General features: G+C 60.6%; 98 protein-coding genes and 1 riboswitch (1 of these 99 running past the window's edge). Of the genes, 44 read left to right on the top strand and 54 right to left on the bottom strand.

Annotated features, from left to right (window positions below):
* Positions 1–114: 114 nt before the first annotated feature.
* Both Q4481_RS04845 and Q4481_RS04850 read right to left on the bottom strand, forming a co-directional pair.
* Positions 115–351, bottom strand: a complete 237-nt coding sequence (locus tag Q4481_RS04845) for a hypothetical protein (protein WP_304375192.1) — start codon at positions 349–351, stop codon at positions 115–117.
* A 126-nt stretch (positions 352–477) separates the two neighbouring features.
* Positions 478–681, bottom strand: a complete 204-nt coding sequence (locus tag Q4481_RS04850) for a hypothetical protein (protein WP_304375193.1) — start codon at positions 679–681, stop codon at positions 478–480.
* Between the two features lie 446 nt (positions 682–1,127).
* Here Q4481_RS04850 and Q4481_RS04855 point away from each other — a divergent pair, with 446 nt between their 5' ends.
* A complete protein-coding gene (locus Q4481_RS04855) occupies positions 1,128–4,118 on the top strand; it encodes an Ig-like domain-containing protein (protein WP_304375194.1) in 2,991 nt (996 codons plus the stop codon).
* Positions 4,119–4,126: 8 nt separating this feature from the next.
* Here Q4481_RS04855 and Q4481_RS04860 read toward each other — a convergent pair whose 3' ends face one another.
* The gene (locus Q4481_RS04860; protein WP_304375195.1) at positions 4,127–5,047 is read right to left on the bottom strand and encodes a glutaminase; all 921 of its coding nucleotides are present in this window, start codon (positions 5,045–5,047) and stop codon (positions 4,127–4,129) included.
* Positions 5,048–5,169: 122 nt separating this feature from the next.
* The gene (gene hemN / locus Q4481_RS04865; protein WP_304375196.1) at positions 5,170–6,519 is read right to left on the bottom strand and encodes an oxygen-independent coproporphyrinogen III oxidase; all 1,350 of its coding nucleotides are present in this window, start codon (positions 6,517–6,519) and stop codon (positions 5,170–5,172) included.
* Positions 6,520–6,686: 167 nt separating this feature from the next.
* Here hemN and Q4481_RS04870 point away from each other — a divergent pair, with 167 nt between their 5' ends.
* Positions 6,687–7,433, top strand: a complete 747-nt coding sequence (locus Q4481_RS04870) for a Crp/Fnr family transcriptional regulator (RefSeq protein WP_304375197.1) — start codon at positions 6,687–6,689, stop codon at positions 7,431–7,433.
* A 2-nt stretch (positions 7,434–7,435) separates the two neighbouring features.
* Here the strand turns inward: Q4481_RS04870 and Q4481_RS04875 are convergent, their stop codons facing one another.
* The 8 genes from Q4481_RS04875 to Q4481_RS04910 form a co-directional block, all read right to left on the bottom strand.
* Positions 7,436–7,864, bottom strand: a complete 429-nt coding sequence (locus Q4481_RS04875; protein WP_304375198.1) for a L,D-transpeptidase — start codon at positions 7,862–7,864, stop codon at positions 7,436–7,438.
* A 105-nt stretch (positions 7,865–7,969) separates the two neighbouring features.
* A complete protein-coding gene (gene cbiB, locus Q4481_RS04880; protein ID WP_304375199.1) occupies positions 7,970–8,953 on the bottom strand; it encodes an adenosylcobinamide-phosphate synthase CbiB in 984 nt (327 codons plus the stop codon).
* Entirely contained in the window at positions 8,947–9,972 is a 1,026-nt protein-coding gene (cobD, locus tag Q4481_RS04885) for a threonine-phosphate decarboxylase CobD (RefSeq protein ID WP_304375200.1), read from the bottom strand. Before cobD ends, cbiB begins: the two co-directional genes overlap by 7 nt.
* A 3-nt stretch (positions 9,973–9,975) precedes the next feature.
* Positions 9,976–11,262, bottom strand: a complete 1,287-nt coding sequence (locus tag Q4481_RS04890) for a cobyrinic acid a,c-diamide synthase CobB (RefSeq protein WP_304375201.1) — start codon at positions 11,260–11,262, stop codon at positions 9,976–9,978.
* Positions 11,259–12,101 (bottom strand): uroporphyrinogen-III C-methyltransferase, encoded by an 843-nt coding sequence (gene cobA, locus Q4481_RS04895; RefSeq protein ID WP_304375202.1) that lies wholly within the window; start codon positions 12,099–12,101, stop codon positions 11,259–11,261. Before cobA ends, Q4481_RS04890 begins: the two co-directional genes overlap by 4 nt.
* A gap of 261 nt (positions 12,102–12,362) precedes the next feature.
* Positions 12,363–13,313 carry a nucleoside hydrolase gene (locus Q4481_RS04900; protein WP_304375203.1) on the bottom strand — a complete coding sequence of 317 codons (951 nt, stop codon included), beginning with the start codon at positions 13,311–13,313 and terminating at the stop codon, positions 12,363–12,365.
* Positions 13,314–13,403: 90 nt separating this feature from the next.
* Positions 13,404–13,787 (bottom strand): cobalamin biosynthesis protein, encoded by a 384-nt coding sequence (locus Q4481_RS04905; RefSeq protein WP_304375204.1) that lies wholly within the window; start codon positions 13,785–13,787, stop codon positions 13,404–13,406.
* A complete protein-coding gene (locus tag Q4481_RS04910; RefSeq protein ID WP_304375205.1) occupies positions 13,784–14,164 on the bottom strand; it encodes a MerR family DNA-binding transcriptional regulator in 381 nt (126 codons plus the stop codon). The genes Q4481_RS04905 and Q4481_RS04910 overlap by 4 nt, the downstream gene beginning before the upstream one ends.
* A gap of 74 nt (positions 14,165–14,238) precedes the next feature.
* Between Q4481_RS04910 and Q4481_RS04915 the strand changes: the two genes are divergently transcribed.
* On the top strand, positions 14,239–14,652 hold the full coding sequence (locus Q4481_RS04915) for a hypothetical protein (RefSeq protein ID WP_304375206.1): 414 nt from the start codon (positions 14,239–14,241) through the stop codon (positions 14,650–14,652).
* Positions 14,653–14,695: 43 nt separating this feature from the next.
* Positions 14,696–15,517 carry a TSUP family transporter gene (locus Q4481_RS04920; RefSeq protein ID WP_377352927.1) on the top strand — a complete coding sequence of 274 codons (822 nt, stop codon included), beginning with the start codon at positions 14,696–14,698 and terminating at the stop codon, positions 15,515–15,517.
* A gap of 17 nt (positions 15,518–15,534) precedes the next feature.
* On the opposite strand, the gene Q4481_RS04925 is transcribed toward Q4481_RS04920, so the two are convergent.
* The 11 genes from Q4481_RS04925 to Q4481_RS04975 all read right to left on the bottom strand — a co-directional run bounded on the left by Q4481_RS04925 (position 15,535) and on the right by Q4481_RS04975 (position 28,880).
* Positions 15,535–15,957: a MerR family transcriptional regulator gene (locus tag Q4481_RS04925; RefSeq protein ID WP_304375208.1), complete on the bottom strand. Its 423-nt coding sequence runs from the start codon at positions 15,955–15,957 to the stop codon at positions 15,535–15,537.
* A gap of 110 nt (positions 15,958–16,067) precedes the next feature.
* Positions 16,068–16,700, bottom strand: a complete 633-nt coding sequence (cobO, locus tag Q4481_RS04930; RefSeq protein ID WP_304375209.1) for a cob(I)yrinic acid a,c-diamide adenosyltransferase — start codon at positions 16,698–16,700, stop codon at positions 16,068–16,070.
* Between the two features lie 34 nt (positions 16,701–16,734).
* Positions 16,735–20,517 carry a cobaltochelatase subunit CobN gene (gene cobN / locus Q4481_RS04935; protein ID WP_304375210.1) on the bottom strand — a complete coding sequence of 1,261 codons (3,783 nt, stop codon included), beginning with the start codon at positions 20,515–20,517 and terminating at the stop codon, positions 16,735–16,737.
* A gap of 25 nt (positions 20,518–20,542) precedes the next feature.
* A complete protein-coding gene (cobW, locus tag Q4481_RS04940; protein ID WP_304375487.1) occupies positions 20,543–21,601 on the bottom strand; it encodes a cobalamin biosynthesis protein CobW in 1,059 nt (352 codons plus the stop codon).
* The gene (cobU, locus tag Q4481_RS04945) at positions 21,601–22,125 is read right to left on the bottom strand and encodes a bifunctional adenosylcobinamide kinase/adenosylcobinamide-phosphate guanylyltransferase (protein WP_304375211.1); all 525 of its coding nucleotides are present in this window, start codon (positions 22,123–22,125) and stop codon (positions 21,601–21,603) included. The genes cobW and cobU overlap by 1 nt, the downstream gene beginning before the upstream one ends.
* A 153-nt stretch (positions 22,126–22,278) precedes the next feature.
* A riboswitch (cobalamin riboswitch) is annotated at positions 22,279–22,640 on the bottom strand.
* A gap of 109 nt (positions 22,641–22,749) precedes the next feature.
* Positions 22,750–23,142 (bottom strand): ribonuclease toxin HepT-like protein, encoded by a 393-nt coding sequence (locus tag Q4481_RS04950; RefSeq protein ID WP_377352929.1) that lies wholly within the window; start codon positions 23,140–23,142, stop codon positions 22,750–22,752.
* Positions 23,143–23,244: 102 nt separating this feature from the next.
* Complete coding sequence (locus tag Q4481_RS04955) at positions 23,245–23,571, bottom strand: nucleotidyltransferase domain-containing protein (protein WP_304375213.1); 327 nt, start codon at positions 23,569–23,571, stop codon at positions 23,245–23,247.
* Between the two features lie 175 nt (positions 23,572–23,746).
* Positions 23,747–25,357, bottom strand: a complete 1,611-nt coding sequence (locus tag Q4481_RS04960; RefSeq protein ID WP_304375214.1) for an ABC transporter ATP-binding protein — start codon at positions 25,355–25,357, stop codon at positions 23,747–23,749.
* Positions 25,358–25,361: 4 nt separating this feature from the next.
* Positions 25,362–26,195 carry an ABC transporter permease gene (locus Q4481_RS04965; protein ID WP_304375215.1) on the bottom strand — a complete coding sequence of 278 codons (834 nt, stop codon included), beginning with the start codon at positions 26,193–26,195 and terminating at the stop codon, positions 25,362–25,364.
* 1 nt (position 26,196) lies between these two features.
* Positions 26,197–27,153: an ABC transporter permease gene (locus Q4481_RS04970; RefSeq protein ID WP_304375216.1), complete on the bottom strand. Its 957-nt coding sequence runs from the start codon at positions 27,151–27,153 to the stop codon at positions 26,197–26,199.
* A 131-nt stretch (positions 27,154–27,284) separates the two neighbouring features.
* The gene (locus tag Q4481_RS04975) at positions 27,285–28,880 is read right to left on the bottom strand and encodes an ABC transporter substrate-binding protein (RefSeq protein ID WP_304375217.1); all 1,596 of its coding nucleotides are present in this window, start codon (positions 28,878–28,880) and stop codon (positions 27,285–27,287) included.
* Positions 28,881–29,841: 961 nt separating this feature from the next.
* On the opposite strand from Q4481_RS04975, the gene Q4481_RS04980 reads away from it, so the two are divergent.
* The 6 genes from Q4481_RS04980 (at position 29,842) to Q4481_RS05005 (ending at position 40,950) form a co-directional block, all read left to right on the top strand.
* A complete protein-coding gene (locus Q4481_RS04980; protein ID WP_304375218.1) occupies positions 29,842–31,311 on the top strand; it encodes a cobyric acid synthase in 1,470 nt (489 codons plus the stop codon).
* A gap of 152 nt (positions 31,312–31,463) precedes the next feature.
* Complete coding sequence (locus Q4481_RS04985) at positions 31,464–33,053, top strand: peptidoglycan-binding domain-containing protein (RefSeq protein WP_304375219.1); 1,590 nt, start codon at positions 31,464–31,466, stop codon at positions 33,051–33,053.
* 189 nt (positions 33,054–33,242) lie between these two features.
* The gene (locus tag Q4481_RS04990; protein WP_304375220.1) at positions 33,243–34,718 is read left to right on the top strand and encodes a protein adenylyltransferase SelO; all 1,476 of its coding nucleotides are present in this window, start codon (positions 33,243–33,245) and stop codon (positions 34,716–34,718) included.
* Positions 34,719–34,807: 89 nt separating this feature from the next.
* On the top strand, positions 34,808–35,818 hold the full coding sequence (gene bmt / locus Q4481_RS04995; protein ID WP_304375221.1) for a betaine--homocysteine S-methyltransferase: 1,011 nt from the start codon (positions 34,808–34,810) through the stop codon (positions 35,816–35,818).
* Positions 35,819–35,952: 134 nt separating this feature from the next.
* Complete coding sequence (locus tag Q4481_RS05000) at positions 35,953–40,566, top strand: calcium-binding protein (RefSeq protein ID WP_304375222.1); 4,614 nt, start codon at positions 35,953–35,955, stop codon at positions 40,564–40,566.
* A gap of 42 nt (positions 40,567–40,608) precedes the next feature.
* Entirely contained in the window at positions 40,609–40,950 is a 342-nt protein-coding gene (locus Q4481_RS05005) for a hypothetical protein (RefSeq protein WP_304375223.1), read from the top strand.
* Here Q4481_RS05005 and Q4481_RS05010 read toward each other — a convergent pair whose 3' ends face one another.
* Both Q4481_RS05010 and Q4481_RS05015 read right to left on the bottom strand, forming a co-directional pair.
* The gene (locus Q4481_RS05010; protein WP_377352933.1) at positions 40,951–42,810 is read right to left on the bottom strand and encodes a vWA domain-containing protein; all 1,860 of its coding nucleotides are present in this window, start codon (positions 42,808–42,810) and stop codon (positions 40,951–40,953) included.
* Positions 42,811–43,003: 193 nt separating this feature from the next.
* The gene (locus Q4481_RS05015) at positions 43,004–43,525 is read right to left on the bottom strand and encodes an RNA polymerase sigma factor (RefSeq protein ID WP_304375225.1); all 522 of its coding nucleotides are present in this window, start codon (positions 43,523–43,525) and stop codon (positions 43,004–43,006) included.
* 155 nt (positions 43,526–43,680) lie between these two features.
* Between Q4481_RS05015 and Q4481_RS05020 the strand changes: the two genes are divergently transcribed.
* Complete coding sequence (locus Q4481_RS05020) at positions 43,681–44,544, top strand: DMT family transporter (RefSeq protein ID WP_304375226.1); 864 nt, start codon at positions 43,681–43,683, stop codon at positions 44,542–44,544.
* Between the two features lie 32 nt (positions 44,545–44,576).
* On the opposite strand, the gene Q4481_RS05025 is transcribed toward Q4481_RS05020, so the two are convergent.
* The gene (locus tag Q4481_RS05025; protein ID WP_304375227.1) at positions 44,577–45,056 is read right to left on the bottom strand and encodes a cupin domain-containing protein; all 480 of its coding nucleotides are present in this window, start codon (positions 45,054–45,056) and stop codon (positions 44,577–44,579) included.
* Positions 45,057–45,163: 107 nt separating this feature from the next.
* Here Q4481_RS05025 and Q4481_RS05030 point away from each other — a divergent pair, with 107 nt between their 5' ends.
* Positions 45,164–46,099, top strand: a complete 936-nt coding sequence (locus tag Q4481_RS05030; protein ID WP_304375228.1) for a LysR family transcriptional regulator — start codon at positions 45,164–45,166, stop codon at positions 46,097–46,099.
* A gap of 9 nt (positions 46,100–46,108) precedes the next feature.
* Here the strand turns inward: Q4481_RS05030 and Q4481_RS05035 are convergent, their stop codons facing one another.
* The 4 genes from Q4481_RS05035 to Q4481_RS05050 all read right to left on the bottom strand — a co-directional run bounded on the left by Q4481_RS05035 (position 46,109) and on the right by Q4481_RS05050 (position 51,112).
* Positions 46,109–46,786, bottom strand: coding sequence for a ferredoxin (locus Q4481_RS05035; protein WP_304375229.1), 678 nt, complete (start codon positions 46,784–46,786; stop codon positions 46,109–46,111).
* 98 nt (positions 46,787–46,884) lie between these two features.
* A complete protein-coding gene (locus Q4481_RS05040; protein WP_304375230.1) occupies positions 46,885–48,453 on the bottom strand; it encodes a trimethylamine methyltransferase family protein in 1,569 nt (522 codons plus the stop codon).
* A 188-nt stretch (positions 48,454–48,641) separates the two neighbouring features.
* The gene (locus Q4481_RS05045; protein WP_304375231.1) at positions 48,642–50,636 is read right to left on the bottom strand and encodes a putative bifunctional diguanylate cyclase/phosphodiesterase; all 1,995 of its coding nucleotides are present in this window, start codon (positions 50,634–50,636) and stop codon (positions 48,642–48,644) included.
* Entirely contained in the window at positions 50,633–51,112 is a 480-nt protein-coding gene (locus Q4481_RS05050; RefSeq protein WP_304375232.1) for a putative pterin-binding protein, read from the bottom strand. The genes Q4481_RS05045 and Q4481_RS05050 overlap by 4 nt, the downstream gene beginning before the upstream one ends.
* 215 nt (positions 51,113–51,327) lie before the next feature.
* Here Q4481_RS05050 and Q4481_RS05055 point away from each other — a divergent pair, with 215 nt between their 5' ends.
* Positions 51,328–52,029 carry a corrinoid protein gene (locus Q4481_RS05055; RefSeq protein WP_304375233.1) on the top strand — a complete coding sequence of 234 codons (702 nt, stop codon included), beginning with the start codon at positions 51,328–51,330 and terminating at the stop codon, positions 52,027–52,029.
* Between the two features lie 54 nt (positions 52,030–52,083).
* On the opposite strand, the gene Q4481_RS05060 is transcribed toward Q4481_RS05055, so the two are convergent.
* Positions 52,084–52,242: an entericidin domain-containing protein gene (locus Q4481_RS05060; RefSeq protein ID WP_304375234.1), complete on the bottom strand. Its 159-nt coding sequence runs from the start codon at positions 52,240–52,242 to the stop codon at positions 52,084–52,086.
* A 16-nt stretch (positions 52,243–52,258) separates the two neighbouring features.
* On the opposite strand from Q4481_RS05060, the gene Q4481_RS05065 reads away from it, so the two are divergent.
* The 6 genes from Q4481_RS05065 to Q4481_RS05090 all read left to right on the top strand — a co-directional run bounded on the left by Q4481_RS05065 (position 52,259) and on the right by Q4481_RS05090 (position 56,760).
* Entirely contained in the window at positions 52,259–52,909 is a 651-nt protein-coding gene (locus Q4481_RS05065) for a DUF1638 domain-containing protein (RefSeq protein WP_304375488.1), read from the top strand.
* A gap of 113 nt (positions 52,910–53,022) precedes the next feature.
* On the top strand, positions 53,023–53,694 hold the full coding sequence (locus tag Q4481_RS05070) for an exopolysaccharide biosynthesis protein (protein WP_304375235.1): 672 nt from the start codon (positions 53,023–53,025) through the stop codon (positions 53,692–53,694).
* 134 nt (positions 53,695–53,828) lie between these two features.
* On the top strand, positions 53,829–54,131 hold the full coding sequence (locus Q4481_RS05075; RefSeq protein WP_304375236.1) for a virulence factor: 303 nt from the start codon (positions 53,829–53,831) through the stop codon (positions 54,129–54,131).
* The gene (locus Q4481_RS05080; RefSeq protein ID WP_304375237.1) at positions 54,124–54,684 is read left to right on the top strand and encodes a methylenetetrahydrofolate reductase C-terminal domain-containing protein; all 561 of its coding nucleotides are present in this window, start codon (positions 54,124–54,126) and stop codon (positions 54,682–54,684) included. Before Q4481_RS05075 ends, Q4481_RS05080 begins: the two co-directional genes overlap by 8 nt.
* A complete protein-coding gene (locus Q4481_RS05085) occupies positions 54,681–55,727 on the top strand; it encodes a methylenetetrahydrofolate reductase (RefSeq protein ID WP_304375238.1) in 1,047 nt (348 codons plus the stop codon). The genes Q4481_RS05080 and Q4481_RS05085 overlap by 4 nt, the downstream gene beginning before the upstream one ends.
* Positions 55,728–55,794: 67 nt before the next feature.
* Positions 55,795–56,760, top strand: a complete 966-nt coding sequence (locus Q4481_RS05090) for a methyltetrahydrofolate cobalamin methyltransferase (protein WP_304375239.1) — start codon at positions 55,795–55,797, stop codon at positions 56,758–56,760.
* 104 nt (positions 56,761–56,864) lie between these two features.
* Here Q4481_RS05090 and Q4481_RS05095 read toward each other — a convergent pair whose 3' ends face one another.
* A complete protein-coding gene (locus Q4481_RS05095) occupies positions 56,865–57,350 on the bottom strand; it encodes a hypothetical protein (RefSeq protein ID WP_304375240.1) in 486 nt (161 codons plus the stop codon).
* 319 nt (positions 57,351–57,669) lie between these two features.
* Here Q4481_RS05095 and Q4481_RS05100 point away from each other — a divergent pair, with 319 nt between their 5' ends.
* Complete coding sequence (locus Q4481_RS05100) at positions 57,670–59,709, top strand: ASKHA domain-containing protein (protein WP_304375241.1); 2,040 nt, start codon at positions 57,670–57,672, stop codon at positions 59,707–59,709.
* Positions 59,710–59,885: 176 nt separating this feature from the next.
* On the opposite strand, the gene Q4481_RS05105 is transcribed toward Q4481_RS05100, so the two are convergent.
* From Q4481_RS05105 to Q4481_RS05115, 3 genes are all read right to left on the bottom strand, one after another.
* On the bottom strand, positions 59,886–62,177 hold the full coding sequence (locus tag Q4481_RS05105; RefSeq protein ID WP_304375242.1) for a beta strand repeat-containing protein: 2,292 nt from the start codon (positions 62,175–62,177) through the stop codon (positions 59,886–59,888).
* A gap of 86 nt (positions 62,178–62,263) precedes the next feature.
* Positions 62,264–62,728, bottom strand: a complete 465-nt coding sequence (locus Q4481_RS05110) for a MarR family winged helix-turn-helix transcriptional regulator (protein WP_304375243.1) — start codon at positions 62,726–62,728, stop codon at positions 62,264–62,266.
* Positions 62,725–63,873: an Acg family FMN-binding oxidoreductase gene (locus Q4481_RS05115; protein ID WP_304375244.1), complete on the bottom strand. Its 1,149-nt coding sequence runs from the start codon at positions 63,871–63,873 to the stop codon at positions 62,725–62,727. The genes Q4481_RS05110 and Q4481_RS05115 overlap by 4 nt, the downstream gene beginning before the upstream one ends.
* Before the next feature lie 165 nt (positions 63,874–64,038).
* On the opposite strand from Q4481_RS05115, the gene Q4481_RS05120 reads away from it, so the two are divergent.
* Complete coding sequence (locus tag Q4481_RS05120) at positions 64,039–65,604, top strand: acetolactate synthase large subunit (protein ID WP_354542312.1); 1,566 nt, start codon at positions 64,039–64,041, stop codon at positions 65,602–65,604.
* Here the strand turns inward: Q4481_RS05120 and pdxR are convergent.
* On the bottom strand, positions 65,594–67,021 hold the full coding sequence (gene pdxR / locus Q4481_RS05125; RefSeq protein ID WP_304375245.1) for a MocR-like pyridoxine biosynthesis transcription factor PdxR: 1,428 nt from the start codon (positions 67,019–67,021) through the stop codon (positions 65,594–65,596). The genes Q4481_RS05120 and pdxR overlap by 11 nt on opposite strands.
* Before the next feature lie 67 nt (positions 67,022–67,088).
* Here pdxR and Q4481_RS05130 point away from each other — a divergent pair, with 67 nt between their 5' ends.
* On the top strand, positions 67,089–67,820 hold the full coding sequence (locus Q4481_RS05130; protein WP_304375246.1) for a pyridoxamine 5'-phosphate oxidase family protein: 732 nt from the start codon (positions 67,089–67,091) through the stop codon (positions 67,818–67,820).
* A 16-nt stretch (positions 67,821–67,836) separates the two neighbouring features.
* On the opposite strand, the gene Q4481_RS05135 is transcribed toward Q4481_RS05130, so the two are convergent.
* Entirely contained in the window at positions 67,837–68,745 is a 909-nt protein-coding gene (locus Q4481_RS05135) for a LysR family transcriptional regulator (RefSeq protein WP_304375247.1), read from the bottom strand.
* 235 nt (positions 68,746–68,980) lie between these two features.
* Here Q4481_RS05135 and Q4481_RS05140 point away from each other — a divergent pair, with 235 nt between their 5' ends.
* Both Q4481_RS05140 and Q4481_RS05145 read left to right on the top strand, forming a co-directional pair.
* Positions 68,981–69,187 (top strand): hypothetical protein, encoded by a 207-nt coding sequence (locus tag Q4481_RS05140; protein WP_304375248.1) that lies wholly within the window; start codon positions 68,981–68,983, stop codon positions 69,185–69,187.
* Between the two features lie 310 nt (positions 69,188–69,497).
* The gene (locus Q4481_RS05145) at positions 69,498–70,541 is read left to right on the top strand and encodes a GlxA family transcriptional regulator (RefSeq protein WP_377352943.1); all 1,044 of its coding nucleotides are present in this window, start codon (positions 69,498–69,500) and stop codon (positions 70,539–70,541) included.
* Positions 70,542–70,547: 6 nt separating this feature from the next.
* On the opposite strand, the gene Q4481_RS05150 is transcribed toward Q4481_RS05145, so the two are convergent.
* The 3 genes from Q4481_RS05150 to Q4481_RS05160 form a co-directional block, all read right to left on the bottom strand.
* Positions 70,548–71,882: a GGDEF domain-containing response regulator gene (locus Q4481_RS05150; protein WP_304375249.1), complete on the bottom strand. Its 1,335-nt coding sequence runs from the start codon at positions 71,880–71,882 to the stop codon at positions 70,548–70,550.
* A gap of 231 nt (positions 71,883–72,113) precedes the next feature.
* Positions 72,114–72,944: a response regulator gene (locus tag Q4481_RS05155; RefSeq protein ID WP_304375250.1), complete on the bottom strand. Its 831-nt coding sequence runs from the start codon at positions 72,942–72,944 to the stop codon at positions 72,114–72,116.
* A 161-nt stretch (positions 72,945–73,105) separates the two neighbouring features.
* The gene (locus tag Q4481_RS05160) at positions 73,106–75,706 is read right to left on the bottom strand and encodes a mechanosensitive ion channel domain-containing protein (RefSeq protein ID WP_304375251.1); all 2,601 of its coding nucleotides are present in this window, start codon (positions 75,704–75,706) and stop codon (positions 73,106–73,108) included.
* A 227-nt stretch (positions 75,707–75,933) separates the two neighbouring features.
* Here Q4481_RS05160 and Q4481_RS05165 point away from each other — a divergent pair, with 227 nt between their 5' ends.
* The 4 genes from Q4481_RS05165 (at position 75,934) to Q4481_RS05180 (ending at position 79,411) form a co-directional block, all read left to right on the top strand.
* On the top strand, positions 75,934–77,259 hold the full coding sequence (locus tag Q4481_RS05165; RefSeq protein ID WP_304375252.1) for a M10 family metallopeptidase C-terminal domain-containing protein: 1,326 nt from the start codon (positions 75,934–75,936) through the stop codon (positions 77,257–77,259).
* Between the two features lie 126 nt (positions 77,260–77,385).
* A complete protein-coding gene (locus Q4481_RS05170; protein WP_304375253.1) occupies positions 77,386–77,964 on the top strand; it encodes a TetR/AcrR family transcriptional regulator in 579 nt (192 codons plus the stop codon).
* Complete coding sequence (locus Q4481_RS05175) at positions 77,961–78,875, top strand: DMT family transporter (RefSeq protein WP_377352946.1); 915 nt, start codon at positions 77,961–77,963, stop codon at positions 78,873–78,875. Before Q4481_RS05170 ends, Q4481_RS05175 begins: the two co-directional genes overlap by 4 nt.
* Positions 78,876–78,982: 107 nt before the next feature.
* A complete protein-coding gene (locus Q4481_RS05180) occupies positions 78,983–79,411 on the top strand; it encodes a cupin domain-containing protein (protein WP_304375254.1) in 429 nt (142 codons plus the stop codon).
* A 9-nt stretch (positions 79,412–79,420) separates the two neighbouring features.
* On the opposite strand, the gene glk is transcribed toward Q4481_RS05180, so the two are convergent.
* Positions 79,421–80,383, bottom strand: a complete 963-nt coding sequence (gene glk / locus Q4481_RS05185) for a glucokinase (RefSeq protein WP_304375255.1) — start codon at positions 80,381–80,383, stop codon at positions 79,421–79,423.
* Positions 80,384–80,550: 167 nt separating this feature from the next.
* On the opposite strand from glk, the gene ppsA reads away from it, so the two are divergent.
* On the top strand, positions 80,551–82,935 hold the full coding sequence (ppsA, locus tag Q4481_RS05190; protein ID WP_304375256.1) for a phosphoenolpyruvate synthase: 2,385 nt from the start codon (positions 80,551–80,553) through the stop codon (positions 82,933–82,935).
* Positions 82,936–82,954: 19 nt separating this feature from the next.
* Here the strand turns inward: ppsA and guaD are convergent, their stop codons facing one another.
* The 10 genes from guaD to Q4481_RS05240 form a co-directional block, all read right to left on the bottom strand.
* Positions 82,955–84,316, bottom strand: a complete 1,362-nt coding sequence (guaD, locus tag Q4481_RS05195) for a guanine deaminase (protein ID WP_304375257.1) — start codon at positions 84,314–84,316, stop codon at positions 82,955–82,957.
* Positions 84,317–84,361: 45 nt separating this feature from the next.
* Positions 84,362–85,702, bottom strand: coding sequence for an amidohydrolase family protein (locus Q4481_RS05200; protein ID WP_304375258.1), 1,341 nt, complete (start codon positions 85,700–85,702; stop codon positions 84,362–84,364).
* A 3-nt stretch (positions 85,703–85,705) separates the two neighbouring features.
* Positions 85,706–86,563, bottom strand: a complete 858-nt coding sequence (locus tag Q4481_RS05205) for an aromatic ring-hydroxylating oxygenase subunit alpha (protein WP_304375259.1) — start codon at positions 86,561–86,563, stop codon at positions 85,706–85,708.
* 16 nt (positions 86,564–86,579) lie between these two features.
* Positions 86,580–87,980, bottom strand: a complete 1,401-nt coding sequence (locus Q4481_RS05210) for an 8-oxoguanine deaminase (protein WP_304375260.1) — start codon at positions 87,978–87,980, stop codon at positions 86,580–86,582.
* A 45-nt stretch (positions 87,981–88,025) separates the two neighbouring features.
* Positions 88,026–88,781, bottom strand: a complete 756-nt coding sequence (locus tag Q4481_RS05215; protein WP_304375261.1) for an alpha/beta fold hydrolase — start codon at positions 88,779–88,781, stop codon at positions 88,026–88,028.
* Positions 88,774–89,754, bottom strand: coding sequence for an isopenicillin N synthase family dioxygenase (locus Q4481_RS05220; protein ID WP_304375262.1), 981 nt, complete (start codon positions 89,752–89,754; stop codon positions 88,774–88,776). Before Q4481_RS05220 ends, Q4481_RS05215 begins: the two co-directional genes overlap by 8 nt.
* A gap of 50 nt (positions 89,755–89,804) precedes the next feature.
* A complete protein-coding gene (locus Q4481_RS05225) occupies positions 89,805–90,740 on the bottom strand; it encodes an ABC transporter permease (RefSeq protein ID WP_304375263.1) in 936 nt (311 codons plus the stop codon).
* Between the two features lie 13 nt (positions 90,741–90,753).
* Complete coding sequence (locus Q4481_RS05230; RefSeq protein ID WP_304375264.1) at positions 90,754–91,803, bottom strand: ABC transporter permease; 1,050 nt, start codon at positions 91,801–91,803, stop codon at positions 90,754–90,756.
* Positions 91,793–93,376: an ABC transporter ATP-binding protein gene (locus Q4481_RS05235; protein WP_304375265.1), complete on the bottom strand. Its 1,584-nt coding sequence runs from the start codon at positions 93,374–93,376 to the stop codon at positions 91,793–91,795. Before Q4481_RS05235 ends, Q4481_RS05230 begins: the two co-directional genes overlap by 11 nt.
* 70 nt (positions 93,377–93,446) lie before the next feature.
* Positions 93,447–94,562 carry a BMP family ABC transporter substrate-binding protein gene (locus Q4481_RS05240; RefSeq protein ID WP_304375266.1) on the bottom strand — a complete coding sequence of 372 codons (1,116 nt, stop codon included), beginning with the start codon at positions 94,560–94,562 and terminating at the stop codon, positions 93,447–93,449.
* Between the two features lie 536 nt (positions 94,563–95,098).
* Here Q4481_RS05240 and Q4481_RS05245 point away from each other — a divergent pair.
* The 13 genes from Q4481_RS05245 to Q4481_RS05305 all read left to right on the top strand — a co-directional run bounded on the left by Q4481_RS05245 (position 95,099) and on the right by Q4481_RS05305 (position 109,903).
* Positions 95,099–95,356, top strand: a complete 258-nt coding sequence (locus Q4481_RS05245) for an acylphosphatase (protein ID WP_304375267.1) — start codon at positions 95,099–95,101, stop codon at positions 95,354–95,356.
* A gap of 25 nt (positions 95,357–95,381) precedes the next feature.
* The gene (locus Q4481_RS05250; protein WP_304375268.1) at positions 95,382–96,092 is read left to right on the top strand and encodes a Rieske 2Fe-2S domain-containing protein; all 711 of its coding nucleotides are present in this window, start codon (positions 95,382–95,384) and stop codon (positions 96,090–96,092) included.
* Complete coding sequence (locus Q4481_RS05255; RefSeq protein WP_304375269.1) at positions 96,092–96,724, top strand: glutathione S-transferase family protein; 633 nt, start codon at positions 96,092–96,094, stop codon at positions 96,722–96,724. Before Q4481_RS05250 ends, Q4481_RS05255 begins: the two co-directional genes overlap by 1 nt.
* 12 nt (positions 96,725–96,736) lie before the next feature.
* Positions 96,737–98,536 (top strand): adenine deaminase C-terminal domain-containing protein, encoded by a 1,800-nt coding sequence (locus tag Q4481_RS05260; RefSeq protein ID WP_304375270.1) that lies wholly within the window; start codon positions 96,737–96,739, stop codon positions 98,534–98,536.
* 15 nt (positions 98,537–98,551) lie between these two features.
* Positions 98,552–99,484, top strand: a complete 933-nt coding sequence (locus Q4481_RS05265; RefSeq protein WP_304375271.1) for a LysR family transcriptional regulator — start codon at positions 98,552–98,554, stop codon at positions 99,482–99,484.
* Between the two features lie 93 nt (positions 99,485–99,577).
* Positions 99,578–100,078: a thiamine pyrophosphate-binding protein gene (locus Q4481_RS05270; protein WP_304375272.1), complete on the top strand. Its 501-nt coding sequence runs from the start codon at positions 99,578–99,580 to the stop codon at positions 100,076–100,078.
* Positions 100,075–100,683 (top strand): thiamine pyrophosphate-dependent enzyme, encoded by a 609-nt coding sequence (locus tag Q4481_RS05275; protein WP_304375273.1) that lies wholly within the window; start codon positions 100,075–100,077, stop codon positions 100,681–100,683. Before Q4481_RS05270 ends, Q4481_RS05275 begins: the two co-directional genes overlap by 4 nt.
* A gap of 205 nt (positions 100,684–100,888) precedes the next feature.
* On the top strand, positions 100,889–102,454 hold the full coding sequence (locus tag Q4481_RS05280) for a GMC family oxidoreductase (RefSeq protein ID WP_304375274.1): 1,566 nt from the start codon (positions 100,889–100,891) through the stop codon (positions 102,452–102,454).
* 25 nt (positions 102,455–102,479) lie between these two features.
* Positions 102,480–103,889: an amidohydrolase family protein gene (locus Q4481_RS05285; RefSeq protein ID WP_304375275.1), complete on the top strand. Its 1,410-nt coding sequence runs from the start codon at positions 102,480–102,482 to the stop codon at positions 103,887–103,889.
* Complete coding sequence (locus Q4481_RS05290) at positions 103,886–104,749, top strand: aromatic ring-hydroxylating oxygenase subunit alpha (protein ID WP_304375276.1); 864 nt, start codon at positions 103,886–103,888, stop codon at positions 104,747–104,749. Before Q4481_RS05285 ends, Q4481_RS05290 begins: the two co-directional genes overlap by 4 nt.
* Complete coding sequence (locus Q4481_RS05295; protein WP_304375277.1) at positions 104,749–107,901, top strand: molybdopterin cofactor-binding domain-containing protein; 3,153 nt, start codon at positions 104,749–104,751, stop codon at positions 107,899–107,901. Before Q4481_RS05290 ends, Q4481_RS05295 begins: the two co-directional genes overlap by 1 nt.
* Complete coding sequence (locus Q4481_RS05300; RefSeq protein ID WP_304375278.1) at positions 107,898–108,389, top strand: (2Fe-2S)-binding protein; 492 nt, start codon at positions 107,898–107,900, stop codon at positions 108,387–108,389. Before Q4481_RS05295 ends, Q4481_RS05300 begins: the two co-directional genes overlap by 4 nt.
* The gene (locus tag Q4481_RS05305) at positions 108,389–109,903 is read left to right on the top strand and encodes an aldehyde dehydrogenase family protein (RefSeq protein WP_304375279.1); all 1,515 of its coding nucleotides are present in this window, start codon (positions 108,389–108,391) and stop codon (positions 109,901–109,903) included. The genes Q4481_RS05300 and Q4481_RS05305 overlap by 1 nt, the downstream gene beginning before the upstream one ends.
* Before the next feature lie 15 nt (positions 109,904–109,918).
* On the opposite strand, the gene Q4481_RS05310 is transcribed toward Q4481_RS05305, so the two are convergent.
* On the bottom strand, positions 109,919–110,833 hold the full coding sequence (locus Q4481_RS05310) for a DMT family transporter (protein ID WP_354542311.1): 915 nt from the start codon (positions 110,831–110,833) through the stop codon (positions 109,919–109,921).
* 456 nt (positions 110,834–111,289) lie between these two features.
* On the opposite strand from Q4481_RS05310, the gene Q4481_RS05315 reads away from it, so the two are divergent.
* A complete protein-coding gene (locus Q4481_RS05315) occupies positions 111,290–111,871 on the top strand; it encodes a Crp/Fnr family transcriptional regulator (protein ID WP_304375280.1) in 582 nt (193 codons plus the stop codon).
* A 330-nt stretch (positions 111,872–112,201) separates the two neighbouring features.
* Here Q4481_RS05315 and Q4481_RS05320 read toward each other — a convergent pair whose 3' ends face one another.
* Positions 112,202–114,046, bottom strand: coding sequence for a heavy metal translocating P-type ATPase (locus tag Q4481_RS05320; RefSeq protein WP_304375281.1), 1,845 nt, complete (start codon positions 114,044–114,046; stop codon positions 112,202–112,204).
* Between the two features lie 110 nt (positions 114,047–114,156).
* Entirely contained in the window at positions 114,157–114,357 is a 201-nt protein-coding gene (locus Q4481_RS05325; RefSeq protein ID WP_304375282.1) for a hypothetical protein, read from the bottom strand.
* 229 nt (positions 114,358–114,586) lie between these two features.
* On the opposite strand from Q4481_RS05325, the gene Q4481_RS05330 reads away from it, so the two are divergent.
* Positions 114,587–115,343: the 5' portion of a GntR family transcriptional regulator gene (locus Q4481_RS05330; RefSeq protein ID WP_304375283.1), read on the top strand. Its footprint extends 17 nt past the window's final position; the window shows 757 of its 774 coding nt (coding positions 1–757); its start codon is at positions 114,587–114,589; its stop codon lies off the right edge, out of view.

Raw genomic sequence — 115,343 nt, forward strand, 5'->3', positions numbered from 1 at the left:
CGAGAGCCTGGCCAGCGAAAACGGTGGCGACAGCGGCGAAAGCGAGAGCGGATTTACGCATTGTATTTCTCCTGGATATCTTTGATTTCGTTCGATTGATCGGTTGCGATCGGATTACTTGTCGGTGGCCGGGAAATAGTCGCCCTTCGAGAGCTTGGACACATCACCCGAGTAGCCGAAGGCGCGTTCGCCAGAAGCGACGGTGTTGGCACCCTTCGCATAGTCGGCATAGGTGCCCTTGTTGCCAGCCTGGACATATTCGCTGTAGCTGCCGTTCGGCCAATCAGCGGCGAGAGCCTGGCCAGCGAAAACGGTGGCGACAGCGGCGAAAGCGAGAGCGGATTTACGCATTGTATTTCTCCTGGATTTCACGACACCGGCCTCTTAGGCCCGCCATGTCTTTTTGGTTTCATCTTGGTGTCGGCCGTTGGGAGCCGGCGCCACCTTTCCCGTCGCGTCATGCGTCCGGGCTCATCTTCAACCCCCAATCGCCTCAGTGCGTTTTGTCGGGGCCGTCTTCGCGTCCACGGCGACAGCTTCGCCATGGAAGAATTCCACTTCGTGCTCGAACGTGAACACTTCGGTCGTTTCGGCCTTGTCATGTCGCTCGCCAGCCGAGGCCGGAAACACCGGCAAAATCATCATGGTCGAAGCGGCGATCAATTTCAGTGCCATACTCATTTTTAGCAACCTACTGTTCACTCTGCGTTGACAGTCACGGATCATTTCGTGGCTGATAAGTGACAGATAGAATTAGCTAGCTATTTGTTCAAGGCGTGACGAAGAAAAAAATGCACCGGATGTCATATTTTTTTCATCTGCGCGTTTAATTATGCAAATTATCTATATATTACAGATATTTGCAAGTTTTGATTAAACTCGCCTCTCCGTGTTGTCCGAGAAGGTTTTCGCCCTGTCTCTGGCTCAACCCGCCTTTCCTCGGGTGCCATCCACAGGCCTTCACTGCACATAACGCTGGATATGGGGCAAAAGTTTCGCGCCGCAACAAAACTTCGGTCACAAAATTGCGAGCCGGAGGTGAACCAAATTTCTGCAGTCCCGCAAGACCGGGCAAGAGGCTAATTCTTCCCCATTGAGGTCCGCACCAGCGGCGCGCGGAGGTACCCATGGCCAATTATGTCGAGACGCTTGTCAACAGTTTCACTGCCAACGCCCAGAAAGAAAGCGCCGTAACGCTTCTGGCCGACGGTGGCTGGATCGTGACCTGGTCCAGCCTGTACCAGGATGGAAGCGACAACGGCATCTATGCTCAACGGTACGACGCCGACGGCGAACCGATCGGCGCCGAAATGCTCGTCAACAGCTATACGACCGGAACCCAGATCTATAGCGGCGTCACAGCGCTGGAAGACGGCGGATGGGTGGTGGTCTGGTCAAGTTACGGCCAGGATGGCGACGGATACGGCACTTACCAGCAACGCTATGACAGCGACGGCAACCAGATCGGCTCCTATGAACTGGTCAACAGCTATACCACGTCGCACCAGTGGCCATCGACTGTAACCGGTCTTGCCGATGGCGGCTGGATTGTGACCTGGGCGAGCAATGGCGAGGACGGCAGCGGCTATGGCATATACGCCCAGCGCTATGACGCCGATGGTCTCAAGGTCGGCACCACATTCTCCCCTCCGACCTATACGACCGGAAACCAGCAGGACCCGAGCATCTGCAGCCTCGCGAACGGCGGCTGGATCATCACCTGGTCGTCCGATGGTGCGGATGGCAGCGGCCTCGGCGTCTATCAGCAGGTCTATGATGCGGCGGGCAACATCGTTGTCGCCGCAACGCGGGTCAACAGTTACACCGCGTCCGACCAGTTTGGCAGTTATGTGACCGCCCTTGCCGATGGTGGCTGGGTTGTCTCCTGGACGAGCAATGGCCAGGATGGTGCGAGTTACGGCGCCTACCTGCAACGCTTCAATTCTGCCGGTGTCGCCGTCGGCAGCGAAACCCGGATCGATACAGTCACCGCCGGCAGCCAGTATCTGACCGTCGTGGCGGCGCTTGCGGATGGCGGTTGGGTGACCAGTTGGACGCGCACGAGCAACGGCGGCAACGACGCCGACGTCTATATGCAGCGTTACGACAGCGATGGCGATACGGTCGGCGGCGTCACGCTCGTCGAGACCTATACAGCCGGCTATCAGAGGGAAAGCGCGATCACCGCCCTGGATGACGGTGGCTGGGTCATCACCTGGACATCCCAGAGCGACGGCAGCGATTACTCGGTTGCCATGCAGCGCTACAATGTCTACGGCGAAACATGGACCATCACGCCGCCGAAAGGCACCAATGCAACGATCGATGTGCTGGAGGATGGCCAGCACCGGTTCGCCGAAGATGATTTCGGCTTCTCCGATCTGGATGACGATACGTTCGTCTCCGTTACCATAACCTCAATCGGTGCCGAAGGCAGCTTCCGGCTCGACGGCGCAACGCTTGCGGTCGGCGATATCATCGCAGTCGAAGACATCGACAAACTCGTCTGGACGCCCGATGGCGACGTCAATGGTTCGGCGCTCGCCACGCTCGGCTTCAAGGTCACCGACAGCTATGGCTGGACATCACGCAAGTCCTATACGCTTACTTTCGATGTGCTTTCGGTCAATGATGCGCCGACGGCAACCGGCAAGGTGCTCTCTCTGCTGGAAGACGGCAGCCTTGGTTTCGAGAGCGACGATTTCGGCTTTGACGATAGCGATGACAACGATCTCTTCGCCATCCGCATCGTCGATGTTCCCTCAAGCGGAACGCTGTCGCTCGATGGCGAGCGCGTCTCCACCGGAAGCGAAATCGCTGCAGACAGCCTTGAACGCCTTCTCTGGACGCCTGATGCCGACCAGAACGGTGACGCTTCCGCCACGCTGCGCTACCGTGTGATCGATGATGGCGGCACCGATAACGGTGGCACGAACATCTCGACCACCCAGACGCTGACATTCGACATCCTCTCGGTCAGCGATGCGCCTGAAGCCGAAGATGCCACCATAACGATCCGGGAAGATGCGGCGCACACATTCGAAGAAACGGATTTCGGCTTTTCAGACCGCGACGGCGACATATTCAAATCGCTCGTCGTCACCGCGGTTCCGGACAGCGGGACGCTGAGCCTGAAAGGCGTGGTGATCGAGGCCGGTGACGTGATCGCGGCCTCCGACATCGATCACCTGAGCTGGCGTGCGGAGGCGAATGCCAACGGAACCGGGCTTGCGAGCCTCGAATTTCATGTTCTCGACAGTGGCAGCACGTCCCGGGGCGGGATCATCCAGAGCGAGATCCATTCGATCCGCTTCGATGTCGATGCGGTCAATGATGCCCCGACCGCCGCCAATCTGCGCCTGTCCATCAAGGAGGATCAGCTTTTAAGCTTCTCCAGTGCCGACTTCGCTTATGCCGATAGCGATGGCGATGCGATTGCCTCTCTCAAGATCGTCTCCGTCTCGGGCCATGGTACGCTCACGCTCGACGGGACGGCGGTGGCCGATGGTCAGGAGATTGCCTTCTCGGAGGTCGACAGCCTCGACTGGACGCCTGCCGCCAACTGGCAGGGAGACGCCGCCGGCACCATCCTCTACAGCCTCGTTGATGATGGCGGAACGGTCAATGGCGGCGCGGATACAAGCGCTGTCTACAGCATCACCGTCGATGTCGACGATGTCGTCGATATTCTCAACGGCACGAAACGTATCGACCGTCTGGCCGGAACGAGCGGCCGGGACTATATGTTCGGCCTTGGCGGCAATGACAGGCTGATCGGCAATGATGGCGACGACCGCCTGTCGGGCGGCGCCGGTAATGACACGCTCATCGGCGGCGCCGGCAACGACATCCTGACCGGAGGGAAAGGCGCCGACCTCTTTGTGTTCGAGACGACGCGCAACCAGACCGACCTGATCGTCGATTTCAGCGGCAGAAAGGGCGAAGGCGACCGCATCGATCTGTCCACCATCGACGCCATCACCGGTTACAAGGACCTGATGGCCCACCATCTTTCAGAACTCGGATCATCGATCCTGATCGAAGGGTCGGGCGGCTACGGAATCCTGCTTGAGGATGTTGCACGCGCCGACCTGTCGAAGGCCGATTTCCTGTTCTGACCTGCGCGTCAGCCGAAGATCGACCAGCCGGTATGGCGGGCGAAACTTTCGAGCGCCCTTGTTCCCGTTGCGGAATTGCCATTCTCGTTGAGGCCAGGCGACCAGACCGCGACTGACGCCTTGCCCGGCACAGAGACGAGAATGCCGCCGCCGACGCCGCTCTTGCCCGGCAGACCGACGCGGAAGGCAAAATCGCCGGACGCATCGTAATGGCCGCAAGTCAGCATCAGCGCGTTGATGCGCCGCGCCCGCTCAGCCGACACAACGCTCGGCCCGCGTCCGGCAAGCCGTCCGCCATTGGCGAGAAACAGTCCTGCTTTCGCCAGTTGCGCACAGCTCATCGACAGTGCGCATTGATGGAAATAGACGCCAAGGGTCTTTTCGACCGGATTCTCGATGTTGGAAAAGGCGTGCATGTAATTGGCAAGCGCCGCATTTCTAAAACCGGTCTCCTGCTCGGAGCGTGCAACATCGCGGTCGATGGCGATCTCGTCGTCATCGGCGATCTGACGCACGAATTGCAGGATTTCGCCCAGCGTCTCCTTGGGCTGGTGACCGGACAACAGCACATCGGCCACCACGATGGCGCCGGCATTGATGAAAGGATTGCGGGGAATGCCCCGCTCGTTCTCAAGCTGGATGATGGAGTTGAACGGCGTTCCGGACGGCTCGCGCCCGACCCGTTTCCACAAGCCCTCTCCCACGCGCCCGAGCGCAAGCGTCAGCGTGAAGACCTTCGACACACTCTGGATCGAGAAAGGTTCATGCGCATCGCCGATCACATGCAGTTCACCATCGACCGTCGCAATCGCCATGCCGAACTTGCTTGGATCAATCCGCGCGAGCGCCGGAATGTAGTTTGCCACCCGACCTTCGCCGATATGGGGCGCGATGTCGGCATAAACCTTGGCAAGTACGTCATCCAGCATTCCACTTGGCCCTATTTCCGTCACGTCCAATGACAGGAGCGGATTCGTCCTGCCGTCGGACCAACTTCTAGCCAAAAGCTGTCGATCGCCAAAGCGAAATCGGCAGCCGCCGCCGGAGCCGGTCAGACCGCAACCGAATGGCGGCCCTTGCCGTTGGCGAGATAGGCATCGAAACGGGCCGCGATCGACCGAACGAAAGGCTGCGCTTCAGGCGCCACCACCAGACGGCTATCGGCAATCGAGACATGGCGATCAGAATCGCTTGCCACCAGATCCTGCGCCTCGGCGATGATCTGGCTGGCGGCCGAACCGAACCGCTTGACGAGTTCATCGAAATCGAGCGCGAAATCGCACATGATCCGCTCGATCGCCCACGCCCGCATCCGGTCGTCATCACTGAGTTCGAAACCGCGGGCCGCTGCGAGCACACCCTGTTCGACAGCCTTCTGATACATGCCGGTCGCCGGGATATTCTGGATATAGCCCTGCGGCAGGCGACCGATGGCGGAAGCACCGAGGCCGATGAGCGCCGTTGCCTGATCGTCGGTATAGCCCTGGAAATTGCGGGTCAATGTGCCTTCGCGCGCTGCGATGGCCAGTTTGTCGTCCGGCTTGGCAAAATGATCGATACCGATCGCCTGATAGCCGGCCTCGCGCAGCATATCGCCGGCCCGCACCATGAGATCGAACCGCATCGTCGAGCCGGGAAGCGATGTCTCGTCGATCATCGTCTGGTGCTTCTTCATCCACGGCACATGCGCATAGCCGAACAGCGCCACCCGATCTGGCGACAGCGAAATGATGTCGGCAACGGTTTCCTCGAGCGTTTCCATGGTCTGGTGCGGCAACCCATAAACGATATCGCAATTGACGGAGGCCGCACCCCGGCTCCGGACCTGCGCGACAACATCCGCCGTCTGTTCGAAGGTCTGGATCCGGTTGATGGCCTGCTGCACCTTCGGCGCAAAATCCTGAACGCCGAGACTTGCCCGCGTCATGCCGATCGCCGCCAGCGCATCATAACGCGCCGCATCAAGGTCGTTGGGATCCATCTCGACGCTGATCTCGGCATCGGCAGCAACGGTGAAATTCTCGCGGATCAGCGCCATCAGCGCAATCATGTCCGGCCCGTCGACAAGCGTGGGCGAACCGCCGCCGAAATGAATGGCGGTCACGCGGCTCGATTTCGACACCAGCGCGCCGACAGTTTTCACTTCTTCGGAAAGAGCCGCAAGGTAGGTCTTGACCGGATCATACTTGTTCGTCTGCTTGGTATGGCAGGCGCAGAACCAGCACAGCCGGTCGCAATAGGGAATGTGAATGTAAAGCGAGACCGTGTCGCCACCCCCGAGCGCCTGAAGCCAGGAAGCATATTCGGCATTGCCGATCGCTTCGCTGAAATGGGGCGCGGTCGGATAGGAAGTGTAGCGCGGCACATTGCCGGTATATTTCTCAATCAGCTTAATGGTCATGATGCTCTCCATCTTGCCTCTTTTCTAGAGACTGGCGATGGACAAACCTTGATCTCGGTCAAATTGGCGCTACCATCAACCCCGACCAAATGCTAAAATGACGCAGCTTGCGCAAAGGGCCAGAAACTGGTTTCCAAGCGTAGCAAAAAATAGATATAAGGCATTTCATGGACGAGATTTTCAAGCGCACGGAAAATCAGCGCAAGGACATACATAACTCCGACATTCCCGTGGTTTGCCGCGCTTGCGAAGCGCGCCATGGCGGCATGTGCGGCGTCATGACACCGCAGCAGCTGACGGAACTGAGCAAGTTCACTACGCGCAAGAAGGTCAATCCGGGTTCCGAAGTGGTCGGACAGGGCGAGCAGGTTGCCGCCTATGCCAACGTGCTGAAGGGCGTGGTCAAACTGTCCAAGATGCTGCATGACGGTCGCCAGCAGATCGTCGGCCTGCAGTTCGCACCCGATTTCCTCGGTCGGCCCTTCTCACGCGAAAGCACGATTTCCGCCGAAGCGGCCACCGAAACCGAGATCTGTTCCATCCCGAAAGCGGTTCTCGACCGCATGGTCGGCGATTCGCCGGAACTCGAACACAAGCTGCACCAGCAGGCGCTGGTGGAACTTGACGAAGCGCGCGACTGGATGCTGACACTCGGTCGCAAGACCGCGCAGGAAAAGGTCGCGAGCTTCCTCTACATGATTGCCCTGCACTACGATCCGGAATCGACCGAGCGCACGGTGTTCGATCTGCCGCTGTCGCGCGCCGATATCGCCGACTTCCTCGGCCTGACGATCGAGACGGTGAGCCGCCAGATGACCAAGCTGCGCGGCGATGGCGTGATCCAGATCGAAAACAACCGCCATGTCAGCGTTCCCGACATGGAGCGCCTCGCCGAAGTGGCCGGGATCGAATAGGCTCAGCGGGTGATGATCACCCGTGTATTCGCAAGCCCCGCCTGTTTTGCCAATCTGAAGAAGATCGCCGCATTGTCCGGATGAAGACGGATGCATCCGTGCGAGGCCGGGCGACCGAGACGTTTCAGATCATAGGTCGCATGCACCGCGTAGCCACCCTTGAAGAAGATGGCGAAAGGCATCGGCGCATTGTCATATTTGCGCGAGCGATGGTGACGCGAAGCGAAATAGGCGCGGTAGCTGCCCACGGGCGTCACATACCCCTTTCGGGCCGTCGACACCTTCCAGCGATGGATCGGAAAGCCATTTTCGCTGACCGTCATCGTCTGTGACGAAATGTCGATCCGTGCCGTGACCGTTCCAGCCTCGGCGACAGACTGCGATAGAAAAGCCGCAAACAATGCAGAAGTAATCATTCCAAAACGCTTCATTCTGCTCCCCTCTTTTCATGACGCCATATGACCCGACGTGCATTTGAAGTGCGAATATTAGCATGGAAAAGATGATCGTCTCTGGAAGACTTCCATTAACGTAAATTAGAGCATCACGGCAGCCAGCAGCAGCGCCGCCAGTGGCACGATAAGATTGAAGGCTGTGCAGGCTCGCCAGAAGACGGCAATCGCGGCATCGATATCGGCCGGACCGATCTGGCAGCGGCCAGCCGCATTCTGCATCGGTTCCACCACCGTCTCGCCCTCATAGATGCGCGGTCCGGCAAGCGCGATATCGAGTGCCCCTGCCATGGCCGATTCCGGCCAGCCGGAATTGGGCGAACGGTGCAGGCCATGGTCGCGAAGGGCAACGGAGAGCGACCGTCTCATTGCCGCCCTGCCCCGCTCGGCGAGCGCTCCGAGCGCGATCAGCAGGGCCGAGAGCCGCGCGGCGGGCCAGTTGGCGACATCGTCGAGCCGGGCGGAGGCCCAGCCGAACTCGCGATAGCGCGGCGTCTTGTGACCGATCATGGAATCGGCCGTGTTCAGCATCTTGTAGGCAAACAGGCCCGGAAGACCGAAAAAAGCATAGAAGAGCGCTGGTGCCACAACGCCATCGGAAAAGTTCTCGGCCAGGGTCTCGATCGCGGCGCGACAGACACCGGCCTCGTCGAGCGTTTCCGGGTTGCGCCCCACCACCATGGAAACAGCCCGGCGCCCGCCGGCGAGCCCTCCTTTGCGCAAGCCCGTAGCCACCGCCTCGACATGATCGGCAAGGCTCTTCTGCGCGAGGAAGATCGCAACGACGATGATTTCGATCACCGTGCCCAACCATCCGAAATAGATCAGCACCCGATGCAGGAACCAGCCTGAAAGGATGCTGGCGAGAAGCAGTGCCAGAATGGTCATGATCCCGTAGGAGCGCCGGTCCTTGCGATCGAGCCCGCGGCCGTTGAAATGCTTCTCGAAGAAGGCAATCGCCTTGCCGAAAATGACGACCGGATGGGAAACGCGGCGCCAGAGCCAGTCCGGATCGCCGATGAACCGGTCGAGCAGCAGGGCAAGCGAAAGGCAGACGAGGGTCAGCATGCGGTCCCGTTCGGTCCTGAGGAGAATCGCTTCAAGATGCCCGCAAGATGCTGATCGGCCGCCTGGTCCGGTGCAAGGCCGATGCGCAACCATGTTGGCGCATAATCGAACTTTCGCACGAGAATATGGTGATTGGCCAGATGCTCGTAGAGCGCTCCAGCCTCTGGATGTCGCACCAGCGCGAAAAGCGAGGTGCCGCCGAGAATTTCGAGATCAGCCGAGTTCAGAGCGCCGATCAGGCCGTGATGGCGTTCGGCGATCACGGCATCAAGCCCGCTCCGATCGGCGGAAAGAAACCGTTCGGCAATGGCAAGCGCGGGTCCCGACACCGGCCAGGGGCCGAGAGATTGCGCGAGCCGCTCCATCAGATCCGGATCCGCAAAAACAAAACCGAGCCGAACGCCCGCCATGCCGAAATATTTGCCGAACGAGCGACTGACCGAAAGATTGGGATAACTTCCCGCATGGGCGGCGACCGACTGGTCAAACGCACTGTCGCCAAAAGCTTCATCGACATGCAGATGCCCACCCGATTCCTGTAATCTGGCAGCCAGCTGCAACAACGTCGCCCGCTCGGCAATCCGGCCATCGGGATTGTTGGGATTGACGACGATCACCGCCCCATGGCGATCCTCGATCTGATCGACGCTCGCAATCGCCTCGACCGCAAAGCCTGCCGCCTTGAAGCAATGGGCATATTCGCCATAGGTCGGCGAGACGATCGCAACCGGCCTGCCAACAGGCGCGACAAGCGGCAGAAACTGGATGAAGGATTGCGTGCCGGGAACGGCAACCGGTAATGTTCCGTCATCGCTGCCAAGGTAGAAGCGACGGGCAGCCTTGCGGGCAGCCAGGTCCAGCCCGGCATCCGGCAGCCGGTTCCACACCGCCATCGGCAGGTCCGGCAAAGCCGGCGGACAGGGATTGATGCCGGTGGAAAGATCGAGCCAGTCTTCGGCGCGCCCACCGTAACGGGCGACCGCTGCGGTCAGGCCGCCACCGTGAACGATCCCGGCCATCGCTCAATCCTCCACGATGTCGATGAGATGCATGTAGGAGCCCGAGACATTGCCAAGCGCGAGCCCCGCATCCGGCAAACGGGTTCCTTCGGCATCGACGGCGGAATAGACGCGATCCGCTGCCCCTTCCCGCGCCACGGTCGAATAATGAAACTCATGCGCCATCAGCTTCCGGCCGGCAAAGGGGCCGGCAAGCGCTTCGAGCCTGCGATAGCCAAGCTGGCGCTTGCGGGTGGCAAAGGAAGTCGAAAGCGGCAGCAGACCGAGCATCGGCCAGGCCTGGCTCTCCGCATCGATCAGTTCTTCGCCGAGCACCATGTAGCCGCCGCATTCGCCATAAATCACGGCACCGCTTTCCGCCTTGTCGCGCACACCGGTCAGGAACCGTTCGGCCTGGCTCAGCCGGCCGGCATGAAGCTCGGGATAACCGCCCGGCAGATAGACCGAATCCGAAAACACATCCGGCGTTTCGTCGGCAAGCGGCGAAAAGAAGCTGATCTCGGCGCCAGCCATTCGCCAGCCATCGAGAAGATGCGGATAGGAAAAGGCAAAAGCCTCGTCACGCGCCACCGCAATCCGTCCGCCGAGCGGCGGCAGGCGTGGCACAGACGCAACCGACTGTCCGGCAGGACGTTCGCTCAGCTGCAGGATGCGGTCAAGATCGAGCCCGGCTTCGACCCGGTCCGCCGCATGGTTCATGAAGGTTTCGATGCCGCCGATCTCGCCGGCCTGCACGAGGCCGAGATGCCGTTCCGGCAGAACCATCTGCCGGTCCTGTGGCAGGATGCCGAGAATGGGGAGGTCGACCCCCTCGAGCCCGGCCCGCAGCATGCGTTCGTGGCGGGCGCTGCCGACGCGGTTGAGAATGACCCCGGCGATCTGGAGATCCGGCCAGTGCGAGGCATAGCCGCGCACCAGCGCGCCGACAGATTGCGACATGCGTCCGCAATCGACCACCAGCACCACCGAAAAACCAAGCATGCGGGCAAGGCTGGCGGCCGAGCCGCTATTGTCGGCAGCACCATCATAAAGGCCCATCATCGCCTCGATGATGACGCGGCCACCCGGTGCGATCTGCTCGGCCAGCAGGGATGGCCGCATGGCCCAGCCATCGAAATTGAGGCATGGCCTGCCACAGGCGATTGAATGAAAGGCGGGATCGATGAAATCGGGACCGGCCTTGCCGGGATTGATCTCGACGCCGCGCCGCCTGAGCGCGCGCAGCAGACCGAGCGTCACGGTCGTCTTGCCGGAACCGGAGGACGGTGCCGCAATCAGAAGTCCGCTCATGCAGGATCCTTGAGGAGCCGCGATCCGAACGGATCCATTTCGAGCACACGTCCGGACAGGGCGCCCAGCCAGTCGAGACCGGTTCTGAGACGCACGACTTCGCCGACCACGACGATCGCCGGCGGTTCGATCCCGGCGGCTTCCATGTCCGCGACTGCGGCACCAAGCGTGGTTTCAAGCACGGTCTGCGCCTTGGTGGCGGCATTGCAGACGAAGGCGACCGGCTCGTTGGGCGAGCGGCCAGCCTCGATCAGCTGCCGTGTGATCTCGCCGACATGCTTCATTGCCATATACATGACGATGACCGGCGAGCCTTCGGCAATGCCGCGCCAGTTGATGCGATCGGGCACGACGCCGGAGGAATCATGCCCCGTCAGAAAGGTCACGGCATGATTGACTTCGCGGTGCGTGACCGGGATGCCGGCATAGGCCAGCCCGCCGATGCCAGCGGTAATGCCCGGCACGATGCGGAAAGGAATGGAATGTTCCACCAGCGTCAGGGCTTCCTCGCCACCGCGACCGAACACGAACGGATCGCCGCCCTTGAGCCTCAGAACACGCTTGCCGGCCCGCGCCAACTCGACGAGCCTGAGCGAAATGTCGCGCTGCTTGGGCGAAGGCTTGCCACCACGTTTTCCGGCGAACTCGAACACGGTTCCCGTCCCGGCCAGCTTGAGGCAGGACTCATCGACCAGCGCATCATGCACAACGACATCGGCCTGCATGAGCCCGCGTACGGCAAGCAGCGTCAACAGGCCCGGATCACCGGGACCGGCGCCGGCTAGCCATACATGCCCCGGCTCGAGCTCCGGCAGGCTGGAAAGGATCGCATCGTTCATACCGTTTCCTAGGACCATGTTGCGAAAATTGCAATCATCCGCCCCGGGGAGAACCGTCTGCGGTAGCCGGTCATGCTAATGTTTGCCGATTGCGACGTCAGCCCCATTTGCGCCATGCGCTGGCGTCGTCACGAAATCATCACAGTGCAAAAAGGAAACCGGAAAAGCCGGATGGCAAAAGGGCGGCTCTGCCGAACCGCCCTGAATCGTCGTTTCAACCGAATCCCCCAACCCTTTGAGAGGAAAGGGCTGCGGAATTTCTTACTGGCGCACAAGCGTCTCTTCGACGAGGGCCAAAAGCTCGGCCGCCTTGACATCCATGCAGGCGAGCTGGCTCGGCAAACCATCCCAGGCGCTCGGGCCGAAACGCATTCCGTCCGGCTTCTGCATCGTCTTGCCTTCGCCGATGCCGGTCGTAAGCACCCGGATCGCACCCGGACGGGTGACGAAAAGTTCGGGCGCGACGACATAGACGCAGGCGCAGGTATCATGCACCACCATCGCATCCTCAACCTGACCGGAATAGAAATCGATGTAGAACTGCGACAGCCGGTCGAGAAGTTCAACCGCCGGGCCACCGCGAGCGGCAAGCGCTGCAAGCTCCGAACGCGTCATCACCGTCTTCAGCGTCACGTCGAGACCGACGAGCACCACCGGCCAATCGGCAACCATCACCGCATCGGCGGCTTCGGGATCGCCATGGATGTTGGCCTCGGCTGCCGGATTGACATTGCCCGGCACATCGACGGCGCCCCCCATGATCACGACCTGCTTGACCAGGCGTGTGATTTCCGGCGCCACGCGCAGGGCATTCGCAAGGTTCGTCATGCGGCCGACGGCGACGATGGTGATCTCGCCCGGATGCGCCTTGATCATGTCGATCAGGAACTCATGCGCCGGACGCGGATCGAGCGGTTCGCCCGACATGTCCGGTACGCCGATATTGCCGAGCCCGTCATCGCCATGGATGAAGGTGGGAAAGGGATGGGTTTCGCGGCCGGGCTGGTACTTGTCACCCGAGCCCTTGGCAATCGGCGCCGAGAAGCCGAATTCGCGGCGGAGGAAGAGCGCATTGTTGGTGGTGATATCGATCGGCGCATTGCCGAACGTCGTCGTCACGCCGACAAGATCGACCTCCGGGTGGCGCGCCAGAAACAACAGCGCCATGGCATCATCCACGCCGGGATCCGTATCGAATATAACCTTCTGCATTCTACCACCTTCGTCGCATATCATTCGAGGATGCTTTGACAAAAGGCGCTTACATTGGCCAGTCTTTTTTGACCGGAAGGTAAAATTATATCAAAACGCAATCGCAACTGTGACTTTGTTCACACGAAACTTGGGCAGAATGAGCCTTGCCCCGGGTCCAGCCGCAGCCAGGGCCGCCGCCTCCGCAACACCATGACAGCCAACCGAACGGAACACCGCCTCAGACGGATTGGCAAGCCGTGGCGTTTCCTTTTCCAGCCGCGCGGCAGGATAGGCTGTGACCGGCCAGCCATGCTCTTGCGCGAGCGATTGGAAAGCGAGCCCCCGGGCGCGCTGTTCGAGGGTTGCAAGTTCACCGATATCGGCAGTGCCGAGACCGGCTGCGGCAAGCGCTTCCGCCACGGCCTTCGTCAGATCCTCAGCGGTCGCTGTGCTGGAAAAACCGATGCCGAGTGTCGCCTTGGCCGCCGTCATGCCGAGACCTTTCGCGGGGACCGAACCGGCGGGACCACCGGACAGACGGAAGCAAGAAGGCCGGCAAGTTCCGTCCTCAGGGCCTGAAGGCCCGCCATTCGGGCATCGATGAGGGCGAGCTTGTCGGAAAGGATGGCACTGATGCGGTCGGCGGTGAGCTCGCCTGCGATCAGCGCCGGAACCTCCGCACCGATTTCGGAAAGGGAAAAGCCCAGCCTTTGCGCCATGCGCACATAATTGACGACGAACAGCATCGCCTCGTCATAATCACGGTAGCCATTGGGGCGCCGCTCGGAGCGGATCAGGCCCAGCCGCTCGTAAAGGCGCAGCGCATCCGTACTGACGCCAGCCTTGGCTGCAAGTTCGCCGATCCGCATGAACCCCTCTTGACCTTTGACTATGGTCAAAGGTTTAGACCCACGGGCATCGATCTTCAACCAGGGAAAATCGCATGCTTGCACAAACCAGCCTTCTTCGCATCGGCCGCCTCAGCGCCGCCTATGATCTTGGCGTCACCCTGCCCTTCGCAACGCCATGGACCTATGCGCTGCTGATAGAGCTGTTCAACCATCTCCAGACCATCGCCTGGCCGGATGCCAGCCCGATCGCCATCGAACCGCACCAGATGCTGTTTGCCAACCTGATGGGCTCCGTCGTCGTGGTCTGGTCGATTGTGCGGCTCCGGTTGATGATGGTGGAACTCGTCCGCTGGGATGCTGTTGCGCGCTTCCTGTTCACAGCCTGGCAGATCCATGCCCTGACAAGCGGCGCAACACCACTGCTCGTCCCCTTCATCGTGATCGAACTCCTGTTCGGGATTGCGCAATCCCTTCCGCTCAAGCGGCGCGTAGCCGATCGGATTTGACCCTTTCGGAAACGCACCGCGCCGCCTATAAGCACAGGATTGAATGCCCAATCGGCAATGCCATCCGGAAAGTACCTTCTTGCCCGAACTGACAATTGAGCTTCTCGGTCTCCTCTTCATGGCGGCCTTTCTCGCCGGTTTCATCGATTCGATTGCCGGCGGCGGCGGCATGATCACGGTCCCGGCGATGCTGATCGCCGGCTTCCAGCCGATCGAGACGCTCGGCACCAACAAACTGCAATCGCTGTTCGGATCAGGATCGGCCACGCTTGCCTATGCGCGGGGCGGCCATGTGCAACTCGCAAGCCAGTTGCCGATGGCGATCATGTCGGCGGCCGGTTCTGCTGTCGGCGCGGTGCTGACCACCTTCGTTCCGGGCGATGTGATGAAGGCGGCGATGCCGATCCTCCTGATCGGGATTGCGCTCTATTTCGGCTTCAAGCGCAGGATCAGCGACGAGGACCAACATCAGAGAATGACTCCCTTTTTGTTCGGACTCACCATCGTGCCGCTGATCGGTTTCTATGACGGCGTCTTCGGACCCGGCACCGGATCCTTCTTCATGCTCGCTTTCGTGACGCTCGCCGGATTCGGCCTGCTCAAGGCGACGGCACATACCAAGATGCTCAATTTCGCCTCCAACATCGGCGCATTCGCGGTCTTCGCCGTTTCTGGCGTCATTTCGTGGAAGACCGGGCTTGTCATGGGCGCCGGCCAGTTTCTGGGCGCTCAGCTCGGTTCGCGCATGGCGATGAAGAACGGCGCCCGCATCATCCGGCCGCTTCTGGTGATTAGCTGTATCGCGCTCGCGATCAAGCTGCTGTCGGATCCGATGAATCCGGTCCGGATCTGGCTGGGACTATAGGTCCTCTGGAAGGACGGTCAGTGATCGTCGGCGCAACGGCCGTGGTCGCTGAGCACTTCGATGATCCGGCAATCGGCCGCTTTGCCGGAATGATGGCCCGCAAGCATGCGCTCAAGCTCCCCTTCCAGCTTGCGCAGCTTGTCGATGCGACGGCGGACATCCTCAAGCCTCGCCTTGGCAATCCTGTCGGCATCGACACAGGGTTTCTCCGGATGATCGGCAAGATCGATCAGGCTGCGGATCGCCTCGAGCGAAAAACCCATTTCCCGTGCATGCGCGATGAAGGCCAGCGTATGGCGGGCGCGCTCGTCATAGCGTCGCTGGCCGCCCTCGCTGCGCGGCGGTGCTGCCAGCAATCCCGCATCCTCGTAATAGCGGATCGTCGGCACCTTCACACCGACATGGCGTGACAGTTCACCGATCGACATTTCCTTTGCCATGGCCTTGACCCTCTAGTGACTAGAGGAATTATGAGGGCGCCAGATCATGAATTCAAGAGCCCGGTGAGGATCGTCCGCTGTACCGCGCCCTTGCTCGCTTAAAGGGCGGATCAGAATTCGACGCCCTTCTGGCCCTTGATACCGGACCGGAACGGATGCTTGATCAGCTCCATTTCGGTCACGAGGTCGGCAATCTCGATCAGATCGTCATGCGCATTGCGACCGGTCAGTACGACATGGCACATCGGCGGCTTCTCGGTCTGCAGAAAGGCAATGACATCGGCGATCGCGATATAGTCGTAGCGGATCGCGATATTGATCTCGTCGAGCAGCACCATCGATTTTTCGCCGGACGCGATCAGTTCCTTCGCCTTGGCCCAGGCCGATTGAGCCGTTGCGATATCGCGGGCACGATCCTGCGTCTCCCAGGTGAAGCCTTCGCCCATCGTGTGGAATTCGCAGATGTCGGAGAAATGCTTTTCGATCAGGTCGCGTTCGCCGGTCTCCATCGCTCCCTTGATGAACTGCACCACCGCGCAGGGCATTTCATGGGCGATATGGCGGAAGATCATGCCGAAGCCGGCGGTCGACTTGCCCTTGCCCTTGCCGGTATGGACGATGATCAGGCCCTTCTCGCCAGTCTTGGTGGACATGATCTTGTCGCGCGCGGCCTTCTTCTTGGCCATCTTTTCGGCATGACGCGCATCATCCTGTCCGTTTGGCTCCTGTACGTCCTCGGTCATTTCCACCCCTTCCCTTTCATTCTGTCGGTCGCCCTCAGGTGGCGACCCTGATCATGTCTTCGAGTTCGAACCGCGCCGAATTGGAGCGCGGCGCCCAGAGCTTGCGATCCAGTGCATCCATCAGCTTGGCGGCGATTTCGGCAAGTGCGGCCGGGTTCTTGTCTTTCAGGAAGCCGAGCACGGCCTCATCCATCAGGAAGGCCTGGTAGGCCGCCTCGAAATGGTGGCTCTTCACCGAACCGGTGGTGGCGGCAAAGGCGAACATGAAATCGACTGTTGCCGCGATCTCGGCCGCCCCCTTGTAGCCATGCCGCATGGCACCAGAAATCCATTTCGGATTGACGACGCGGCCGCGCATCACCCGCGCGATCTCCTCGTCCAGCGAGCGGATGACCGGCTTTTCCGGCCGTGAATGGTCGTTGTGATAGATCGCAGGACGATTGCCGGACAGATGCTCTGCCGCAGCAGCCATGCCGCCTTCGAACTGGTAATAGTCATCCGAATCGAGAAGATCGTGTTCGCGGTTGTCCTGGTTCTGCACCACCGCCTCGACCGTCTTCAGACGCGCCTCGAAGAGATCGCGTTCGGCCTTGCCTTCGTCCTCGGCGCCATAGGCATAGCCACCCCATTCGACGAAACTGTCGGCGAGCTGGGCGCGATCTTCCCAGATGCCCTCGTCCATCAGGGCCTGCAGACCGGCACCATAGGCACCGGGTTTGGAGCCGAACACGCGATAACCCGCCCGCCGTGTCGCAAGCGCCGCATCGGCCTCGTTGCGGACGGCAATCTCTGCGGCTTCCCGCTTCATCCGGGCGGCGATCGGATTGTCGGCAGCATCTTCATCAAGCGCGCCGATGGCCCGCACTGCCTTGTCGAACAGCGCGATCTGCTCGGGGAAGGCATCGCGGAAGAAGCCGGAAATGCGCAAGGTCACATCCACGCGCGGCCGGCCGAGGATGGCGATCGGGGTGATTTCATAGCCGGTCACCCGCGCCGAGCCCATATCCCAGGTCGGCTTGGCGCCGATCAGCGCCAAAGCCTGGGCGATATCATCACCGCCGGTGCGCATGTTGGAGGTACCCCAGGCGGTGATCCCGAAACTCGTCGGCCAATCGCCATGGTCCTGTACATAGCGGGTCACCAGTTGCTCGGCGGATTTCCGCCCGAGCTCCCAGGCGGTCGGTGTCGGCACCGATCTGGTATCGACGGAATAGAAATTGCGCCCGGTCGGCAGAACATCCGGACGACCGCGCGTCGGCGCGCCGGACGGGCCGGGTGAAACGAAGCGACCGGAGAGTCCGTCAAGAAGCGCTGTGATTTCCGCTTCGCCGCAGGCGGCGATCGATGGTTTCAGACGAAGCTCGACCTCTTCGAGAACGGCGCGCGTGGCAGCCCAGTCCTCCGGGCAGGCAACCTCGCCCGCGACCAGCCTGTGGGCCAGGATCTCGATCCGCTCGACCGTATCGCCATTGCTGCGCCAGAGCGCATCCGTTTGCTCGGCCAGAATATCCGGACGCGGTCCGATCCAGGGCGCGGCCATGTCGCAGTCAAGAGGGTCGAAGGGCGCAGCGGACGAGGATGCCTCAGTGGCTGCGAGAGGATGAGAATGCCCCACCGACGCAAACAGATCCGCCGCGATGGCGCGTTGCAGGCTGGCATTGGCACCCTGTCCATCGCCGCGCGGGCTGCGGGCCAGGGCCACGGTCAGATCGGTCAACAACCGGCCAACGGGTGCGATGCCGAACACATGCAGCCCGTCACGGATCTGCAGTTCCTTGAGATCGCAGAGCCAGGCATCGAGCTTCTGCAAGGCCTGGTCCTCATCGAGCCCGGTGATGCCGACATCGTCGCCGAGCCCCGTATCGGTGGCAAGATCGAGGATCTGCTGCTTGAGCCGCTTCAGCCGGCGCGGATCGGTGCCCTGCGCCTGGAAATATTCATCGACCAGCGCTTCGAGATCCTTGAGATAGCCATAGCTTTCGGCGCGGGTTAGCGGCGGTGTCAGATGGTCGATGATGACGGCCGACGAGCGCCGCTTGGCCTGCGTCCCCTCGCCCGGATCATTGACGATGAACGGATAGAGATGCGGCAGCGGGCCGAACACGGCTTCCGGGTAACAGCACTCGGAAAGCGCCATCGCCTTGCCCGGCAGCCATTCCATGTTGCCATGCTTGCCCATATGGATCACGGCATCGGCGCCGAACGTCTCGCGAAGGAAGGCATAGAAGGCAAAGTAACCATGCGGCGGCACCAGATCCGGCGAATGGTAGGTTTCCTTCGGATCGATATTGTAGCCGCGCGCCGGCTGGATGCCGACAAGAACATTGCCCATGCGTGCGAGCGGCAGCGCGAAGCAATCGTCTGAAAAGTAGGGATCGGCCTCCGGCGCGCCCCAGCGGGCGGTCACTTCATCCTGAATCTGAACCGGCAGTCTTGCGAAGAAGGCCTTGTAAAGACTCAGCGAAAGCGTTTCGCGGATCTCGCGCCCGTCGCGCGCCGCATTGGTTGGCCCGTCCATGAGATAGCGGATGAAGCCATCACCGTCGGTCGGCAAGTCGCCGGTCCGGTAGCCTTCGTTCGCCATCGATCGCAGCACTTCAACGGCGCCCGCCGGCGTATCGAGCCCGACCCCATTGCCGAGCCGGCCATCGCGGTTGGGATAGTTGGCGAGGATGAGCGCGATCCTCTTCTCGTCATTCGGCTTGTGCCGCAGACGCGCCCAGCGGCTGGCCTGTTCGGCAACGAATTCGATCCGACCGGCATCCGGCTCCGGCCCGACGATATTGACCTCAGTCCGTTCGTCAAACCGTGCCGCGCGCTTGAAGGAGACCGCGCGCGTCAGAACCCGGCCATCGACCTCGGGCAAGGCGACATTCATGGCGAGATCGCGGGCACCGAACCCCATCGACGCCTCTTCCCAGCCGGCCCGCGTCATGCCGGAAAACACCACCTGCAGAACCTGGGCTCCGGTTTCATCGAGCACGGTGCCGCTTTTAGCCGCACCGGGCGAGACGACGGCAAAGCTGGTGGCATTGAGCACCACATCCGGACCGTGGGCAGCAAAAAGCGTCCGGATGGTTTTCGCCGAGACCGGCTCCTTGAGGCTGGCGACGAAGATCGGCAGCACATCGAGCTCTCTTGAGATCAGGGAAGCAATCAGCGCTTCCACCGCCTCCGTCTGGCCGCTCTGGATCAGCGCCCGATAGAAGGTGATGACGGCCAGCGGCCGTTTCGTTTCGCCACGCAGTCCGATCCAGTCGTCTTCGCTGATGACGCCGCGGCCCGGCCACCAGATGCCGGCCTTGTCGAGTTTCCGCGCCGGCTCCGGCTTCTCGCTCCCGGCGACCAGCGCTTCGGCATAGGAAACAAAGCGGCCGGCATTTTCCGGCCCCGCCTCGACCAGATAGGACCAGAGGGCGGTGCCATCATCGGGCGAAAGCGTCGTCCAGGCATCGAGCCCCTTGTCGGGCCGGTCATCGCCGGCAAGGGCGACGAACTGAAATCCGTAGCGTTGCGACGCGCCCATCAGCGCTTCGATCAGATAAGTGAAATATCCATAGCCGCCGAGCGCCCTCAGGACCACCAGGCGGCTGTGGCGGGCGGTCTTGTCGATCCACAGATCGATCGACATCGGGTGTTTCAGGCTCCCCAGATTGACGAGCCGCCAGGAATGACGGCCCGAGCCGGTCGCCGCCGCGACCGAGGCGATCTCGGTATCGGCGGCGGACAGGAAGATCACCTCCCCCGGCGATTGACCGAGATCGGACGCTTCTTCGCTGTCCGACAGCGAGCCTTTCTGGGCAAGAAGAAGATGCATCGGCGACTTTCGTTTGCGAACCGGCTCAGCCGAGGGCTTCGATTTCCGCCCGGATGGCCACGTCGTCCATTTCATCATGCAGGCCGATCACAACCAGACGGGTGCTGCGCGCCTCATCTGCCGTCCAGGGCCGGTCGAAGTAGCTGTCGATGCGCGAGCCGACCGCCTGGATGACCATGCGCATCGGCTTGCCGGCAACCGCCGCAAAACCCTTGAGGCGCAGGATGTCATGGCGCTCGATGATCGGCTTCAGCTTTTCCATGAAGACGTTGGCATCGGCGAGCGGACCGAGCTCGACGACGAAGCTTTCGAACTCGTCATGCTCATGGGCATCATGGCCTTCGCCTTCATGCTCGAGTTCGTGGTGCGACTTGCGCAGCGCAATCTCGTTTTCGGTGCCGACGCCGAGACCGAGCAGGACAGCGGCCGGCAGATCGCCGTTGCGGGCCTCGACCATCTTCGGCTTGCGCGCGGTGGCGGCCGACACGAAATCGCGCACCGACTGCAGCTGGGCGGCATCGAGAAGATCGGCCTTGTTGAGGACGACGAGATCGGCCGCCGTCAGCTGGTCCTCGAACAGTTCCTCGATCGGGCTTTCGTGATCGAGCCCCTCGTCCTCGCGGCGCTGGGCGTCGAGCGCATCATGATCGTCGGCGAAACGGCCGGCGGCAACCGCAGCGCTGTCGACGACGGTGACGACGCCATCAACGGTGACGGCGGTCTTGATGCCCGGCCAGTTGAAGGCAGCCACAAGCGGCTGCGGCAGAGCGAGGCCCGATGTTTCGATCACGATATGATCGGGGCGGTTCTCGCGGGCGAGCAGCTTTTCCATCGTCGGGATGAAATCATCGGCAACAGTGCAGCAGATGCAGCCGTTGTTGAGTTCGATGATATCGTCTTCGGTGCAGGCATCGGCGCCGCAGCCCTTGAGCACATCGCCATCGACGCCGAGATCGCCGAACTCGTTGATGATGAGCGCGATCTTGCGACCGCCGGCATCCGACAGGAGATTGCGGATCATCGTGGTCTTTCCCGCACCGAGAAAGCCGGTGATTACCGTGGCCGGTATCTTTTGCATTTCGATCAACCCTTCATTCTGAGCGGCAATCCCGCCGCCACGAAATAGACTTCCGCCACCCTGGCGGCAATCATCTGATGAAGCCGGCCGGCATGATCCCGAAATTCCCGCGCCATGCGGTTTTCCGGCACGATCCCGAGCCCGACTTCGTTGGAAACCAGCACAAGCTGGGCCTTGAGCGTTGCGATGGCATCGGCAAGCAGCGCGCTTTCCCGCGCGATATCCCGTTGTGCCATCATCAGGTTGGTGAGCCACAGCGTCAGGCAATCGACGAGAATGGCATTGTCAGGATGATCGAGAGATCTAATCCGGTCGACCAGTTCAAGCGGGTCCTCGTGCGTCACCCAGCCGTCTCCGCGCGTCGCGCGGTGATGGGCGATGCGGTCCTTCATTTCATCGTCCCAGGCCTGGCCGGTCGCGATATAATGCTGGAACAAACCGCTCTCCCGGATCAGCCCCTCGGCAAAAGCCGATTTGCCGGACCGTGCCCCGCCGAGCACGAACACAGTGGTTCTTGAAGAGACAGTCACGTGTGTCGGATCCCGTCTGAGAGACAACGGGAAACTGCCATGGCCCGGCCGTCATGGTGGCCTGGCCAGAATGCGCGGACGCAAGCCGTCCGGCAATGAAAATCGGGCGCCATCACAACCTCCGTGTCCATGGCATGCGTCTATGGCACCCGAAGGTGCCGGATTTGTCGGGCAGGTCTCCTGGCTCGCGGTTCCGGCCGGAAAATCCGGCACGCGCATATCCCGCCTTCCCGGATCAGGATGCCGCGTTCGGGGACGATTCGTAGAATAAGAGGCGTCCGCCGAATGTTGTCGCGTCACCACTCCAGTGGCTTGAGGATGGCTTACCCTTCACCCTCCCCTTAGCCCCATGCCGCGGTTGAAGTGTTTCAGGTTCAGTCATCCCGGGAAATGCTCATCCGCTCTACAGTCGCGGGGTCGGCCGGGATATGGATGCCCGGATTGGGTCCATCCGTCCCGTTCCCTTTTGATCCCAAGGCATGAAGCCCACGGGAACCAGACCGGCTAAAAGTAAGGGTTGACCGAAGCCAAGTCAACATGACGGCCTGGGGATAGAAGACGAACGCACATTGCAAAGACGTCGCCTGACTTGCCAACGGCCATAGGCTGCTGGCGCGCAATCGCCTAGTCTTTCGGTCTTTTTTCGAGTTCATCCATCGCCGATGGATCAAGCGTGAGAGCGAGCCGCTTGATGTCGAGCCTAAACATTTCGAACGCTTCGACCGCCTCCCGGACACGTTCCTCAACAATATCGGCGTCAAGCGACATGCCATAGGAATTGCGCTCGCGATGCCGGAAGGCCCGGATTGCATCTAGAGCTCGATAGGTTTCGTCGGAGAGAACGCGTTCCCTTACGCCAGGGAAATCGTTGTGCATCCTCCTGAGAAGGGTTGCATGCCAACCGCTGTCATGTGGAACCGGGCTATTGTCGATATTTGCGGCCACGGCTGCCATCACGCGTTCGCACCCGGAGTAAACCTCACGATCCCGGATGCCAAACCGCCAATGGCGAGCCAAAACATGTGCGGGGCGAGAGTCTGTTTTGTGGCTTTGTGGGTATCCAACGCCAAGCCAAGCATTTCAACCTCGACCGCTATCTCATCAAGGTCGTTGTCAAGGTCAACGAAGATCGCCCGCATCCGTCACCTTTTCCAGGAACCGATGACGCCGATGCGGGGGAATTTCATCCAGATAAACAACGTCGAACCGAAAACCCGGCAAACAATCCTCCACGATTCCTTCGATCCGGTACTTGAGGTGGCGCGGACAGTCGGTAATGAGCAGATCGATATCGGAATGTTCCCCGAATGGGCCAGCGGACAGCGATCCCATCACTTTCGCGCCGACGCCAATCTCGGCCAGACGTCGGACAGCGATCTTCGTCAAGGAAACAGCCCTGGCCTTCCTCGTCTCCAGATCGATTTCGGAGCTCACCGAAACATTCATGGTCCACCTTTTGCGACACGCAATATGGGTGAGGCCTCAGGGCAAGTCAATGTTGGCAACCGGAGCCCTGGGCCGGATAGCAAGGCCAAGTCCATCAGCGACCGGACCAAGTTATTCCAACGAAAACGGCCCGAACCGAAGTCCGGGCCGCTTCATCATTTCGCGTTGTCGAGGATCAGACGATTTTGCGCTTTTCCAGCACTTCGTCGAGCCAGTCGGTCCGCATTTCCGGAACCGACGAAATCAGCTTTTCCGTATAGGGGTGGAACGGCGGCGAGAAGATTTGCGGCGTCGGGCCTTCCGCCACGACCTCCCCGCGCAGCATCACCATCGTGCGATGGGCGATACGGCGGACGATCCCGAGATCGTGGGTGATGAAGAGATAGGCAATGCCAAGCTCGTCCTGCAGCCGCTTGAGAAGCTTGAGGATATCTTCCGCCACCAGCTGGTCGAGCGCCGATGTCGGCTCGTCGCAGATGATCAGGTCCGGATTGGCCGCCAGCGCACGTGCAATGCAGATGCGCTGCTTCTGGCCGCCCGACAGGGCCGTCGACAGCCGTCCGGCATAATCGGCCGGCAGGCCCACCTGGGTCAGAAGTTCGGCAACGCGCGCCCTGGTTTCCTCAGCAGACTTGTTGAAATAGAGCTGATAGGGCCGGCCGATAATCTCGCCAATGGTCTGGCGCGGATTGAGCGCCACATCGGGCAGCTGATAGATCAGCTGCACGCGGCGCAGCTCTTCCTTGCTGCGGTTCTTGTAGGCCGCCGTCAGTTCCTTGCCGCCAAAAGTGACAGAACCCGAGGTGCGTGGCAGGAGGCCAACGATCAGGCGGGCGAGCGAGCTTTTGCCGGAGCCGGACTCGCCGACCACGGCCACCGTCTCGCCTTTCGAAACCGAAACCGAGACATTCTTGAGCACGGTGAAATCGCCATACTGGCCGACGACATTGTCGACCTTGAGCACGGTCTCGCCACGCGTCGGCTCTTCGATGTCCTCGGCGAAATGGTCAGCCGATTCCCGCTCCTTTACCAGCGCCTGGGTGTAGGCCTGGTTGGGATGATGCAGGATCTGCTCGGTCGCACCGAGTTCGACCATCTTGCCGCCCCTGAGCACCATGATGCGATCGGCCACCTGCGCCACGACGGCGAGGTCGTGGGTGATGTAAAGGGCTGCGGTGTTGAGTTCCTTGATCAGCTTCTTGATCAGGGCCAGCACTTCGATCTGGGTCGTCACGTCGAGCGCGGTGGTCGGCTCGTCGAACACCAGAATGTCGGGACGGCAGGAAATCGCCATCGCCGCCATGGCGCGCTGCAACTGGCCACCCGAAACCTGGTGCGGATAGCGCGAGCCGAAGGTTTCCGGATTGGGCAGGCCCAGCGACCGGAACAGTTCGACCGCATTCTTGCGCGCTTCGTCGGGCTTCATCAGACCATGCTGTATCGGCATTTCGCAGACCTGGTCCATGATCGTATGGGCCGGGTTGAACGAGGCTGCCGCCGACTGGGCGATATAGGCAATGCGCTGGCCGCGCATGTCGCGGCGACCTTCGGGCGACAGGTCGCGGACGGAGACGCCGTCGATCTCGACCTTGCCGCCAGTGATGCGGCAGCCGGCACGGGCATAGACCATCGACGACAGGCCGATGGTGGATTTGCCGGCACCGGATTCGCCGATCAGGCCGACCACTTCGCCGCGCTGCAGTTCGAGCGACACATTGTCGACGAGCACCAGACCGTTGACCGATTCGACCCGGAGGTCGGTGATTTTGAGGACAGGATTGGCCATCGGCTCACATCTCCGCAGAAGCGCCCGATGGGCGGGCATTGATGGACAGGATCCAGTCGACGACAAGATTGACGCCGATCGTCATCAGCGCAATCATCAGCGCCGGCCAGAGCGGTGCGATGAGGCCCGAAACGATGGCGCCGCGGTTTTCCCACACCATGCCGCCCCAGTCCGCATGCGGCGGCTGGATGCCGAGGCCGAGGAAGGACAGGCCAGCCACGAACAGGAAGTTGAAGCAGAAACGCAGGCCGAACTCCGAAATCATCGGCGGCAAGGCATTCGGCAGGATCTCGCGACGCATGATCCACCAGGTGCCCTCGCCGCGCAGACGCGCCGCTTCGACATATTCGAGCACCACGATATTCATGGCCACGGCACGCGACAGACGAAACACACGCGTCGAATCGAGGATCGCGATGGTGATCACCAGCGTCGGGATCGAGGAGCCGAACATCGAGAGAATGATGAGCGCGAAGACCAGAAGCGGGATCGAGAGCATCACATCGACGAACCGCGACAGGATCTGGTCGACGACCGGACCACCAATGGCGGCAAAGAGGCCAGCAGCCGTACCAATCGTGAAAGAGAGGATCGTCGTCATCAGCGCAACGCCGATGGTCATGCGGGCACCGAAGATCAGGCGCGACAGCATGTCACGACCATTCTGGTCCGTCCCGAGCCAGTGTGTGGCAGACAGGCCTTCCCAACGGTCGCCGATGGTCGCCGATTCCGAATAGGGCGCGATCCAGGGCGCGAAGATGGCGATGAAGATGAAGGCCGCAACGATGAACATGCCGACCCAGGCAGTGCTCGTGGGCTTGTAGCCGAGGATTTTCATGTCACTTCCCCATCGTCGGTTTGCGCAGGCGCGGGTTGACAAGAATGCTCAAGACGTCAGCGGTCGTGTTGAGAATGATGAAGGCACCGGCGAAGACCAGGCCGCAGGCCTGCACAACCGGCAGATCGCGCTTGGTGACGCCATCGACCATGAACTGGCCGATGCCCGGATAGTTGAACACTTTCTCGATGACGACCACGCCGACGATGAGATAGGCGAGATTGAGCGCGATAACGGCGATGATGGGTGCTGCAGCATTTGGAAGCGCGTGACGCAGGATGACGCGCGAGCGCGAAAGGCCCTTGAGGAAGGCCATCTCGATATAGGGCTGCGACATGATCGAAAGCACCGACGACCGGGTCATGCGCAGCATGTGCGCGGCCACCAGCATGGTCAGGGTAACGGCGGGCAGCGCCGTAATATACATCTTGGTCAGAACCGGCATGCCGGCATAGACCGTGGCCAGCGACGGGAACCAGGCGAGCTGAACGGCAAAGAACAGGATCAGCACATAGGCGATGAAGAATTCGGGAACCGAAATGGTTGCCAGCGAAACGATGTTCGCCACCCGGTCGATCCACTTGCCTTCGTTGATGGCGGCAAGGATACCGAGGCCGACCGAAAGCGGCACTGCGATCAACGCGGCGAAGCCGGCAAGAAACAGCGTGTTCTGGAAGCGCGGCGTAATCGATTTCAGAATGTCGCGCTTGTTGGTCAGCGACTTGCCGAAATCGCCCTGGAGCACATTCCCCAGCCATTCGAAATAGCGGACATAGGCCGGACGATCGAGACCGAGTTCGGCGCGGAAAACCTTCAGTGTTTCGGGAGTAGCGCCCTGTCCGAGAACGGCACTGGCGACGTCGCCGGGAAGGATCTCGGTGGCGGCGAAAATCAGCACGCTCACGGCGAGAAGTGTCAGGATCCCCAGCAAGATCCGGGTGGTTAGCAATCGAAGCATGAAGCCGCCCCCTTTTTGTTCTTTATCGGGAAGTTTCGGCATTGCGACGCGAGTTTATGTCTATCCCCCTCGCATCGGCAAGAAACCAGCGTAAGGAACGGGCCGGCCAGGCCGGCCCGTTCGAAAGCCTATCAGGCGAACCAGGCCTTTTCAGCGACGCGGTTGTCGTCCATGTCATAACGGGCATGCGGCTTCACGCCCTGAACCTTCGGCGAGTAACCGTCGAGGTAGTCGGTGATCGCAAAGCAGATCATGCCACCGTCGTCGGAAATCATTTCCTGGCACTTGCCATAGATTTCCTTGCGCTTGGCATCGTCGAGCTCGATACGGGCTTCGGCGACGAGCGCGTCGAAGTCCGGCTTGCGCCAATCGGAGTCGTTCCAGTCCGAAGCCGAGCCATAGACCTGGGTGAAGGTCTGGTCGGCGGTCGGGCGACGGCCCCAATAGACGGCGCAGAACGGAACCTTGAGCCAGACATTGTCCCAGTAACCGTCCGGCGAAACCTTCGTCACCGTCAGGTCGATGCCGGCAGCCTTGATGCTTTCCTGGTAGATGGTGGCGCAGTCAACGGCCGTGCCCCAAGCACCTTCCGACGTCTGCAGCTCGATCTTGCTACCAGCAGCGAGACCAGCCTTCTTGAAGTGGAAGGCAGCCTTGTCCGGATCGTACGGACGCTGCGGCAGGTTGGTGTTGTAGTAGGGGTTGAGCGGGTCGAGCGTGTGGTCGTTGCCCGGGATGGCGTAACCCGAATAGACCTGATCGATGATCTTCTGACGATCGATACCGTATTTCAGTGCCAGGCGCAGATCCTTGTTGGTGAACGGATCCATGGTCACGCGCGACACGAAGCAGAAACGGTTGCCGGTACCCTTGGTGCGGACGATCGCCAGGTTCGGATCCTTCATCAGGCCATCGACGGTACGGGCATCGAGACGGTTGACCGCATCGACCTGGCCGGACTGCAGGGCGGCCGTACGGGCTGCCGGGTCCTGGATGTAGAGGATTTCGACATTGTCGAAGTTGCCGCGGGCCGGCTTCCAGTAATCGCCACGGTTCTTGAAGGCAATGCGGACGCCCGGCTCGAAGCTTTCCATGACATAGGCGCCGGTGCCGATCGGGTTTTCCCAGTCGGTGAAGTCCTTCGGAACGACGACGAGGTGGTAGTCGCCGAGGATGGCCGGGAAGTCGGCGTTACCAGCCGAAAGCGTGATGCCGACCTGTGTCGGGGACAGCGCCTTGATTTCCATGATCTGCTCGAGGATACCCTTGGCCGGCGACTTGGTTTCGCCGCGGTGGAGCTGGATCGAGTAGATGATATCGTCGGCGTCGAGAGTCTTGCCGTTCGAGAACTTGATGCCCTGACGAACGTTGAACACCCAATCCTGGGCGCCCGGCTGGACATCCCAGCTTTCGAGCAGTTCGCCGGTCGGGTTGCCGTCGGAATCGAATTCGATGAGGCCGTTCATGATGCAGAGCGAGGCTGCGATCATCACCGAGTCAGCGTAGGTGCGCGGATCGAGCGAGTCGGAAGCCGAACCGCCTTCCATGCCGAGACGGAGCGTGCCGCCCTTCTTCGGTTCGGCAGCCTGGGCCTTCGAGAACATCGAGGAAGCAGCCGGAATGGCGATACCCGTGGCGAGTGCCAGCTGGATGAAGTCGCGGCGGGACAGATTGCCCTTGCGCGCCATGGCCTCTGCGGCCTTCAGTTTATGTTCGAATTCACTCATGATAGTCTCCCTTTCTGAAGCTTCAGATTTGTGTCGCGCCGGTTCCCCTTGGCGTTTCGACGAACTATGTCATACGCCTCCAAACGGAAGCGTCCGTGCTGTCAAGCAAGTCTGTTCGCTAAAACGGTCGAAAGGGGCGCCAAGCAATCTCATCAAAAGCCAATGCCATATAGGCACCCGTCCGATGCCATGTTCCCCATTCCAGCGGCCAGGCCGCTCAGACCGCACCTCAAGCCATACCCCGGACATTGCGCTTCGCCTGAAGCGCCGACCCGGGCAGGGTCATAAGAGCGATAGACTCCCTTGCAGGGCTTTTTATCGTTTGCCGCGGTGACGGAACCCTGTCGCCCCCGCAGTCTTGTCTCCTGCTTATGATGACCTTACGACGTCCGTCAGAGAAATCAACAGCCCCCTCCGGAGCAGCTGCCAACCAATAGGGCAAATGCTCGAAATTGCGGTTGAAATGGCAATTGAAAAATCTACGCTAAGTAGCGTTTCCATGCCATTCTGAACGCTCCAGTCGAAAGTAAAGGGTGCGGAGAAGGCATGGACGCAATTGTCATGTACGAGATTTGACTCTTTGTGTTCTCAGAGCGTCGTCTGCCTCACGTAAAATTTTTTTTGAAAAAAATGTCAAAAAACACAAATTCACCTTTAATTAAGGTCTCGCTAACAGTCCGGTAAGGATGTGCCGCTATAGGTTTGGGCACGGCAGGCGCAAGCACAGCCGCTCTCCGGATCAGGTTTTGCGTACCGGAGCATTCTGGACGGCGCGTATCAGCAGTCAGAAAAGTCAAACAAACAGGCCGTATATCCCTTCGAGGTTATACGGCCTGTTTGTTTTTACGCTTTCTTTTACAGACCGCGGCCTGTCGCAAATTCGATTCCTCTTCCCCGACCGATACTGTAGAGCGTTTCCGGAACGACGAAGGTTGACGGGCGAACGAGAGAGAGGCAGGCGATGGCGAAGGCGATCATGTTCCAGGGAACCGGATCGGATGTCGGCAAGAGCGTGCTGGTGGCCGGCCTCTGCCGCCTTGCCGCCAATCGCGGCCTGAGCGTCCGCCCTTTCAAACCGCAGAACATGTCAAACAATGCCGCCGTCAGCGACGATGGCGGTGAAATCGGTCGTGCACAGTGGCTTCAGGCATTAGCCTGCCGCACCCCCTCCTCCGTCCATATGAACCCGGTTCTGCTCAAGCCACAGAGCGACAATGGCAGCCAGATCATTGTTCAGGGCCAGGTCTATGGCCAGGCGCGCGCCCGTGATTACCAGCGCCTGAAACCGGAACTCCTTGAAAAGGTGCTCGAGAGTTTCGCGATCACCGGCGACGGTGCCGATCTGGTGATCGTCGAAGGGGCCGGATCACCAGCCGAAATCAACCTCCGCAGGGGAGATATCGCCAATATGGGATTCGCCCGCGCCGCCAATGTTCCGGTCGTGCTGGTCGGCGACATCGATCGCGGCGGCGTCATCGCCTCTCTGGTCGGCACCCACCAGATCCTCGAAGCGGAAGACAGGTCCATGGTGAGTGGTTACCTCATCAACAAGTTCCGCGGCGATGTGAGCCTCTTCGATGACGGGATCGCTGCCATCGGGCGCTATACCAATTGGCCCTGTTTCGGCGTCGTTCCCTGGCTCGCCGCGGCCGGTCGCCTTCCCGCCGAAGATTCCGTCACGCTCGAACGGGCCGTGCGCGGCGAAGCCAAAGCGCTCCGGATTGCGGTTCCGGTTACCCCGCGCATTGCCAATTTCGATGATTTCGATGCGCTGGCCGCCGAGCCTGATGTCGAACTCGTTTTCGTCAAGCCGGGCGAACGGCTGCCGCAGGATGCCGGACTCGTGATCCTGGCCGGATCGAAGGCCACGATCTCCGATCTTGAAGCCTTCCGAGACGCAGGCTGGGAAGAAGATCTCCATCGGCATGTCAGGCGCGGTGGCCGCGTGATCGGCATCTGCGGCGGCTACCAGATGCTCGGCCGCTCGATCTCCGATCCGCTCGGCATGGAGGGTAAGCCCCGCGACATCAAGGGGCTCGGCCTCCTCGAGGTGGATACGGTGATGGCACCGGAAAAGCGGCTCGCCAATTCTGAAGCCCGCTCCGTGCCTTACGGGAGCGCACTCCAGGGATACGAAATCCATCTCGGAACGACTTCCGGTCCGGATTGCCGCAATCCCTATGTCGAGATTGACGGCAGGCCGGATGGCGCCATGGCGCATTCGGGTCTGGTCGCCGGCACCTATCTGCATCGTCTGTTCGACAGCGATCCCTTCCGCCGCAACCTGCTTTCGGAATTCGGCATCGAAGGCGGCGTGATGGATTATCGCGCGAGCGTTCATCAGGCGCTCGACGAGGTCGCAGCCGGCCTCGAACAGTCTTTGGATCCGCATTGGCTCGCCAATATTTTCGGCCCGGCAACAAAAGGTTGATCGGTTCCGAATAAAACCGGGGCATTTTTCGTCATTACTTCCGAATTGGCCTCGTTAGCCAAATTTTAGGATGATTGTTGCTGCCGATCGGGTATCATTGCACAGAGTGAGAGTGCGACCCTTCGAAAGCGCGCCCGAAACAGGGGGAAATGATGCAGATGCCCAAGCACGTGAAGATTTTGCTGGCCTCGGCCATGAGCTTTTCTCTTGCCACCTCGCCGCTGAGCACGGTCGTGGCCCATGCCCAGAATGCGCCCTCGGCCGAAGCGCCGGGCGCATCGACCTGGCAGAAGGAATTCGATCTCTGGCGCAGCGCCTCACGCTCCGGCACCGCCAAGGATTATGCCGCCTATCTCAAGGCCTATCCGAACGGCAAGTTCGCAAGCGTTGCCAAGCGCAAGCTCGATGCGCTGAACAGCCCCGAAACCGCCGATGCCAGCAAGGCCGTGACCGAGCCAGCAGATGCCGCCAAGACCGATGAGGTGAAGACAGCAGCCACCGATGAGGCGGCCGACGATGGTCGCAAGGACCTGCAGCTGTGGCGCGAAGTTTCCAAGACCGGAACGGAAGAAGGCTATCGCAAATATCTCAAGGCCTTCCCCAAGGGCAAATTCGCCAAGGTCGCGCAGACCCGTATCGACGCCATGCTTGCCAAGGCCAAGGCACCGGCCGACGACCAGGACACGGCAGCAGCGAAAGAGCCGGCAGCCTCCGATGAGGCAACCACTGAAGATATGACGGCCGATACCGCGCCCGACAGCGCCAACGACCAGCAGGCCGCCCAGGCCGACCCGGCTGAGGCAGAGCCAGCGGAAGATGCGCAGGCCGCCGACGCGCAGGACGCAGGCACTCCTTCCGAAGAGATGCAGACGGATCAGGCTCAGGCGGATCAGGCTGAGGCTGACCAGCCAGAGACGGATCAGGCTCAGGCCGATCAGGGAAGCTGGGAGCAGGAATATGCGCTCTGGAAGGAAGCGTCCAACGGCAACACGGTCGCCGAATACGAAGCCTATCTTTCCGCCTATCCGAAGGGCAAGTTCGCGGCGATCGCACAGTCGCGCATCGTAGCTCTGGCCGCTGCCGAAGCACCGGTTGCCGACGTTGCCGAAGGCGACGAGCAGCCAGACGCCAAGCAGCAGCCGGACGAGAACGCAGCCAACAACGACCAGCAGCCGCAGGACGCCGTTCCCCAGGATGAGGACATGGCCAATGCGAACGAAGGCGTGACGGGCAACGATGCGGACCAGACCCCGCGCGCCGACCAGAGAGCAGCGCAGCTGAGCGAAGGAACGCCCGAGATCGAGGACATGATCCTCAATCGCGAGGCACGGCACGAGATCCAGGGCCGCCTGACATCACTCGGCTATGATACGGCCGGCACTGACGGCTCCTTCGGCCCGCGTTCACGCAACGCCATCAGCGCCTGGCAGCAGGACAATGGCGCGCCGGTCTCCGGCTATCTGTCGGAAGATCAGGTTGCGCTCATTCGCCAGCAGTCGGCGACCGCCTATGCACAATGGCTGGCCGAACAGCCGGTCGTCGTGGAAAAGCCGCGGCCGCGGCGCGACAAGGTGATCATCGTCGAGGAACGTCGCAATCCCGCAGTCGATGCAGCAATCGCTGTCGGCGTGCTCGGCGTCGTGGTCGGCGCCACCAAGTTCAACCGGCATGGCAAGTTCAAGCGTGTCAACAAGTTCGGCAAGGTGAAGCTTCTGAAATGCAAGCGGAAGAACCGCTGCTGATCGATTGCTGACGCCTGTTGTTTCCATGGCCCGCCGGCAATACCGGCGGGTCATTTGCTTTCGATCGTTGCGTAGCGCCGTACGCGGCGACACCTGATCCCGAGTTGACAATGGACAAGTCCAATCCGGATGCCCATATAGGCGAAAGGACGGCGGGACCGCGCTCCTGCCCAAAGCGAGGCCTATGCCGTGAACCGATCGTTCATTCCATTCGACAACAGTTTTGCCCGACTGCCATCCGGATTTCATCTGCCGCAGGCGCCGTCGCCGGCTGAAAGCCCGAAATTGTTTGCTTTCAACCACAGCCTCGCCGCCGAACTCGGCCTGGACATTTCAGGGCTGAATGACGAAACGCTTGCGACATTCTTCTCCGGCCAAGCGGTACCCCCGGGCGCCGAGCCACTCGCCATGGCCTATGCCGGACATCAGTTCGGCCATTTCAACCCGGTGCTGGGCGATGGACGCGCCATCCTTCTCGGCGAGGTGGTTGATCGCAACGGCAGGCGACGCGACATCCAGCTCAAGGGCGCCGGTCAGACCCCCTTCTCGCGCCGCGGCGACGGAAGGGCAGCACTCGGGCCCGTCATGCGCGAATATATCGTCTCGGAAGCCATGTATGCGCTCGGCGTTCCGGCAACGCGCGCCCTTGCCGCCACCACCACGGGCCAGCCGGTCTATCGCGAGCGGGTCCTGCCCGGTGCCGTCTTCACACGGGTGGCCGCGAGCCATATCCGCGTTGGCACCTTTCAGTATTTCGCCGCCCGTGGCCAGATCGACCATCTCCGCATGCTGGCCGACCATGTCATCGATCGCCACTATCCCGACGCCCGCCAGGAGGCCAATCCCTATCTGGCGCTACTCGACAGCATCATCGCGCGTCAGGCTCACCTCATTGCCCGTTGGATGGGGCTCGGCTTCATCCATGGCGTCATGAACACCGACAACATGGCCGTTTCGGGCGAAACAATCGATTTCGGCCCTTGCGCCTTTCTGGACGAATATGATCCGGCCAAGAAATTCTCCTCGATCGACGAACATGGCCGGTATGCCTATCGCAACCAGCCTGCCATCGGCCAATGGAACCTCGCCCGCCTTGCCGAAACCCTGTTGCCGCTGATCGATGCCGATAACGACCGCGCCGTGGAACTGGCGAGCAGAAGCGTGGTGGATTTTGCCCATCGCTACAATGAAAGCTGGCTTCAGGTGATGGCCGCCAAGATCGGCATCGGCGAACCGGAAGAAGAGGATAGGCCGTTGATCGAGGCGCTTCTAGCCATCATGCAGGCCGAAGCGGTCGATTTTACCATCGCCTTCCGCAAACTCGCGCAGTCCGCACCCGAAGACGACGATGCCATCGCCGATCTCTTCGAGGATCGCCGCGGCATCCATGAATGGCTCGATCGCTGGCGCCAGCGCCTGCGCCTGGCCGGCATCGCCGCCGAACAGGCCGAGATCCGGATGAAAGCCGCCAATCCCTTCCTCATTCCCCGCAATCACAGGATCGAGGAAGCAATCGAAGCCGCCATCGAACGCGATGATTTCAGCCTCTTCCATCGGCTCAATCAGGCCCTCTCCGATCCCTTTGACGACACGGCGGCTAACAATGTTTTTGCAACCGCGCCGCAACCGGAACAACGTGTTCTCCGAACGTTCTGCGGTACATAAGCAAAACCTCAAATAAAGTCGAAGGTTTTTCTTGCAATGACATAAGGATATCTTTATATCTTTCTGCAAATTGAAACCAGGATATGATCATGACCGCCAAGACCGACGCCCTTTCCAGACTGCTGGCCGAGAAAGGCATCCTTCTCGCTGATGGCGCGACCGGCACGTCGCTGTTTGCCATGGGTCTCGAAGCCGGTGAAGCACCCGAGCTCTGGAACGACAGCAAACCGGAAAACATCACCAAGCTGCACCAGGATTTCGTCGATGCGGGTGCGGACATCATCCTCACCAACTCTTTTGGCGGCACGCGCCATCGCCTGAAACTGCATCACGCCGAAGGCCGGGTGCATGAACTCAACGAAAAGGCTGCCAAGCTGGCCCGCGCAGTGGCTGACAAGGCTCCGCGCAAGGTGATTGTCGCCGGTTCTGTCGGCCCCACGGGCGAATTGCTGATCCCGCTCGGCGCCATGAGCTACGACGATGCCGTTTCGTCCTTTGCCGAGCAGATGGAAGGGCTCAAAGCCGGTGGCGTCGATGTCGCCTGGATCGAGACCATGTCCTCTCCGGATGAAATCCGGGCAGCCTGCGAAGCAGCGGTGAAGGTCGGCCTGCCCTATGTTTATACCGGCTCCTTCGACACCGCCGGCAAGACCATGATGGGCCTCGCGCCCAAGGACATGGCAACCGTCGCCGATGGCATTGGCGAGGGCCCGCTTGCGGTTGGCGCCAATTGCGGCGTCGGCGCCTCCGACATTCTCGCCACCCTGCTTTCAATGTCGGAAGCCAGCCCCGATGCGACGATCGTCATCAAGGGCAATTGCGGCATTCCGGAATTCCGCGGCGAAAAGATCTATTACTCCGGCACGCCGGAACTGATGAGCAAATATGCTCACCTCGCCATCGATGGTGGCGCCAAGATCATCGGCGGATGCTGTGGCACCTCCTGCGAACACCTCAAGGCGATTCGCGAAGCCGTCGATCACCACGTGGCCGGACCGCGCCCGACGCTCGATATCATCGTTGCCGAGATCGGCCCGTTCCGCAACAAGACCGCCGAAGACAGCGCCGCTCCGCGCGAACGCCGCGGCCGCCGGAACTGAGGCACGCCCCAACCCTGCCAGCCAGGGATGCAGTTTCAAGCCCGGGCAATTTGCCCGGGCTTTTCTTTGCCATCTGCAAGTTTCGCGAAAGTATCGCTCCCTAAGGTCCGGACGACTCCAATGGGATCATGATGATGGCCACTTCCACGACGAAAACCGTATCCGATGTCAGCTCCATTACAGGCACAAGCGCCTCGGAGGTAATCGTCGTCACAGCCCCGGTCACAGGCGACTCCCTCGACCTCGAGAGTGGTTATGACCGGCTGATCCTGAAGGGCGTTGGCAACACGATCCTCCTGTCCAATGTGGAATCGATCCTGGGCTCGACCGGACGTGATGTCATCACCCTCGAAAGCAAGATCACCTACGGCAAGATCGATCTCAGCATCGGAGAAGACACCCTCACCTTCTCCGATGAAGGCGGCACCGCAACGGTTGCCAATATCGAAACCATCAAGGGCGGCGAAGGCAGCACCTACGTCGTCTTCTCGACCCGTGCCAACGGTGTCGACATCGACCTCGGCGATGACAATGACCGTGTCGTGCTTGGCAAGTTTGCCAATGACATCACGATCGCAGGCATCGAGACGCTGACAGGCGCCAGCAGCAGCGACATCGTTACGGTCGATGGTGTCTATACGGGGGGGCGGATCGATCTTTCCAGCGGTAAGGACAAGCTGGTTTTCGGCGATGCGGCAACCGCAACCGTTGCCAACGTCGAGACTCTGATCGGCAGTGACGAGGATGACGAGATCAAGATCACCAGCGTCTTCACCAGCGGCACGGCAAATCTCGGCGATGGATTCGACACGCTTACGCTTTCGAGCCTGCTGAACACGCTGACCGTTAAGAATGTCGAATCCCTGATCGGGGGCAGCAGTGTCGATATTGTCACCGTCAGCGGAGCGCTTGCAGAAGGCGAATATGACCTCGGCGCCGGCAAGGACCGGATCAGTCTCGGCGATGGTGGCAATACGCTCACCCTCTACAATGTCGAGACAATTCTCGGCGGATCCGGCGACGATTCCGTGACAATGGGAACGGCTCTCAGTGGCGCCACGATCAAGATGGGTGGAGGCAACGACACGCTGACGCTCTGGGAAGGTGGCAGCACGCTCACGATTTACAATACCGAAACCATTTATGGCAGCGAAGACGGCAATGATGCGATTACCCTGGCAACCCAGGCCGTCGGTATTAATATTGACCTCGGTGAGGGTAACGACAAGCTCACGCTCGCCAATTACGCCAACACGCTGACGCTTGCGAATGTCGAAACCATCACCGGCAACACCAAGACCGACGACGTGACGCTGACTGCCGAAATGACCGGCGGGCGTATCGATCTTGCCGGCGGGCTCGACCGGTTGGAACTGGCCGATTTCGCCAATACGCTGACGCTTGCCAACATCGAGACGATTACAGGCGGAAGCGATCAGGACATCATCACGCTCACCACGCGCGCGACCAAGGCAACCATCAACCTCGGTGCCGGCGATGACATGCTCACGCTGGCGTCTCAGGCAAACTCTCTGACAGTCTCCAATACCGAAACGATCATCGGCGGCTCTTCGACAGACCATGTGACCCTTGGCGCGCAGCCGACCGCCGGCGAGTTCACGATCAATCTTGGCGCTGCATTCGATACACTCGTTCTGCGCGCTGCTGGAACGACGGCAACGATCCTGAATGTCGAATCTGTCCTGGGCAAAGCCGGCGACGACGTTCTCTACATTCAGGGCGGTGGCGCACTCGCCGTCGACCTTGGCGACGGCAACGATACGATCGACGTGTCGGATGGCGGCGCCACACTGACTGTCTCGAATGTCGAAACGATTATCGGCACCGAGAGTGACAAGAACAGTGTCATCACGCTCGCGACGGCCATGACCAGCGGGTTTATTTCACTGGGCGATGGCTATGATCGGGTCGTTCTCGGCTCCTTCGTCAATACGCTCACGCTCGAGAATGTCGAATCGATCGTCGGCAGCCGCTCGTCCGACACGGTCTTCATCAGCGGTGCGATCACAACGGGTGTGTTCGATCTCGGTCTTGGCAACGATAAGCTCAACCTTGCGAGCGCGACAACCAACACGACGCTCACGCTCTCCAATATCGAAACCATCATCGGCAGCGACAATGTTGACCGCGTCACGATCGCCAGCTCCCAGACTGGCGGAACCGTCAATCTCGGCCTTGGCAACGACAGCCTTCACCTCGCCGCAGCAGCGACGGTGACCGTATCAAACACCGAAACGGTGACGGGCGACCAGAATAGCCAATTTATCAACCTGTCCGGTTCATTCAGCGGCGAGATTGAGCTTGGAGAAGGCGGCGACACCATCGTTCTCTCGGCAAACGACAACACTGTCACCGTGTCCGGCGTCGAGACCGTTACAGGCGCCAGTGCCAACGACTATATCGAAATCTCCGACGCACCGACCATGATGCGGCTCGACCTCGGCGGCGGAGACGATACGATTATTCTGAGCACGCTCGGCGGGACCCTGTCCGTTGGCAATGTCGAAAGCATCGTCGGAGGCGTGGGAACAGATGACATCCGCTTCTTTGCCCAGGTCACCGGCGCCTACCTTGCTCTGACCGACGGGATCGATTCCGTCACGCTCGGTAACTTCGTCAACACCCTGACGATCGAAGGGGTCGAGACCCTGACCGGTGGCACGACCAATGACCTCGTGACCCTCGATGGAATCGTCACGGGCGGATATATCGATCTCGGCAGAGGCAACGATACGGTCATTTTCGGCAGCAACGACACAACGGTGTCTCTTGCCAATGTCGAAACCGTCACGGGCTCTGGCGGCAACGACCTGATCTATGTTGCGAGCGCCACCACGGCGGGATACTACGACCTCGATACCGGCACCGACAGGATCGAGTTCAGTGCAGCCGGTGGGACCCTTTCGATCGCCAATGCCGACTCGATCGTGGGGGGCTCTGGCGTCGAGAAGATCATGCTCGCCACGGATACGTCCGCCGATGTGGACCTCGGGGCTGGTAACGATATTCTCAATCTCTTCGTGGATGGCAACACCGTGACCGTCCATAACATCGAGACGATCAATGGCGACCAGGGCAACGATCTCGTCGTCATTGGTTCGACCTATACCGGCGGCGTGATCAAACTTGGCTTTGGCTATGACGAGTTGCAGATCGAAGCAATCGGCGCAACCGTCACCCTCTATTCGGTCGAATCGATCGTAGGCGGCACCGGAACCGATGTGGTGACTTTCGGCGAAATCTTCTCCAATGGCAGCATCGACCTTGGCAGCGGCACGGACCATGTCCTCTTTGCCAACGCCTTGAACACCGCAACCATCATCGATGCCGAAACTGTCACCGGCGGAACGCTCGTCGACAAGATCGAACTGTCGGGCGCCTGGACCGGCGGCACCATCAATCTCGGCGGCGGCAACGATTACCTCGCATTCACCGATGGCGGCACGCTGACCGTCTCCAACGTCGAGACGATGCTCGGATCGAACGATGACGACCGGATCACGATCGCAACGGCTGGCGCCATTTCCTCGCTTGACCTCGGCGAAGGCAACGACCTCGTCACCTGGTCCGGCCTCTCCGTTACCGCATCGATGAGCGGTGTTGAATCCATCGCCGGCGGATCGCAGGGCGACGCGATTACCCTGTTGTCAGAAGTCACCGGAGCCCTGTTCGATCTCGGCGATGGGACCGACCGGCTGTTCCTGTCGAGCGCAGGCGACAATACGCTGACGATCGCCTCGATCGAGAGCATCACCGGCGGCACGGCGGAAGACTATATCATCGTCGGTTCTTCGAGCTATGTCGGCACCGTTTCCCTGGGCGCCGGTCTCGACACGATCGTGCTCGCAGAAAGTGGAAACACCGTTACGGTCTCGAACATTGAAACGATTGCCGGCGGCGGCGGCGATGACAAGGTCACGTTCGGCTCTGCAGCGGTGGACGTCGAACTCGACACATTCACCGGCAACGACACGATCACACTCGGCTCCTTTACAAATTCGCTGACGATCAGCAATGCCGAGACCATCAACGGTGGCACGGTAACCGACACGATCATCGTCGATACGGAAATGAATGGCGGCGCGATCTCGCTGGGATCGGGCTATGATACCGCCACCTTCACCGCCGGCGTGACCGCGCTGTTCACAGCGGTCGAGACCATCACCACCTCGTCGGACGACGACTCGATCACGCTTGCCTCTGCCTATACCGGTGCGACAATCGACATGGGCACAGGCACGGATTACCTTATCTTCACCTCGAGCGGCACAGTGAATGTTGCGAATGCCGAATACATCACCGGCAGCACGGGCACCAACAAGATTACGCTGACGGGCACCGGGACCACTAATATCGACGTCGGAACTGGTGACGATATCGTTGTCCTCTCGGAAGGTCAGGACAATGTGACGACCGGTGGCGGTGCTGACCAGTTGGTCTATACATCGGTCGATCAATCGACCGCATCGAATGTCGACATCATCCTCGATTTCACCATCGGCACCGACGTGCTGGTTTTCGAGGGGTTGCTGTCAGGAACATTCAGCTATCTCGGCAACTCGACTTCGCTCTCGGGCACAGGAGATTCTGAAGCTTACTTCGTAAATGCGACCGACAGGTTGCATGTCGATACGGATGGCGATGGCAATGTCGATATGGTGATCAAGCTTTCCGGCCTGAACTACGATGACATCGATGCATCGGAATTCGACTGGTCATTGCCGTAAGACCAAGCGTCGATATTCTAGAGCATTTTCAAGGAGGTAGTCATGTCGTCAGCCCCGTTCCCGGACCGTGAGGCCGTCGCCGAAAAGTTTGCTTCTTTCGGCGAAGGCGAACAGTCCTTCCTGAAGCTCCTGATGGAAAACCCGGTGCAGGATGAAAACCTGCTCGAAGGACTTGTGCTCTGGCTCAACCGGGCCGCGGAAGCGCGCTTTCTCAACTCGCTGAAGCTCAGCACCATCGGGGAATGGATTGGACATGCCGCACCGCAACGGTTGCAGATCCGCCTGATGGAAGCGGCGCGCTCATCGCAGCACGCCGCCTATCTCGCCTTCCGGGAAGGCCTGACGAAATCCGGTGGACTGGCCAGGGCCTACCCGAAAGCCTGATCACCTGCCCTTGAGACTTTCTGCCAGCTCAACGAGCTTGAGGAATTCGGCGCGGTAGCCAAAGGGGTCGCTTCCCTTGCCCGCCTCGCCGAGCTTCTGAATGCTGGCCCAGGAATAGTCATCCAGCTGGCTTTCGCCGCGCAATTTCTGGCCGAAGGCGGACACGGCAACCGAAAAGCGGACATCGGCACTTGCATCATCGAGGCTCGGCAGTGCGGAAGACGCCTTGACCGGCATGGTGATCAGTTCGCTCTTGTCCTCGGTCGGCTTCTTGTAGCGGATCTTCACGAAGGCCATCTCGTCGCTCGGGATCGCATCGGCGGCATCGGACTTGGCCTCGTTCTGATAGCGAAGGTCGTCGTTCAGCACCGCCGGACTTCCCTTCGGTGTCACTTCATAGATCGCCGTGACCCGATGACCGGAACCGATCTCGCCGGCATCGATCTTGTCATTGTTGAAGTCTTCCCGCTTGAGCGCTCGCGTCTCGTAGCCGATCAGACGATATTCCGCGATCGCAGCCGGATTGAACTCGACCTGGATCTTCACATCCTTGGCGATCGGGAAGAGCGAGGCCGTCGCCTCCTGCACCAGGGTCTTCTGGGCTTCCGAAAGCGTATCGATATAGGCGGCGACGCCGTTACCGTTCTGGGCCAGAACCTGCATCAGTCCGTCATTGTAGTTGCCGGTTCCGAAACCGAGCACCGAGAGAAAGATTCCGGTCTTGCGCTTGGCCTCGATCAACCGCTTGAGCTCGTCATCCGATGAAGCCCCGACATTGAAATCGCCATCGGTGGCAAGGAAGATGCGGTTGACGCCATCCTTGACGAACGCCTTCTGCGCCAGTGCATAAGCCGTTTCGATACCAGCAGCGCCAGCCGTCGAGCCGCCCGGCGTCAGCGTATCGATGGCATTGAGGATCCTTGCCTTGTCCGAAACAGCGGTCGGTTCGAGAACGACACCCGAATTGCCGGCATAAGTGACGATCGAAACCGTATCGGTGGGCTTGAGCTTGTTGACCAACAGGCGGAACGCGCTCTTGAGCAGCGGCAGCTTGTCCTCGGCATCCATCGAGCCCGAAACATCGATCAGAAAGACGAGATTGGCAGGCCGTTGCTCCGTCACGGCGATATCATAGCCCTTGATCGCCACATGCATGAGCTTGGTGCCTGCATTCCAGGGGGTCGGCATCACCGTAACGGTCGTCCGGAATGCTTCGTCCGGCTTGTCCGGCCCCTTCCAGTCATAGGGGAAGTAATTGATCATCTCCTCCACCCGCACGCTGTCGGCGGGCGGCAGTTGCCCATACATCAACTCGCGGCGGGCAAAGGCATAGGATGCCGTGTCGACATCGATCGAAAACGTCGAGACCGGATCAGTGGCCACCGATTTCACCGGATTGACCTCCTTGCCCACGAACCGGTCGCGATTATCTTCGGAAAGCGAAGGCATCGCCATGTCCTCGGCCGGAGCCTGGGCCGTCGCTGGCGCCGCTGGCAGCGCCATGTTCAGGGTCTTGGGAGCCGGAACGCCTTCCGGAACCTCGGCGATGCGACCAGCGACAGTCGATTCGGCATCCTGCTCTCTTTGTGGCGAAACGATATCGGCAGGCGTATTCTCTTCGACCGAAGCAACCGGTTTCGCTTCGCCGCCGGTTTCCGTCTTCGGCACGCCTGCGTCTTTCTTCGCTGCAGGTTCCGGCTTGTCTGCAGCCTTCTCCTTTTTCAAGACTTCGTCATCGAGCTTGGTATCGGTCACTGTCGGCATCGGCATCCGGTCGAGATAGCCGATGGTGAGATAGGCGGCTGCCGGGACGACGAGCAAGGTCGCGAGAGCCGAGCCGGCCAACAATTTTCTATTCATGATAAAACTCCCTATCACGGTTGCGATGCCACCATGACGATGCGGTTTCGGATTTCCTTGGGGGGCCAGACGCGTTTTTTGCGCGAGATCGAATGCTGCCATAGCCTGAGCGATGGTTTCTGCCTTGCGGGTCGCATCCGGCGATGGCGCCTTCAGAGCGGAGAGCTTGTCGAGATCTTCTGTCATTTTATCCTCACGCCACATCGCGTCCGAGAAGAATTTTCAGGCGCTTGCGCGCTTCGTGCAAATGCCAGGACACGGTGCTTTCCGTGCATCCCAGCACATGGGCGGCCTCGGCATGGGAAAGTCCCTCCGAATAGACGAGCATCACCGCATCGCGCTGCTTGCTGCCCAGCGACTGAACCGCAGTCCAGAGCGCGTCGAGCTCTGCCCGGTCTTGAACGACGGGCATCTGCGATGGATCGCTGATCCAGGCATCCTGTCCGGATCGTTCGCGTTTGGCCTGTCGAGACCGGTCGCGCACCGCATTCAATGTCATGCGATAGAGCCAGCCGCGAAACTGGCCGTCGCCGCGAAAGCCTTGCAGGGCGGTCGCTATCTTGAGGCAGACATCCTGGGCGATATCGTCTGCCTCGATGCGGTTGCGGGTCCATTTCCACGCCACGGCATGGATGAAATCGTAATTGGCCGTCAGCAGATCGGCGAAAGCCTGTCGCTCGCCTGCCTTGGCTCTTCGGATCAAATCGGCTTCCAAAGGGTATCCCCGTCGATATGGCTTCACATCCAAGACGGATGACGGGTGCTTTTCCTTGGTCTTGACCGAAAATAATTTGTTCGAACGGCGGGTGGCCTCCAACCGGTCGATGTTCTAACTCTGTTCCGGACTTCATTTGAAATGCGGGAATCGGAATGAGCGCGGCACGCGACTACCAGCTGGGACTATTGTTCGTGACGCTCTCGGCCATAACCTGGAGCACGGCCGGCTTTTTCACCCGCCTGATCGGGCTCGATTATGCAACTATGATTGCCGGTCGCGGCATCTTCGGCGCACTTGGCATTTTCATCGTCATTCTCGCGACACATCGACGGAACTGGATGACGCCCTTCGCCACGATGGGACGGATCGGCCTTCTCTATGTGGCAATCGTGGTGGTGGGGATGATCGCCTTCGTCGGCTCGCTCGGCCTGACATCGGTGGCCCACAGCGCCGTCATCTTTGCGACAATTCCCTTCATTTCCGCCCTGCTCGGCTGGATTTTCTTGCGGGAACGGCCTGCATTCGAGGCCGTGGCCGCGAGCCTCGTGGCGCTGGTCGGTGTCGGGATCATGGTGGGGTTCGGAGCCGATGGCGGCATCATCGGCGATTTTCTGTCGCTGCTCGCGACAGTCTGCATGGCGCTTTCGATCATCATCATTCGTGGCCACACCCAGGTGTCGATCACTGCCTGTGCCTGTCTCGGCTCGCTGATGTCGGGTCTCGTCTGCCTTCCCTTCGCGTCGCTGTCGACGATTGGCGCGGGCGATATCGGTCTGTTGGCCATGTTCGGCCTGATGAATTCCGCCGCCGGGCTGACGCTCTTTTCTCTCGGCTCCCGACGTCTTCCGGCAATCGAAACCGCGCTGATCTCGACGCTCGACACGCCGCTCGCTCCGCTCTGGGTCTGGCTCGCCTTCAACGAAACGGCCGGTCTGCAGACGCTTGTCGGTGGCGTGATCGTTCTTCTCGCCGTCATCGGCCATATCTTGATGAGCCAGCGCCGCCAGCGGGCCTAGCAGGCTTCCTGCCGGCGGCGGCGCAATCCCGATCAACCGAGCGGCGGACCGATGATCGAGATGCCATGTTCGGCGCAGGCTTTCACGAGCGCATCGATCATCTCCGGCGATGGGGCGACCGCCTTGGGCAGACCGCCATGGGTTGCCGGACGGCTGGTGGCAAGAACCATGGATTCAAAATCGGAACCGCGGGTAATCGTCAGGCAATGCGCACCGGCAGGGCTGATCACGCGGAAGGCATGGGCGATGCCCATCGGCGCCAGCAGCGTCTCTCCGGCCTTGCCGACGATCTCGACATCGCCGATCCTGAACTGCATTTCGCCATAGAGAATATGGAAAATCTCGTCTTCGTTGTGATGGATATGGAGCGGCGGAGCCTCGCCATGCGGCATCCAGTGTTCGATCACCGAAAGACCATTGCCCCCGGTGGCAGAGGGAATGCGGATCGCCACGCGGGTATTGCCGAACCAGAGCTGTTGCGTTTTACTATCTGTTGTCACATGCATATTCATCGGATTGAACCTTTCGTTTCCCTTCCGGGATGTTGCGGATGGCGGCTTCATAGCGGGCGGCGGGTGCTGCAATCCAATCCAATGATCGTATGGAGTGTATCAACGGAATGAATTTCAACGCTCTCGATCTCAATCTCATCCGTGTCTTCGATGCCCTTATGCGTGAAAGAAGCGTGACGCGCGCCGGTGAACGGATTGGCCTGTCGCAGCCCGCCGTCAGTGCCGCCCTGAACCGCTTGCGGCATCTGTTCAACGATAGCCTATTCGTCCGTCACGGCCATGAGATGATGCCGACACCCCGCGCCTTCGAACTGGCGGACAAGGCCCGCTCGGCACTGGCGCAGATCGAAGAGATGGTGCGCGAGGTGCGCGGGCTGGAGTTGTCGGAACTCACACGGACCTTCACGCTGCTGGGTGCCGATTTCTTCTCGGTGCTCCTGATGCCGCATCTGGCATCTAAGATCTATCGGCTTGCGCCACAGGTACGGCTCCGCCTGCTCGACAGCGCAAGAGGCGACGTCGCCCGGCTGCTGCTGGACAACTCTGTCGACATGGCACTCGAACGCCCGCTCGACATGCCCGACTGGGTCTCGAGCGAATTGTTGTTCCGCTCCCCCTTCGTCATTATCGCGTCAGCCGAAAACGAAGCTCTTTCGGCGCTGCGGGAGGGCGATACGCTTCCGATCGAGATCTTTGCCGCCCTGCCCCACGCAATCCGTTCCATCGACGGCTCGATGTCAGGAATGGTGGATGACGCCCTGAGCAAACGCGGTTTGCGCCGAAACGTCACGCTGGCCCTTCCGCATTTCCAGGGCGTGGCCCTGGCCGTCGCGAGCGGCCCGCACATTGCTGCCGTTCCGGTTCAATTCGCAAATGCCGTCAAGGCCAGTCTGGGCTTTCGATCGTTCCAGCCACCCGTGGATGTCCCGGCGCCGGAAATCCGGCTCTACTGGCATTCGCGCTACGACAAGGATCAGGCGCATAGCTGGATGCGTGCGCAGATCATGGAAGCCGTCACCGAATTGAATCTTCAAGCCGGTTGACGGCAGATCTTACGAGAGTGCTGCCATGTGGAACCGGAGCTGGGCGTCAGGATAACGCAAATCCTGGCCGACAGGACAGGCATTGCGAGCGAGACAGCCCGCTTCCATGCACCCACCGACACCGGCGACGCTGCGCAGATGGCTGCGGCAGGCGGCAACGTCGAAATGATCGGACGCGATTGCGGAGACCGGACAGGTTGTGAGGCATGGCCGATCCGAACAGGTCTCGCAGGGATGCGGCTGCGGTTCGGTTGGCGTGACGAGCAATTCTTGCGTGAAACCAAGCGCGCCGCGATAGCCGTGCCAAAGACCGAATTCGGGATGGATGAGAATGCCGAGCGGCGAGGGTTTGAGCCCTTCGGCCCGCATCGCCCATTGCTGGAACGGTTGCCAGGGTTTTTCGGAAGGAAAATAGGCCGTGGCGCCAAACCGGTTTGCGATCGGCCGGATGGTTTGCTCGGACCAGCGATCGAGCGGATTGTCGATGGTTGGGTTTTCGTCCCGCCAATGCGAAAAGGCGCGCCAGAGCGAACCGCCGACATTGCCGATCAAAAGAACGCTGCGGGCCTGGCCACCATCACTCAGCACAGGCCCGTCGCCAGCAAAGCCGACCAGCCCGCGCAAAAAAAGTCCGTGGGGCGCAAGCACCCCACGGATTTCATCGAATAACAGTTCCGTTTCGTTCATGATCCACGGCCGGGTTTGTAATGCGGACGCCAGACATCTCTCTGGATCCAGTCTGCCACCACGAACCGTGCGCCGCTCTCCCTGGCTTCGGGACCCTTTCAGGTGAAAGCGTCAGGCATCGAATCCTTGCGGGACTTGATATAGGCGAGCAACGCTTCGTCGATAGCCGGATCAAGAGCCGGCGCTTCATACTGATCGAGCCAGGACTTGCAGAGGGCATTGGCGCGATCTTCGATGCGCTTGGCGCCTTCCACTTCCCACTGTTCGAACGAGTTATTATCCGCCAGCGCCGAACGGTAGAAGGCGGTCTGGAAGTTGGCCTGGGTATGGGCGCAACCGAGATAGTGGCTGCCCGGACCCACTTCGCGGATCGCATCGAGTGCCTGCGCCTCGACCGAGAGATCGACGCCTTCGGCCATCTTCTGCATCATGCCGAGCTGATCCTGGTCAATCATGAACTTCTCGTAGGAAGCCACGAGGCCACCTTCGAGCCAGCCTGCGGCATGCAGCACGAAGTTGGTACCGGCGAGCAGCGTCATGTTGAGCGTGTTGGCGCTTTCATGGGCGGCCTGAGCATCCGGAACCTTGGAGGCGCAAAGCGAACCACCGGTACGGAAGGGAAGTCCGAGACGACGGGCGAGCTGGGCTGCGCCATAGGACACCAGCGACGGTTCCGGCGTTCCGAAGGTCGGTGCACCCGACTGCATCGAGATCGATGCGGCGAAGGTGCCGAACAGAACCGGCGCCCCCTTGCGGATCAGCTGGGTGAAGGCGGCACCGGCCAGCACTTCGGCGAGGATCTGCGTCAGCGTGCCAGCCACCGTCACCGGGCTCATGGCGCCCGACAGGATGAAGGGCGAGATGACCGAAGCCTGGTTGTGACGGGCATAGACCTTGGCCGCGCCCAGCATGGTTTCGTCGAACACCATCGGCGAATTGGCGTTGATGAGGTTGAGCATCACGCAGTTGTTTTCGACGAACTCGTCACCGAAAACGATCTTGGCCATGGCGATCGAATCTTCCGCCCGCTCCGGCGCGGTAACCGAGCCCATGAACGGCTTGTCGGAATATTTGATATGCGAATAGACCATGTCGAGATGGCGCTTGTTTACCGGAATATCGACCGGCTCGCAGACCGTACCGCCCGACGAATGCATCGACGGCGCCATATAGGCAAGCTTCACGAAATTGCGGAAATCCTCGATCGTCGCATAACGACGCTCGCCATTGAGGTCGCGAACGAAGGGAGGGCCATAGACCGGCGCAAACACGGTGGCCTTACCGCCGATTTCGCAGGAGCGTTCCGGATTACGCGCATGCCAGGTGAATTTCGACGGCGCCGTCTTCAGAAGCTCGCGGCAGAGACCGGGCGGAAAATGCACCCGCTCGCCGCGAACATCGGCGCCGGCATTGCGCCAGAGTTCCAGAGCTTCGGCATCATCACGAAACTCGATGCCGATTTCTTCGAGAACCTTGTCGGCATTGCGCTCGATCAGCGCCAGGCCTTCTTCATCGAGGACTTCATATTCCTTGATCTTGCGGGTGATGAAAGGCAACGACGGCGACGGACCGCCACCGGCACGCGATGCGCGACGTGCCGCAGCACCGCGTCCGCGCCGCCCGGTTCCCTCTCCCTGTCCGGTGGCTTGTTCGTTCGTCTGATCCATCTGGAATTCCTCTGGTTAAAACCGCTTGCGCGGATGAATGTTCCCCATGATCCTAAACAATGCCGCAAAACGGACATTCCTAATTGCGCCACGGATGACGCTTAAAGCGAACCCGCGCGCGATCAGCCACTCGATCCGTACGCTTTCTGACAGTTGCCCCGGAACCGGGACGGGTTTCGCATGCCAGCCTATCGGGCAACAGCGAGGGGTAAAGAGTGTATCGACTGGACGGCGTTCTTCTCCAGCCAGGCGCACAGCATCGACGCCGACATCGGGCGCCCCAGATAGAAGCCCTGCCCCAGCGTCACACCGAGTCCCTGCAATTGCGCCGCATCCTCTTCCGTCTCGATCCCCTCGCCCACGACGACCATTCCGAGATCCTTGGCCATGCGGGTGACGTTAGCGACGATGTCACGCGTGCGCGCATTCGCAGCGATTTGCGACACGAGCGACCGGTCGAGCTTGATCTGCTGGAAATCGCCGTGTCCAAGACGACTGAGGTTCGAATAGCCGGTGCCGAAATCATCGATGGAAAAAGAAACGCCAAGTGCCCGAAGAGCCTCGACATTGGCATCGGACACATCGCTGCGAACCATTGCGGCATCTTCGGTCAGTTCGAGCACGAGAGCCTGCGGCGGACATTGATGCTGCAGAAGAATGGCGCTGATTCGAGCCGCCAGACCGGAATAGCCCAGAAGCCGCGGCGAGAGATTGACGGCCACCTGTGCCTTCGAATGCTGGCGTTCGAGAACCTTGCGCATCTCGCAGGCCGCATTCAGCACCATCAGCGTCATCGGCAGGATCTGGTTCGTATGTTCCGCGGCCCGGACGATCTGGTCGGCCGGTACCGGTCCGAGAACCGGATGGGTCCAGCGTACCAGCGTTTCGATACTGTCGAGATGGCCATTGTCGAGCCTCAGAATGGGCTGGAAGGCGACATGCATCCCACTGTTCTCGAGCGCCGCGGGCATGTCCTGCTCGATACGCCGGCGGCGGATATGCTCGTCGATCAGATCACTGGTCGCAGCATGCACGCAGTTCCGGCCACCAGCCTTCGACGCATAGAGTGCGAGATCGGCATATTTCATCAGCGTCCCAATGAAATCCCTGTCCACAATATCGGATGCGTGGGCAAAGCCGATGCTGCTTGTGACGTGAATGGCCTTTCCATCGAAATCGAGCGGCATCTGGATGGCGGTGCGAACCTGTTCGGAAAACGAAGCGGCCCGGTCGCGTCCGCCCTGCACGATGACTGCAAATTCATCGCCGCCGAGCCGGACGACCAAGTCGCGAGACGGATCTGAGGCGGCGACCAGGCAGCGGGCGACATGCTGGAGCAGGAAATCACCGGCGGCATGGCCGAGCGCATCATTGACCTCCTTGAAACCGTCGAGATCAAGCGACACCAGCGAAAAATCATGTTGGCTGGAAAGGCAGGCCAAAGTCCGCTCAAGTGCACGGCGATTGCCGATGCCGGTCAATCCATCGACGACCAGCATGCGCTCCTTCTCTCCCATCGCGACATTCAGCCTTTGATTCACACGGCGTGAATTGACCAGTTCAAAAACCACGAACAGGAAAAGCGCCACGGCCGCGACGGAAAACTGGACCTGCAGATCGCGCAGCGAATCGAGGCTATTCTTCTCCTGTTCCACCATTTTCCGCATCTGGTTGCGACGGGCGATGTAAGCCGTATCGCTCATCGACATGATCGGATCCTGGAATTTCTCGATCAGCGGCAGGAAAGCGGCAAAGCTGGAATGACGATCGAATTCGAGCTGTTTGACGGCCTTCTCGAACTGCGGCAAGGCGGCAGCGAGCTCAAGCGCATAATCCGGCCGATTGACCTCCGCCATCGATAGCGCCTGCTGGTAGTTCTGCGTTGCAAGAACCTCAATGCGCGACCAGAGAATATCAAGCGCCAGCTCGACATCGCTGTGGGAAACCGACGGAACACCGCGCGAAAAGCGAAACGCTTTTCCAATCAGATCGTTGAGCTCCATTTCCGCCCGCGTCGCTTCTTCGTAGCGGGCGGAATTGAAGAGATGCATGCCGAGCTTGTCCGAAATCTGCGAGATATTGCCGACCGTCACGAAAAACATGACGCCGAGCCCGATCAGCACCACGGGAAACCGGAGCATATAGAGCTTGCGAAGCGTATTCGCCGACAGGCCGGACTTCATTTGATCTCGATCTCTTTCAATTGCCAGATGCTGCGGCCTTCATAGATCGGATCAAGCTGAAGTTCCGGATGATCCTTCGTGGGATAGACGATCCAGAGCGGCCCCTTGTTGCGCACCGTCAGGACTTTCCCATCGACTTCCATGGCTGTGATGACATCAAACCTGTCCAGATCCGCCATCGGGATTTCGGTCTCATACTTGTCGATGGCGACAGCAGAGATTGATTCTCCGGTCCAGCCGGTGAGTGCCACGATCTCGCGCAGAAGCGGACCTTTCACTTTATGAAAACGATCGTCCATGCCGGGCAGAAGCGCCTCAAATTCCCTCGCCGGCAGTTTTTCAAGCATCTCGCGTGTGACGGAGAATTCGCGACCGGCATTCCTGACTGTCAGAAGTATGTCGGATGCCTGCGCAAAGGCGCCCCAAAACAGGACAGCAAAAGCTGCCGCCGCAATCCGCACACCATAAGCTCGCATTTTCTTCTCCCCTTTTTGGTCAATACAAGCGGATTTTGGTTAAGAAACTGATTCAACGACAAGATATTCAACGAAAATAGCGTCCTGACGCCTTCCGTCGTTTTTTCCGACATCCGCGTCGCATTCGAAATGGCCTCGGCAAATGCGCTGCCCCACTATATTCCCTGTCATTCTTCCGCTATCGTGGCGGTCCATTCTGATAAACGGGGTTGCCTATGTCCGACGACGAAATCATTCTCTCTGAGCTTTCGGATGAAGAGCTTGTGCAGCAGATGCACGACGATCTGTACGATGGTCTCAAAGAGGAAATCGAAGAGGCCACGCAGATCCTTCTCGATCGCGGCTGGGCGCCTTATGACGTCCTGACCGAAGCGCTGGTCGAAGGGATGCGCATCGTCGGGGTCGACTTCCGCGACGGCATTCTCTTCGTTCCGGAAGTTCTTCTGTCTGCAAACGCCATGAAGGCCGGCATGTCGATCCTGCGTCCGCTTCTGGCTGCCACCGGCGCGCCGAAACTCGGCAAGATGGTCATCGGCACCGTCAAGGGCGATATCCACGACATCGGCAAGAACCTCGTCGGCATGATGATGGAAGGTGCGGGCTTCGACGTGGTCGATCTCGGCATCAACAATCCGGTCGAAAACTATCTCGACGCCATCGAGCGTGAACAGCCGGATATCCTCGGCATGTCCGCCCTTCTGACGACGACGATGCCCTACATGAAGGTCGTCATCGACACGATGAAGGAAAAGGGCATTCGCGACGACTATATCGTTCTCGTCGGCGGTGCACCGCTCAACGAAGAGTTCGGCAAGGCCGTTGGTGCCGATGCCTATTGCCGCGATGCTGCGATCGCGGTTGAAACCGCCAAGGAATATATCAAGCGCAAGCACAACATGCTTGCTGCCGGCGGCTGATCACCATTTGGCCGCGGCGGTTGATCTGCCGCGGCCAACTCTTTGCGAACGCCATCAATCGGCGGCGTTCTTGACATCGCGCGCTGCATCTTCTGTCGCATTGACGGCATTGGCGGCATCCTGGCCGGCACCACGGATCGTGTTACCGCAGGAACTCAGGATCAAAACTGCAAAAATCGCCGCAATTGCCTTTGCATGATAGGAGTTCGTCATGGATGGAGCCCTTTCGATGAAACATGTCGATGCGGATGGCAGCAAGACCGTCCTGACAGCAGAACGCCCCAACAGCGAAAAGGTTCACGTCATTGCCTGCGGCGCGATCGCGCGTGAAGTGCTGGCCGTCGCTGAAATCAACGGGCTCGATCACATCGACCTGCACTGCCTTCCCGCGATCTGGCATGTCTATCCGGATCGCATCGCCCCAGCGCTCCGCGAAAAGATCGCCGAGGCTCGCGCCAAAGGTTTCAGGCATATCTTCATCGGCTATGCCGAATGCGGCACCCAGGGCGAGATCGACAAGATTTGCGCCGAGGAGGGCGTTTCCCGCATCGAGGGGCCTCATTGTTACGCCTTCTTCACCGGCAATGAGAAGTTCCTTCGTGAAGCCGAAACCGAGTTCACCGCCTTCTACCTGACCGATCTCATCACCCGGCAGTTCGAGGCTTTCGTCATCGAACCGCTCAAACTCGACAAGCATACCGAATTGAGGGACATGGTGTTCGGCAACTACACCAAGATCGTCTATCTGGCCCAGACCGAAGACAAGGCCTTGCAGGAAAAGGCCAAATGGGCCGCCGACTATCTCAAACTCGACTACGAGTACCGTTTCACCGGTTATGGTGACCTAGACAAAGCCTTGCGCGACGCGGCGAGAATCTGAACGCCGCCGCAATTCCGCCATTCGAAGAACGAAGGTGCTGGGACTTGATAATCGCACCTTAAGAAACTCATCCTAGGATGAGGACAGGGAGATATGCCTTGTCGGACTTCAGCATGGAATTGACGGACACCGGAAACAACACCGCCGAGAAGCCCGAGCGGCTATCCGACCTGTTGCGTCATCTGACGGACAATGCAGGCGCTCGCATCACGCTCGGCGAAATCGCCGATGCCATGGCGGAACGCTCGTTCGGCGCCTTTCTGCTTGTCTTCTGTCTTCCGAACATGATTCCCCTGCCGCCAGGGGCGACATTCATCCTCGGCTTGCCGCTGGTCTTTGTCGCTTTTCAGATGGCTTTTTCGCGCATCGACACGATCTGGCTGCCGAAGCGGTTGCACGATTACGCCTTCGACAATCGCGCCTTCGCGAAGGTCATCGACAAGATCATGCCGTCGCTCACCTGGGCGGAACGGTTCATCCGCCCGCGCCTCTGGCCAACGAAAACGCGACTGTTCGAACGTTTCATCGGCCTGTTTGCCCTCGTTCTGGCGCTGATCGTCTTCCTGCCGATTCCGCTCGGCAATATGGGACCGTCCTATGCGCTGGCACTGATCGGCCTCGGATTGACCGAACGTGACGGTATCACCTTCGGAATCGGTGCCGCAATTGGGCTGATATTCACGGCGATCATCGGCTATGTCAGCTATGAACTCATCTGGTTGATCCCGTGGTTTTTCCGACATGTTCCGGATTACTGGGACAGCCTGATCCACTTCTTCAACTGATAAAAATCCAATCCTGTCGCATCCTTGGGGCAAGGATTTTAGGCGTGTCGCATTCGGACCAATGCGACGTCGTGACTAGCCGGGCGGCACTCCCGGCTCCCGTATCATTGTAGCTAAAAAAGGGAGGTCAGCGAATGGCGGATCGCATTATCGTCTACTGGCGGGATATTCCGGCACAGGTCATCATCAAGCAGGGTCGCAAGACGGCCAAGCGCGAACTGTCGCTTCGTTTCACCGAAGCGATCGACATGTGCGCCATGCGGACCGGCGCCGCGGAAACGGACGATTATCTGGCGGAATGGCGCAAGGCCGATCCGGTACCCGTCTCCGATGATCTCGAAGGTGAAGCGGACAAGGCGGCAACCGAGATCGAGGCAGCCTATGACCGCGAACGTCTGGTGGCTCTGGTCAAGAACGGCGGTAAGGAAAATGGTTGAATTGAAGGCAAACAAGAAGCCGGCGACGGCCTATGTGCCGGCAGGCGTATCCGCCGTCGGTCGCCAGAAGAAGAGCTACACGATCCGGCTCTGGTCCATCCGCCATTCGCGCGGGCTGGAGTGGTTCTACGACCGTTTCTCGCGCTTCTTCCTGCTTCTGCATCCGCTCTGGAACAAGCTCGGTTACGCCCGCGTCGAAGGACCGGTCAAAGCGGTTGAAAAGCGCGTCAAGGGCCTGATGTTCGACTGTCGCATGTGCGGCCAGTGCGTGCTGTCCTCGACCGGCATGAGCTGCCCGATGAATTGCCCGAAGCAACTGCGCAACGGCCCCTGCGGTGGCGTGCGTGCGAACGGCAATTGCGAGGTCGAGCCGGATATGCCCTGCGTCTGGGTGAAAGCCTGGGAAGGGTCGCGCCGGATGGAGCATGGCGACAAGATCATGACCGTCCAGAAGCCCGTCGATCAGTCGCTGCGTGAGACCTCGGCCTGGCTGCGTGTTACCGCGCAGGCCGCCGCCGAGCAGGAAAAAGCCAAGCAAACAGGTGCCGCATGAGCCTCCAAGACATCAACCCGATCGATCCGGGCCTGCCGCTCGAAGAACTGCCGGGCCATTCCTCCCGCGGTCGTCTCGAACGCGTGCTGCGCCGGGGCGAATTTGCGGTGACCGCCGAACTCAACCCGCCCGACAGCGCCGATCCCAATGACGTTTACGAACGCGCGGCGATTTTCGAAGGCTGGGTCGACGGGATCAATGCCGTCGACGCTTCTGGTGCCAACTGCCACATGTCGTCGGTCGGCATCTGCGCGCTTCTGACCCGCATGGGCTATGCGCCAATCATGCAGATTGCCTGCCGCGACAAAAACCGCATCGCCATCCAGGGCGATGTGCTCGGTGCGGCCGCAATGGGCGTGCAGAACATCATGTGCCTGACTGGCGATGGCGTCCAGGCGGGCGACCAGCCCGGCGCCAAGCCGGTGTTCGATCTCGACTGCATGAGCCTGCTCGAAACCGTACGCACCATGCGCGACAATTCGAAATTCCTGTCGGGCCGCAAGATCACCACGCCGCCGAAGGTGTTCCTCGGCGCCGCAATCAATCCCTTCGCCCCGCCCTACGATTTCCGTCCCTATCGTCTGGCCAAGAAGATCGAAGCCGGCGCCCAATTCGTCCAGAGCCAGTATTGCTTCGATGTGCCGATGTTCAAGGAATATATGAAGAAGGTCCGCGATCTCGGCCTGCACGAAAAGTGCTTCATTCTCGCCGGTGTCGGCCCGATGGCATCGGCAAAGACGGCGCGCTGGATTCGCTCGAACGTTCCAGGCATCCACATCCCCGATCACGTGATTGCCCGCCTCGAAGGCGCCCAGGACCAGAAGAAGGAAGGCAAGCAGCTCTGTATCGATATCATCAATGAGGTGAAGGAGATCGAAGGCGTCTCGGGCATCCATGTGATGGCCTATCGCCAGGAAGAGTATGTTTCGGAAATCGTTCACGAATCGGGCGTCCTTAAGGGCCGCACGCCCTGGAAGCGCCAGGCCATGCCCGACAAGCGCGATCTGATCGAGGAACTGCAGGAAAACGCCGCCAAGCATTAAGCTTGCCACACATGACATAACGATATAAAGAAGTCTTTATATCATTGAAGCTCTCAAGGAACGCTCCATGACCCGCACTATCGTCGCTTCGGCCACCAAGGAAATCATCATCGGCTTCGACCAGCCCTTCTGCGTCATCGGTGAACGCATCAACCCGACCGGCCGCAAGAAGCTGGCTGCCGAAATGCAGGAAGGCAACTTCGACACCGTCATCAAGGACGCGCTCGAACAGGTCGCCGCCGGTGCCACGATGCTCGACGTCAATGCCGGCGTCACCTCGGTCAACCCGAACGAAACCGAGCCGGCACTCCTGGTCAAGACCATGGAAATCGTCCAGGGCCTCGTCGATGTGCCGCTGTCGATCGACAGCTCCGTGACGGCCGCCATCGAAGCTGCGCTCAAGGTTGCCAAGGGCCGCCCGCTCGTCAATTCCGTGACCGGCGAAGAAGAAAAGCTCGAAGCCATCCTGCCGCTCTGCGCCAAGTATAACGTCCCGGTCGTGGCGATCTCGAACGACGAAACCGGCATTTCGCAGGATCCGGACGTGCGTTTCGCCGTCGCCAAGAAGATCGTCGAACGCGCCGCCGATTACGGCATCAAGCCCTATGACATCGTGGTCGACCCGCTTGTCATGCCGATCGGCGCCGTCGGCTCGGCCGGCCTGCAGGTCTTCGCTCTCGTCCGCCGCCTGCGCGAAGAGCTCAAGGTCAACACGACCTGCGGCCTCTCCAACATCTCCTTCGGCCTGCCGCATCGCCATGGCATCAATGCCGGCTTCATCCCGATGGTCATCGGTGCCGGCATGACGTCTGCCATCATGAACCCCTGCCGTCCGGCCGAAATGGAAGCCGTGCGCGCCGCCAACGTTCTCAACGGCACCGACGAGAATTGCTACAACTGGATCAAGACCTATCGCGACTACAAGCCGGCCGAAGGCGGCGCCCCTGCCCCGGCTCCCGCTGCAGCCGCAACCGGTGGCGGTCGTCGTGGCGGCCGTGCCGCCCGCGTCGGCGGCGCAGCGCCGACGGAATAAGGCTGAATCGCCTCAGAATTCCGGATCACCCGTCGGAATACCGCCGGGTGATCTTTTCATGTCGGGAAGAGGCGATGGTGCATGACACCGAGCAGAATGGCATGTCAGTTCGGAATGCCATCGGGAAAGAGCTTCCTCACCATATCTGCGTCATAGGTCTTGGAAGCGCAAGTTTGGTCGAAGGCGTTACGATCGGCAAAATACCCTAGCCGCTTCTTTAAGAACAACTCGATTTCATCGCTCAGAAGCGGTTGCAACTGGGTTAGACCTTCTTCGACAGCGTCCATTTGTTTGTCGATTTCATCGACAGGCTTGTGAACCCGCATCTTTTGCGCCGATCGCTCCAGCTCAGATATCACAAGCTTGCTTTCATCCAGCTGCAACTCCAAACGGGTGCTTTCGAGAGAAGCATAGGCAGCGAGGCATGCGCGCAGTTCCTTTTCCGACAGTGGCTCATCGGAATCCACGCGCTTGGAAAATTGGCGCGGAACACCGAAAGGCAGCAGGTCACGCTCGATCGAGAACATTTCGCCCGATCCATCGGCACCGGCAGCCGCCATGAATACCAGAAAAAGACCTTTGAAGCTCATCGTCTCTATTACCCTATTGCAACCAAGGCATGAACATGACCGACCCGACTACACCTACCCCAAGCGCCAAGCAAGATCCCGTCGCCCTTTCCATGTCCAAGGGCAGGCGCAACGGCTTTCGGTCGTTTCCTCGGTAGTCGAGCCTGCCGGTTTGCTCTGCACCTTTGTCGAAAGCGTCTTTCGAAACGTCTGCGACCAAATTTCCGCCGCGTGATCTTTTCATGTCGGGAATAGACAACTATCAAAGCGACGTCGCGGGCATCCTGTTCGCATCGAAATCCCTCAATCCCCGTCCCTTGAAGACGCTGGAAAGACGATCATGACCGAAGCATCGCAGAAAGACCCTCTCGTTCTCTTCATGCCCTCGGGCAAGCGCGGCCGTTTTCCGGTCGGAACCACGGTGATCGAGGCCGCCCGCCAGCTCGGCGTCTATGTCGAAAGCGTCTGTGGCGGTCGCGCCACCTGTGGTCGCTGCCAGATCGAGGTGCAGGAAGGCAACTTCGCCAAGCACGGAATCACGTCGTCCAACGATCACATTTCGCCGATCGGCGCCAAGGAAGAGCGCTACGACCGCGTGCGCGGCCTGCCGGAAGGGCGTCGTCTCTCCTGCTCTGCAACGATCGAGGGCGATCTGGTGATCGACGTGCCGCAGGATACGGTCGTCAATGCCCAGGTGGTGCGCAAGGCCGCGACCGACCGGGTGATCGAGCGCAACGCTGCTGTCCAGCTGTGCTATGTCGAGGTCGACCAGCCCGACATGCACAAGCCGCTCGGCGATCTCGACCGGCTGAAAGTCATGCTCGAAAAGGACTGGGGCTGGAAGGATCTGCTGATCGCACCGCATCTGATCCCGCAGGTGCAATCGATTCTCCGCAAGGGCGAATGGGGTGTTACCGCCGCCATCCACCGCGACATGGATTCCTCGCGTCCCTTCATCGTCGGCCTCTGGCCGGGCCTCAAGAACGAGGCCTACGGCATTGCTTGCGATATCGGCTCGACCACCATTGCCATGCATCTGGTCTCGCTGTTGTCGGGCCGGATCGTCGGTTCGTCCGGCACCTCCAATCCGCAGATCCGCTTCGGCGAAGACCTGATGAGCCGCGTCTCCTACGTGATGATGAATCCCGATGGTCGCGAAGCGATGACGAAAGCCGTCCGCGAAGCGGTCAACGGGCTGATCGGCAAGGTATGCGAGGAAGGCGGCGTCGATCGCCACGACATTCTCGATTCGGTCTTTGTCGCCAATCCCATCATGCATCACCTGTTCCTCGGCATCGATCCGACCGAACTCGGCCAGGCGCCGTTCGCGCTCGCCGTTTCCGGCGCCCTGCAATATTGGGCCCATGAGCTCGATATCGATGTCAACCGCGGCGCCCGTTGCTATATGCTGCCCTGCATCGCCGGCCATGTCGGTGCCGATGCTGCCGGCGCGACGCTTTCGGAAGGCCCCTACCGCCAGGACAAGATGATGCTGCTCGTCGATGTCGGCACCAATGCCGAAATCGTGCTCGGCAATTCCGCCCGTGTCGTCGCGGCCTCGTCGCCGACCGGCCCCGCCTTTGAAGGCGCTGAAATTTCCTGTGGCCAGCGCGCCGCCCCCGGAGCGATCGAGCGCGTCCGCATCGATCCGGTGACGCTGGAACCGAAGTACCATGTCATCGGCATCGAGAAGTGGTCTGATGAGGAAGGTTTCGAGGAGGATGCCGCCAAGGTTGGCGTAACCGGCATCTGCGGCTCGGCGATCATCGAGGTGGTGGCGGAAATGTACCTCTCCGGCATCATCTCCGAAGATGGTGTCGTCGATGGTGCCATGGCGGAAAAGAGCCACCGCATCATTCAGAACGGCCGCACCTTCTCCTATCTGCTGCGCGACGGCGAACAGAAGATCACCGTGACGCAGAACGATATCCGCGCCATCCAGCTTGCCAAGGCCGCCCTTTATGCCGGCATCAAGTTGCTCATGGAAAAGCAGGGTGTCGACAGGGTCGACACGATCCGCTTCGCTGGCGCCTTCGGCTCCTTCATCGATCCGAAATATGCCATGGTGCTGGGCCTGATCCCCGATTGCGAACTCGCTGAGGTCAAGGCGGTTGGCAATGCGGCCGGCACCGGCGCGCTGATGGCCCTGCTCAATCGCGACCACCGCCGCGAGATCGAGGCAACCGTCAAGAATATCGAGAAGATCGAGACCGCGCTCGAGCCGCATTTCCAGCAGCTGTTCATCGATGCGATGGCGTTGCCGAACAAGGTCGATCCCTTCCCGGAACTCGCCAAGGTCGTGACCCTGCCCGAGCGCAAGGTAATTGTCGCAGGTGGTGACGAGGGTGGTGGCCGCCGGCGTCGGCGCGATCGCGGCTGAACGGTTGGTTGGAAGACGAGGACGGCCAGCGTGGTCTCGCGGCAGCCGCCTGACGTCAATCAGCAGCCCGACCCCGTTCTAACGTTAACGGCGGTCGCGTCCTCGCGAGCCTCATGACAGAGGCTGGACATTTCGTCCAGCCTCTATTGTGACATGACTGCTCGAAGCCTACCGGGTCAGACCAGCAGGATATCGTTGAAATCGAAATCCGTCAGCTTCTTGCCGATGAAAGCGATTACCTCGGCGGCATCGCCACCCTTGCCGTCGTCATCGTAGGAGAGATAACCGGTCTTGGCATTGTAGAGCACCACTTCGGCACCGGCGACCTTGGCCGCCGATCCGGCAACGAAATCCGCCGCCGCCAGATGGCCATTCTTGCGCGCCAGCCCTTCGAAGATCGAACGGTCGAGTGCGATCGCATCATTGGCGTCGAAATCCAGCAGCCGGTCGGCATTGTCGGCGCCAAAGGCGGCAAAATGGAAGACATCGCTGCCACCATTGCCGGTGAGCCGATCTTTGCCGAGGCCGCCGCCAATGTCATTGTCGCCGCGATTGCCGATGATCTGGTTGTCGAGGTCGTTGCCAAAGCCATTGATGCCGGCTCGACCCTGCAATGTCAGGTTCTCGACAAAGGCGAATTCGGACAGATCAAGCGAAATCGACGACAGGACCAGATCGGTACCACCACCATCGACTTCACCGGAAACCACGTCACCGGCATCATCGACATAGTAGTTATCGTTGCCGGCACCACCCATCATCGTGTCGGCACCAAGCCCGCCCCGCAGCATATCGTCGCCGAGATCGCCGACCAGATTATCGTCGCCGTCACCGCCATTGAGCGTGTCGGCCGACGATCCGCCCGTGACCGTATTGTCGAGCGCGTTCCCGGTCAGGACGAACGAGCCGGTGCCGGTCGCCGTCAGGATTTCCACATTGTCGGCCAGCACATAGCCGGATTGCGCGATCAGGACCGTATCGGTTCCAGCGTCCGTCGATTCTGTGACGACATCACCCTTGTTGTCGAGCGAATAGACATCGTCGCCGAGGCCACCGGCCATCGTGTCATTGCCGGCACCGCCGGTGATCGTGTTATCATCGCTCGAACCGGTGAGGGTATCGGCTGCCGTTCCACCAACGAGAATTTCGAAATCGGTGACACCGTCAGTGTCAGTGGCGGTCTGAGCGGACAGATCAATCGTGACCGACGTGCTGTAACCGGAATAATCCAGCGTGTCGGTGCCATCGCCACCGGCAACGGTCCCGTCAACCAGCGCATGATCGCCGCTCATGAGAAGCGTGTTGTCGCCGGTGCCGAAGATGATCGCCATGCCATTACCGCCGGTGATCGTGCCGCTGTTGGTGATCGTGTCATCGAGATCGCTGATGATCTTGATTGCGGTTCCTTCCGAACCGGTAATCGAACCGTCATTGATGATCGTGGTCAGATAGAACGCGTTGCCCTGCGAACTGTCATCGATGAGAATGCCGAGGCCGAGACCGCTGATGACAGCGTTTTCGTGGTTGGTGATCGAGCCGCCGCCGGCGGCAATGCCTTCGGACGTGTTGGGCAGGCCATCCGAACCGTGGCCATTGGCGCCAAGCCCCTGAATGGTGCCATAGTTGACGATGGTCGCTTCATAATCGATATCGACGCCGTCACCGTCTCCGTCATAGGTGCCGTCGGGCGTCTCGCCGGTCTCGCCGTTGAGATCGACGCCGGCCGTGTACATGCCCGTGATGGTGCCGTAATTGGTCACGGTCGCCGAACCGTCCGAACCGACGCCGGAGCCGTTGCGGCCGGTGATCGTCGCATCTAGCGCATTGTTGACGGTGATGACGCTATCGGTGCCGGCATCGATACCGTGGCGATCACCCGCTATCATGCCGGCCAGATTGTCGACGGTGCCGGATGTGGAATCCTCGAACTGGATACCATCGGCCTTGGCGACCTGGTCGCTGCCGCTGCCGCCGTTGATCGTGGCGCTGTTGGTGATGTAACCGACCGCGCCGATGCGGATACCGTCATCCGATTCCGAATGGATGAGGCCGGTATTGTTGATCTCGGCAATGAAACTGCCCGTGCCGCCGGCAAAATCGATCGCCTGGCCGCTGGTGGATTTGATGGTGCCGCTGTTGGTCAGCGTGATCTGGCCGCTCGTCACAGCGCCCGACTGGATCTGGATCGCATCATCGAGCGACTGGATGGAGCCGGTATTCTCGATCGTCGCATTCAGGTTGGAACCAACACCGGTTTCGAAACGGATCGCGCGTCCGCCGCTTTTGGTGTTTTCGATCACTCCATCGTTGGTGATGATTGCACCGTCCGTGGCAGCCGCGAAGCGAACGCTCGGGGAGCTCGAAGCAACACTGATGATGCCGCCGGCTTCCACAATCAGTTCATCCATCCCGGACATGCCAGTGAGCGTGGTAATGGTCGTGCCGCTGGTAACAGTCGTCGTGGTCATCTCGCACCTTTTTTAAATGGGTCAGCAGGGATGCCGACCGACTTATGATGGCTGGATGACAGGCATGTGACGCTGGCGGTGGCCGATCAACTGCGGCGCGCGTCGAGCGCCTTGCGAATGGTTTCGAGAACGGGAAGCACTTGCTCCACGGAATGCGCCTGGACGATATCTCCGATCCAGGCCATTTCGCCCATCACCGTGGCGATCGCCTTGCCATGGATCGCGCGACCGGAATCGGTCAGGTCCACACGTTTGGAACGGCCGTCATGGTCGTCCGGCCGGACCGCAATCCAGCCGGATCGCTCCAGATGGCCGAGCGTGTTCGTCATCGCGCCCTTGGAAACCTGCAGGGCGCGCGCGATTTCGAGTGGCGTCCGGCCATCGCCAAGCCGAACCAGATGGTTGAGAACGGTAAATTGCGGCAGCGTCATCGTGCCCGGCATGACCTTCTCGAACGCGGCACCGGACAATTGCGCAACGATGCCGATCTCGTTGAAAAGGCGGAATATCTGCCCGAGGTCCGGTTTGTCCGCTGCCGAGTTTTCATTCATGCCGATCTGATCCGCGTTTCGTAAGGCCAGCGAGGTGCCGGCCCGATTTCGCCACCATAGCCCAGCCGAACGAACATTTGCACCGTTTCCTGCGGTTGAATGGCAAGTGCTGTGCGTAGCCTGTCGAAATGGGGGCGCATCTCGACATATTCCTGCAGGGCCTGGCTGAAAGGCTGCATTGAAAGCCCTTCGGCCGTCGCCGCGAGATTGAGCCGCACATAGTCGCGACCGGCATTGATCTGCTCCCCTCTCACGTTGCCCGGTGTCGTGAGCCAGAGAAAGGCCATGGCGGTATCGAACTGACTGCGGATAAAATCCACCTGCTGGCTATAGGATTGCGAGGTCGGATCGAGAAGGTCGTTGCGGTCAAACAGACCGACTGTGTCCATGGCGGAGACGAACAGACTGTCGATGGCAATCCCATCCGGATTGGCGGCAATTTCGGACCGGCCGATGCGCATGAGATCCACGCTTTCCTTTGCCGCACCAGGCGTCAGGAATTCGGTTTCCATCGCCGCCCAGGCCAGCGAGCGCAGGTCGCCAACGCGCGTCGGATCATCGGCGTAGCGGGCGGGAAAATGGCGTGAAGCGGCGGCAATCCGTTTAAGCGAATCTTTTGGTACCGGGAGCGCGATATCATAGTTCGAACGATTGGTGCGGCGTCGATAGATTTCCTGAAACAGGGGATCACGCGCAAGACCATCCTGCCGGACGAGCCGGATATGGGCAACCGGCCGCTCGTCAAGCCGGGGCTGCGGCTCGCCCTCCGGGAAAAGCGCGATCTCGGCGCGAAACCCGCGTTCCATGGCCGCCATAGACAGAAGTTCGAGAAATGCGCCGAGCCCGATTGTGATCTGACGGTCGAATGGATCGGTTTCCGGCAATCTTCGATCCTTCTGACAATAAAGCGTGATTTCGTCCGCAGTCCCGAGATCGGCAATCCACGGCTGGCGGTTGTGCGGATTGGGTGCGAGGATCGCATGGGAAAGGACCCAACGGCGGAGATCCGCCTCTTCCGCGCCTTTCTTCGGGTCCCAGACCGACTGCGCATCGCCATCCTGGCGCGAAAGCACCCAGATTGTAGTCGCGGCAGCTGCCGTGATCACCCCGCCACCCAAAATGAGCATGAAATTCCGTCTGTTCATTTGCATCTCCATTAGTTCGACGTAAAACTATATAGTTTGATGTCGAACTACATGTCAAGCCACCGTCGCTTCGTATGCATTTGCAGGTGAGCAGACGCATTGGTCTCGCTTTGCCGATGAATTCCGCTAGATTGCCGGGCAAGATTCTGAAGAGAGGAGACAACCGTGACCGAAGCCCCATCCGAGATGATGAACGGAGCCGAAAGCCTCGTCCGGACGCTGGTGAATTGCGGCGTCGATCTCTGCATCGGCAATGCCGGCACCAGCGAAATGCACTTCGTTTCGGCACTCGATCGCGTGCCGGGCATGCGCGCCGTGCTCGGCCTGTTCGAAGGCGTGGTTACCGGTGCCGCCGATGGTTATGCCCGCATGGCGCAAAAGCCAGCCGCAACCCTGCTTCACCTCGGACCGGGCCTCGCCAATGGCCTCGCCAATCTGCACAATGCCCGCAAGGCGCAAGCGCCGGTCGTCAACATCATCGGCGACCATGCCACCAGCCACCAGCGCTACGATGCGCCGCTGTCGAGCGATGTCGAGGCCTTTGCCGCCACCGTATCGCACTGGGTTCACTCTTCGCGAGAGGCCCGCAATGTCGCCGCCGATGCCGCGCGTGCCGTTCAAGCCGCCCGTCAGGCGCCCGGACAGATTGCCAGCCTGATCCTGCCGGCCGATACGGCCTGGAGCCCGGCGCTCGGTCCCGCCGGCGCCCTGCCGGTTCTGCCGCCCGCTCCGGTCTCCTCGCTTGCCATTGCTACGGCCGCAACCGCGATCCGGAAAGGAAAGGCGGCGCTCCTCATGCGCGGTGCGCTGCTCCATGGCGCCGGGCTCAAGGCTGCCGGCCGGATCGCCGCCGCCACAGGAACCCGGCTGATGGCCGATACATTCGCCCCCCGGATCCGGCGCGGTGCCGGTGAAATCAGCGTCGAACGTATTCCCTATCGGCCAGGACCGGCGCTGGACTTCATGGCCGGCATCGAGACACTCATTCTCGTCGGCACCCAGGCGCCGGTCGGTTTCTTCGCCTATCCCGGCCAGCCGAGCGAGTTCACCCCTCCGGGCGTCTCGATCCTGCAACTCGCCCATCCGCATGAGGATGGCGGTGCCGCACTCGAAGAACTCGCAAGCCTGCTGGCCGGATCCGCCACCGCCCGCACGAACCCGCTGGCGCCGCCCGCCGCACCGCAGGATGGCACGCTTACCCGTGAGACCCTGATGGCGATCGTCGCGGGCCGGCTGCCTGAAGAAGCAATCGTTGTCGATGAATCGATCACGGGTGCCTTCGGCCTCTATGGCATGCTCGAAACGGCAGCCCCCTTCGATTGCCTGCAATTGACGGGTGGCGCGATCGGCGACGGGCTACCCATGGCGACGGGTGCGGCACTCGCCTGTCCGGATCGCAAGGTGGTGACGCTGCAGGCCGATGGTTCGGCCATGTACACGCTGCAGGCGCTCTGGACCCAGGCGCGCGAAAATCTCGATGTCGTGACGATCATCTATGCCAACCGTTCTTACAAGATCCTCGTCGAGGAGATGAAGGGCGTCGGCGCCGAGATCGGAAAGAGTGCCGCCAGCCTGTTCGACCTTGCCAATCCGGCGCTCGACTGGGTGCGGCTTGCCGAAGGTATGGGCGTGGAAGCGACCCGCGCCGAGACAGTGGCACAGTTCGATTCAGCGCTCACGGCCGCGCTTAAGGCCAAGGGGCCGCGGCTGATCGAAGCCGTTATCGGCTGATCCTGTCGGAGCCTGTTTCCAGCGCGTGTCGCCACCGAGTGGCGGCATCCGCCAGAACCTGCGGCGCAAAGCCGGAATAGCCAAGCACCATGCCGTGCCGCGGCTCGGCATCGACATACATTGAGGACAGTTTGCGCCCACCGAGACCGGCATGCCGGGCGGCAGCCTCCAGAACATGGTCCTCAACGTCTTCGGGCGAGAGCGCGATCAGATGCAGGCCCTGATCGGGCGGATGAACCGTAACCGCTGAGCCGGACAGGGCAGCCACGAGCGCATCCCTTGCCACCCTCGCCTTGCGTCGTGCCCGCCGCAGATGGCGGGCGAAATGCCCTTCCGCGATGAAGCGTGCAAGTGGCGCTTCGACCAGTGTCGAGGGAAAGCGGTCCGAATGAAAGCGGACGGCGAGGATGGGATCGACAAGACGTTCTGGCAACACCGCATAGCCGACCCTGAGGCCCGGAAAGAGCGCTTTCGAGAAGGAGCCGACATAGATCACACGGCCCTCGCCATCGATCCCCTGCAAGGACGACAAAGGCGGTCCGGCAAAGCGGAACTCGCTGTCGTAATCGTCCTCGATAATGAAGGCATCGGCACGGCGCGCCCATTCGATCAGGGCAAGCCGCCGGCGCATGCTGAGGGTTACGCCGAGCGGGAACTGGTGCGACGGCGTCACATAGGCGACACGGGCATCGGGAGCGATCCGCTCGCCGGCAGCGATGTCGATCCCTTCGCCGTCGACCGGAACGCCGACAACCCGCATGCCGGCGGCGCGAAAGGCCTGATGCGCCATCGGGTAACCGGGATCCTCCATCCAGATCGCATCGCCGGGCGCCATCGCACCCCGCATGATGAAGTCGAGCGCCTGCTGTGTGCCCGCTGTCAGCAGGATCTGGTCGGGATGACAGCGGACGCCGCGCGCCGCACGCAGATAATTTGCGACCTCGTTGCGCAGGCCCCAGCCGCCGCGACTGTCGCCATAGGTGAAATGGGCAGCGCCGGGTCGGGCCAGATCTTTCATCAACAGGTTCCGGAAGGCCGCCATCGTCTGTTCGTCGGCCATCGAAACGCCGAGCGTGCCGGGAAGAGCACCCTCGGGTAAACCTGCGCGCATCCGTTCATCCGGCTTCGGCCGCGCCAGAAGCGGTACGGCATCGGCAACGAACGTGCCGGCACCGGTGCGCGCCTCGACAAATCCGTCGGCCAGCAGCATCTCGAAGCTTGCGACGGCCGCACCACGCGACACGCCTAGCCTCCCAGCCAGATCGCGGGTCGTCGGAAGTTTCGCACCGGGCGGCAACTGACCGCTTTCGATCAGTCGGCGAAGCGCTTGATAAAGCGCGATTCGCCGAGGCCCCTCCTCCGGAAGGACGGGAATGAGTAGTGACCAATCGATAGGATTGGTTCGTTTTTTCTCCACCGGATTGGACCTTCTTGAAACCAATTGACCAGCCTATCCCTGCATCATCAGGAAAGGAAAACAAGCCATGAATTCAAAACTGCGTCCCGGAACCGCTGAAACCTACCCGATCACCGACCGCAATCGGGCAAAACGCCTGCATGAACGGGCGAAATATGACCGCGAGAGCGTCTATGCGATTTTGGATGCCGGCCTTCTCTGTCACGTCGCCTATGTCATCGACGGCCAGCCCTACTGCACGCCCACAATTCACTGGCGCAAGGGCGACTGGCTCTTCTGGCATGGTTCTGCCGCCAGCCGGATGCTGCGCAACCAGTCGAAGGGAGCGCAGGTTTGCGTGACCGTCTCGCATATCGATGCGCTGGTCCTGGCGCGCTGCGGCTTCAACCACTCTGCCGATTACCGCTCCGCCATGTGTTTCGGCACGGCAAGACTGATCGACGACCCGAACCAGAAGGCCGAGGCATTGCGCGAGGTGGTCGACCGCTTCTATCCGGACCGGACCAGTCTGCTGCGTCCAAGCACGGACCAGGAAATCAAGGCGACGTCCGTGGTCGGGATGAAGATCGAAGAAGCCGCCGCCAAGGTGCGCACCAAGGGCGTCGGCGATGAGGAGGAAGATCTCGGCCTGCCGATCTGGGCCGGTATCTTCCCGGTCACGACCGTGATCGGGGCGGCCAAGGCAAGCGCGTTGATTCCGGCCGGAACTGAGATGCCGGAAAGCCTGAAGATCTACGCCGAAGGCCGAAGACTCGACGACGCCCTACTGGAAGCCCAGGCACATTACGAAGCGGAATGACGCGCGGCTCGCCCGCTCATGCAGCCTCGGCGGCCACCGGCGTAAAGCTACGGCTGCCGAGCACGCTGCGAACATAGTCCGCCACCGCCTTGACCGGCTGCGGCGCACCGTCCCGCACTGCCAGTCCGATCTCGTAGGTTCCGAGATCGGGCAGGCCATGACGCTCGTCGAGCGCAACCATGTCATCCTGCAAGAGGAAGCTCGCGAGCGGCGCAACCGCAATATCGGCCCGGATGGCGGCAATCTGTCCCATATGGTTGCCGCAATAATAGGCGATGCGGAACTGTTTCTGTGACTTCGTCAACTCTTCGAGCGCGCGCTTGCGCCAGATGCAGCCATCGTTCCAGACCGAAATCGGCAAGGGATCCTTGAGATGGGCCTGGCCATGACGGCGCCCGGCCCAGACCAGCTTCTCGGTCATGACGATCTCTGCCTGATCTCCACGAACACCATCCAGGAAATTGAAGAGCGTGAGATCGAGCCTCTTTTCATCGACGGCGCGGCGGAGATTGGTCGACTGGTCGATCGTAACATCAATGGCGAGCTGCGGCCAGGTCTCGGACAGGTGCTTGAGCATGCCGGGCAGCATGAGTTCGCCAATATCGTCCGGCGCGCCCAGCCGCACGATGCCGTTCATGTCCGGAACCATGAAACGACAGACCGTATCGTTGTTGAGCTGCAGCATGCGCTTGGCATAACCGAGCAGCATTTCGCCATGATGGGTCATCGATACCGAGCGGGCATCGCGGCGAAAAAGGCTGACGCCCAGCATTTCCTCGAGCTTCTTGATCTGCATCGATACGGCCGACGGCGTGCGAAACACGACCTCGGCGGCCGTGGTGAAATTGCCTGTCTCGGCGATGGCGACGAACGTCCGCAGCACATCGAGTTCCAGCAGCGGCAGGGATTGAGCCTGAATGTTCATGGCGGCATCTTTCAGATTTTTTGAGCCAAACAAGGAATTCTTTGCGTTTGATTGAACCACGAAAACGGACGAAGGTCAAGAAATCGGCGGAGAAGAACGGCACGTCAAGGAAGGGCTGGATCCGAAGCTGCAAACCGTAACGTCAAATATTCTTATATCAGACATGAATTCTATTCGTTTGTCTTATGGGTCATTCGGCCCCATATTCCAGATGCCAACCACGAAAGGAAAAGTCATGGCCGCCTTGAGTTTTGATCACAGCACCCAAACCACATCGTCCGGATCCGCATGGCGCGCATTGCCGGCCGCGATCCGTGCACTTGCCGACTGGAGCAGACAGCGCATCCACGAACACCGGATCCTCTCCACCTACGACAGCATTCCCGCAGGCGCGATGAAGGATCTTGGGTTTCCCGGTGCGGAGCATGTGAATGAAGGCTGATTGTGACGCGATCCGCCGCATGCCCGAATGCGACAAAGCCTTCTATAGGCGCATCGCCTGCCCATGAAGCGCTTCGCTTGCCCCGACAAGCGAAGCGCAATGCCGTTCTGTCTCTTTCTGACCAGTCGCCATCCCCGTCGCGACACTCCTCCCTCCCAGTCTTCGACACGCCTCTCTCCTCATCCAGACCAGAAAATTTCGCTTTTGTCGCAATGATGGCGCATTCAGCATTGTAAATGTCGCTCATGCGCAGCATTATTCTGACGCATATCGACAACTTTGTGTCTCAGCGACATTATCGAGCGAAACCATGCGTCCAGAAGCCTATGCCTTGAACAAGAAGCCGGTTGCCAAGCGAACCATCGTGTTCTTTCTGGTGCCCAACTTCACCATGCTGCCCTTCTCGGCTGCTGTGGAGACGCTGCGCATCGCCAACCGCATGCTGGGCCATGAAGCCTATCAATGGCGCCTCTGTTCGGTCGATGGCCAGAAAGTCTATTCCTCGTCCGGCATCGGACTGGAAGCCAAGACGTCGCTGGCAGACGAACGGCGCAATCTGACAGGTGAAGCGCGACCCAACATGGTGCTGATCTGCTCGGGCATCTATGTCGAGGATTTCCGCAACAAGTCAGTGAACGCCTATCTGCGCGAAGTCTATAATCGCGGCATTGCCGTCGGCAGCCTTTGCACCGGCGCTCATGTGCTCGCCCAGGCCGGTCTCCTCAACGGCAAGCGCTGCGCCATTCACTGGGAGAACCTGCCCGGCTTTGCCGAAGCCTTCCCGCAGGCCGATGTCCATGCCGATCTGTTCGAAATCGACGGCAATATCTATACCTGCGCCGGCGGCACCGCCTCGCTTGACATGGTCCTTCACTTCATTCGCCAGGATTTCGGCGAAAACCTTGTCAACCGTGTCTGCGAACAGCATCTGACCGACCGCGTCCGTTCCGCCAGCGATCGTCAGCGTCTGCCTCTGCGTGCGCGTCTCGGCGTGCAGAACTCCAAGGTCCTCTCGATCATCGAGATCATGGAGAACAACCTTGCCGAACCGCTGTCGCTGGTCGATATCGCCGACAAGGCTGGCCTGTCGCGGCGCCAGATCGAACGCCTGTTCCGCCAGGAAATGGGTCGCTCCCCTGCCCGCTACTATCTCGAGATCCGTCTGGATCGTGCCCGCCATCTGCTGGTGCAATCGTCGATGCCGGTGGTGGAAGTCGCCGTCGCCTGCGGCTTCGTTTCCGCCTCGCATTTTTCGAAATGCTACCGCGAACTCTATGGCCGCTCGCCGCAACAGGAACGGGCCGATCGCAAGCAACTGGCAACCACGCCTTCCGTCAATGGCGCGGTGATGTGACGCCGATCAGGACGAGATGCTGATCTTCGCCACCTGGTAATCGGAGAAGACGCGGTTCCGTCCTGAATGCTTGGCCAGATAGAGATACTGGTCGGCCGCGTTGAGATAATTGTCGAACGTCTCGGAATCCGAGATCGCCGCAAGCCCCATCGAGATCGTGACAGAAATCTCCTCGTCATCGACGACGATACGGATTTCAGAGATCGCTTTGCGGATCCGTTCGCAATAATCGTAAGCGTCGCCGATCTCGATCCCCTGGAAAAGGATGCCGAACTCCTCGCCACCAAGTCTCGCCAGCAGATGGCGCTTGTCATCGACCAACGCAGCAAGCTTGCTGGACACGGCCTTCAGGACAAGATCGCCGATCTCGTGACCATAGGTGTCGTTGAGCCGCTTGAAATGGTCAATATCGAGAAGCGCTGCCGATACCGGCAGATGCTGCCTCAGGCAGATTTCGACCTGTTTCGGCCCGCGCTCGAAGAAATAGCGCCGGTTCAGGAGATCGGTCAGATAGTCACGGGACGCCATGCGCTGTAACTTCTGGATTTCCCGATGGATGCGCAAAGTATAGTTCACCCGCTCCAGAAGATCGGCATCACTCACGGGAATATGGACGAAATCATCGCCACCCGCCTTGAGGAACATCGCAACATCGTCTGGCCGGCTGTCTTCAGAGTAACCGATGACGCGAATGACGTTTTCGCCATACCGCAGCCGCAGCATTTCGAGAAACGCGAACCGGTTCACCGCAGCGAGATCGCCGCGCATCAGAACAAGTTCGATGTTTCGATTGGCATCGAGAATGGAAAAAGCCTCATCGTCGGAACAGACCCGGCAAACGCGCATTCCGGCACCAGACAGGGCACGCGAGACGATGGGCGCGCCCTCTCTGTCGGGATCGCAGACCAGGACAGTGGTTGATTGCGCCTGCAGGACTTGCTCGACGGCACTGGACAAGGCCGTCATGGCAAAAGCGCTGCTTTTATCGATGCGTTCGACAATGCCTCTTTCCGGCGTCAGAGATTGTCGACCACGCCCGTTCAACGCGGAAAACACGATCGCGGGCAGACCATGGTCCAAAACAAGTTCCAGCGTCTCGCCATTCGGCGCATCTGCCTGACAGAGATCCAGCACGACCAGATGATAATCGGCACCACGCGAAGAAAGCTCGATGCTCGCATCACGATAACTGGCGCAGTGGGTGACGATGATTCCGAAGGTTTCCTGAAGATGGCGTGTGATCGCAACCGTATAGAGGCGCGTGTCTTCAACCAGAAGAACGCGAAATCCTGCATAATCTGCCTGTCGATCTGTTACAGCCACGGTCTTGCGGATTCCCACTCCAAATCCCTTCGGATTGCCGCATTTCGTTATGCACATAAATGAATGACCGGCGGCTTCACAAAGCAACCGGTTCTTGAGGATCTGAAATGATCTCTTTTATTTGTTGCAGGCTATAATTATCGCCCTTACGAAAGACTTAAGGAAACATAGCAACTATCTTGAAAATTGCATATTACAAACCACTAACCCTCCAGCATTTGCTGGAGGAGCGTCTTTGTTTCTGAACGATCAGGCGCGCTTCTTGCGCTCCATCAGCAGGCGCATCTGCGTCAAGGTATCGAGGTTCTGGTTGACGCGGCAATAGAATTCTTCGTCGATGAAGGGCCGCAGCATGAAGTCGTTACCGCCGGCTTTCAGGAAACGCGCCGACAACAGCCGATCGGTCGATGACGACACGCCGATGATGCGCAACTCATGCGAACCGATATGGGCGCGAATGCGCCGCGTCAGTTCGAAACCGTCGATATCGGGCATATTGTAGTCGGTGATGATCAGCGAAATATCGCGATTGGCCTTCAGGATCTCCATCGCCTTCTGACCGCTGTCGGCGGCGCTGACCCGGAAGTTGTAGCGCTTCAGCCGGGTCGTGAGCAGCGCCCGCGCGGTCTGGCTGTCATCGACGATCAGCACATGGTGTAGGTGATTGGTCAGAAAGCGGCAGACTGCCTCGGTCAGCATATCGACAGCAAAAACACTGTCCTTGATGATGTAATCGACGATTTCCCGCGACAGCAGATTGTCGCGCGCATGATCCTGCAGCGTGCCGGTGAACACGATCGTGGGGATGGCAACATCCACCAGATAGTTGAGAGCCTCGCCCTTTTCGGCGCCCGGCAGGTTCATGTTCGAAACCGCAAGGCGGATCGGCTCGTCGGATTTCTCGTTGGCGAGTTGCAATTCTTCGAAATTGCGGCAGATCTCGACATCGATCTCCAGCAATTCCTTGAACCGCTGCTTGATCATGGAAGTGAAGACATTCGAATCCTCGGCGACGAGAATTCGGTTACCCTTCAACGATTCCCCGGAATAATGCATTCCGGATACACCCAAGAAATCCATGATGAACCTTTTTCAGCTGCAGTTGTCCCACTGAAATGGTTAGCGATGGCTTCTTGAAACTTCGTTAAACTCTTCAACTATTTTAAACGTTCGATTTCTAGTATCGATCAAAGCAGATCGGATAAAATCCGGAAATTCCAGCCCGATCCGCCCAGATTACTTCACCCGCGATTATCGTCATCGTCGGCCTCGTCCGGTTCGCGGGCATGGCTGTGCTGATCGTCATCCAGCGCATCCATATCGCGGACCGAGGTTTCCATCGCCTTACGGCGTTGATCGCGTTGCTCCTTCATCTTTCCATGCGCAAGCGAAATGCCCTGCTCTTCAAGAGCTTGCCGGAGAGCCGGCGCACCATCGGTAAAATGCACATTGAGATCGCGCTGGAGGAAGGGAATGGAAATTCCTTCCGCCTTGAACCGCTCGAAGATTGCAATGCGGATATCGTTTCGGATACCAAGCCCGGCAAGAATGTCGGCGATATAGAAACGCAGTTCGAAATCGAGCGAGGAATCTCCGAAGCGGAGAAAGGCGACTGAAGGCTCTGGAGCCGTCATCACGCGCGGATGCGCATTGGCGATTTCGAGCAGAATATCCATCACATGCCGCGGATCGCTATCGTAGGAAACTCCGATCGGGATTTCGACGCGGCCCAGCTTGTTGCGATGGGTCCAGTTGCCGACGGACGCATTGATCAGCTGCGCATTGGGCACGATGATCGACTGGTTCTGGAAAGTTTCGATTTCGGTCGCACGCACCGAGATACGCCGCACGAACCCTTCGACCGTACCGGTGACTACCCAGTCGCCCACCTTGAATGGCCGCTCGGCAAGCAGAATGAGCCCCGAGACGAAGTTCGATACGATCGTCTGCATGCCGAAGCCGATGCCGAGAGAAAGCGCACCGGCGACAAGCGCCAGGTTGGAGAGGTCGATGCCCGCCGCCGAAATGCCGAGCACGCCGGCAAGCGCAACGCCCAGATAGCCAAACGCGGTATTGACCGAATTGCGCACGCCGGAATCGACTTCGGAACGGGCCAGAACATTGCCGTCAAGCCAGCGCTGCAGCCAGCGCGTCGCCACCAGACCGACCAGGAACATCAGGATACCGGCGAAAATCCCCACCAGCGAAATCGAGATCGAACCGATCCGGATTTCGGTGAACATCTGCACGAAGATGCTCCAGATGTCGGAAAAACGGAAACCCCATTCGAGCAGGATGAGCGGCAGGCCGAAGAAGATCACCGCCAGATAGGTCAACAGCCCCGACACCAGACCAATCTGGTCAAGCCGGACCGCACTCAAGCCATAGCGACGCGCGAGGAATTTTCCAAGCGCTGTTTCCGCAAACGCGTCCTTGCTCGACAGGGCATGCCCCGAAAGAAAGCCGATATACATCGTGACCGCAATCGCACCGGTGACGATGATCTGGGTCGCTACGAACTGCGCAAGACCGATATAGCCGGCAAGTGCGGTCACGATCAGGCCAAGCCCGGTCAGGACCAGCCCGACCCGGATGACGGCCGGCCAGGAGCCATCGCCCTCACCCAGTTCTTTCGCCTGCATCGGCCGCACGAAAGACAACAGGATCAGCACGAAACCGATCAGGATTGTCGAAACGAACCCTTTTGCAACCGTCAACACGACAGGCGCGTCGAGTGCCTGATTGGTCGCACCGAACACATAGGACATGCCGTTAATCAGCGCCAGAACCACGGCATACCAGACGAGAAGCCGCGCACCGCGATCCGAAACGGTGACGAGGCGCCATTGCGGTTTGGTCGGTGCGAAGATGGCGCGGGCCAGCTTATAGACGAAATAGACGCCGGCAAGCATCCACAGAAAGGACACCACAATCTGGATCAGATCGATCCGCACGACGCTTTGATAGACGATGATCACCATGCTGGTGAAAATGAACGCCGTGACCGCTGCCGCCGGCACAAGCGTCGACAGGAACGCTAACGACAATCGCTTGAGGTAGGTGGGATTGGGAATTTCCGAGCCCCGACGCACATAGGGACCAAACAGCATCTGAACCGGCATCACGAAAACGAGCGCCGCGAGCAGAGACAGAACGATAGCGATCGCAAGCGCACCGCGCTTGAAATTCCACATGAATTCAAGCGCACTCTTCGACTTCATCAACAGTTCGGATGTCTCGGTCTGGGCCGCCGTCCAGGCATTGGTCACCACATCCGGTGTGATCGGCGTCTGTCGAAACAGCATCTCGGCAAAGAGTTGCCGCCGGCGGTCGGAAATCTCGGTGGCGATGCGACCAGCTTCCCCCTTCACCACATCGGCATCGGCGAGAATTGTGTTCATCTGCGCCTTCTCGCCCTGAAGACGCTTGCGATCGGCCGCGACGCCGGGATCTTCCTCTTGCCCTTCCGGTGCAGCCGCACCAAGTTCCTCAAGCCGCTTGGAGACGAGATTGTAACGCTTTTCGAGATCGGCCATCGCCGAGAGGATGTCACTGTTGACACTCTCAACCTTGAGCTTGAGTTCGGCCAGCGTATTGTCCGCCTCGGCTGCCTCCTGAACCTTCTTCTCAAGCTCCGTCAGCGTGTTGGCGGCCTGCGCGAGAATGGCCTTCACTTCTTCCTGCAGCTTTTCGACCGCGGCTATGATGGCGTTGCGCGAATTGTCTTCGACCGCCGGCGCCGTCAGGGTCTCCTGGCCGGACGCGGCCGGTGCGGTTGCAAAAAGAGCGGCAACCAGAAACAGGTGGGCGAAAAACCGCGAAAGAGAAGCAATGGCAGTCAATTTTGAACCTTCTTGGAGTCGGCGGATTCGGGTCGGAATATGGAGGCGAAGCCTATAAGCTCAATACCGGAAACAATGTGACCGACAAGCAAAAAGCAACGATATTGCCCTTTCGCGGCTGTTTGGGTCCTTGCTTTGCAATGCATGTCTCTCTCGTTTTAAGCATCCTCGCCAACCGGCTGTTTACGCAATCGGTTTAGGCTGAGCGTCTCACGAGATGGAAAAAGATGCTCGACTGGACAAAACCTGACAGCCACAAGGCCTATCTGACGGCACGTTACGAGACGCTGACGCTGCTCGAGGGCGTGGTCAAGACGCCCTATGTCGACTCGGTCGGCGTTCCAACCATCGGCATCGGCTTTAATCTGCGTTACAATCTCGAACCGGTCCTCAGGGCCATGATCGGCAACAGCAACTGGAGCGATACGCTCAATGCGCGGCTCGATGCGGTCATCGACGAGAGCTATGTGCCCTATATGAACTCCAGCCTCATCACCGCTCTCAACGCGGTCATGAAATCCTGGCATGACAGTCGCAATGCCAATGTGCCTGAGACCTTCTCCTTCCAGTCCGATGCCCAGGTCACCAAGGTGCTGAACAACATGGCATCGACCTATGACGGTATCATCGACAACTGGCTGTCCGGCATTCCGGAATCATCGGAACGCGAAGCTTTGTTCTCGCTCGCCTGGAATGCGCCATCCATGCTGGGCCCCAAACTGAAGGCGGCGATCGAGACCGGCAATCGCGCCGAAGCCTGGTATGAGATCCGCTATAATTCGCTCTCCTCGTCGCTGCCCGACAGCGTCAAGGGCGCCATTGCCAATCGCCGCTATGTCGAGGCGGAGGTCTTTTCGCTCTACGATGCCGACAACCGTCCGAGCTTTGCCGAAGCGACCGAGATCGGCCGCATGATCGCGGCGCATCACGACCGGATCGCCTGGTACGAAGATAGCTACGACCCTGTCCGGGCTGGCGAAATCAAGGGCGTCGACATTTCCGATCTGGCGGGCGAGATCAATGCCGCAGCCAGGGTCGTGCTGAAGAAATTCCAGTTGCCGGTCAATCGCGCAGTCGAGGATATGCAGGTTGCCGGAAACGGTATCGCCGATCTTGAGGGCGATGCCACCGGATACGACCATACCGGCAATGATGCCGATTTGCTGATCGGCGATGCCAACGTCAACCGCCTCTCCGGAGGCACTGGGAAGGATACGCTGATTGGATCGGGCGCCGCCGATTTCCTGAACGGCGGCACCAGCGCAGACCTGTTCGTTTTCTCGCGACTGACAGATTCATCCGTCGCCAACCCCGACCGGATCGAGGATTTCGGTATTGGCGGCGACCGGATCCATCTCGCCGGAATGGCGACCGACCTTCACTTCATCGAGGAGCGCAACGGGGTTTTTTCCGGTACGGCTCCCGAGATCCGCTGGTTCTGGTCGAAGAACGATACGATCATCGAAATCGACAGCGATGGTAACGGTGCGGCCGACATGAAGATCGTGTTGAGCGGCAAACAGGTTCTCGACGCAAGCGACTTCCTTCTCTGATCCAACTTTGTCTTCGGCCTCCCAGGTGTCGACAGCCCAGCCCGTCTGTTTAACCGTGAACACGCGAGAAGGGATCTTGACAGGTTCAAGAAATAGGTAGATCGGTCTACATAAAGGAGACAAACGATGGGCGAACGCATGTCTGCCAAGGATCGATTGCTGGCGGCGGCAGCCGAACTCTTCTATCGCGATGGCGTTGTTGCCACCGGAATCGATGCGATCACCGCGCATGCTGGCGTCGCAAAGATGAGCCTTTACAACAACTTCTCATCGAAGGCGGAACTGGTGAATGCCTATATGACAAAGCGCGTGGTGGATTGGCGTGAAGGATGCGATGCCCGGGTCGCGGCAGCAAAGACGCCGCATGACAAGGTTCTCGCCGTCTTCGATTCCTATATCGAACATGCCGGTCTCGCCTATGACTGGGGCTTTCGCGGCTGCGGCCTGCTCAATGCGGCAGCCGAACTGGCGGTCGATGACCCGGCCCGCAAAATTGTCGCCCAGCAGAAAACGGAGGCCGAGGAGCGTATGCGAAGCCATCTCTTTGAGATGCGTCCCGACGGCAACGAGGAGATGATCGGCGCCGTTGCCGAACATCTCTCCTTCCTGCTCGAGGGAGCGATGGCGCGGGCTGGGCTCGAAGGGCATGACGGACGCCTGCGCGCGGCCCGCAAGCTTGCCGTCTCCATTCTGGAGAGCCTATGACAGCCGCCAAAGAGACCATTACCAACCAGCCAGCCATCACCCGCAACGCAACCTTTCTCTTCACCATCCTCGCCGAAATCCTGCTCGTCGTCGCCTGGAGCGGCGGTTTCGTCGGTATTCGCTTTACGATCGATCAGGCACCGCTCTTTCTCATCCTGTTCTGGCGCAGCCTGGTATCTGGACTGATCCTGCTGCCTTTCGCCCTCACCATCGGCCCACGCCTGCAGTGGCGGGCAGTGAGCGGCCAGATCCTCTATGGCATCTTCGCGATGGCCACCTATCTGGCGAGCTATGCGCTGGCGATCGAACTTGGGGTTCCGACAGGGTTGACCGCGCTGATCACCGATCTTCTGCCCCTGGCGGTCGCGTTGCTCTCCTGGCCTGTACTCGGCAAGGCGTTGACCGGACGCCAGTGGCGAGGCTCGATCATCGGGTTTGCGGGCGTCCTGATTGCCTCAAGCCCGGCGCTGCAGACGGGCACAGCACCCCTATGGGCCTATGGGCTGCCGCTCTTTGGCACCCTGTCGCTGGCGCTCGTCACCCTCATGCTCAAGCGTGGCGGTTCGGCCTCCGCAATGCCGGTACATCAGAGCCTCAGCATCCAGTGCCTGGCAGCAGCCGCGGTCTTCGCGTTCTTTGCTCTCGGCGAAGGCAGTCTGATGCCCGTTCTGACGCTGGAATTTGCCGGAGGCATTCTCTGGCTCGTCTTCGTCGCTACCTTCGCTGCCTGGGGCATCTACTATGTGGCGCTCAAGACGACCTCGGCTGCGCGTGTGACTGCCGTTCTCTATCTCTCGCCGCCGGTGACGATGATCTGGGCCTATATCGTTTTCAACGAGCCCCTGTCTTCGCTCATGTTCATCGGCCTGTTCGTCTCGCTTGCCGGCATCATCATGGTCGCGCGCGGCTGATGGTTCCCAAAGGCCGGGTTGAACCTCTGTCCGGCTGACATCAAACACCTTCCCGCCAGCCATCCGTTGTCCTAGAAGAAGAGACTGACAAACGGAATCGGAAGACCATGACGACGGCACGCGACATCATCGACGCCCTCAAGCTCGAGCCCCATCCCGAAGGCGGTTATTACATCCAGACCTTTGCCGACCCGGAAGGCGTTGACGGACGTCCGCATTCAACGGCGATCTATTACCTGCTCGAAGGTGGTGACCGTTCGCATTGGCATCGGGTCGATGCCGTCGAAGTGTGGCTCTACCATGCCGGCGCTCCGCTGGAACTCCGGCTTTCGGATGATGGGATAGAAAGCCGCGCGATCACCCTCGGACCAAACATTCTTGCCGGCGAACGTCCGCAGGGGCTTGTGCGCAAGAACGAATGGCAGAGCGCGCGCAGCCTTGGCGACTGGACGCTCGTCTCCTGCACCGTCGCGCCCGGCTTCCGTTTCGAAGGGTTCGAAATGGCCGCGCCCGATTGGGAGCCCGGCCGGGCTTGAAGCTTGGTATCACAGCCGGTCGGCCAGCAGCATGGCGGCACCCTTGAGGCCGGCATCGCGCGCCTTGATGACCTTGACGGGAATGTTGCGGACATAGTCCGACATCACGCCCTTGGCATCGAAGGCGCTGCGGAAACGACCGTCATGCAGGAAGGGCAGGATATGGGGTGCGATGCCCCCTCCGATATAGACACCCCCTGTTGCCCCGTGCGCCAGCGCCAGGTCCCCCATGAAACGACCGAGCCAGGTGACGAAGTAGCCCAGAACCTGACAGGCAACGGGATCGCTCTCGCCATCGGCAAGCGCAATGATCTCCGACGGTGACAGATCCACCTGCTGGCGCCCGGCCTCCTGAGCCAGAATGGCATAGACGAGCGACATGCCTGGCCCGGACAGGAGATGCTCTGCCCCCACATAACCGATCCGCGCCGCAACCCTGCTGCGCAGCCAGAATTCCGCTTCGGTTTCAGCGGCGAAACTCACATGACCGCCTTCGCTCGGAAGCGCTGTCCACACACCGTCGATGCGCACGAGTGACGCCACACCAAGCCCGGTTCCCGGGCCCGAGACGATTTTCGTTCCATCGATGTCGACCGTGCCGCCACCGATATCGTCCAGATCATGGGCGGACAGGACCGGCAGGGAAACCGCGATCGCCTCGAAATCATTGACGACGGAAACCCTTTTCATCCCGAGCGTCTCGCATAACTCTTTTCCCGAAACCCGGAAACTGCGGTTCGTCATCACCACCTCGCCATTGCGGACCGGACCGGAAACCGCAAGACACATCAGGTCCGGCGCCTGCGGCACCGAAGCGAGATAGGCGGAGATGGCAGTCTCGATCGTCTCGAAACCGGCACTGCGCAAACTGACGAAATGATCGACCTTCAACTGATCGATATCGATGATCGCAAATCGCATATGCGTGGCGCCGATCTGCCCGACCACGGCCTGACGTCCAAACGAAATCATCGGTTTATTCCTCTCCCGCAATGCTTGGTGTTGAAGCCACGTTGACATGAAGCGACATGCACCGCTTTGACGAATATCAAAGCGCTGTCACAACCGTGCGTTAGGATGGCTTCCAAGTTGGACCGGCATGGTCCGGCAAAACGATGAACATTGGGAAGGAGACCAGCATGAACGAGTTGATCCCGCATATCGCCTGGTTTGAAACGCTGCAGCGCGTCGATGTCGCCAGTGTCGGCGGCAAGAATTCGTCGCTTGGCGAAATGATCCAGCATCTGGCCGCCCAGGGCGTCGATGTGCCGCCGGGCTTCGCCACTACGGCGGATGCCTACTGGACCTATATCGACGCCAACAACCTGCGGGAAAAGGTTTCCCTCCTCGTTGGCGACTGGCAGCGCGGCAAGATGAGCCTTGCCGAAACGGGGCAGACGATCCGCACCCTCATCCTGCGTGGCGACTGGCCTGAAAGAACCGCGAACGAAATTCGCGAGGCCTACCGCGAACTGTCCCGCCGTGCGGGCAAGACGGACAGCCCGGTTGCCGTGCGCTCTTCGGCAACCGCCGAAGACCTGCCCGATGCCTCCTTTGCCGGCCAGCAGGAAACCTACCTCAATATCCGCGGCGAGGACGATCTCCTCAATGCCTGCCGGCGCTGCTATGCCTCGCTCTTCACCGACAGGGCGATCAGCTACCGCCAGACGCGCGGTTTCGACCATATGAAGGTCGCGCTTTCGATCGGCGTGCAGCAGATGGTCCGCTCCGATATCGGCGGCTCGGGTGTTATGTTCTCGATCGATACCGAAACCGGCTTCGACAAGATCGTGCTGATCAACGCCGCCTGGGGCCTCGGCGAAAATGTGGTCCAGGGTGCGGTCGATCCGGACGAATATCAGGTCTACAAGCCGCTGCTCGACAATCCGGCTCTGAAGCCGATCATCGAACGCAAGCGCGGCGCCAAGGCGATCAAGATGATCTACGGCTCCGGTGAAACGCCGACCCGCAACGTGCCGACCTCGAAGGCGGAACGCGCTGCCCTTGTTCTGAGCGACGATGAGATCATGGTGCTCGCGCGCTGGGCGACCACGATCGAACGGCACTATGGCTGCCCGATGGACATGGAATGGGCCCGCGACGGCGAAACCGGTCGCCTCTATATCGTCCAGGCCCGGCCGGAAACCGTCCAGGCCCAGCGCAAGGCGCCGGAATTCCGCTCCTATACGATTGCCAGCAAGGGCAAGACGCTCATCAAGGGCCTGTCGATCGGCGATGCCGTCGTCTCCGGCCATGCCTGCCTGATCGAAAGCGCCAAGGATATCGACCAGTTCATCGATGGCTCGATCCTCGTGACCTCGACCACCGATCCGGACTGGGTGCCGATCATGAAGCGCGCCGCTGCCATCATCACCGATCATGGCGGCCGCACCTCGCATGCCGCCATCGTCAGCCGCGAACTGGGCCTGCCCGCGGTCGTCGGAACCGGCAATGCCACCGAAATTCTCCATACCGGCCAGGAACTCACCGTCTCCTGCGCCGAAGGGGACGAGGGCATGGTCTATGAAGGCACGGCCGAGTTCAGCGTCGAAACCGTCGATGTCAGCAATCTTCCGACGACGAAGACGGGCGTGATGCTCAATCTCGCCAATCCGGGTGCGGCCTTCCGCTGGTGGCGGCTGCCGACAGACGGTATCGGGCTGACCCGCATGGAATTCGTTATCAACAATGCGATTCAGATCCATCCGATGGCGCTCATCCATTTCGACCGCCTGAAGGACGAGAGCGTCAAGCAGGAAATCGAGACGCTGACCGCAGGTTATGCCAACAAGCCGGACTATTTCGTCGACAAGCTGGCGCGCGGGCTCGCCCGCCTCTGCGCCTCGACCTATCCGAAGCCGGCGATCATCCGCATGAGCGACTTCAAGACCAACGAATATGCCGGGCTCATTGGTGGCGCCGATTTCGAACCCAGCGAAGAGAACCCGATGATCGGTTTCCGCGGTGCTTCGCGTTACTATTCGCCGCGCTATCGCGAGGGCTTTGCGCTCGAATGCCGGGCGATCAAGCGTCTGCGCGAGGAAATGGGGTTCACCAATGCGGTGGTGATGATTCCCTTCTGCCGCTCCGTCGGCGAAGCCAAGGCGGTTCTGGAAGTGATGGCGGAAAATGGCCTTACGCGCGGGGAAAACGGTCTCAAGGTCTATGTGATGTGCGAGATCCCCTCGAACGTCATTCTCGCCGCCAAGTTCGCCGAATATTTCGACGGCTTCTCGATTGGTTCGAACGACCTGACGCAGTTGACCCTCGGCGTCGACCGCGATTCCGGCGAACTGTCCGATCTGTTCGACGAACAGGACGAGGCCGTCAAATGGATGATCGCCCGCGTGATCGATGAAGCAGGCAAGGCCGGTGCCAAGATCGGCCTTTGCGGCCAGGCGCCGTCCGATCATCCGGAATTCGCCCGCTTTCTCGTCGAATGCGGCATCGACACGATCTCGGTGACGCCCGATAGCTTCATCAAGGTCAAGAAACAGGTGGCAGAGGCCGAAAAGGCCTCCTGATCCCGATTGACCGGGCGGCTTAGCGCACCTGCTGGCCGCCCACATAGACCTCTGCGATATTGGCTCGGGAAGCGCCATAGACGATCTTCTGCAGGATCGTCTCGCCCGCGTCCCTGTCATCGAAGAGCCGGATCGTTCCCTTTTCGGCACGCGTATCGACGACAATCGCATCAAACAGATAGCCTTTCGTGAACTGGCCGACCGGAAGATCGAGCGCCTTGGCGCCGCCGGCGGTGGCGACATGGAAGGCCTGCCGGAAGTCGATCCGGCGGGCTGCGCCCGAGGCACGCTCTTCCGGCGCGCGATCGGGATCGACGCCGGTCTCAAACATGCGTGAAACCAGGATCGCAGCGCGCGCATTCTCAAACAGCGATGCGCTCGGACCACCGGAAATGTCGGTGCCCATCCCCACATGCATGCCTTTTTCGAGCGCCGCCCGCAGCGGAAACACTGCGCCGGCAAAATAACCGTTCGAAAGCGGGCAATGCGCCACCCCTGCCCCGCGTTCGACAATGCGGTCCATGTCGCTTGCCGTCAGCAGGTTGGAATGGGCGAGCATGGTCCGCCGCGTCATCAGGCCGAACCGATCGAGACTTTCGGTATCGGTCATGCCATGGCGGTCGAGAACATAGCCATGTTCCCAGTCGCTTTCCGAACAATGGGTCTGTACATGGCAACCGCATTCCCGCGCCAGCGCGCCAAGCCCTTCCAGCGCCGCATCCGTGCAGGCCGGGATGAAACGCGGCGTGATGACCGGATGCACGAGGATTTCGCGATTTTGCGGATGCGATCGGACATAGTCGATCAGCGCGCGGGTGCCGGCAATCGCCTCTTCCGGCGAGGCATCGCGATAGAAATCCGGGCAATTCTCCGGATGGTCCATGGCGACCTTGCCGACGAGCGCACGCTGGCCCTTTTCGAGGCAGATATCGACAAGCGCACGCGTCGCATCCTGATGGATGGTGGCGAAATAGAGCGCTGTCGTCGTGCCGTTGGCGAGCAGATCCTCGACCAGCATTCCATAGGTCTCGCGGGCGAAGGCGAGATCCGCATAGCGGGCTTCGAGCGGAAAGGTGTATTTTTGCAGCCAGACTTCGAGCGGCACATCGAGCGCATCGCCGAGCTGCGGATATTGCGGCGCATGCACATGGCAATCGACCAGCCCCGGCAAGAGATAGCTTCCTGCGGGCAGGACTTCTAGCACGCCGGCCGCCTCCAGAGCGGTACGTTTTTCCGTATAGCCGGGCGCATCGCTTTTCAGCACATCGCTGATCCGGCCCTCGGCATCGATCGAGATCAGCACCTCTTCCAGCACCTCCATCCCGGATGGTTCGGGCGCATGAAAGGCCGTTGCGAGGAGGGTGCGGTTGCGAAGCGTCATTCTCTCATTCCATTCTCATTCCCGGTCATCTCTGGCCGGACAATCTCACGTCAGGCTGCGGTCGCGAAGGGCAAGTGCGGCCTCCCGGAAGCGCGCCATAACCTCGACCTCGTCTATCCCGGCCACCACGCGATCTTCCATCAGGATCTGGCCATCGACGATCGACATCACCACATCATCGGCACGGGCGGAATAGACGAGCGCGGCTGCCACATCATAGACCGGCAGGCAATGGGCCTTGTCGAGATCGACCATGATGAGATCGGCCTTGGCACCCGGTTTCAACCGCCCGGTTTCCGGCCGGTTCATCGCCTTGGCGGCCTCGCAGGTGGACATTTCGAGCAGCTCGCGGGTTTTCAGGAACTCGACATCATGGGTCTTGTCCTTGTGGATCATGCCGGCGAACTTCATCTCCTGGAACATGTCGAGGCTGTTGTGGCTGGCCGGGCCGTCGGTCGCAAGCCCCACCGTGATGCCGGCCTCGCGGCAGCAGCGCAGGCGAAGCGTGCCCGAATCGAGCTTGGCATTGCAGCAGGGACAATGGCCAATCTTCGTTTCGGTCTCGGCAAGGATACGAATATCCTCGTCATCGAGCTGGGTGCAGTGCGCCGCCGTCACATCGCCCTTCAGAAAACCCAGCGAATGAAGCCATTTGACCGGCGTCGTGCCATAGGTTTCGCGCATATAGGCCATTTCCTGCGGCCCTTCGGCGAGATGGGTATGGATCGCAAGCCCATAGGCATCGGCAACCTCGCGGACCTTGCGATACATGTCCAACCCGCAGGAATAGGGCGCATGCGGCGAAAGCCCGACATGAACCCGGTCATTGCCGGTCCGGTGATGGGCACTCACCTTGTCGCCGAAACGGTCGAGCGCCTTCCAGGACCAGTCGGTGATCGGTTCATAGATGCCGCGATCAGCAAATCCGTAGCCGAGCGTCGCCCGTAGCGGCACCTTCTTCAGCGCGGCAATCTGCGGCTCGACCCGGTAGGCATCGAAATGCTCGTTGAAGCAGGTCATGCCGGATTTGACCATTTCGATCAGGCCCATCAGGCTCGCCCAATAGAGCGTTTCCTCATCGAAATTGCGCTTGAGCCGCCACATGGTCGACAGCCATTCGAACAGCTGCACATCCTCGAGAATGCCGCGCAGCAGCATGTTGGAGGCGATATGGGTATGGCAATTGACGAAGCCGGGCATCACCACCTTGCCTCCGGCATCGATGATGCGGGAAGCGTTCGTCACGTCGATCTCAGACGACGGCCCCACTGCGACGATCTCGGCGCCGCGGATGGTCACGGTCCCGCGCGTAATCTCCGCCGCCCCGCCCATAGGCAGGACGGTGGCGTTGACGATGGCGAGATCGAACGTGCGCGTTTCACCCATCGATCAGGCCGCCATCAGCGAGGTGCCGTAGGTCACGCCCTTTTCTTTGAGCCAGCGGCGATAGGCGATCGAGGAGGCATCGGCGCGGGTCGGGATCTCCGAGCGCGGCTCCATCGGCAGCAGCACCGGCCTCTGGTTTTCGAGGATGATGCGATCCTGCAGGAAGATGAGCTGCTGGAACTGGATGAGTTCGCTTGTCGTCGAGACATCGTCGATCAGATACATGACCGGATGCGCCCGGCAACGATCGGGATCGAGCGGCTGCACGAACAGGCAGATCACATCCCAGCGATTGGCCGAATTCGGGCAGGTCTTGTAGAGCAGCGTCGTGAACGGCGTCATCACCCGGTAGATATACTGCGTCATGATGCCTTCGGTGGCCGAGAGGGCTGCCTGCGGCTGGAAGAACTGGCAGTTGGTCGCCCAGACCTCATCGACATCGCGACGGATCTCGACATTGTAATGCTCGACCTCGGTATGCGGCTCGGAACCGAGAATATCGGTATGGACGAAGGGAAAATGCGCCATGTCGAGGAAATTCTCGATGATGCGCAGACCCGACGCCTTCACCGAAACCGCCCCGCACGGCACGTAGCGACGATCGGATTCTTCGGTTTCCGGCACTGGGAAGATATCGCGCTCCGGCGTTCCGAGCGTTGTCCAGATGAAGCCGAACTTGCTCTTGATCGGCAGCGGCTCATCGCGCCCCTCCGCCTTGACTGTGATCAAGCCATCCTCGCTGCGGATCATCTCGAGATCGACGCCGAGCAAGCGGTTCGGCGAGGTTCCGACCGAAATGGCCGCCTCGGTTTCGATGACATACCACTGGTCCAATGAGGCTCTGTCTGTCGCTTTGGTCATATCGAAACTCCTGGTCTCAAATGTTGTAAATACGGTCCATGACAGTCTGGTGCCTGTCAAGCAAGCCGCCGATATCGGCAGCGGTGAATTCGCCGCCGGCAATGACCTGGCGACCATTGATGAAGGAATGATCCACCTTGAAGGGGCCGCACATGACGAGCGCGGCAAGCGGATCGCGCGAGGTGCCGGAGAGCCCGAGCTGGCGCAGTTTGATCGCGATGAAATCGGCGCTCATCCCCGGCGCGAGATAGCCGATATCGTCGCGACCGAGGATCTTCGCGCCACCGCGCGTCGCCATCGTCAGTGCCTCGCGGGCCGAGAGAGCCGCCGGCGTGCCACCGAAACCACCACGTCCGCCCGGTGTCTCGGAGAGATACTTGTTGGGCGCCACCCGCTGCAGCATCATGGCGAGGCGCGCTTCCATGAACATGTTGGACGTATCGTTGGAGGCCGAGCCATCGACGCCCAGGCCGACCGGAACGCCCTCGTCGAGCATCTCGCGGATCTTGGCGATCCCCTGCCCGCAGCGCATGTTGGCCGACGGACAATGGGCGACGCCGGTGCCGGTCTGGGCAAAGAGGTCGATCTCTTCGCTGGTCATGAAGATCGAATGGGCAAACCAGACATCCGGCCCCAGCCAGCCGACGCTCTCGGCAAAACCGACCGAGCGCATCTTGTAGACATCGTGGCAGTAGATTTCCTCGAACAGGTCTTCGGCGAGATGCGAATGCAGATGCACGCCCTTGTGGCTGCGCGCAAGCGATGCGGCATCCTTCATCAGCCCCGGCGTCACCGAAAAGGGCGAGCATGGCGCAAGAATGATCCGGCTCATCGAATGGCGGGAATTGTCGTGATAGGTCGCAATCAACCGTTCGGCATCCTTGAGGATAGCCTCTTCCTTCTCGACGCAATTGTCTGGCGGCAGGCCGCCCTGGCTCTGACCACGCGACATCGCCCCGCGAGCGGCGTGAAAACGCAGGCCCATATCGTGAGCCGCATCGATCGTCGCATCGAGCGTGCAATTGTTCGGCAGGATGTAGAGATGGTCGGAACTCGTCGTGCAGCCCGAGGCCATCAGCTCGGCCATCGCCACGCGCGCGGAAATGCCGATCGCCTCGTCATCGAGATTGGACCAGATCGGATAAAGCGTCTTCAGCCAGACCAGCAGTTCATCATCCTGCACCATCACCCGCGTCAGGTTCTGGTACATATGGTGGTGGATGTTGACCATGCCTGGCATGACGATATGACCGGAAAGATCGTGCACCTCGTCGGCCGTGACCCCGACGAAGTCCGCCATGGTGCCGACCTTTTCGATCACATTGTCACGGATGAGGATCGCCCCGTCCTCAAGTTCGCGGCCCTCGTCATCGAAGGTCGCGAGATAGGCAATGTTCTTGAACAGTTTCGTTGTCATGTCAGTCTCGGATTGGCGGAAGGAAATGGCGGCGCAGACCGTTCATCAGGCGGCCGCCTTCACATCTTGAACGAGGAATGGGATGAGCGCTTCTGCAAGCGCCTCGGGTGCGGAAAGCTGCGGAACATGGCCGGTCTCAAGCGTAACGTTGGCGGCACCCGGAACGAGCGCCTGCATGCGCCGCTGTTCGACAATGCCCACCGATCGATCAAGCGCTGCTTCGATATAGAGCCGTGGCAGCCGCCCGAACCGGGCGGGCGTCGGTTGGGCGGTGAGAGCAAAGCCCCCGAACGGCTGCGGCCGCAGCCGACCCACGGCATCCTCGGCAACCTCCGGCGTGCAATCGTGATAGAAGATCGCGCGCGCCACATCGGCCTCCGCCCAGCAGGTCGACCGATCCGAAGACCAGAGAAGATGCGGGGTGATGCCGCCGATACCTCCCTCTGCCGCAACGCTGTCCTGCAAGGTCTTGAAGCCCATGCCAGCCGGCAGCATCATGCCGGCAATATAGGCGATCCGCGACACACGTTCGAAAAAGCGTTCGGCAACGGCGGTAGCCACCACGCCGCCGCCGGAATGGCCAACGACACTGACCTTGCCCTCGATCCCGTCGAGGATCTTGCCGATATGATCGAGATAGAGGTCGAGATCGACCGCATGAGCCGGCACGTCATCATAACCGATGCCCGGCAGATCGACGGCGATCGCTGTCAATCCACGGCTTTCCAGGAGGGGCACGAACCGTTTCCAGGTCCAGCTTCCCTGCCAGGCGCCATGAATGAGCAGCACCGGATCAGCCATAGGTCTTGGCGAACATCTCCATGAGATGCCCTTCCGTGGTCGTCGGTGCGTATTTCGGCTCTTCGCCGGGCTTCAGGCAGGTCGGAATGCAGACGACCTCGTAATCCGGCGCGCCATCATAGAAGAAGGGCACCGAATAGCGTTCGCGACCGGAGGCATTGACGACCCTGTGCAGGGTCGATTTGTAGAGATCATTGGTCCAGCGGGCCATCGCATCGCCGAGATTGACGACGAAGGTTCCGGGGATCGGATCGGCATGGATCCAGCTGCCGTCATTCTTGTCGAACACCTGCAGGCCGCCGACATCGTCCTGCATCAGAAGCGTGATCGCACCCCAGTCGGTATGGGCACCGGCGCCCTTCTCGTTCTTCGGCGCATCCGGCCGCTGCGGCGGATAATGCAGAAGACGAAGCGTCGAGAGCGGTTCGACCTGATAGCCGTCGAAATAGTCTTCCGAAAGATCGAGCGACAGGGCAATGGCCTGCATCAGCCGGTCGCCGAGCTCCTGCATCGCCGCAAAATAGGCGAGCATTGTGGGGCGGAAGCCAGGCAGATCCTGCGGCCAGACATTGGGGCCGCGGTTGAAGCGGCCGGCGCGCACCATCGGATGATCCTCACGCATTTCGAGGCCGATATAGTAGCCTTCCTTGCGATCGGGCGGCGCTCCGGCCTCGAGCGTCTGGCCACCCAGCACCTCATAGCCGCGATTGCACTTGGATTTCTTCGATTTCTCGAGATCCATCTTGGCTTCGGATGGCAGCGCGAACAGCTTGCGCGTCTCGGCAAAGACGGCATCCATCAACCCCTGCGGAATGCCATGGCCGGCACAGTAGAAGAAGCCGTTGCCGATGCAGGCTTCCCGCAGGGCCCTGGCGACGGCGAGCCTGTCCTCCGGATTGGATGAGGTCAGACCACTCACATCCACGACCGGAAGCGTCGCCTGATCCACGCGTCGAGCAAGGTTGGATTCCATGCGTCTGTCCTCCGGCCGGTCTGGCGGTTGAAGCGAAGGCAACACCCGCCTTAGCGGATGTTACGGAAATAGGGTTCTCCGAGTGCTGCCGGTGCAGCCATCAGCCGCTTCATCCGCTGCCAGGCAATGACCGGCACGATGATGAAGGCGATGGTGCCGAGATAGGGCAGCATCGACAGGAAGGCCGGTGCGATCGGCCAGCCGCGCGCCTGACCGACGAAGCCGAGCGCGGTAATGAAGCCGAAGAGCAGACCGGAGAGAGCAGCCGGAATGGGCCGGTAGCCGGCAAAGATGACCAGCGCGACGGCAATCCAGCCGCGACCGGCGACAACGCCATCCGACCAGGCCGGTACGAAGGCGAGCACCAGATAGGCACCGGCACCGGCAGCCAGGGCAGAACCGGCGGCAACATAACCGAACCGGATCAGCCCGACCGGAATACCGGCCGCATCCGCCGCTGCCGGATTTTCACCGACCGCGCGCAGGTTGAGGCCATGCCGGGTGCGGAACATGATGTAGGAGAGCCCGATCGGCAGGATGATATAGATGAGATAGACCAGAATGTTCTGGCTGAAGAAGGCCTTGCCGAACACCGGGATCGACGACAGAACCGGCACGACGATGCCTTCGAAGGTCGCCGGCACCGGCATGCCCGAATAGGCCTTGCCGATGGTCTGGGCGAGACCCGTTCCCATCAGCGTCAGCGCCAGACCGCAAAGAACCTGGTTGGCGCGCAGCGTCACGGTCGCAAAAGCAAACAGCGAACCGATAAGGCCACCGACCAGCAGGGCGGCCAGAAAGCCGATGATCGGATGGGGCGTGGCGGTGACGGTGGCGACTGCGGTGATGGCCCCCATCGCCATCAGCCCCTCGGCGCCAAGATTGACGACGCCGACGCGCTCGGCCAGCACTTCGCCGATGGCGGCAAGCGCCAGAACGCCGCCTGCCAGAAATGCCGTGGTGAAAAGACCGGTCAGGAGTTCCATGGTCCGTTTCCTCTCAGGTCTTGTCGCGGATGATGCGATAGTGCGACAGTTCATCGCCGATCGCGGTCAGGAACAGGATCAGGCCGGTGATGGCCAGAACCGCAGAAGTGGTCAGCCCCTGCGTCTGCAGGATGATCCCGGAATTCAGAATGAACGCCATCAGGGCACCGGCGAAGATGACACCGAGCGAGGAGCCACGCGCCAGCACCGCCACCATGATGCCGAGATAGCCGTAGCTGTTGGAAATGCCGCCCTGCAGACGATGCACGGTGCCGGCAATTTCCAGCATGCCGGCAATGCCGGCAATGCCGCCGGACATCAGCATGACGGTGATGAGATGCCGACGAGCCGCGATGCCGGCATATTTGCCGGCCGAAGCGTTGGAGCCGATCAGGCGGACTTCGTAACCCCACTTCGTGAAACTGAGGACCAGCGCCATACCGATCGCCATGATCACCGCAATCGGCAGTCCCCAGTGAACGAGACCCCAGAATTCCGGCATTTCGGCGGGAATGCGGGCGGTCGCCGAATTGGCGACACCGCCGCGTTCGCGCCAGGCATCGGTCGAGACATAGAAAACCAGCAGGATCGCGACGAAGTTCAGAAGCAGCGTCGTGATCAGTTCGTTGACATTGGCATAGGCACGCGCCAGCGTCGGCACCAGTATCCAGACCATGCCGCCGATCGCACCGGCGATGAACATGAAGACGAGGCTCCAGGCTTCCGGCAGCGGCACGAACAGGCCGACCGCGGTGGCGGCAAAGGCGCCAGCGTAGAACTGGCCTTCGGCCCCGATGTTCCAGGCGCCGATCTGCTGGGCAACTGTTACAGATAGGCCGGTCAAGATCAGCGGGATGATCAGGAGCCCCAGATCTTCCATGCCGAAGGTGGAACCGAGCGAGGCTGTGACGACCTGCAGACCGAGATCGATCGGATTGTTGCCGGTAAAGGCGAGAATGATGCCAGCAATCACGAGTGCCAATGCAATGGCGAGAATGCGGGCGGCGAGCGCCATGCCGGGATTGGCAGAGGGAAGCCGTTGCAGACGGAAATTAGCGGCCATGGGCTGCACCTCCGGCATGACCCTTGCCGCCCATCATCAGGCCGATTTCCTCGATATCGACATTGTCGTTCTGAACGACACCCATGATACTTCCTTCATAAAGCACGGCGATGCGATCGGAGAGATTGAGCAGTTCCTCGAGCTCTTCCGAAATCAGCACGATGCCGGCACCGGCATTCCTGAGTTCGACGATGTAACGCAGCATGGTGTTGATGGCGCCGACATCGAGGCCGCGGCTGGGATAGGCCGCGACGAGGATCTTGTTGGCGACCCGCATTTCGCGGCGCGCCACCAGACGCTGCTGGTTGCCACCCGACAGGTTGCGGATCGGCATGCCGAAATCCGGGATCGCGACTTCCGCCACCGAGGCGATTTCGCGCGCCAGCGTTCCGGCAGCACCCGGCTTGTAGATGCCGCCCACCGTTACCGGCGGCTTGCGATATTCCCGCATCACAGCGTTGACGGTGATTGAAAGGCCCGGCGCGAGACCGGAATGCAGCCGGTCTTCCGGAATATGGCCGATGCCGCGATCGACAAACTCGGCGGCATTCGCCCGCGTGACCTTTTCGCCATCGATGCGGATTTCACCCGACGAAATCGATCGCGTGCCAGTGAGGATCTGGCTGAGTTCCCGCTGACCATTGCCGGCCACCCCGGCGATGCCGAGAATTTCGCCGGCACGGACATCGAGCGAGATCCCGTGCAGGGCCTTGTCGCCACTGTCTTTGAGCGCGATGACATTCTTGAGGCTCATCACCGGCTTTTCGGAGATAGGGGCGGCGCCTTCCGGGCGTCCGCGCATATCGGCAAGCACGATATCGCGCCCCACCATCATGCGGGCCAGCTTGGCGGGCGTGCAATCGGATGCAAATTCGGTCGCGATCTTGCGCCCGCCGCGCAGGATCGAGATGCGATCCGAGATTTCGAGAACTTCGTCGAGCTTGTGCGATATGAAGATCACCGCATTGCCGGTCGAGACGAACTCCCGCAAGGCCTTGAACAGTTCGCGCGCCTCGGCCGGCGTCAGGACTGCCGTCGGCTCGTCGAGAATGAGGACTTTCGCCTCGCGGGCGAGAACGCGGAGAATTTCGACACGCTGCTGCTCGCCGGTCGACAGTTCGGTGATGCGGGCAGCCGGCCGGACCTGGAGATTGAACTTGCTTGCGAGGGCGGCCGTGCGCGCTTCGAGAATGGCGGCAGAGGCGCGGCGCGGCGTTTCCTTCCAGCCGAGATGGATGTTTTCGGCCACCGTGAAGGCATTCACCAGCTTGAAGTGCTGGTGCACCATGCCGATACCGGCGGCAATCGCCTGTTGCGGCGAGGCAAATTCGCGCCCATAGCCCTCAATGATGATCTCGCCGCCGTCCGGCTGGTAGATGCCGGTCAGAATGTTCATCAGCGTCGATTTTCCGGCGCCGTTTTCGCCGAGAAGCGCATGGATCTCGCCAGGCATGACATCGAGATCGACATCCTCGTTGGCGATCACGCCGGGGAAATATTTGGCGATCCCCTTGAGTTGCACGAGTGGTGCGGTGCCGGGTGGCGCCACGTATTTCTCTGGATGTTCGGTCATTCGGAGCACCGGCTGGAAAAGGAAAGGCAGGGAGGACGGGCCGAAACGGCCCGTCCAGGATGGCGATGGATCAGAGGCCGGTGACGCCTTCGATCGACCAATCCCAGTTGTAGAGTTCGAGCTCGGTCATCTGCTGGCCCTTGGCAACCTTGACATTGCCCTTGGAGTCCTTGAGTTCGCCGACGAACGGCGACCAGCCACCGAGGATCTTGTCGCGAACGGCATCGGCTGCCTTGCCGACTTCTGCCGGGACCTTCTCGCCCCAGGCATCGCGATCGACGCCGGCGCCCATCGAGAAAAGAGCGGTTTCCGGCGTCCAGGTGCCGGCGAGACGCTTGCCGACCTGCTCGACATAGTACTTCTTGAAGTCGATAATGATCGAGGAGACGTACGAGTTCGGGCCATAGCGACGGATGTCGGTGTTCCACATGGCAGCCCAGACGCCGCGCTTTTCAGCAACCTGCAGATAGGCGGCTTCGTCCATGATGCCGAACAGGAAGTCGCAGCCATTGTCGATGAGTGCGGTGCCAGCCTGGGCAGCGGCCTGCGGATCGAACCAGGAATTGATCGCGATCGTCTGGCAGGTCGCGTTCGGATTGACGGTGCGCGCACCCATCAGGAAGGCGTTGGTCGAAGCATAGACCGAAGCAACCGGGAAGGAAGCGACATAGCCGAGCTTGCCGGTCTTAGACAGCATGCCGGCGGCAACGCCGACAACGTAGGTCGGATACCAATGGGCCAGATAGTACCAGCCGAGATTGTCCATGGTGATGTGGCCGTTGCATTCCATGAAGGCCACTTCCGGCGCCCGCTTGACGACTTCATGCAGGAAGTCACCGGTCGAGGACGTGTCGAAGATCATGTTGGCACCTTCGCTGACGAACTGGCGATAGGTACGCGTCGCATCGGCAGAGTAAGGAACGTTCTCGACCTCAAGCACCTTCTTGAGCTTCGGGAAGGCTTCCTTGACGGCGAGCACGCCCTGATGGTGGCTCCAGGTCCAGCCTTCATCGGTGACCGGGCCGACATGGCCGAAACCGATCACGGCATCTTCTTCCTTGACAGCAGCAAGGGGAGAGGCCGCAAAGGCCGGACGGATGAGACCCGACGGCAGCACGGAAGCAGCCGCACCGGCTGCGGCCATGTTGAGAAAGCCGCGACGGGAAAGATTACGCAAGTCGATCATGAGAACCCCTTCTGGTTGGTCGTTACGCCTCGGAAAACGGATCTCGCTCACCGGCCGGCGTCTCGTGGGGATTAAAAGCAACTAGCATGCCAATCCCCATTCCAGGCGGGATACGACTTTCGTCGGCGGTGTTTCGCTCAGGATTGGCCGCTAGACCATTTCCGAAACACCGCCCTCCGCCGGGACGAAACACCGGTCTGCACGCCATCGGAACGGTCGATTTCATTGAATATTTACCGTCCGATGGAGCGAAAAACCGCCATCGACAACGACCTTTCCAAATTGCAGATGTTCGGAATAGACGGAAAAATTCGACGGACAGTTTGCGTAAAAAGCAACAACTCCCTCGAAAAAACCGCTTGAAAACATAAGGACGCCAAGGCTACATTGATTAAAAGAAAGGCGAGCCTATTTTTTGTGCATTTGCCTTTCAGATCGCATTAAAAAAGGTGCAGACGCGTGAACGGGTCCTCGAAGCCGCTACAGAATATTAGGGATAGCGAAGAAAAAACCATTGCAACTTCAGAGGGATGCCGATGAACGCTGCAATACGCTTCACCTTCATGGGCACCATTGCCTGCGACAGTTTTCTGGAGTTCGCGCGCCATCGTGCCCGACGCCTCGATCTCGATCTCGACATCGGCCGTTGCGACAATGCGCGGGTAGAACTGACCGTTCAAGGTCAGGAAGCTCTGGTCGACATGTTCGAAATGGCCTGCAGCCTCGGCCCCTACGATTGCATCATCCTCGATGTCCATCGCACCGAGACGGCGCTCAAAGACACATTGCATTGAACCGCTATATTCAAAGGAGTTCACCATGACTTTGCAATCCGGCTGGGTGCCTGTTGCACTCACCACATCGATCGAGCCGGGCAGTTCGGCCGGCGCGGTCGTCAACGGCGCCGAAATCGTCGTCTGGCGCGACAGCAAGGGCGACATCCATGTCTGGGAAGATCGCTGTCCGCATCGCGGCATGCGCATGAGCTTCGGCTTCGTGCGCGGCGACCAGATCGCCTGCCTCTACCACGGCTGGGCCTATGATAAGGGCGGGCAGTGTCAGTATATTCCGGCCCATCCCGATCTCGAAGTGCCGAAGACGATCAAGATCCCGACCTATGCGGTCGAGGAACGCGACGGCATCGTCTGGACCTGTCTGAGCGAGGATGCCGATGTCGCGGGCCTGCCCGAGACGGGCGGCGTCGCAAGCCCCGTCCGCAGCCTCTATGCCGATTGCGCGATCACTGCGGTCGCCACCACCCTGTCCGCTGCAGCCCTGCCCGATGCGGCCGGTCTCGACCATCCCGCGAGCGTCGAAACCCTTCTCGGCAACTGCTTCCTGCTCACGGCAGGTGCTTTGAAACTGCTTATCGCCTGCCAGCCGGTTGGTCCGGCAAAGACCGCCCTGCATCTTTCCCTGATCGGTCAAGCGCCCGCGTCGGCGGCGGAACTGAAGGCGATCGCCCGCTGGGCGGAAGGCCTGCGCCGGTCGCTCGAACAGACCAAAACCGATTTCGCCGAGGTGGCATGATGAGCACGCTGACCCTTTACAACTACGACCTCGACGACAGCTGCTATCGCGTCCGGCTGCTGCTCTCCATGCTCGACAAGGACTATACCGCCTTTACCGTCGACATGGTTCCAGGCAACGAACATCTGAGCCCGACGATGCTGGCGAAGAACCCGACCGGCATTCTGCCGACGCTGGAAGATGGCGACCTGACGCTCTACGGGCCGGAAGCCGTTCTCGCCTATCTCGCCAAAGCCTATGATCCCGCCGGCACCTGGCTGCCTTCGGATGCGGCCGGTTTTGCCGCCGTCATGCAATGGCTGAACTTTTCCGCAAGCCTGCTGACCGCCGCCTCCGAGGCGCGCAAGGTGGCGCTCTTCGGCCTTCCGGGTGACCTTGAAAGCCTGAAGGCATCCGCAAAAAGCGCTTTCCGGATCATGGACGATCATATGATCCTGCGCCAGATCGACGGGCTCGAATGGTTGGCCGGCACCGGCCCGACGCTCGCCGACATCACGCTCTTCCCGATTTTTGCGCTCAGCCGCGATTTCGGCATCGATCACGACGAGTTCCCGGCCCTGCGTCGCTGGATCCGCCGTTTCCGCGCCCTGGCAGGTTTCAAGACCATGCCCGGCATTCCTGATTATCACTGAGGAGCCACCGGCATGTCGAAAATCACCCGTTTTTCCGTAGCGCCACTCGCCAGTATGACGCGCCGGATGGCCGACGTCGCTTCCGGCCGCGCCACCCCCGACCTGGTCATCGGCGGCGCCCGCGTGCTGTCGACCTATTCCGAACGCATCCTTGCCGATCGCGAGATCTGGATTGCCGGTGGCCGCATTGCCGCCGTCAAGCCGGCCGGCACCCACAAGGGCGGAGCCAGATTCTACGATGCCAAAGGCGGCATCATCGCGCCGGGGCTTGTCGATCCGCACATTCATATCGAATCGAGCATGGTGACGGCCTGCGCCTATGCCGAGGCGGCACTTCTGAACGGCACCACCACGATTTTCTGCGACAGCCACGAGATCGGCAATGTCATGGATGTCGCCGGTGTCGAAGCGATGCTGGAAGATGCCCGCCACGCACCGCTGTCGATCTTCCTCACCGTGCCGTCGACGGTGCCGGCCACCTCTCCCGAACTCGAAACCGCCGGTGGCGACCTGACGCCCGACAAGATCGCCGCCCTGTTCGACAAATGGCCCGAAGCCGTCGCTCTTGGCGAAAAGATGGATTTCGTACCGGTAACGATGGGCGATGAGCGTAGCCATGCGATCCTCGCGGCAGCCCTTTCGCGCGGCAAGCCGGTTTGCGGCCATGTCTATGGCCGCGAATTTGTCGCCGCCTATGCGGCGGCCGGTGTCAGCGATACCCATGAGGCGATCGACCGCGACATTGCTGACGACATGCTTGAAGCCGGCATCTGGCTGTTCCTGCGCGGCGGACCGCCGACGACGCCCTGGCATTCGCTGCCGGAAGCAATCAAGACGGTGACCGAACTCGGCGCATCCCACAAGCGCATCGCCGTCTGCACCGACGACCGCGATGCCGACGATCTGCTTGCCTTCGGCATGGACTGGGTCGTGCGCGAGGCCGTCAAGGCCGGCATGACCAAGGAACAGGCCTGGTCGATGGGGTCGCTGCATGGCGCGACCCGCTTCGGCAAGGAAGGCGAAGTCGGCGGCCTGGGTGGCGGACGGCGCGCCGATCTCGTGCTGCTCTCGGACAATCTCGAGCCGATCAGCACCTGGTATGGCGGCGAACTGATGGTCGACCAGAAGAAGATCACGCCGCTGCTCGACGAATGCCTCACCGATCTCTGGCGCTATCCTGAGGCCGCCTACCATACGGTCAAGCTGCCGAAGGAACTGAAGCTGACACCGGAACTGCCGACCACGACCGTGGTGGCCAACACCATCCGCACCGAACTGCCCGGCATCATTCTCGGCCACGAGAAGATCACGCTGGAACCGGCCAACGATTGGCAGACCCATTTCGATCGTCATGGTCTCTGCTTCGTCACCGTCATCGAGCGTCACGGCAAGTCGGCCGGCAATGTCGCCCATGCGCTCCTGTCGAACTTCGCGCTGAAGAGCGGCGCTGTCGCCTCCTCCGTCGGCCATGACAGCCACAACATCATCATTGCCGGCACCAACGAAGCCGACATGCAGGTCGCATTGCGGGCGATCGAGGCTAATCAGGGTGGCGTCTGCGTGGTGCAGGATGGCAAGGTTACCGCCATGGTGCCGCTGCCGATCGCAGGCCTCCTGTCCGACAAGCGCGTCCATGTGGTGGCCGAAGAGGTGCAGAAGCTGAAGGTGGAATGGGAAAAGGCCGGTTGCACTATCCCCTACATGGGCTTCAACCTCATCCCGCTCTCCGTCATTCCGGAAATCCGCATCACCGACAAGGGGCTTGTGACCGTGCCGCAGATGGAGATCGTGCCGCCTTTCGAGGCGGCCTGATCCGGGAGGCGCCGCATGGATCCCTTCCGGCTCGGCCTCGTCGCCACCCGCATCCACTATTTCCAGCTGGTGGCGCGGCTGGGCTCGATCCGGCAGGCGGCGCTTGCCCTCAATGTCGCGCCCTCCTCCGTCAGCCGCATCCTGCGGCAGCTGGAGGAGGAACTCGGCACGCCCCTGTTCGAACGGGTGCGCCAGCGGCTGAAACTCACGAGCGCGGGCGAGTTGATGCTCTATCATGCCCGCGCCAGCCTGACCGAACTCAACCGCGCCTGCAACGAAATCAACGATCTGCATGGCCTGCATCGCGGCACCATGTCGATCGCCATCGTTGAAAGCGTCGCCCGCGGCCTGATGCCGTCAGCACTCGAATCCTTCTGGACCCGTCATCCCGCAATCACGGTCGACATCAAGGTCATGGGCTCGCAACAGGCCGCCAATGCGGTGGCCGAAGGCGAATGCGACCTGGCGCTGGTGTTCGACGTGCGGGTGCCGCGCACCATCCGCCGCATCGCCCAGGCCTTCCTGCCGCTCGGGGTTCTCGCGCTGCCCGACAGTCCGATGGCGGGCCGCAGCGAATTGAAACTGTTCGATCTCGCCAACGAACGGGTGATCCTGTCCGATTCGTCGCTGATGCTCGGCACCTCGGTCGAGGATGCCTTCAACCGCTCCTTCATCGATCTCGCCCGCCGCTCGCGCACCAACTCGATCGGACTGATGGTCGACATGGCCAAGCGCAATCTCGGGACCGTGTTGCAGACGCGGGTCGGTGTCGAACAGGAACTCGCCGAAGGCACCCTCAAATTCATACCGTTGCGCGACGCGCGCCTTGCACCGCGCAAGCTGATGCTGCTCTCGCGTTCGGAGAAGGAAATGTCGGATGCCGCATCCGCAATGGGCCGTCTGCTGGAGCAGGCAGTCGATCGTCTGGCCGCGGAACCCGCTGTCTGAGTTGTTGTCTTCAAAACAACAACATCATCGAAAAATGCCGTCTATTCGGCACAACTCGCTTTTGCCAGATTGGGGTCGAACAGAGGGTCCAGCATGAAACAATCTTCCGTCGACGCGGTCATCCGCGGCCTCAAGAAAGCAGGGGTGAGCGTCGTCTGCTACCTGCCCGATTCGCTTTTCAAGGAGCTTTATCCGGCCCTTGATGCCGATCCGGACATCCGCACCATCCGCGTGACCAATGAGGGCGAAGGGGCTGCCATCTGCGGCGGCGTGTTCCTGTCCGGCAAGCGGGCAGCACTCGTGATGGAGAATTCCGGCCTGCGCGCCTCGGTCGAGCCGCTTGCGCGCATGGGGCTTGGTGCCGGCATCCCGGTCGTCATGCTGATGAGCTATCGCGGCGAACTCGGCGAGAACAACTGGTGGGCCATTCCGCATGGCATCACCATGGAACCGGTGCTGAATGCGTTGCGCATCCCCTATCGCGTCGTGCGCGAGGAAGAGGCAATCGAACAGTCGATCGTCGATGCCTACAACTGGTCCTACAACGCCTATTATCACTCGGCCATCGCGCTGGGCGGGAGCATCGTCCGATGAAACGCTATGACTGCATGAAACTGCTCGCCGACCGGCTCAAGGACGAACTGGTGATCCTGTCGCTCGGCGCCTCCGTGGACGAATGGTACAACGCCGCCCCGCATATGCGTGAGGCCAGCCTGTTCCAGCAACAGCTCGGCTGTGTTACCCCCCAGGCCTTCGGTCTGGCAGCCGGGCTTCCCCATCGCCGCATCATCTCGCTCGATACCGATGGCGGCATGATGTTCAACCTCGGCATTCTGGCCACCCTCGGCAACGAACAGCCCAAGAACCTGTTTGTCGTTGTCTGGGACAATGAATGCTACCAGTCGATCGGCGGACCGCCGACGCATACGGCCTTCGGTCGCGTCGATATTGCCGCCATCGCCCGCGGCGCCGGCGTCGACAATGCCTATACCGCCCGCACGCTCGAGGAATTCGAAGCCCATTGCGAGGCCGGATTGAAGGCCGACGTTCCCTATATCGTCGTCGCCAAGGTGGCTGGCACCGTTCAGCCCGACATCAAGCGCAAGCATTCGGACGGACGCGAGGACAAGTACATCTTCGTCCGCCATGTCGAGGCCACCGAAGGCATCGTCATCATGGGTCCGAGCGAGCATAATTGAGGGAAATGATGGGCCTCCTTTGGACGTCTGCGGGAAATAACCCCTCCCCAACCCCTCCCCACAAGGGGGAGGGGCTTGACCGGCATTCCACCAACGAGCGGACAGCAACAAGGACAGGACGGCGCCACGGGGTTTCTCCCCCCTTGTGGGGGATATGGCCGGCAGGCCAGAGGGGGTCTTCGCCCGGAATGCTGAAAGGTCGACCATGAGGAATGCTCCATCCCTCCCCACCCGCCCACTCGAAAAGGCCTACGACTATATCGTCGTCGGTTCGGGATCGGGCGGCTCTGCGGTCACCCGCCGCCTGATCGACGGAACCGATGCGACCGTTCTTCTGATCGAGGCCGGTCCCGCAGGGCTCGGCATTCCCGAGATCGATGACCCGACCCAATGGGTGCCGCTCGGGCGCAGCCAGTATGACTGGCTCTATGATTATGCCCCGTCCCGCCATGTCAACGGCCGCACGATCGGCATTCCGCGCGGCAAGGTGCTCGGCGGCTGTTCGGCGACCAACGCGATGATGTGGTATCGCGGCCATCCGCTCGATTACGACGCCTGGGGTGAGGCCGGCTGCGCGGGCTGGAGCTTTGCCGAATGCCTGCCCTATTTCAAACGGGCCGAAGACTGGGAAGGCGGCGAGACCGCCTATCGCGGGGCTGGCGGGCCGCTCCGGATCGAAACCAGCAAGGCGCTGCATCCGATCGCCCAGGCAATGATCGACGGATCGGCCGAACTCGGCATTCCGGTGATCGACGATCCGAATGGCGAAAGCAACGAGGGGGCCGCCCCTTCGAATTTCAACATCGTCGGCGGCAAACGCTGGAGCTCCGTCACCGGCTATCTCGCACCCGTTTTCGACCATCCACGACTGACGATCCTCACCGGTTCGCTCGTGACCAGCCTGGTGATCGACAAGGGACGCATTACCGGTATCCGCCATCTGGTCGATGGCAAGCAGATGGAAACCGCGGCAACGACACAGGTGGTGCTTGCAGCCGGCGCTTTCGATACGCCGCGACTGCTGATGCTCTCCGGCATCGGTGATCCGCAAGAACTTGCGCGCCTCGGCATCCCGACAGTTCATGCCCTGCCCGGCGTCGGCCGCAACCTGCAGGACCATCCTCTGGTGCAGGCCGTCGTCGTCCGCTCGCGGAAACCGCTTGGCGACAAACTCGACAATGGCGGCGGCTCGATGATGAACTGGAAATCGCGGCCGGATCTGATCCAGCCCGACATCCATGCCTTCCCCGTTCAGGGCAATTCCGCCGAACCGAGATTGCGCGAACTCTACGATCTTTCCGGCGAGGTCCTTTCGCTCGGCGCCGGCCTCATGCATTCGAAAAGCGTCGGCCATATCCGCATGTTAGGGGCCGAACCTCTGGCGCCGCTTGAAATCCAGCCCAACTATCTCGCCGAACCGAGCGATCTCGATGCGATGGTGATCGCCGTCGAGACCATGATGGATCTTGCCGAAACGAAAGCCTTTTCGGGCCTGTTCGACGGTTTTGCCGCGCCACCCGCAAGGCTCGATCGCGCCGGTATGATCGACTTCGTCCGCAATGGCTGTTCGACCTTTTTCCATCCCTGCGGCACCGCGAAGATGGGTTGCGACGACGACGCCGTCGTCGATCACAAGCTCAGACTGCGCGGCCTCTCCGGCCTGACGATCGCCGATGCATCGGTGATCCCGATCATTCCGACCTGCAACACCCATGCGCCGGTGACGATGATCGGCGAGCGGGCTGCCGATTTCCTGATTGCCGCCGCCTGACCGCCACCGACCCGAGGACCGACCGATGACTGGAGAAACAATGGACAAGACCGGAATGATCCTCGCAGGCGAAAGCCTCCTGACCATGGATGCCGAAAACAGCGTCATCCGCAACGGCGCCGTCGCAATCCTGGACGGACGCATCATGGGCGTCGGCACGCTTGAGGCGATGAAGGCAGCCTTCCCGGCCTATAGCCTCAAACACCTGGCCAACACGGTGCTGATGCCGGGCCTCATCAATGCGCATGCCCATTCCGGCTTTCTGCGTGGTACGGCCGAACATCTTCCGGTCTGGGACTGGCTGACCATCCACATCAACCCCATGCACCGGGTGCTCGAACCGCATGAGGCGGAAGCCGCCTCCTGGCTTTGCTATGCGGAATCGGCGCTCTCCGGCACCACCACCGTGGTCGACATGTGGCGCTACATGGATGGCAGCGCCCGTGCCGCAGAAGCGATCGGCACCCGGCTTCTGGCTGTTCCCTATGTCGGGGAACATCCCGACTACAACTATTTCGACACGCTCGACATGAACGAGGCGATGATCGAAACCTGGCACCGCAAGGCCAATGGCCGCATCAATGTCTGGGTCGGGCTCGAACATCTCTTCTATTCCGACGAGGCCGGACAGCAGCGCGCGATCGAGATGGCCAAGCGCCACAAGGTCGGTTTTCACACCCATTGTTCGGAGGCCGAGGTCGAGGTTGGCGGCTTCATCGAGGCCTATGGCAAGCGGCCGATGTATGTGCTAGAAGATCTCGGCTTCTTCGAAGCGCCGCAGACGATGCTGGCGCATGCCGTCTGGCTCGAACCTGCCGAGATCGAGCTGATCTCGAAATACAGGGTCTCGGTGGCGCACAACCCCGTCTCCAACATGAAGCTCGCCTCCGGCATCGCACCGATCGCCGACATGCTGGCCGCTGGCATTCCGGTCGGGCTCGGCACCGATGGCGAGAAGGAAAACAACAATTTCGACATGTTCGAGGAGATGAAGGCCGCCTCGCTGCTCGGCAAGTTGCATCATCGCGATGCCGCTGCGATGGACAGCTGGCAAAGCCTGCGCATGGCGACCATCCTCGGCGCCAAGGCCATCGGGCTCGATCACGAGATCGGTTCGATCGAAGTCGGCAAACGGGCGGATATCATCGCGGTCCGCAGCGATACGCCGCGCATGACGCCCTTCTTCCCGGATGGACCCTATTTCAACCTGCAGCACAATCTGGTCCATGCCGTACGCGGCAGTGATGTCGCCATGACGATGGTCGATGGCAAGATCATCGTCGAGGACGGACAGCTCAAGACCGGCGATCTCAAAGCCATCATTGCGGATATTCACGCCATGGCGCCCGCCCATTTTGCCCGTCGCGCTCGTTGGCTGGCGGAAAACGGCGGCGGCACCAAGAACTGGATTAGCGAAAAAGGAACGGCGGAATGAAGACGACAGATCAGGTCGCGCTTAACGACTGGTACGCGATCGCGACCGCAAGCGAGGTGACCTCCAAACCGTTGAGAACGAAGCTGCTCGGCCAGGCAATCGAATATGCGCTCGGCGAAGGCGGCGAACCGATGGTGCGCGAAGTGCTGGACGATGGCTTTGGACCGCCGCTGCCGGTGAAGGTCCGCTATGGCTGTCTCTTCACCACGCTTGGGACGCCGACCAAGGATATCGTCCATATCGAGGAGGCAGAAGAGGACGATCGCCGCTTCGTGCTTTGCGGCTGGGTGACGATGCGCGCTTCCGGCCTCAGGGTGGTCGAGAACTTCCTCGACATGGCGCATTTCCCCTTCGTCCACACAAACATCCTCGGCGCCGAACCGCATACCGAAGTGCCCTCCTATCTCAGCGAAATCCGCCGTGATGTCGATGAAGTCTGGGCCACCAACTGCACCTTCTTCCAGTCGCGCATTGCCGCCACCGAAAGCGCCGGCGATTTTGTCCATCTCACCTATCGCGTTCCCTCACCCTATGTGGTGATGCTCTACCGCGTCTGCCCCACCTCGCCGAACCGGCTCGATGCGATCGCACTCTTCATCCAGCCGATGGAGGAAGGACTCTGCCGGGCCCAGCCGGTGATGTATCTGGTCGACAGCGTCTCCTCCCACAAGGCGCTCCTGAACTTCGAACAGGTGATCTTCCTGCAGGACCGCATCATCGTCGAAAACCAGCGCCCGCTGCTCTTGCCACTCGAGCCGAGGGCGGAAATTCCGACGCGAGCCGACTCCTCCTCCATCGCCTATCGTCGCTGGATCAAGGAAAAGGGCCTGCGCTACGGCACCACCGCCGGAGGACATTGATGCAGATCTGGCGACCGGCCTCTGTCAGCGATGTCTTTTCCATTGCCGCGTCGCAGCCGGGCAGCGTCCGGCTCGTGGCCGGCGGCACCGCCTTGCAACTGGACTGGGCCAAGGGCGTGCCGAAACCCGCCCGCCTCATCGATCTGTCACGCATTGCAACGCTGGACGGCATCAGCCAGGAGGCTGGCAGGATCCGCATCGGCGCCAATTGCAGCCTCTCCGAACTGATGGACGACCGGAGGATCGTCCAGAGTTTGCCGCTTCTGCATCAAGCCCTCGGCCGGGTCGCGGGTCCGACCATCCGCAATCTCGCGACCATCGGCGGCAATGTGGCAGGCCGAACCGGTTGCCTGTTGCCGGTGTTGCTCGCGCTCGATGCCCATCTCGAAGTCGCCTCACCCACCGGCATCGTCTGCGTGAAGCTGGAAGACTGGCTGTCGCGATCGCCGGAACCGATCGAGGTTCTGACCGCCATCCTGCTGACGCCACAGAGTTCCTCGGGCCAATCGACGTTCCGCAAGGTCGGATTGCGGGCCGCCTTTTCTCCCAGCATCATCAATGTTGCCGGCATCCTGAGTTTGCAGGCCGGCATTATCATTCGCGCCCGGCTGGCCGTCGGTGGCGGCATTGTCCGTCCGACCCGGCTTCGTGCGGTGGAAGCGATGCTGGAAGGCCGCACCCACGCAACGCTCGACTGGAAGAGCATCCACCGCCATCTGGTCGAAGTGATCGATGCGCCGGACGATGACTTTCGCAGCAGCCGTTATCGACGGTTGGTCGCCGCCAATGCGCTGGTGCATGGTCTCGGCGGAACCTTGCCCAAGGTGAATGCGGCTCTTCCGGTCTCGCCGCTTCAGACCCGTCCGTCCGGACCCGATGGCGAAATCGAGCTCAGTCACGCCACCCATCCGCATCTCTGGCATAAACGCCCCGATGTCGAGGCGAAGATCAGCGGCCATATGCCCTATCTTACCGATACCCGCCTTCCGGACATGCTGGTTGGCCGCATCCTCAGGGCCGGACGCCCGCATGCCCGAATCCTTTCGATCGACACGACGGCGGCGGAATCGCTGGCTGGTGTCGAAGCTGTCGTCACCCATGCCGATATTCGCGGCCTCAACGCCTTCGGCATCGTGATCCAGGATCAGCCGGCGCTCTGCCATGACAAGGTGCGTTATGTCGGCGACCCGGTCGCAGCCGTCGCGGCGGTGGATGCGTTAACGGCAGAAGCCGCGCTTGCCCTGATCAAGGTTGTCTATGAGGATCTGCCTCCGGTGACCGATCCTGAGGAAGCATTGTCGAATGATACCGTCACCGTGCATGACGGCGGCAACCTTCAATGTGAGCTGAATTTCGCCCGCGGCAATCTCGAGGATGGATTTGCCCGCGCCAGCCATATCGTCGAGGATGTCTATGTCACGCCACGCCAGATGCATGGCTTCATGGAAACCGAAGGCGGCTATGTGCTGGTCGATGAGGATGGCAACCTGCTTGTCTCCGTCGGCGGCCAGCATGGCTCACGCGATCGACTGCAGCTGTCGCGCATCCTCGATCTGCCGGAAGAGCGGATCCGCGTCGTCACAAGTCCGACCGGCGGCGCCTTCGGCGGCAAGGACGAACTCTCCGTACAGCCGGCACTCGCCCTTCTGGCGCTCAAGAGCGGTAAACCGGTGCGACTGCAATTGTCGCGCGCCGAATCCGTGATCGCCGGCCAGAAGCGCAATCCGATGGCGATCCGTATGCGGACTGCCTGCGATGCTGAGGGTCGCCTTTTGGCCCAGGAAGTGGATGTGCTCGCCGATGCGGGCGCCTATGCGTCCCTCGGTCCCGGCGTTCTCGAAACTGCGCTCGAACATGCCGCCGGCCCCTATCTGGTCGACAATGTCCGCACGCGCGGCCGTCTCGCCTACACCAACAACGGCATCTGCGGTGCCTTCCGCGGCTTTGGCGCCAACCAGATGACCTATGCGATCGAATGCCAGATGGACCGGCTTGCCCGCGCCGTCGGCATCGACCCGATCGAAATCCGTGCCCTGAACATGCGCAAACCCGGCATGCCGGGCTATCTCGGCCAGGCGGTCGCCCCCACCGAACGCTGCGACCAGATGCTGGCTGCAGCTTCCGCTTCCCCGCTCTGGCACGCGGCACAGCAAGCCACACTCGATCCTGCCGAATGGCTGATCGGTACCGGCATGGCGATGAACTACCAGGGCAACGGCCTCGGCTCCGTTGTTCCGGACCCTTCCGGCGGACGGTTGGCCCTGACCCCGGACGGCCAGATCGAAGGCGGTTTCGGCCTCGATGAAATGGGCCAGGGTCTGCTGACGCTCATCAAGGCGACGGTGGCCGCAGAACTCGGCTGTGCCCGTGAGGACGTCAAGGCAACGGTGGGCGATACGAGGCTGGCGCCGGAATCAGGGTCAACCACGGCATCGCGCGGCACCTCGGTCGTCTGGGCCTCGGTAAAGATGGCGGCGCCGGAATTCTCGATGCAGATGCGTCAGGCTGCAGCGTCGCTGCTCGAACGCGATCCTGACGACCTCGTTTTCGCTCCGGGCGGCTTCGCTGAACGAGGCTCCAACAGCGGCGAAATTCTGATCACCTACCGCACGCTCGCCAGCCGCGTGCCAGCAGATGCCCTGCCGAGCGTGACGGTGGCCTACGAATTCCCCAAGAACGATTACAGTGCCGGCAATGCCCGCTTCATTTTCGCCTTCGGCGCCTGTGTGGCACGGGTGGCGATCAGTCGCGTGACCGGCGAGATCCGCATTCTCGATCTCAACCAGCACACCGCTGCCGGACCGGTAATGGACCTTGCCGCCTATCTCGGGCAGATCGAAGGCGGTGCGGTGCAGGGGCTCGGATTCACGCTGACCGAACATATGCCCATGCGCGACGGCCACTATCTGCAGGCCAATCTCGACAGCTACATGATGCCGGGGATTGCCGACAGCCCTGCTGCAATGCGGGCCTTCGCGCTCGAAAGCCTCGATGAACGTGACGAACATGGTCCGCGTGGCGTAGGCGAACTCGGTATCGGAGCCGTAACGCCCGCCATTGCGAATGCCGTGGCCCAGGCGCTCGGCCAATGGCCCGCGACAAGCCCCTTCCCGCCCGAAACGATCCTCGACATGCTGGAGATGCCGGGATGACGATCAGCTTCCATCTCGACGGCCAGCACAGAACCATCGATGTGCCCTGGGATACGCCGATCGCCACTGTGCTGCGCGACACGCTGGAACAGACGGCAACCAAGGTCGCCTGTTCGGTGGGGCGATGCGGCGCCTGCATGGTGCTGATCGACGGAAAGCCGGTCAATTCCTGCATGGTCATGGCCTGGCAGGCCGATGGCGCCGATATCCGAACCATCGACGGGCTCTGGCAACTTCCAGGCGCAGAACTGGTGCGCGAAGCGCTGGTTGCCGAAAATGCCTTCCAGTGCGGCTATTGCGCGCCCGGTTTCACCATCACGCTCTGGGCCTTCCTCCGCGATCATCCCGACGCAAGCGAGGCCGAGATTCGTGCCGCGCTCGAAGGCAATCTCTGCCGCTGTACCGGCTACCATTCCATCATCCGTGGTGCACTTCGCGCCGCCGACATGCTGCGCGGTCAAAAGGCCGGCGCGGCGGGAGAACCATAATGACCGCGACCCACACCTGGCCCGAACCTGCAACCGAAGGCGCTCGTGCCTTTCTTGCGACCCCGCGCAAGAAGATCCTGATCGACAATATCTGGCGCGATGCGTCGGGCCTCTCGACCTTCGAGACCTTCGACCCCGCTTCCGGACGCAAGCTCGCCGATCTTGCCGAAGCCACCGCAGCCGATGTCGATGAGGCGGTCGCTGCCGCTCGCCATGCGCTCAACGCTCCGGAATGGAAGGCGATGACACCTTCGGCGCGCGGCAAGCTGCTCTGGCGGATCGCCGAAAAGATCGAGGCCCATGTCGACGAACTCGCCGAACTCGAGACGCTCGACCAGGGCAAGAGCTTCAAGACCGGGCGTTTTGGCGAAATTCCCGCCTCGGCCGAACAGTTCCGCTATTTTGCCGGCTTCTGCACCAAGATCCTCGGCACCACCATCCCCACCTCGATTGCCTACCAGCCGGCCGGCAAACAGATTTTCGCCTATACGACGCGCGAGCCGATTGGCGTCGTTGCAGCGATCACGCCGTGGAACTCGCCGATGCTGATGGCGGCCATGAAGCTGGCGCCGGCGCTGGCCGCCGGCTGCACCATCGTGCTGAAGCCGGCCGAGGAGACCTCCCTTACGGCGATCCGTTTGATGGAACTGATGATCGAGGCCGGCCTGCCGAAAGGCGTCGTCAATCTCGTGACCGGCTTCGGCGAAATCGTCGGTGCCGCGCTTACCGGCCATCCGGATGTCGACAAGGTCGCCTTCACCGGTTCGACCGAAGTGGGCAAGCTGATCGTCGGTGCCGCCCGCGGCAATCTCAAGAAGCTGACGCTCGAACTCGGCGGCAAATCGCCGGCGATCATCATGCCGGATGCCGATATGGCGCTTACCATTCCCGGCGTCGCACGTGGCATCTTCGCCAATTCCGGCCAGGTCTGCGTTGCCGGCTCCCGCGTCTATGCCCATCGCGCCGTCTATGACGAGGTCGTCGAGGGCCTGTCGAAGACGTCCGCCGGCATGACGCTCGGCCATGGTCTCGATCCCGCGACCGATCTTGGTCCGCTCGTCAACCGCAAGCAGGCCGATCGCGTGGCCGGTTTCATTGCGGAAGGCCGTGCCGAGGGGGCCGAGGTGACGGCGGGCGGCCATCAGTCCGGCGAATTCTCGACCTTCTTCGAGCCGACGGTGGTGACCGCCGTGCGGCCCGACATGCGGATGATGCAGGAGGAAATTTTCGGACCGGTGGTTGCCGTGACCCCGTTCGACGAACCGGACGAGGCGATCGCCTTTGCCAACGATTCGCCCTATGGTCTGGCGGGAAGCGTCTGGACCAGCGATCTGTCGAGCGCCCACCGGCTGGCAGCCCGCGTGAAAGCCGGCACGATCTGGATCAACTGCCATTCCTATTTCTCGCCCGAATTGCCGAAAGGCGGCCATCGCCAGTCCGGCTGGGGCTACGAGAATGGCGCGCCGGGCCTCGACAACTATCTCGAGACCAAGACGGTCTGCGCTGTCATCTGATGGTGCGGGCCGGCGTTATGGCAGTTCCGATTCAAGGCGATCTGCCGCAACGGCCCCCTTCTTCAGCTTGTTCTCGCGGAAGAAGATGAAGAGACCTGAGGCGACGATAAGCGCGGCACCGGCCATCATCGTTGCCGACGGCAGGTCGTGGAAGAAGATGTAGCCGAAAATGATCGCCCAGAAGAGCTGGGTATATTGCAGCGGCGCGACGATGGCGGCATCGGCGAGCTTGAAGGCGCGGTTGACCAGTACATGCGCCGTCATCGACACGACTCCGAGCAAGGCCAGCAGCGCCACATCGCTGGCTGCCGGCGGCACCCAGGCAAAGGGGATGGTCGCAAGTCCCGCAACGCCCGCGCCAAGGGTCTGCCAGAACACCAGAACCGTATCAGGCGTTCCGCGCAGGCTACGGGCGGTGATCATCATGAAGGCAAATGCCATGCTGCCGAAAATGGAAATCAGCGCCGGCGCCGAGAAGACGGCCTTTGACGGCTCAAGTGCCACCATGACGCCGACGAAGCCGATCGCAATCGCCGTCCAGCGGCGCCAGCCCACGCGTTCGCCTAGCAGGAAGGGTGAAAGAGCCGCCACATAGATTGGCGAGGCGAGCCAATAGGTCATCACGTCGGCGAGCGGCATATAGGCGACGGCGAAATAGAAGGCAGACACTTCCGCCGTTGACAGAACCACGCGACTGATCTGCAAAAGCGGCCGATCCACTGAAATGAGCGGTCGGACCCCGATTTTCCAGACGAACGGCGCCAGAACGATCAGGGCTGCAATGCTTCGGAGCAGGATGACCTGCCCGATCGGAAAAATCCCGACCAGCCATTTCCCCATCGTGTCATTGAGGGTGAACATAAGCATGCCGGACAGCATGACGAGAATGCCGTTGCGGGCGGCGTTCGCGCCGATGCCAAACCTGTTCAACTCTGCCTCCGCAACAATGCGACGGACCGGCCCGCCGTGAAACCGCTCTCTTACAGAAGCACATTCCCGCTGTCGATCGAATACCTGGCGACGATGCCCATGATAGCGACGGGCAAGGCTGGGAAGCACCGGCAGGACAAAACGCCGCCCCCCTCATTCCGGTGATATCCAAACCCGAAGTTCTGTGAGATGATCATTATCAAGAATCGCAACCGGCAATCTTCGCGAGCAACAGAGAAACATCTGTAGCGTGTCGAGGATGAAACCAGTGCATGACGGGAGAGACAAGTGATGATGTCGCGAGACTCGACCTCCGATCCTCGACCACTGCCCGGCCTTTGTGTCGGCTGCAATGTGCGCGCCAACGGTGTTTGCAGCGCCCTCGGGATGGATCATCTCCACGAACTTTCCCGCCACGCGAAACGATCGCTACTGCCCTCAGGCAAGGAACTTGTCATGCAGGGCGAAGCGAACGAGACCTACACCAACATGGTGCATGGCGTGGTCAAGTTGACCAAGTATATGGCCGATGGCAGGCAGCAGATCGTGAGCTTGAAGTTCGCCCCGTCGCTTGTCGGCAAATGCGCCCATCGGGAAAGCGCTGTCTCTGCCCTAACCGCCACCGAGGCCCAGGTCTGCAGCTTTCCGCGCGACGTGCTCGAGATGATCGCCAGCAAATCGCCCGCGGTGGAAACCCGCATGCACCAGCAGGCCTTGATGGAACTCGATCAGGCGCGGGAATGGATGCTGGCGCTCGGTCGCAAGAATGCGCAGGAAAAGCTCGCAACCTTCCTGGTGATGGTGGCGCGCAGCAATAGCCGCAACAGCCAGATGCGACAGCAGTTCCAGTTGCCGCTCAACCGGACCGAGATCGCCGATTTCCTGGGATTGACCATCGAGACCGTCAGCCGGCAGCTCACACGACTGAGACAATCGAATGTCATTTCGCTGCGCGACAGCCGTCATGTGACGATCAACGACAGCCGGGCGCTCGAACTGATGTCCGATCACAGCCTCGCACAAACGCTGAGCCATTGAGCGTTGCAGACAGCGAGGAGCATTTCAGAGGTGCGGCGTTCCAGCTCCGATGCCGAACAGGCCGCTCACAGGAACGGTGCCGAAGGCGATGATGGCCAGGAATGCGATGGTCAGAAACAGGGTCATGGCGGTTCCTCAATCAAGAATGGCTGTGGCCGAAGCGACGGAGGCTTTCGCTTCCGTCGTTCCGAACAATGAGGCGCCCAGCGACAGGGTGATGATCGCAACAAGCATATAGGCGATGATCTCTTTCATGGCGGTGCCTCCTGAACTTGGAAACACTTTGCCTCAACAAACCGGCCGCGTCTGTTCCCGACGGAACATCCTGGATCAAGCCCGGAGCGCCCGCAAGGCATTGAGGATGACCGCCATATCGATCGCCTCCTGGATGAGCGCGCCCTGAACGGGCGGCAGATAACCGAGCGCAGCAGCAGCCATGGCGAGGATCGACAGTCCGAGGCCTGCGACCACGCTCTGGGTGGCAATGCGGCGCACGTCTCGCGCCAGCCGCAATGTCTCCGGGATCGCCGAAAGATTGTCGACAAGAAGCACCATATCTGCCGCCTCTGACGAAGAAGCGGCCCCGGACACGCCCATCGAGACCCCGACATCGGCTGCGGCCAGAGCCGGAGCATCATTGACCCCGTCTCCGACCATCATCACCTTCTGCCGCGAAGACTCCTGGCGGACCGCCGCGACCTTGTCTTCCGGCACCAGATCGGCGAGCACCGCGTCGACGCCGAGTTTCTTGCCGACCGTATCGGCAATGACCCTGCGATCGCCCGAGGCGAGGAGAATACGGTCGACCCCTGCCGCGCGGAGTGCCGTCAGAGCCTGCGGCGCTTCATTGCGGATCCGGTCTTCGAGAACGATCACGCCGGCGAAGCGGCCGTCGATACCGACAGCAACCGTCATTGCCGTCGCCGGAATGCGTTTGCGATCAAGTTCCCCGTTGCTCGCTGTGCGTTCGGCAACGAACCCTTCGCCACCAACGGCGACATCACGGCCATTCACCTGCCCGGCAAGGCCCGATCCCGCCACCTCCTCGACGGCAAGCGGGGGCGTGAGCGGCAAATCGCGTTCGCGCGCCGCATTGATGAGCGAGGTCGCCACCACATGGCTCGATGCCTGGTCGAGACTGGCGGCCAACTGCAAGATTTCCGTTTCGGAAAACGGCGCGAAGGCAATGAGATCGGTCACTTCCGCCTTGCCGCCGGTCACCGTCCCCGTCTTGTCGAGAATGACGGTACGGATGCCGACCAACTGTTCCAGCACACCGCCATTCTTGATCAGGACGCCGCGGCCGGCGGCACGCGACAGGCCCGAAATCAGCGCCACCGGCACAGCCAGGATCAGGGGGCAAGGTGTTGCCACAACCAGCACCGCCAGAAGCCGGACCGGATCCTCCGTGAAATACCAGGTGAGCCCGGCCAGGACCAAGGTGAAGAGCAGAAAGCCGACCGCATAGCGATCCGCCATCCGCACCATCGGCGCCTTGCTGGCCTGGGCGGCTTCCACCAGCCGTACGATACCAGCATAGGTACTGTCAGCAGCGGAATGGGTGGTTATCAGATCAAAGGCGCCGCCAGCCGCAGCAGAGCCGGAGAGCGCCGCCTCACCATAACCCAGCCGCTTGGGCAGCGATTCGCCGGTGATGGCGGAAAGATCGAGCAATGCAACGTCACTTGCTACATGGCCATCGACTGGCAGCACTTCGCCCTGCCGGATGAGCAGGCGATCACCCGGTTCGACGATGGCGATGTCGACATCCTCAAGCTGGTCGCCACGATACCGTCTTGCCGAATGCGGGACGCGACCGAGCAGGGCCGACATTTCGCGGCGCGCCCTTCCCTGGGCGAAACTTTCCAGCAACTGCCCGCCGGCATACATCAGTGCAACGACGCTGCCCGCCATGAATTCGCCAAAGCCGAGAGCCGCCGACATCGAAAGCGCCGCCAGGACATCGAGCCCGACATCGCCCTTCATCAGCGAGGAAACGATCTGGACGGCCAGAGCGATCAGAACCGGAATGGTGGCCCCAGCCCACGCAATCGCAGCATAGTTCGTCTGACCGGCCCACCAGAACAGAAGCCCGGCCAAAAGCCCCAGAAGTGCTACGGAGAAAAGAAGAACCGGCCAGGTTTCGCGAAAACGGTCAAACGTATGACGATGCATGGGTATGCCTTGTGCCTTGACCGGATCGAACCGGCCTGGGAGATGGCCGATATTGTCTTCTCAGGCAACAAAGGCAAGCGGCAATAGCAATTTCGGGACAGCTCGAACGGTCATGAAAAGCGTTTGTGGGCTAGCTGTCGACATCGCTCCGCCAGTTCCTCTTCGTCCCAACCTTCGAGACTATGCTCGCGCAGAATGAGCTTCAAGAGCTCCCATTCGGTGACCGCGTTGCGCCGAAACCAGCCGGAATCCCGGATCTCGGTGAAGATCGACTGGATGAGCGTGCGGTCGTGCGGGTCGAGATCAATCATGCGGATTCGCTTGCAGGGAGGACTTTGGAGTGAGCGGTGGGTTGCAAACGAATGTCTCGTCCCTGCCTGCGCCGATTTGCGGTTCTTAGCACAGCTCTCTGCGGCTGCGAATTGCTTCTATTGCATGGCTGCCAACAGAGGGTATCCGGATTGGCAGACCAACGGACCACATCTTTGACCTCACACGAAATTGGTTGAATTGGATCTATATTGGTTTTATAAAAGTCGTATGGATGATACCAACGCACTTTCCAACGCCCTCCTTGTCGCCGTGAACGATCCCGCCCTGTCAGGACCGCTCTACCGGCGGATCGCGCAAAAAATCGCCGCATTGATCCAATCGAGCGAGCTTCCGGCCCATGCGGTCCTGCCGCCGGAACGTGATCTTGCCGAGGCGCTGAATATCGGCCGTGTCACGGTGCGCAACGCCTACAAGGAACTGATCTCCGGCGGTCTGGTCGAACAGCGCCAGGGCAGCGGAACCTTTGTGGCCGAGCGGCCGGGCCGCATCACCCAGCCGCTCTGGCGGCTGAGTTCGTTTTCGGAAGACATGCGTTCGCGTGGCAAGGTGCCGGGCGCCCGCGTCCTGCAAAAGATCATGGCCTCGCCATCCCCCGAGGAAGCCTTCGGATTGGGTATCGGTCTCGACACCCGCATTCTGCGTCTGAGCCGTCTGCGTCTCGCCGATGGAAGACCGATGGCGCTCGAACGGGCCGCCGTTCCAGCTACCTATCTGGAAGAAGACCATCTGACCGGCGATTCGCTTTATGCCGCTCTGGAGCGTCGCGGGTTCAGGCCGGTGCATGCGCTCCAGCGGTTGAACGCGGTGCTGGCGGATGCAGCAAGCGCCGAGCAGCTGGAGATCGAGCCCGGTTCGCCCGCGCTACAAATCATCCGCATATCACGCCTCGCGGATGGACGGGCCGTGGAATACACCCATTCCCTCTACCGCGGGGATACCTATGATTTCATTGCAGAATTGCGTA

Origin of the sequence: Fluviirhizobium alvei (assembly GCF_030551875.1) — a bacterium.
Lineage (GTDB): Bacteria > Pseudomonadota > Alphaproteobacteria > Rhizobiales > Rhizobiaceae > Rhizobium_E > Rhizobium_E alvei.

Excerpts from the sequence above, each read along its gene's own strand:
- Q4481_RS04985 (WP_304375219.1), top strand. The coding sequence starts at position 31,464 with ATGCAGATGCCCAAGCACGTGAAGATTTTGCTGGCCTCGGCCATGAGC.
- cbiB (WP_304375199.1), bottom strand. The coding sequence starts at position 8,953 with ATGCTGACCCTCGTCTGCCTTTCGCTTGCCCTGCTGCTCGACCGGTTC.
- Q4481_RS05070 (WP_304375235.1), top strand. The coding sequence starts at position 53,023 with ATGGAATTGACGGACACCGGAAACAACACCGCCGAGAAGCCCGAGCGG.
- Q4481_RS05140 (WP_304375248.1), top strand. The coding sequence starts at position 68,981 with ATGGCCGCCTTGAGTTTTGATCACAGCACCCAAACCACATCGTCCGGA.
- Q4481_RS05110 (WP_304375243.1), bottom strand. The coding sequence starts at position 62,728 with ATGAATGAAAACTCGGCAGCGGACAAACCGGACCTCGGGCAGATATTC.
- hemN (WP_304375196.1), bottom strand. The coding sequence starts at position 6,519 with ATGACCATTAAGCTGATTGAGAAATATACCGGCAATGTGCCGCGCTAC.
- Q4481_RS05040 (WP_304375230.1), bottom strand. The coding sequence starts at position 48,453 with ATGGATCAGACGAACGAACAAGCCACCGGACAGGGAGAGGGAACCGGG.
- Q4481_RS05180 (WP_304375254.1), top strand. The coding sequence starts at position 78,983 with ATGACGACGGCACGCGACATCATCGACGCCCTCAAGCTCGAGCCCCAT.
- Q4481_RS04960 (WP_304375214.1), bottom strand. The coding sequence starts at position 25,357 with ATGGCCAATCCTGTCCTCAAAATCACCGACCTCCGGGTCGAATCGGTC.
- Q4481_RS05115 (WP_304375244.1), bottom strand. The coding sequence starts at position 63,873 with ATGAACAGACGGAATTTCATGCTCATTTTGGGTGGCGGGGTGATCACG.
- Q4481_RS05005 (WP_304375223.1), top strand. The coding sequence starts at position 40,609 with ATGTCGTCAGCCCCGTTCCCGGACCGTGAGGCCGTCGCCGAAAAGTTT.
- Q4481_RS04875 (WP_304375198.1), bottom strand. The coding sequence starts at position 7,864 with ATGAAGCGTTTTGGAATGATTACTTCTGCATTGTTTGCGGCTTTTCTA.
- Q4481_RS05050 (WP_304375232.1), bottom strand. The coding sequence starts at position 51,112 with ATGCGAGCTTATGGTGTGCGGATTGCGGCGGCAGCTTTTGCTGTCCTG.
- Q4481_RS04955 (WP_304375213.1), bottom strand. The coding sequence starts at position 23,571 with ATGAATGTTTCGGTGAGCTCCGAAATCGATCTGGAGACGAGGAAGGCC.
- Q4481_RS05020 (WP_304375226.1), top strand. The coding sequence starts at position 43,681 with ATGAGCGCGGCACGCGACTACCAGCTGGGACTATTGTTCGTGACGCTC.
- Q4481_RS05060 (WP_304375234.1), bottom strand. The coding sequence starts at position 52,242 with ATGACGAACTCCTATCATGCAAAGGCAATTGCGGCGATTTTTGCAGTT.
- Q4481_RS05075 (WP_304375236.1), top strand. The coding sequence starts at position 53,829 with ATGGCGGATCGCATTATCGTCTACTGGCGGGATATTCCGGCACAGGTC.
- Q4481_RS05210 (WP_304375260.1), bottom strand. The coding sequence starts at position 87,980 with ATGACAACGAAACTGTTCAAGAACATTGCCTATCTCGCGACCTTCGAT.
- Q4481_RS04850 (WP_304375193.1), bottom strand. The coding sequence starts at position 681 with ATGAGTATGGCACTGAAATTGATCGCCGCTTCGACCATGATGATTTTG.
- bmt (WP_304375221.1), top strand. The coding sequence starts at position 34,808 with ATGACCGCCAAGACCGACGCCCTTTCCAGACTGCTGGCCGAGAAAGGC.
- Q4481_RS04910 (WP_304375205.1), bottom strand. The coding sequence starts at position 14,164 with ATGCGGATCGGCGAACTTGCAGCCAAGGCTGGCGTCAGTACGGATGCG.
- Q4481_RS05270 (WP_304375272.1), top strand. The coding sequence starts at position 99,578 with ATGAAACAATCTTCCGTCGACGCGGTCATCCGCGGCCTCAAGAAAGCA.
- Q4481_RS04870 (WP_304375197.1), top strand. The coding sequence starts at position 6,687 with ATGGACGAGATTTTCAAGCGCACGGAAAATCAGCGCAAGGACATACAT.
- Q4481_RS05325 (WP_304375282.1), bottom strand. The coding sequence starts at position 114,357 with ATGATTGATCTCGACCCGCACGACCGCACGCTCATCCAGTCGATCTTC.
- cobA (WP_304375202.1), bottom strand. The coding sequence starts at position 12,101 with ATGAACGATGCGATCCTTTCCAGCCTGCCGGAGCTCGAGCCGGGGCAT.
- Q4481_RS05220 (WP_304375262.1), bottom strand. The coding sequence starts at position 89,754 with ATGGAATCCAACCTTGCTCGACGCGTGGATCAGGCGACGCTTCCGGTC.
- Q4481_RS04900 (WP_304375203.1), bottom strand. The coding sequence starts at position 13,313 with ATGCAGAAGGTTATATTCGATACGGATCCCGGCGTGGATGATGCCATG.
- Q4481_RS05065 (WP_304375488.1), top strand. The coding sequence starts at position 52,259 with ATGAAACATGTCGATGCGGATGGCAGCAAGACCGTCCTGACAGCAGAA.
- Q4481_RS05285 (WP_304375275.1), top strand. The coding sequence starts at position 102,480 with ATGACTGGAGAAACAATGGACAAGACCGGAATGATCCTCGCAGGCGAA.
- glk (WP_304375255.1), bottom strand. The coding sequence starts at position 80,383 with ATGATTTCGTTTGGACGTCAGGCCGTGGTCGGGCAGATCGGCGCCACG.
- Q4481_RS04915 (WP_304375206.1), top strand. The coding sequence starts at position 14,239 with ATGCTTGCACAAACCAGCCTTCTTCGCATCGGCCGCCTCAGCGCCGCC.
- Q4481_RS05320 (WP_304375281.1), bottom strand. The coding sequence starts at position 114,046 with ATGCATCGTCATACGTTTGACCGTTTTCGCGAAACCTGGCCGGTTCTT.
- Q4481_RS04905 (WP_304375204.1), bottom strand. The coding sequence starts at position 13,787 with ATGACGGCGGCCAAGGCGACACTCGGCATCGGTTTTTCCAGCACAGCG.
- Q4481_RS04965 (WP_304375215.1), bottom strand. The coding sequence starts at position 26,195 with ATGAAAATCCTCGGCTACAAGCCCACGAGCACTGCCTGGGTCGGCATG.
- Q4481_RS04970 (WP_304375216.1), bottom strand. The coding sequence starts at position 27,153 with ATGCTTCGATTGCTAACCACCCGGATCTTGCTGGGGATCCTGACACTT.
- Q4481_RS05170 (WP_304375253.1), top strand. The coding sequence starts at position 77,386 with ATGGGCGAACGCATGTCTGCCAAGGATCGATTGCTGGCGGCGGCAGCC.
- Q4481_RS05245 (WP_304375267.1), top strand. The coding sequence starts at position 95,099 with ATGAACGCTGCAATACGCTTCACCTTCATGGGCACCATTGCCTGCGAC.
- Q4481_RS04920 (WP_377352927.1), top strand. The coding sequence starts at position 14,696 with ATGCCCAATCGGCAATGCCATCCGGAAAGTACCTTCTTGCCCGAACTG.
- Q4481_RS05255 (WP_304375269.1), top strand. The coding sequence starts at position 96,092 with ATGAGCACGCTGACCCTTTACAACTACGACCTCGACGACAGCTGCTAT.
- cobD (WP_304375200.1), bottom strand. The coding sequence starts at position 9,972 with ATGGCCGGGATCGTTCACGGTGGCGGCCTGACCGCAGCGGTCGCCCGT.
- Q4481_RS05055 (WP_304375233.1), top strand. The coding sequence starts at position 51,328 with ATGTCCGACGACGAAATCATTCTCTCTGAGCTTTCGGATGAAGAGCTT.
- Q4481_RS05155 (WP_304375250.1), bottom strand. The coding sequence starts at position 72,944 with ATGGATTTCTTGGGTGTATCCGGAATGCATTATTCCGGGGAATCGTTG.
- Q4481_RS05315 (WP_304375280.1), top strand. The coding sequence starts at position 111,290 with ATGCAGGGCGAAGCGAACGAGACCTACACCAACATGGTGCATGGCGTG.
- Q4481_RS05225 (WP_304375263.1), bottom strand. The coding sequence starts at position 90,740 with ATGGAACTCCTGACCGGTCTTTTCACCACGGCATTTCTGGCAGGCGGC.
- cobN (WP_304375210.1), bottom strand. The coding sequence starts at position 20,517 with ATGCATCTTCTTCTTGCCCAGAAAGGCTCGCTGTCGGACAGCGAAGAA.
- Q4481_RS05145 (WP_377352943.1), top strand. The coding sequence starts at position 69,498 with ATGCGTCCAGAAGCCTATGCCTTGAACAAGAAGCCGGTTGCCAAGCGA.
- Q4481_RS05100 (WP_304375241.1), top strand. The coding sequence starts at position 57,670 with ATGACCGAAGCATCGCAGAAAGACCCTCTCGTTCTCTTCATGCCCTCG.
- Q4481_RS04925 (WP_304375208.1), bottom strand. The coding sequence starts at position 15,957 with ATGGCAAAGGAAATGTCGATCGGTGAACTGTCACGCCATGTCGGTGTG.
- Q4481_RS05230 (WP_304375264.1), bottom strand. The coding sequence starts at position 91,803 with ATGGCCGCTAATTTCCGTCTGCAACGGCTTCCCTCTGCCAATCCCGGC.
- Q4481_RS05200 (WP_304375258.1), bottom strand. The coding sequence starts at position 85,702 with ATGGGTGAAACGCGCACGTTCGATCTCGCCATCGTCAACGCCACCGTC.
- Q4481_RS05260 (WP_304375270.1), top strand. The coding sequence starts at position 96,737 with ATGTCGAAAATCACCCGTTTTTCCGTAGCGCCACTCGCCAGTATGACG.
- Q4481_RS05080 (WP_304375237.1), top strand. The coding sequence starts at position 54,124 with ATGGTTGAATTGAAGGCAAACAAGAAGCCGGCGACGGCCTATGTGCCG.
- Q4481_RS05000 (WP_304375222.1), top strand. The coding sequence starts at position 35,953 with ATGGCCACTTCCACGACGAAAACCGTATCCGATGTCAGCTCCATTACA.
- ppsA (WP_304375256.1), top strand. The coding sequence starts at position 80,551 with ATGAACGAGTTGATCCCGCATATCGCCTGGTTTGAAACGCTGCAGCGC.
- Q4481_RS05090 (WP_304375239.1), top strand. The coding sequence starts at position 55,795 with ATGACCCGCACTATCGTCGCTTCGGCCACCAAGGAAATCATCATCGGC.
- guaD (WP_304375257.1), bottom strand. The coding sequence starts at position 84,316 with ATGACGCTTCGCAACCGCACCCTCCTCGCAACGGCCTTTCATGCGCCC.
- Q4481_RS05105 (WP_304375242.1), bottom strand. The coding sequence starts at position 62,177 with ATGACCACGACGACTGTTACCAGCGGCACGACCATTACCACGCTCACT.
- Q4481_RS04890 (WP_304375201.1), bottom strand. The coding sequence starts at position 11,262 with ATGAGCGGACTTCTGATTGCGGCACCGTCCTCCGGTTCCGGCAAGACG.
- Q4481_RS04980 (WP_304375218.1), top strand. The coding sequence starts at position 29,842 with ATGGCGAAGGCGATCATGTTCCAGGGAACCGGATCGGATGTCGGCAAG.
- Q4481_RS04860 (WP_304375195.1), bottom strand. The coding sequence starts at position 5,047 with ATGCTGGATGACGTACTTGCCAAGGTTTATGCCGACATCGCGCCCCAT.
- Q4481_RS05240 (WP_304375266.1), bottom strand. The coding sequence starts at position 94,562 with ATGATCGACTTGCGTAATCTTTCCCGTCGCGGCTTTCTCAACATGGCC.
- Q4481_RS05095 (WP_304375240.1), bottom strand. The coding sequence starts at position 57,350 with ATGAGCTTCAAAGGTCTTTTTCTGGTATTCATGGCGGCTGCCGGTGCC.
- Q4481_RS05295 (WP_304375277.1), top strand. The coding sequence starts at position 104,749 with ATGCAGATCTGGCGACCGGCCTCTGTCAGCGATGTCTTTTCCATTGCC.
- Q4481_RS05085 (WP_304375238.1), top strand. The coding sequence starts at position 54,681 with ATGAGCCTCCAAGACATCAACCCGATCGATCCGGGCCTGCCGCTCGAA.
- Q4481_RS04975 (WP_304375217.1), bottom strand. The coding sequence starts at position 28,880 with ATGAGTGAATTCGAACATAAACTGAAGGCCGCAGAGGCCATGGCGCGC.
- Q4481_RS04855 (WP_304375194.1), top strand. The coding sequence starts at position 1,128 with ATGGCCAATTATGTCGAGACGCTTGTCAACAGTTTCACTGCCAACGCC.
- Q4481_RS05290 (WP_304375276.1), top strand. The coding sequence starts at position 103,886 with ATGAAGACGACAGATCAGGTCGCGCTTAACGACTGGTACGCGATCGCG.
- Q4481_RS05235 (WP_304375265.1), bottom strand. The coding sequence starts at position 93,376 with ATGACCGAACATCCAGAGAAATACGTGGCGCCACCCGGCACCGCACCA.
- Q4481_RS05045 (WP_304375231.1), bottom strand. The coding sequence starts at position 50,636 with ATGAAGTCCGGCCTGTCGGCGAATACGCTTCGCAAGCTCTATATGCTC.
- Q4481_RS05130 (WP_304375246.1), top strand. The coding sequence starts at position 67,089 with ATGAATTCAAAACTGCGTCCCGGAACCGCTGAAACCTACCCGATCACC.
- Q4481_RS05280 (WP_304375274.1), top strand. The coding sequence starts at position 100,889 with ATGAGGAATGCTCCATCCCTCCCCACCCGCCCACTCGAAAAGGCCTAC.
- cobO (WP_304375209.1), bottom strand. The coding sequence starts at position 16,700 with ATGACCGAGGACGTACAGGAGCCAAACGGACAGGATGATGCGCGTCAT.
- Q4481_RS05250 (WP_304375268.1), top strand. The coding sequence starts at position 95,382 with ATGACTTTGCAATCCGGCTGGGTGCCTGTTGCACTCACCACATCGATC.
- Q4481_RS05175 (WP_377352946.1), top strand. The coding sequence starts at position 77,961 with ATGACAGCCGCCAAAGAGACCATTACCAACCAGCCAGCCATCACCCGC.
- Q4481_RS05165 (WP_304375252.1), top strand. The coding sequence starts at position 75,934 with ATGCTCGACTGGACAAAACCTGACAGCCACAAGGCCTATCTGACGGCA.
- Q4481_RS05275 (WP_304375273.1), top strand. The coding sequence starts at position 100,075 with ATGAAACGCTATGACTGCATGAAACTGCTCGCCGACCGGCTCAAGGAC.
- Q4481_RS05215 (WP_304375261.1), bottom strand. The coding sequence starts at position 88,781 with ATGGCTGATCCGGTGCTGCTCATTCATGGCGCCTGGCAGGGAAGCTGG.
- Q4481_RS05135 (WP_304375247.1), bottom strand. The coding sequence starts at position 68,745 with ATGAACATTCAGGCTCAATCCCTGCCGCTGCTGGAACTCGATGTGCTG.
- Q4481_RS05300 (WP_304375278.1), top strand. The coding sequence starts at position 107,898 with ATGACGATCAGCTTCCATCTCGACGGCCAGCACAGAACCATCGATGTG.
- Q4481_RS04845 (WP_304375192.1), bottom strand. The coding sequence starts at position 351 with ATGCGTAAATCCGCTCTCGCTTTCGCCGCTGTCGCCACCGTTTTCGCT.
- Q4481_RS05305 (WP_304375279.1), top strand. The coding sequence starts at position 108,389 with ATGACCGCGACCCACACCTGGCCCGAACCTGCAACCGAAGGCGCTCGT.
- Q4481_RS05205 (WP_304375259.1), bottom strand. The coding sequence starts at position 86,563 with ATGACCAAAGCGACAGACAGAGCCTCATTGGACCAGTGGTATGTCATC.
- Q4481_RS05025 (WP_304375227.1), bottom strand. The coding sequence starts at position 45,056 with ATGAATATGCATGTGACAACAGATAGTAAAACGCAACAGCTCTGGTTC.
- Q4481_RS05010 (WP_377352933.1), bottom strand. The coding sequence starts at position 42,810 with ATGAATAGAAAATTGTTGGCCGGCTCGGCTCTCGCGACCTTGCTCGTC.
- Q4481_RS05035 (WP_304375229.1), bottom strand. The coding sequence starts at position 46,786 with ATGAACGAAACGGAACTGTTATTCGATGAAATCCGTGGGGTGCTTGCG.
- Q4481_RS05030 (WP_304375228.1), top strand. The coding sequence starts at position 45,164 with ATGAATTTCAACGCTCTCGATCTCAATCTCATCCGTGTCTTCGATGCC.
- Q4481_RS05265 (WP_304375271.1), top strand. The coding sequence starts at position 98,552 with ATGGATCCCTTCCGGCTCGGCCTCGTCGCCACCCGCATCCACTATTTC.